This window comes from Pseudomonas sp. CFBP2511, from assembly GCF_030209255.1.
Lineage (GTDB): Bacteria > Pseudomonadota > Gammaproteobacteria > Pseudomonadales > Pseudomonadaceae > Aquipseudomonas > Aquipseudomonas avellanae.
In genome coordinates this window covers 57,672-173,014 of sequence record NZ_JARVSI010000002.1, presented here as the reverse complement: position 1 = coordinate 173,014, position 115,343 = coordinate 57,672, and the positions used below count along the sequence as shown (strand labels likewise).

The window sequence follows — 115,343 nt, the reverse complement described above, 5'->3', positions numbered from 1 at the left end:
TTGGCGATCAGCGTCTGCGGGCCGTAAAGGTCGGCGAGCACGGCGTTGAGCAGTCGTGCACGCTGGGCAATCCCTGCCGCCACATGCTGCCACTCATCCGCCGCAATAATGTGCGGCAACAGGTCCAGTTCCCATGGGCGATCAGCGCCCTTGGGGTCGGCATAAACGTTGTAGGTGACGCCGTTTTCCTGAATCTGGCGGGTCAGCAAGTCCTGGCGCTGAATCAGTTGCGCCGATGTGCTGCGCCGCAGGTGTTCGTACAGGCGACGCCAGTGCGGGCGAACAGCGCCGTCGGCATCGAGCATTTCGTGGTAAGTACCCTCGGACAGCGGGTATTGGTCAAGCAGGTCGGGCATGGAAGGCTCGGCAGGCAACGTAAGGACTTCAGAGTAGTGCAGTCAGATGTCACGTCCGTGTGCATCTGACGCACAGAGCCACTGTTTTTAATGCAGACGCATATCCAGCGTCATCGGCAGCTCGTCATTAATGTTGAGCGACGGGACGGTCAGTTTGCCGGGCGTGTGACCGATGCGGAAGAAACGTGACAGGCGACGGCTTTCCGCTTCGTTGGCGTTGACCGGCAAGGTTTCGTAGTTACGACCGCCCGGGTGGGCGACATGATACTCGCAGCCGCCCAGCGAGCGGTGCATCCAGGTGTCGAGCAGATCAAATACCAGCGGTGCATGCACACCGATGGTCGGTTGCAGGCAGTTGGCCGGTTGCCAGGCACGATAACGTACGCCGGCGACAAACTCGCCGACCCGACCGGTGGCTTGCAGCGGCACCGGGATGCCATTGCAGGTCAGCAAATAACGCTGCGGCGGCAGCCCGGTCAGATGCACCTGCAGGCGTTCCAGCGACGAATCGACATAGCGCACCGCGCCACCGGCCGAGCCTTCTTCACCCAGCACGTGCCAAGGCTCCAGCGCCTGACGCAGTTCCAGTTCGATACCATTGACGGCGTAATCGCCCACTTTGGGGAAGCGGAACTCCAGATGCGCGGCAAACCAGTCGGCCTGCACCGGATAACCCGCCGAGTTGAGGTCGGCGACCACGTCGGCGAAATCCTGCTCGATGAAGTGCGGGAGCATGAAGCGGTCGTGCAACTGTGTGCCCCAACGCGCCAGTTTGGCCGGTGCGTAGGGTTCACGCCAAAAACGTGCGACCAGCGCCCGCAGCAGCAATTGCTGGGCAAGGCTCATGCGTGCGTGGGGCGGCATCTCGAAGGCGCGCAGCTCCAGCAAGCCCAGACGCCCGGTCGCGCCATCCGGCGAATACAGTTTGTCGATGCAGAATTCGGCTCGATGGGTGTTGCCCGTGACGTCGATCAACAGGTTGCGCAGCAGACGGTCGATGACCCACGGCGCGACTTCTTCGCCGGGCGAAGGCATTTGCGCGAAGGCGATTTCCATCTCGTAGAGCGAGTCGTTGCGCGCCTCATCGACGCGCGGTGCCTGAGAGGTCGGGCCGATGAACAGGCCGGAAAACAGGTAAGACAGCGAGGGATGGTTGTGCCAGTAGCTGAGCAGGCTGCGCAGCAGGTCCGGGCGGCGCAGAAACGGTGAGTCCGCAGGCGTCGCCCCGCCGAGCACGAAGTGGTTGCCGCCACCGGTGCCGGTGTGACGGCCGTCGATCATGAACTTCTCGGTAGTCAGGCGCGTTTGGCGGGCCTGTTCGTAAAGAAACTCGGTGCGCTCGACCAGTTCGTCCCAGCTGGCGGACGGCTGCACGTTGACTTCAATGACGCCAGGATCCGGCGTGATGCGGAAGTTGCACAGGCGTGGATCGCTCGGCGGCTCGTAGCCTTCCAGCAGGATCGGGCATTGCAGCTCTTCGGCGGTCGCTTCGATCACGGCTACCAGCTCAAGGTATTCCTCAAGCTTTTGCAGCGGCGGCATGAACAGGTACAGACGCCCATCACGCGCCTCGGCACACAGCGCGGTGCGGGTCAGCCAGTCGGCGGACTCATCCAGCCCGGGCTCGCGCTCGGCGTCGGCATTCTCGGCCTTGAGCTGCGAGGTCAGCAAGTCGCTGTCGGCCAGCTCGGGGAAGTCCTGGTTATGGTCAGTCGGATGAATGAACGGGTACTCCGCCGCCTTGACCCAAGGCTGCGACGCCAGTGGCAATCGGTAGCCCAGCGCAGAATCGCCAGGCACCAGACGGCAGTGCTCATCGCGCAGATACCAGCGGCCGCTCTGCCAATTTTCACCTTTTGCGCTACGGGCCAGCGGCAGGACCTGACCAATCATCTTGTCCAGACCTTGCGCGAAGACCTTGCGCAGGCGCGCCCGCTCCAGTTCGTCGCCGAGCCGTGAATCTTCGGCGGTCACGTTCACCGGCAGCGCACCTTCGCGCCACAGGTAGTAAAAGTTGTCTTCGTAGGCCGGAAAGACGAAACGCTCCGGCAGCTTGAGGCGCTCGGCTACGCTGGCGAGAAAACGCCCGGCCAGCTCGCCGGTCGCGCCATAGTCCTGCGTTTCATCCGCGATCAGCGCGTTGTTGTGCCAGACCGGCTTGCCGTCCTTGCGCCAGAAGCAGTTCAGCGACCAGCGCGGCAGTTGCTCGCCCGGATACCACTTGCCCTGACCAAAATGCACGATGCCCAGCGGCGCGTAATGCGCGCGCATACGCTGAAACAGCTCGGCAGACAGCTCGCGCTTGCGAGGGCCCAGTGCGGCGGTGTTCCACTCGGCGCCGTCGCGATCATCGATGGAGACGAACGTCGGCTCGCCGCCCATGGTCAGGCGCACGTCGTCGCGCAGCAGATCAGCGTCGATCTGCCGACCGAGGGCCTGGATGTCCTGCCATTGTTCTTCGGTGTAGGGCTTGGTGACGCGTGGCGCCTCCCAGATGCGCTCGACCGACATTTCGTGGCTGAATTCGGTCTCGCACGGCTCGACCAGCCCGCTGATCGGCGCGGCGGAGGACGGCTCCGGGCTGCACGCCAGCGGAATGTGCCCCTCGCCTGCGAACAGCCCGGACGTGGCGTCCAGCCCGACCCAGCCCGCGCCCGGCAGATACACCTCGCACCAGGCGTGCAGGTCGGTGAAATCGACGTCGGTACCGGACGGCCCGTCCAGCGCCTCGACATCCGCCTTGAGCTGAATCAGGTAGCCCGACACAAACCGTGCAGCCATGCCCAGATGACGCAGCAGTTGCACCAGCAGCCAAGCTGAATCGCGGCAGGAGCCCGAGGCGTTTTCCAGGGTGAATTCCGGGGTCTGTACACCCGGCTCCATGCGGATCAGGTAATCGACATCCTGGCTCAGGCGTTGGTTGAGACCAACCAGAAAGTCGATGGCCGGAATCGGCACACGGCTGATGCTGTCCAGATAGGCCTTGAATCTTGGCGTCAGCGGCAGCTTTTCCAGGTACGGCGCAAGCTCGCGCTGCTCTTCGCTGGCGTACGTGAAGGGGATGTTCTCGGCGTAGGGTTCCAGAAAGAAGTCGAACGGGTTGAACACCGCCATCTCGGCGACCAGATCAACCTCGACACGGAATTCGTTGGTCTTTTCCGGAAAGACCAGACGCGCCAGGTAATTGCCCTGAGGGTCCTGCTGCCAGTTGATGAAGTGGTTTTCAGGCAGGACTTTCAGTGAATACGACAGCACGCGGGTGCGGCTGTGGGCGGCCGGGCGCAGACGAACGATCTGAGGACCCAGTTCGACCGCGCGTTCGTAGCGGTAATGCGTGACATGGTGCAAGGCAATATGAATCGACACGGCGTGCCTCCTGCGAGCCTGAACGGTAATTGAGCCGCGCAAGACTTATGCCATCCGGTCAAAGTCATGCGCCAACGAGAGTGACATTGCCCGCCCAGCCAGGCAAAGCACCAAAATCGTGCCAGCCGGAGCCGACGGTGCAAGGGTCGCACAGTAATAAGGCAGACAGTGTGGCAGAGGGATTGAACGGGGGGTGAAGAATTGTGAGCGGTGTTTATATGCATCCGGCGCGTTGCAGGTGTGTGATGCGGAGCGTCATACATGGCATTCCCACTGGAGCGTGAGGAACGATAATCCCAACTATCGTGCGACGCTCCGCGTCGCATGCCGTTCTGGACGCTGCGCGTCCTATCCTGAATGCGCAGCGCGGCACAGATTTGTGACGCAAAGCGTCACCCAAGGCATTCCGACGCTGGAGCGTGCGCAACGATAATCTCAACTATCGTGCGACGCTCTGCGTCTGCCCAGATACCCCGCGTTAGCGCGGCACTACCGGCTTGCGCTTCGGCGGTTTGGGGCCTTTGCCCTTGGCCGCGTCCATGCGCTCTTTGGCGGCCTGCTTGTTGCGCGCCATTGCGGCAGCCTTGGCTTCTTCGCGTTTGTCCCACGGCTTGCTGCCATCGCTGCCACGCGGCGGCAGGCCGGTGTGCTGGGTCTGGATCAGCGTGGTTTTCGGGTCCTTGCCCACCTTGTGGCTGCCAGCCGGTGTCGAGTTCTTGCGACGGGCACTCTGGTAGGTGTCGGTCGCTGGCTGATGCAGCGGGATCAACTGGTCCTTGCCCGGCCCGATCAGGTCGGCACGGCCCATGCGCTCCAGTGCTGCACGCAGCATCGGCCAGCCCTTGGGGTCGTGATAACGCAGGAAGGCCTTGTGCAGGCGACGCTGCTCTTCGCTCTTCACAATCGTGACGGCGTCACTCTTGTAAGTGACCTTGCGCAGGGGGTTCTTGCCCGAGTGGTACATGGCCGTGGCAGTCGCCATTGGCGAGGGGTAGAACGCCTGCACCTGATCCGCGCGGAAACCGTTGCCCTTGAGCCACAGCGCGAGGTTCATCATGTCTTCATCGGTCGTGCCTGGGTGGGCGGCGATGAAGTAAGGAATCAGGTACTGCTCCTTGCCTGCTTCCTTGGTGTACTTTTCGAACATGCGCTTGAACTTGTCATAGCTGCCAATGCCCGGCTTCATCATCTGATTGAGCGGACCCTCCTCGGTGTGTTCCGGGGCGATCTTCAGGTAACCACCGACGTGGTGGGTGACCAGCTCCTTGACGTATTCCGGCGACTCGACCGCCAGGTCATAGCGCAGGCCGGAAGCGATGAGGATTTTCTTCACGCCAGGCAAGGCGCGGGCACTGCGATACAGCTGAATCAGCGACGAGTGGTCGGTGTTCAGGTTCGGGCAGATGCCAGGGAATACGCAGGACGGCTTGCGGCAGGCCGACTCGATTTCCGGGCTTTTGCAGGCGATGCGATACATGTTCGCAGTCGGCCCGCCCAGGTCGGAAATGACGCCGGTAAAGCCTGGCACCTTGTCGCGGATCTCTTCGATTTCGCGAATGATCGACTCTTCCGAACGGTTCTGGATGATCCGGCCTTCGTGCTCGGTGATCGAGCAGAACGTGCAGCCGCCGAAGCAGCCACGCATGATGTTCACCGAGAAACGGATCATGTCGTAGGCGGGAATCTTTTCCTTGCCGTACGCAGGGTGTGGAACGCGCGCGTAAGGCATGCCGAACACGTAGTCCATTTCGTCGGTGGTCATCGGAATCGGCGGCGGGTTGAACCAGACGTCGACTTCACCGTGCTTCTGCACCAGCGCACGGGCGTTGCCCGGGTTGGTTTCCAGGTGCAACACGCGGTTGGCGTGGGCATACAGCACGGCGTCGTTGCGAACCTTTTCCACCGATGGCAGACGGATGACCGTTTTGTCACGGGTCATGCGCGGGCTGGCAAGAATCTGCACCACCTTGGCTTCGTTGGGGTCCTCGACGTTGCCTTTTTCCTGCTCGATGGCGCAGGCCTGGGTGTCCTGGGTGTTGACGTACGGGTTGATGATCTTGTCGACCTTGCCCGGACGGTCGATACGTGTCGAGTCGACTTCGTACCAGCCTTGCGGCGTGTCGCGACGGATGAACGCGGTGCCACGCACATCGGTGATGTCTTCGATCTTGTGGCCATACGACAGACGCTGGGCGACTTCGACAATAGCCCGCTCGGCGTTGCCGTAGAGCAGGATGTCGGCGCAGGCGTCGATCAGGATCGAGTTGCGAACCTTGTCCTGCCAGTAGTCATAGTGCGCAATGCGGCGCAGCGAGGCTTCGATGCCGCCGAGCACGATAGGCACGTGCTTGTAGGCTTCCTTGCAGCGCTGGCTGTAGACCAGACTCGCGCGGTCCGGACGCTTGCCGGCCATGCCGCCGGGCGTGTAGGCGTCGTCGGAACGGATTTTCTTGTCGGCGGTGTAGCGGTTGATCATCGAGTCCATGTTGCCGGCAGCGACACCGAAAAACAGGTTCGGCTCGCCGAGCTTCATGAAGTCGTCTTTGGACTGCCAGTTGGGCTGCGCGATGATCCCGACCCGAAAGCCCTGGGATTCAAGCAGACGGCCGATGATCGCCATGCCGAAAGACGGGTGATCCACATACGCATCACCAGTGACAATGATGATGTCGCAGGAATCCCAGCCAAGCAGATCCATTTCTTCCCGGCTCATGGGCAGGAAAGGTGCAGGCCCGAAACATTCGGCCCAGTACTTGGGATAGTCAAATAACGGCTTGGCTGATTGCATGTTCAGGACCTACGTTTGCACGTTGGAAAAATCGCGGGCGCGGAATATAGCACATTTTTTGATCAAGTCCGACGGCAATGGTCGGATTTGAGTGCTCGGATTTGGGTGGTCGGCTTTGATTGCCTCGAACCCGGATCAATCGTCGTCGAAGTTGTAACTGCCCGGCGCCAGGTTCTCGAAGCGTGTGTATTTGCCGATGAACGCCAGGCGCGTGGTGCCGATGGGGCCGTTACGCTGCTTGCCGATGATAATCTCGGCAATTCCCTTGTGCTCGGTTTCCGGGTGATACACCTCGTCCCGGTAAACGAACATGATGACGTCGGCATCCTGCTCGATCGCTCCGGATTCCCGGAGGTCGGAGTTGATCGGGCGTTTGTTCGGGCGCTGCTCCAGCGAGCGGTTGAGCTGCGAGAGGGCAATGACCGGGCAGTTGAATTCCTTGGCCAGTGCTTTCAACGAGCGGGAAATCTCGGAAATCTCGTTGGTACGGTTGTCGCCACTGGAACCGGGAATCTGCATCAACTGCAGGTAGTCGATCATGATCATGCCGATTTCGCCGTGTTCGCGGACGATACGGCGTGTGCGCGCGCGCATTTCCGACGGGCTGATGCCAGCGGTGTCGTCGATGAACAGCTTGCGGTCATTGAGCAAATTGACCGCAGAGGTCAGACGCGGCCAGTCATCGTCGTCCAGGCGACCGGCGCGCACCTTGGTCTGGTCGATACGCCCCAGCGACGACAACATACGCATGATCAGCGATTCGCCTGGCATCTCCAGCGAGTAGACCAGCACCACCTTGTCGCTGCGTAACACAGCGTTTTCAACCAGGTTCATCGCGAAGGTAGTTTTACCCATCGACGGACGACCGGCGACGATGATCAGGTCAGCCGGCTGCAGGCCGCTGGTTTTTTCATCAAGGTCGGTGTAGCCGGTGGACAGGCCGGTGATGGCGTTGTCGCTGTTGAACAGGGTGTCGATACGGTCGATGGCTTTGGTCAGCAGGTCATTGACGCTGACCGGGCCGCCGGTCTTGGGCCGTGCTTCGGCGATCTGGAAGATCTGCCGTTCGGCTTCGTCAAGAATCTCTTCGGCGGTGCGCCCTTCCGGGTTGAACGCGCTATCGGCAATTTCGGTGCTGATGCCGATCAGCTGTCGCAACGTTGCCCGCGCACGGACGATCTGCGCATAGGCCTTGATGTTGGCCACGGAAGGCGTGTTTTTCGCCAGCTCACTGAGGTAGCCCAGGCCACCGACTTGAGAGGTCTGCCCTTCCTTGTCCAGTTGCTCGGCCAGCGTGACCACATCGATCGGGCTGTTCTGATCCGCCAGCTTGGCGATGGCGCGGAAAATCAGGCGGTGGTCATGCCGATAGAAATCCCCGTCAGAGACTTGATCGAGCACCCGCTCCCAGGCGTTGTTGTCCAGCATCAGACCACCGAGCACAGCCTGTTCAGCCTCGATGGAGTGTGGCGGCACCTTCAGGGCAGCGGTTTGCAGATCGTATTGCTCGGGGGCGGATATATCGTTCATGGCCACTTTAATTCGGGGTTTGCAGAATGGGGATGGCACAAAGACAAAGGGCACGACCTGTGAACAGGATCGTGCCCGATGTTAATCCTCTGACGGCAATGCCGCCAGACGATTCAGTACTGCTTAAGCAGCCACTACGACAACGCGTACGGTCGCTTCTACGTCGCTGTGCAGGTGCACGGCTACGTCGAATTCGCCAACGTTGCGGATAGTGCCGTTCGGCAGACGAACTTCGCTTTTTGCAACTTCAACGCCAGAGGCGGTCAGTGCATCAGCGATGTCGTGGGTGCCGATCGAACCGAACAGCTTGCCTTCGTCACCAGCGGTGGCAGTGATAGTCACTTCCAGCTCAGCCAGTTGGGCAGCGCGAGTTTCGGCAGATGCTTTCTTGTCTGCAGCCAGTTTTTCCAGCTCGGCACGACGCTCTTCAAACGCAGCCACGTTGGCAGCGGTTGCAGCGGTTGCTTTGCCGTAAGGCAGCAGGTAGTTACGACCGTAACCGGCCTTAACATTTACTTTGTCGCCCAGGTTGCCCAGGTTGGCGACTTTTTCCAGAAGGATCAGTTGCATGTGGAAATCCTCTTAACTTTTAACCTTCACCGTTCGCAGGACCATTGCCGGAATCTTTCGGACTCCGGCGACCGCGAAAATCAATCAGGCTGTCGACAATGGCAATTACCACGAGCAACGGATAGATCAGTTGCATGAACACCAGCAGCGTGATGTACATCCCCACCAGCCAAAACCGGGCAAGACGCTTTTCAGCGACCAGTCCGTGAATCAGGGCCAGCCCGGCAAACACCAGCGGCACACTGCACAGCGGTGTCAGCATAGCTATCTGCGGACCGAAATTCGGACCCACCAACATGCACGCCAACAGCGCCAACGCAGGCACCAGTGGAAGCTTCACGGCGCGAAATTCACGCCCGAAACCGCCCGGGTTGTACAACATCGCTTGCCAGTACCGCCCGATAATCAGGCACAGCACACTGACGATTTGCAGCACAGCCGCTATCAGGCCATTCAGGACGGGGGCAATCAGTGCTCCCAGACGCGCTCGCTCTTCTACGTTCAATTGCTCGTAGAGCCCGGCCAGCATTGTCGGCAGATGTTTCTGCAACTCCTGCGACATTGCTTCCAGAGGTTCGCGAAAAACCGTGCCCAGAATTACTGCATACACCACACCCAACGCCACGCTGACCAGCAGCACGCGGACCCAGGACTCGCTGGCACGCAAAACCATTGCCAAACTCAGCGAACCCGCCAGCACCATGGCTGTACGAGGCTCACCGAAATACCACCAGACCAAAGCCGGCAGCAGAGCCCAGGACAGGACACCAACGGCATCACTGAACCCGCGTCGCAGAAGCACAAGGCACCCTGCGGCAGCACTCAACCAGAACAACAGCGGCAATGCCGCACATCCAGCCACTACGAGAGTGGCCTGCATACGGCCGCGCATGATGAATTCAGCCAGGGCACGCATGCTTTCTATCCTTTGTTACGTTTTGTCGACTACCTGGTCTCAGCGGCCGTGGCTGTCGGTGTAGGCCAGCAGGGCCAGGAAGCGGGCACGCTTGATAGCGGTGGCCAGCTGACGCTGATAACGTGCTTTAGTACCAGTGATGCGGCTTGGAACGATTTTGCCGGTCTCGGATACATAGGCTTTCAGAGTGTTGAGATCTTTGTAATCGATCTCTTTGACGTCTTCAGCGGTGAAGCGGCAGAATTTACGACGACGGAAGAAACGTGCCATGTAATTGGCTCCTCAAAAGGTCCGTGGATTACTCGTCAGCGTTATCGCTAACGTCGCTGTTGTCGCCGTCATCGCCATCGGCGCTGTCGGAGTGCTCAGGACGGTCACGACGCTCACGGCGCTCACTGCGGTTCTCTTCAGCCTTGAGCATCTCGGACTGGCCAGTTACGGCTTCGTCGCGACGGATGACCAGGTTACGGATCACAGCATCGTTGTAACGGAAGTTGTCTTCCAGCTCGGCCAGGGCCTTGCCAGTGCACTCAACGTTCAGCATCACGTAGTGAGCCTTGTGAACATTGTTGATTGCATAGGCCAGTTGACGACGGCCCCAATCTTCCAGACGGTGGATTTTGCCGCCGTCTTCTTCGATCAGCTTGGTGTAACGCTCTACCATGCCGCCGACTTGCTCGCTTTGATCCGGGTGGACCAAAAAGATAATTTCGTAATGACGCATGAATGCTCCTTACGGGTTGTAGCCTGCCGCTCAAATAGCGGTCAGACAAGGAGTGAATGACACTGTTGGTCTTGCTCAGGGACAGGCACATTCGCGCCTGCCGTGACAGCAAGGGGCGCAAGTGTAGAGAAGGCAGCTGCAAGCTGCAAGTGAAAAGCTGCAAGCAAAAGCAAGCAGCTTGAGGCTTTCCACTTGTAGCTTGTAGCTAAACCGCTTAGGGCTTCCGCTTCGCGGAGCGCTGACGCAGCGCTTCAAACAGGCACACACCGGTCGCGACCGACACGTTGAGGCTGCTGACGCTGCCCGCCATCGGCAGGCGCACAAGGTAGTCGCAGTGCTCGCGGGTCAGGCGACGCATGCCTTTGCCTTCAGCACCCATAATGATGATCGTCGGGCCGGTCAGGTCCTGCTGATACAACTCGACCTCGGCCTCGCCTGCTGTACCGACAACCCACAAGCCGCGCTGCTGAAGTTTTTCCAGCGTGCGGGCCAGGTTGGTCACGGCCACCAGAGGAATCACTTCCGCAGCGCCGCAGGCGACTTTTCGCACAGCAGGCGTCAAGGTTGCAGACTTGTCCTTGGGCACGATAACAGCCAGCGCACCGGCCGCATCGGCGGTACGCAGGCAAGCGCCCAGGTTATGCGGATCAGTCACGCCATCAAGCACCAGCAGCAACGGCGGGCCCTCGCTGCGATCAAGCAGCTCATCGAGCATTGCCTCACCCCAGACCTGGCTCGGGCTGACGTCGGCGACCACGCCCTGATGCACGCCTTCAACCCAGGCGTCCATTTCGCGACGCTCGGCCTGACCGATAGTCACGCGATTTTCGCTCGCCAGTGCGACCAGCGTTTGAACACGAGGGTCATTACGACCCTCTGCCAGCCAGATGTGCTTGACGCGCTTGGGGTGATGACGAAGCAAAGCTTCTACGGCGTGCACGCCGTAGATTTTTTCCAGCTGACTCATGACTTGGCCTTGGGTTTACGAGCGCCACTGCTTTTTGCAGCTGGCGCCGAGCCCGCTTTTGGCGGGCCTTTACGGTGTTTACTGGCCGGCTTGCTCGACGAAGGAGCAGAACCCGACCTGTCAGACTTTCCCGACGACGCCTTGCTACCACCCTTCGCGTCAGCCAGAAGCGCTTTTTTCAGTTCGCGGCTTTTACGCACTTCTGCGTTTTTCGCCGCCGCATCGCTTGGGCGATACGCTTCGGAACTGCTCTCCTTGGCAGACGTTGTACGGCGACCGGACTTGGCAGGTGCCTTTTCCTTTTCAGCCGGCGCTGCAGCAGCAGGTGGCGCAGTGTTGCGACCCTGACGCTTGCGACCGACCGGGGTTGCTGCCGCTGCCGTCTCGGAAATTTCGAAATCGATCTTGCGCTCATCCAGATCGACACGCATGACCCGCACTTCAACAGTATCGCCCAGGCGGAAGTTGCGCCCGGTACGCTCGCCGGCAAGGCGGTGATGCAGCGGATCGAAATGGTAGTAATCACCCGGCAGAGCCGTGACGTGGACCAGACCTTCGACATAGATGTCGGTCAGCTCGACGAACAGACCAAAGCCGGTCACCGCCGTGATCACGCCCGGGAACGACTCGCCCACGCGATCCTTCATGTACTCGCACTTGAGCCAGTTGACCACATCACGCGTGGCTTCATCGGCACGGCGCTCGCTCATCGAGCATTGTTCGCCCAACTGGTCGAGCAGCGCGTCGTCGTACGGGTAGATGCGCGCCTTCGGAATCGTGGCAGCGCCAGCACGGCGGACGTGCGGGGTGTCCTGCTTGGAGCGGATAACGCTGCGGATCGCACGGTGCGTCAGCAGGTCCGGATAACGACGGATCGGCGAAGTGAAGTGCGTGTACGCCTCGTAATTCAGACCGAAGTGGCCGTTGTTGTCCGAGCTGTAGACAGCCTGGCTCAACGAACGCAGCATCACGGTCTGGATCAGGTGGTAGTCAGGTCGATCGCGAACGGTTTCAAGCAGCGCCTGATAATCCTTCGGCGTAGGACCGTCCTTGCCTTTGTGCAGGCTCAGACCCAGCTCACCCAGAAACGCGCGCAGTTTTTCAAGACGCTCCGGCGGCGGACCATCGTGAACGCGGTACAGCGCAGGAATTTCGTGCTTTTTCAAGAACTGCGCAGTGGCCACGTTGGCAGCCAGCATGCACTCTTCGATCAGCTTGTGAGCATCGTTGCGGGTGGTCGGACGGATTTCGGCAATCTTGCGCTCGGAACCGAAGATGATCCGGGTTTCCTGAGTTTCGAAATCGATCGCGCCACGCACATGCCGCGCACCCAGCAACACCTTGTACATCGCGTAAAGCTGCTTGAGGTGCGGAACCACGTCGCCGTATTCGCCGCGCAGGCTTTTCGCCTCGGCGGTTTTCGGCTGCTCCAGAATCGTGCTGACCTTGTTGTAGGTCAGACGGGCATGGGAGTGAATGATGCCTTCGTAAAAGACGTAGTCGGTCATCTCGCCGGTCTTGGAGATGGTCATCTCGCAGACCATGGCCAGACGATCGACATGCGGGTTCAGCGAGCACAGGCCGTTGGACAACTGCTCAGGCAGCATCGGCACGACGCGCTCGGGGAAGTACACCGAGTTGCCACGAACCTGGGATTCTGCATCCAGCGCGGAACCGATCTTCACGTAGCTCGATACGTCGGCAATCGCCACGTAAAGCTTCCAGCCACCGGAGAACAAGCGCAGCTTGCCCGGCTTGGCTTCGCAATAAACCGCATCGTCGAAGTCGCGAGCGTCTTCGCCGTCGATAGTGACGAAAGGCAGGTGGCGCAGGTCTACGCGGTTTTCCTTGTCCTTCTCTTCAACTTCCGGCTTGAGCTTGGCGGCTTCCTTGAGGACGGCTTCTGGCCATACGTGCGGGATATCGTAAGTGCGCAGTGCGACATCGATCTCCATGCCCGGCGCCATGTAGTTGCCGACCACTTCGACCACATCACCTTGTGGCTGGAAGCGCGGGGTTGGCCAGTGAGTGATTTTCACCTCGACGAACTGGCCAATCTTGGCGCTGCTGTTGCGACCCGGCGTGACCAGCACTTCCTGCTGGATTTTCGGGTTGTCGGGCACAACAAAACCAATGCCGCTTTCTTCGAAATAGCGACCCACGATGGTCTCATGAGCCCGCGAGATCACTTCGACGATCACGCCTTCGCGACGACCACGGCGGTCAAGACCGGAAACACGCGCCAAGGCCCGATCACCGTCGAACACCAGACGCATTTGTGCAGGGCTCATGAACAGGTCGTCGGAGCCGTCATCGGGGACCAGAAAACCAAAACCGTCACGATGGCCGGAGATACGGCCGAGGATCAGGTCCAGTTTGTCCACCGGTGCGTAAGTGCCGCGACGGGTGTAGATCAATTGGGCGTCGCGTTCCATCGCACGAAGGCGACGGCGCAGGGCCTCGAATTGATCTTCAGTGGTCAGGCCGAATTCTTCGACCAGTTGCTCGCGACTTGCCGGCGAACCGCGCTCGGCAAGGTGCTGCAAGATCAGCTCGCGGCTGGGAATAGGGTTTTCGTATTTTTCCGCTTCACGAGCGGCCTCGGGATCGAGGGACTGCCAATCGGCCATTAGATAGTTTTCACCTTGTATATATAGGGGTTAGTTTGGCATAGACCTCATGAAACGGGAAATTTCACGCTCAAACCAGCCGACAAAAAGCCTGCCTGACCACGCTGTAACACCCGAAACACGCCGCTCGCGATTTTTTTCGACTTTTTTTCACTGCCGGGGTTTACAGTCTAAAAAGCGCTCCGTATAGTGCGCGCCATCGGCAGGCTGATGCCTTCCGATACTGCCCAGATGGTGAAATTGGTAGACACGCCAGCTTCAGGTGCTGGTGACCGCAAGGTCGTGGAAGTTCGAGTCTTCTTCTGGGCACCAATTCAGGCAACAGACTACAACAGTCTCAAGCCTCACAAAAACCCGCGAAAGCGGGTTTTTGCATTCCAGGGTTTTGATTATTAAATCAAAACAGGGGTTTACAGAGTAAAACGATCGCCGTATAGTGCGCCCCATCAACGGCGGAGACGCTGCTGATGCTGCCCAGATGGTGAAATTGGTAGACACGCCAGCTTCAGGTGCTGGTGACCGCAAGGTCGTGGAAGTTCGAGTCTTCTTCTGGGCACCAATTCAAAAAAACCGAGCCAATGGCTCGGTTTTTTGTTTTCTGTACTCGGCAAAAATCATCTTTGTGCACCCAGCGCTACAGCGGCAGCGCCGGATCCCGTACATTCAAGCCCGAAACTGCCCCAGGCTCGCCTTCAACTGCGCAGCCAGCCCGTTGAGCACTTTCCCGCTGGCGGTTGTTTCGACCACAGCCTTGGCGGCCTTCTCGGCCTGAGCGTGAATCACCTCTACCCGACCGCGCACCGCCTGGGCACCTTCAGCCTGATGAACGGCAGCCTGAGTCGCCAGACCAATGGCCGCATGCACCTGCTCGACGGACGCCTGTACGGTCTGCTGGCGCTTGGCGCTGTCGCGTAATACCTCCAGCCCTTCCTTGGCCTGTCGGCCAGCGATGCCGATGGCGGCCACCGCTTCTTTTGCTCCTCGCTGCAAGGCGATGATGTGCTCCTGAATATCACCCGTCGAACTCTGCGTCTTGCTGGCCAGCGCCCGCACCTCATCGGCCACCACGGCAAAGCCCCTGCCCGTCTCGCCAGCCCGTGCGGCCTCGATGGCTGCGTTGAGCGCAAGCAGGTTGGTTTGCTCGGCAATGCCGTGGATGACTTCCAGCACAACCTCGATCTGCTGGCTTTGCTGCGCCAGACGCTCAATGACCTGTGCACCGGTCTCGACCTGCCCGGCCAACGCTTCGATCAACCCGCCGACCTGACTGGACGTGCGGGTGTTTTCGTCGGTCGCCTGCTTGATGTCGATAACCTGACGCAAAGCCGCCTGCATCGCGTGGCTTTCCGACTGCGCCTCGTCGGCCATTTGCCCGAGCGCCTTCAAGCTGGCAGCCACTTCGTCGCGCTGCAACTCGGCGGCGGCATCAGCCCCGGCGTTGCGCTGACTCATGACACCGATTTCCACACCCGTGCGCTGCGCCACTTCACCGGCCTCGCGCACAATAGGTTGCAGCTTGTCGATGAAGCGGTTGACCGCTGCCGACATGTCGCCGATCTCGTCATTGCTGTCCAGCTTGACGCGTTTGGTCAGGTCACCCTCACCCGCCGCCAGGTCATTGAGTGCAGCGATCAGCAGGTGCAGCTTGCTGACCACTCGACGCCCCAGCACCACAGCCAGCAACAACAGCACACCAAGACCCACCAGCGCCAGGCCCATGCCGATCCGCCAACGCAGCGTTTCGGCCGCTTCTTGAACCGCAACACGTGTATTGCCGGTCATTGCCACCCCCGCTGCCTGAGCAGATTGCAGGCGCGTGCGCAAGGCAGTCGAGCTGTCTTTGGACGCACTGGCAAGGCTGTCGGAAACCAGTTGCTCGCCGCTGGTAATGAGTGTGGCGAAACGCTTGTCCAGCGCCGCCAGGTTCTCCTCGACGGTCGCGGTGGACACGCCCATGCGCACCTTGCCGATCTCCACGCCGTTGGGGCTGATAGAGGCCTCGACGTAATACACCGAAGGATCGTTTTTCGCAGCGCTCAGAACCTTGTCCATCGCCCGCTCGCCTTCACCCTTGGCCAGCAGCGCCCTGACCAGCGGGTTATCCCGGTTCATGTAGCGGGTGAGGTGCTCGCCCGCCGCGTCGTCATAAACCACGAACAACACGTTGGGATTGCGCTGGGCGCGGCGGGCAAATTCGGAAAGGGTTGGCGTGTCGTTATCCCACATGGCTCGCGGGGCGACGGCGGCAAGCAATTCGGCCATGTCGGTGGCGGATTCTCTCAGGTCTTTTTCAAGCGTGGCACGCAGTTGCGCCTGCTCTTCTTTCAGGCGCGTCGACAGCCCGACACTCAGGCGCTGGCGGGTACTGGCAGACAGGGCGTCGAGGCTCGACGTCACTTCGCTACTCGCCAGCTCAAGCTCCGAGGACAGGTGTTGCGAATCTACCCCCAGGCGATTGGCAAGATCCGCCTCAAGCGCCGTGACCGTGCTCCGGGTAAGAGCAACCGCCACGATGACCTGCACCAAAAGGGCAATGCCCAGCGCAATAAAGACCGGGCGCAGCAAACGACTTTGCAAGAGAGACAAGACTGCAGACACAGGAGAATCCTTCCACCCACAGCGCCACTAAAATGATGGCACTTTTCTGTCATCTTTGTAGCAAGCGCCGTGCCGTGACACAAGTCTCACTTTTTTGCCGGATTGAATCCACCCGACGCTGAACGCAAAAAGGGCCGCAAATGCGGCCCTCTTTGTGGTGCTCGGCGATGGATCAGCCGAACGGGTGACGCAGTACGATGGTTTCGTTGCGGTCAGGACCGGTCGAAATGATATCGATAGGCGCACCGACCAGCTCTTCGACGCGCTTGATGTAGGCGCGTGCAGCAGCTGGCAGCTCTTCAAGGGTCTTGGCACCCAGCGTGGACTCGCTCCAGCCCGGCATTTCTTCGTAGACCGGACGCAGGCCGAGGTAGCTGTCAGCGTCGGTAGGCGCGTCGATAACCGCGCCTTCTTCGTTCTCGTAGCCGATGCAGATGTTGATGGTTTCCAGACCGTCGAGCACGTCCAGCTTGGTCAGGCACAGACCCGAAATGCTGTTGATTTCGATAGCGCGACGCAGGATGACAGCATCGAACCAGCCGCAACGACGGGCGCGACCGGTGGTAGCACCGAACTCGTGACCGCGCTTGGCCAGGAAAGCACCGACATCGTCAAACAGTTCGGTCGGGAACGGGCCCGAGCCAACACGTGTGGTGTAAGCCTTGGTGATGCCCAGAATGTAATCCAGGTACATCGGACCAAAACCGGAACCTGTGGCGATGCCGCCTGCAGTGGTGTTGGAGCTGGTGACGTACGGATAAGTACCGTGGTCGATGTCCAGCAGCGAACCCTGGGCACCTTCGAACATGATGTCTTTGCCGTCGCGACGCATTTCATGCAGCGCAGCGGTGACGTCAAGCATCAGCGGCTTGAGCATGTCAGCGTATTCCATGCACTCGTCGAGTGTCTTCTGGAAGTCGATGGCAGGCTCTTTGTAGTAATTGACCAGCACAAAGTTGTGGTAGTCGAGCAGCTCGCCCAGCTTGGCAGCGAAGCGTTCGCGATGGAACAGGTCGCCGATGCGAAGACCGCGACGTGCAACCTTGTCTTCGTAAGCGGGGCCGATGCCGCGACCGGTGGTGCCGATCTTGAACTCGCCACGGGCCTTTTCACGCGCCTGATCCAGCGCAACGTGATACGACAGGATCAGCGGGCAGGACGGGCTGATGCGCAGGCGCTCGCGCACCGGAATGCCTTTCTCTTCCAGCTTGATGATTTCGCGCAGGAGCGCGTCGGGAGCAACCACCACACCGTTACCGATCAGGCACTGCACGCCTTCGCGCAGTACACCGGACGGAATCAGGTGCAATACGGTTTTCTCACCGTCGATCACCAGGGTGTGGCCCGCATTGTGGCCACCCTGATAGCGAACTACGGCGGTAGCATGTTCGGTCAGCAGATCAACGATCTTGCCTTTGCCCTCATCACCCCATTGAGTGCCCAGGACTACGACATTCTTACCCATAACACTTGTCCTCATTCACGCAAACTTGGTGCCGGCGGCGGCCGGCAGGAATACTCAAGAAGCCAGCGGCATTACCTGCCAGTGCTCGCCATGCTGAATCAATTGCCGGTCACAGTCGGCTTCACGCGCCGCACTCACCTGCTGCCCAGGCAAGGCCTGAACCACACGCTGACCTTCGCTGCGCAACTGGCAAACCTGCTGCCAGAGTGCCGCATCCGTGCTGTCCGGCATCCAGATGCCACCGGACGGTAATACGATTTCTGCCTGCCCCAGGGTGACCAGGGTTTTCAGGTCAGTGGAAAAGCCGGTCGCCGGGCGGGCACGACCGAAATCGGCACCGATGTCATCGTAACGACCGCCCTGGGCAATCGACTGCCCCACACCCGGCACGAACACGGCGAATACCACACCGGTATGGTAGTGGTAGCCACGCAGCTCGCCGAGATCGAAATACAACGGCAGTTGCGGGAAGCGCGCCGCCAGACGATCGGCGATGGCCAGCAGGTCATCCAGCGCTGCCAGCACCGGCGCAGGTGCGCCAGCCAGACGGTCACGGGCCGCATCCAGCACCTCGCGACCACCGCACAGATCAACCAGTGCACGCAGCATCGAAGCCAGCTCTGGCGGCAGATTGGCCGTCAGGGCAACCACTTCGTCGATGGCCTTGCGTTGCAATGCATCGAACAACTGCTGCTCGACTTCGCCCGACAGGCCGGCGGCACGCGCCAGACCACGGTAGATGCCGACATGCCCGAGGTCCATGTGCACATCTGGCACATCGGCCAGTTGCAGCATGGCCAGCATCAGACTGATGACCTCGACATCACTGCTCGGGCTTGCGTCGCCGTACAACTCGGCACCCAGCTGAATCGGGCTGCGCGACGAAGACAGCGCGCGCGGCTGAGCGTGCAGTACGCTGCCCGCATAGCACAGACGACTCGGGCCTTCACGTTTAAGCGTGTGGGCATCGATGCGTGCAACCTGTGGCGTGATGTCGGCGCGAAAGCCCATCTGCCGGCCCGATTGCGGATCGATAACCTTGAAGGTGCGCAGATCCAGATCCGAACCCGCCCCTGTCAGCAAGGACTCCAGATACTCGATATGCGGGGTGACGACAAACTCATAGCCCCAGCTCTGAAACAGATCCAACACCTGACGACGCGCTACTTCAATGCGCGCCGCTTCCGGTGGCAGTACTTCTTCGATGCCATCTGGTAGCAGCCAGCGGTCAACCGTTGCCATTACGCCATTCCCCTGTGATCCAGGCGGCCAGCCTACAGGCCAGCCTTGAGTGAAGCAGAAAGTGGTGCGCCGTATGACGGGCACGACAAATGCCCGAGACAGGCCTTGGACCACTTTCCTCGAAAAACTTTGCCGCATTCTGATTCAGAGACGGCCAATCAATCGTGCAGACGCAAAAAAGCCGGGAATTTCCCGGCTGCCGCATGATACACACGTTTCACCGTACGTTCACCCCACCGGGCGGTTTTGCCGCCCGGCGGGTGATTAATTACGGCTTGGCTTTTTCCATGTAGCGAAAGAATTCGCTGTCTGGATCAAGCACCATCACGTCACTCTTGTTCGCAAAGCTTTCGCGGTAGGCACGCAGGCTACGATAAAACGCGTAGAACTCCTGATCCTGACCGTAGGCCTTGGAATAGATCGCAGCAGCCTGGGCATCACCATCACCACGCGCCTCTTCAGACTCGCGATAGGCTTCTGCCAGCAACACACGGCGTTGACGATCGGCGTCGGCACGGATGCCTTCACCCAGCTCGTTACCCTTGGCACGGTGCTCGCGCGCTTCACGTTCACGCTCGGTACTCATCCGCTCGAAAACGCTGCGATTCACTTCCTTGGGCAGGTCGATGGCCTTGACCCGGACATCGAGTACTTCGATACCCAGCTCTTTCTCAGCCATGCGGTTCAGCGAACCCGTGATGTCAGCCATCAGTGCATCCCGCTCACCCGACACGACTTCATGCAGGGTGCGCTTGCCGAACTGGTCTCGCAGGCCGGATTCCAGACGACGCGACAGGCGCTCGTCGGCAATCTGCTTGAGGCCGGAAGTCGCAGTATAGAAACGCTCCGCATCCTTCACGCGCCATTTGGCATAGGCATCGACCATGACGGCTTTCTTTTCCAGCGTCAGAAAACGCTGGGTAGGCGCATCGAGCGTCAGCAGACGTCCGTCGAACTTGCGCACCTGGTTCACGTAAGGGACCTTCACATGCAGGCCCGGCTTGACGTCAGCCTGAACCACCTTGCCGAACTGCAGCAAAACCGCACGCTCGGTCTGGGACACTATGTAGAAGCTGTTCCAGGCAACGACTGCCAGTACCACACCAACAATAAGGGTGATCAGCGATTTATTGCTCATCAGCGAGTCTCCCTTGTACGCACTTCACCGCGCTGCTGAGTATCGGCCGCTCGCGCGGCAGCATCAGTATTGGACTGAGATGGCGTGCCGGTAGCCGAGCCATTGCCGGTAGTGCTGCGGCTGCTTTCGATCATCTTGTCGAGCGGGAGGTAAAGCAGGTTGTTCTGCCCTTTGTCACCGGTCACGAGAACCTTGCTGGTGTTGCTGAAGACTTCCTGCATGGTGTCCAGATACAGACGCTGGCGAGTGACTTCAGGCGCCTTGCGGTATTCGGCGACCAGTTTGGTAAAGCGGTCAGCCTCACCCTTGGCGCGCGAAACCACTTCATCACGGTAGCCGTTGGCATCTTCGAGGATGCGCTGAGCCTGACCGCGGGCTTCCGGAATGACACCGTTGGCGTAGCTTTCAGCCTGGTTGCGTGAACGTTGCTCGTCTTCACGGGCGCGGATCACGTCATCGAACGCTTCCTGAACTTCGCGTGGCGCGGCAGCGCTCTGCACGTTTACCTGAGTAACGGTGATACCGGTGCCGTAGGTATCGAGGAAACGTTGCAGACGCTCCTTGATTTCGCTGGCCATCAGTTCACGGCCTTCAGTCAGTACCTGATCCATCGCAGTGGAACCCACGACGTGGCGCAGCGCACTTTCAGTCGCGTGCTGCAGGCTGATTTCAGGCTGATCGACGTTCAGGACGAAAGCTTCCAGATTGCTGATCTTGTACTGCACGGTCAGTGGCACTTCAACGATGTTCTCGTCTTCGGTGAGCATCTGGCCCTGCTTGCTGTAGGCACGTTCGCGAGTCACGTTTTCCATGTACTTGCGATCGAACGGCGGGAAGTAGATGTTAAGGCCCGGCCCCACGGTTTCGTGGTACTGGCCAAAACGCAACACGACAGCCTGTTCTTGCTCATCGACAACATAGATAGCGCTGTAGAGCCAGAACGCGACGAGCACGACCAGGCCAATGCCGAGCAGACCAAAGCCACCGCCCTTGCCTGAACCACCGCCATTGCCGCTGCCGCCATCGCTGCCACGTTTGTTACCGCCGCCGAACAACCCCTTCAGGCTTTCCTGCAGCTTACGGAAGGCCTCGTCGAGATCAGGTGGCCCCTTGCGGTCGCCGCCACGGCGTTTTCCACCCCAGGGATCTTGATTATTCGAGTTGCCACCCGGCTCATTCCAAGCCATAGCGCTCTCCATCTGATAAAGCAAAGACGCGCCCGCGGCGCGCCGGCCAATGCTACAGAATGCTCGAGAAAGCCGTACAACGGCTTTCTCGCGCTTTTATTGCAAAGTGTGTTGTTCGATGAACTCCAGCGGCTGCAATCCTTCGCGACTCACCAGACGATTGAGTTCAACGCGCGGCAATCGCACCGCCAACACGCTGGCACCGCCCTCATCATGCGTTTCGCTCTGCACCGCACCCAGTTCAAAAAACTGGGCACGCAGCCGGGCAAGACTTTGAGGCAAAAGCAGCGTGCCGACAAACAGGTCGTCGCCGAGCAATTCGGCAATAGCCTGCTTGAGCAGGTCCAGCCCTCGACCATCACGGGCAGAGACCCAGACACGCTGCGGTTTGCCATCGGCATCGCGCTGTATCTGAGGCTCAACGCCTTCAAGCAGATCGAGTTTGTTATAGACCTCGAGGATCGGCAAGCCCTCGGCACCGATCTCACCGAGCACAGCCATAACCTGCTCGATCTGCGACATGCGGTCAGGCTCGTGCGAGTCGATCACATGCAGCAGTAAATCGGAGTTGCTCGATTCTTCAAGTGTCGCCCGAAAGGCTTCTACCAGTTTGTGCGGCAGATGGCGAATGAAGCCCACTGTGTCAGCCAGTACGATCGGCCCAAGGTCGTTGAGTTGCAGACGACGCAGGGTTGGATCGAGGGTCGCAAACAGCTGATCGGCGGCGAACACGTCCGAATCGGTGACCGAGTTGAAAAGCGTCGATTTGCCGGCGTTGGTATAACCCACCAGTGAAACCGAAGGAATGTCGGCGCGCCGACGTCCGCGACGTGCCTGGTCCCGCTGACTGCGGACCTTCTCCAGGCGCCCCTTGATCTGCCGCAGGCGAACCCGCAGAAGACGACGGTCGGTTTCGAGCTGGGTTTCACCCGGACCGCGCAGGCCGATACCACCTTTCTGTCGCTCAAGGTGAGTCCAGCCACGGACCAGACGGGTACTCATGTGCTCAAGCTGAGCCAGTTCGACCTGCAGCTTGCCTTCGTGAGTACGCGCTCGCTGCGCAAAGATATCGAGGATCAGACCCGTGCGATCAAGCACGCGACACTCGAAAACACGTTCGAGGTTACGTTCCTGACTGGGCGTGAGGGTGTGATTGAAGATAACGAGATCGGCCTGTTCGGCCTTGACCTGGTCGCGAAGTTCCTCGACCTTGCCAGAGCCAATCAGGTATTTGGCCGAAGGCCGATGACGCGGCACGTTGATAAACGCAACGGTATCAGCACCTGCCGATATGGCCAGCTCCTGAAACTCCTGCGGATCTTCGCGCGCCTCAGGGTCCTGACCATCCAGATGAACGAGAATTGCGCGTTCACCACCACTGTGGCGCTCAAAGAACAAGGCAGACTCCTATCAGGCGTTACCTGGCTCGGCGTCAGCGCCGTCAGCGTCGGTAGCGCTAGGCAGGCGAATCGGGCGAACCGGTACGACGGTGGAAATAGCGTGTTTGTAGACCATCTGGCTGACAGTGTTTTTCAGCAAAATGACGAACTGGTCGAAAGACTCGATCGTTCCCTGCAGCTTGATACCGTTGACCAGGTAGATCGAGACGCCGACCTTCTCCTTTCGCAAGGTATTCAAGTAAGGGTCTTGTAGCGAATGCCCTTTTGACATGTGCCGCACTCCTTTAAGGATCAATAAAATAATAAATCGAATTCGATTGGCTTACCGGCCACCCCCCAAGGATAGACGGCTATTGCAGAGACTCAGCTCAATATGGAGACCGATCCCAGGTATTTCAAGGCGCGCGACAGATTGTCGCTGGCCAGGCTGTCCAACCAGTGCAGATCGTCCCAGCTACGTAGCCAGGTGAACTGCCTTTTGGCCAACTGGCGCGTTGCAATGATGCCGCGCTCCTGCATTTCTTCCCGCGTCAGCTTTCCATCCAGGTGATCCCAGACCTGGCGATAACCGACTGCTCTTATCGAGGGCAACCCGGCGTGCAGGTCGCCTCTTGAGCGTAATGCCAGTACTTCGTCCAGAAACCCCTGATCCAGCATTTGCTCGAAACGTAACGCGATGCGTTGATGCAACACCTTGCGATCAGCCGGAGCGATAGCAAGATTTGCGACAGTATAGGGCAATTGCTGACACCCTGATGCGGCCGCTTCGGTACTTTGCGCAGTTTGTTGCTCGCGGTGTGCGGTCATGCTCATTCCGCTCACCCGATAAACCTCCAGAGCCCTGATCAGTCGCTGTGGATCATTGGGGTGAATCCGTGCCGCCGAAACGGGGTCGACCACCGCCAGTTGATCATGCAACGACTGCCAGCCAAAGGCCTGCGCATCAGCTTCAAGCTGCGCCCGAACCGCTGTATTGGCCGCTGGCATATCCGCCAGCCCGTCCAATAGAGCCTTGAAATACAACATAGTGCCGCCGACCAGCAAAGGAATATTTCCGCGTGCGGTGATTTGCGCCATGGCGGCCAGTGCGTCACTGCGAAAGTCAGCGGCGGAGTAGCTTTGCGCGGGGTCGAGAATGTCGATCAGGCGGTGCGGGAATTCAGCCAGTTGCGCTTTCGACGGCTTGGCAGTGCCGATGTCCATGCCGCGATAGACCAGCGCCGAATCGACGCTGATCAGCTCGCAGGGCAGCACTTTGCTCAGTTCAATCGCAAGGTCGGTCTTGCCTGCCGCGGTAGGCCCCATGAGAAAGATGGCCGGAGGTAAAGCGTTCATTCATTGACCGCGCAGGAATAATTTGTCCAGGTCACTGAGACCCATCTGCGTCCAGGTAGGACGACCGTGGTTGCATTGTCCGCTGCGCTCGGTGTTTTCCATGTCGCGCAGCAGGCCGTTCATTTCCGGAATGGCCAGACGCCGATTGGCGCGAATAGCGCCGTGGCACGCCATCGTGCCGAGCAACTCGTTCATGTGCGCCTGCACCCGGTCGCTGGTGCCGTATTCCATCAGGTCGGCCAATACGTCACTGACCAGCCGATTGGCTTCGGCCTGCTTGAGCAACGCAGGAATCTGGCGAATCGCCAGGGTTTCCGGACCAAGCCGCTGAAGCTCGAAACCCAGGCGCTGGAACGTTGTGATGTGTTCTTCGGCGCAGTCCGCTTCGCGCTGGCTGACCGCAATGGACTCAGGCACCAGCAAGGGCTGGCCGCTCAGGCCTTCGTTGGCCATCGCAATTTTCAGGCGCTCATACATGATCCGCTCGTGAGCGGCATGCATGTCCACCAGCACCAGCCCGTGGGCGTTTTCAGCCAGAATGTAGATACCCTTGAGCTGCGCCAGTGCGTAGCCCAGCGGCGGAATGTCGCTGGGCGACTCAGGCAGCGCTGACGGCGTGGTGCCGGGCAGCGGCGCAAAAAACTCTCGATAGGCGCTCTGCGCTTCGGCAACCGGCACGCCCGTGGTGGGCCGTGGCGAATACTGATAGCCGCTGCCGGAACCGCCGCCCGCAGGCCTGGCGAAAGGCTCACCCTGGGGCTGCTCCAGCACATTGTTGGCCAGACGCATTTCGCCCTGCGGCCCGAACTCACCGGCGTCAGGCCCGGTCGGCCGAGGTTCGGCGGCGACCGGCACGCTGCCGCCCAATTGGTTTTCAGGGCGCACATCACCCAAAGCGCGGTGCAACGTGCCATACAGAAAGTCATGCACCATGCGCCCGTCACGGAAACGCACTTCGTGTTTGGTCGGGTGAACGTTGACGTCGACAGCCGCCGGGTCAACTTCAAAAAACAGCACGAACGTCGGATGACGGCCATTGAACAGCACATCGCGATACGCCTGACGCACCGCGTGGGCGACCAGTTTGTCGCGCACCGCACGGCCATTCACAAAGAAATATTGCAGATCAGCCTGGCTGCGCGAAAACGTCGGCAACCCGACCCAGCCCCACAGATGCAGGCCGTTGCGTTCGATCTCGATGGGCAGCGCCTGCTCCAGAAAGCCCGGCCCGCAAATGGCCGAGACGCGCCGCGCCCTGGCGGTGTCGTCATGGGCTTCGTGCAGGCTGAGCACGGTCTTGCCGTTGTGACGCAAATGAAAGGCGACATCGAAACGCGCCAGCGCCATGCGCTTGATCACTTCGTGCAGGTGATCGAATTCGGTTTTCTCGGCCTTGAGAAACTTGCGCCGTGCGGGCGTATTAAAGAACAGGTCGCGCACTTCCACAGACGTGCCCACCGGATGCGCAGCAGGCTGCACGCGCGCATCCATGTCGCGCCCTTCGGTCTCGACCTGCCAGGCCTGATCGGCGTCGCGGGTGCGCGAGGTCAGTGTCAGGCGCGCCACGGAGCTGATCGACGCCAGCGCCTCGCCGCGAAAACCCAGGCTCATGACCCGCTCAAGGTCTTCCAGGTCACGAATCTTGCTGGTCGCGTGTCGCGCCAGAGCCAGCGGCAGGTCGTCGGAGGAGATACCGCCGCCATCATCGCGCACTTTCAGCAGCTTGATGCCGGCCTGTTCGACATCGATATCAATGCGCCGAGCGCCAGAGTCGAGGCTGTTTTCCAGCAGTTCCTTGATCACCGAAGCCGGACGCTCGACCACCTCGCCCGCGGCAATCTGGTTGGCCAGACGCGGGCTGAGCAGTTCAATGCGTGCAGCGTTCAGGACAGTCTGCGCGTTATCGGCTTCGCTGCCGTCGAGGAGAAGATCGGTCATTACTGGGTCGCAACCTCGGCGCTCGGAATTCGCAGGTCCTGGCCGATTTTCAATTCATCGGTTTTCAGGTTATTGGCACTGCGCAGCGTGGCGATGTTCATGTCATAGCGCGCCGCGAGCATGGCCAGGGTTTCGCCGGAGCGCACCACATGGTTGCGCGCCCCCTGGGCCAGCTTGCCGGTGTCACGCAGCCAGGCAATATAGGTGCCCTGCGGCGGATTCTGCTGGAAGAACTGTTTCACGCCAGAGTTGATCGAACGCGCCAAGGCTTGCTGGTGCGACGCAGAAGAGAGCTTGTTAGCTTCATTAGCGTTGGAGATGAAGCCTGTTTCCACCAGAATCGACGGAATGTCCGGCGACTTGAGCACCATAAAGCCGGCCTGCTCGACGCGGGATTTGTGCAGCGAGGTCACTCGGCCAATGTTGCTCAACACTTTCTGGCCGACGTTCAGGCTGGAAGACAGCGAGGCGGTCATGGACAAGTCCAGCAACACACCGGCAAGCATACGGTCCTTGTCATCGAGGCTTACCGCACCGGCGCCCCCGATCAGGTCGGAACGGTTTTCACTGTCCGCCAGCCAGCGCGCGGTTTCAGACGTCGCGCCGCGATCAGACAGCGCGAACACCGACGCACCAAAGGCCGCCGTGGACGGCGCGGCGTCAGCGTGAATCGACACAAACAGGTCGGCGCCCTTGGAACGGGCGATCTCGGTGCGTTTGCGCAACGGAATAAAGTAGTCGCCGGTCCTTGTCAGCTCGGCGCGGTAGCCTTTTTCAGCATTGACCTGACGCTGCAACTCCTTGGCGATCGAAAGCACCACGTTCTTTTCTTTCTGCCCCGCGCCACCCGAGGCCCCCGGGTCCTCACCGCCGTGCCCGGCATCGATCACGATCACGATGTCGCGCTTGCCGTTAGGCACCGGCGTCAGTTTGATTTCAGGCTTGGCCGGGCTGACCGGAACCGCTGGCGCAGTATTGGCGGCGGTATCGGGGATAACCGGCGTCGGATTGGCGTCGGCGGCGCTGTCGAACAGGTCAACCACCAGACGGTTACCGTATTGCTGGTTCGGCGCGAGCGTGAAGCTTTTAGGGGTCACGGCCTTTTTCAGGTCGATGACCACGCGCAGATCGGTAGGCGTGCGCTGAGCAGAACGCATGCTGCTGATCGGCGTATTGGCGGTCGACACGTTCAGCGGACCACCCAAAGTAGCGCCATTGATGTCGATCACCAGACGATCAGGCGACGTCAGGGTAAATACGCTGTGCTGGACAGGCCCGGACAGGTCGAACACCAGACGCGTGTTATCCGGCGCTCGCCATAAGCGGACACTTCGTACTTGCGTAGCGGCAACCGCCTCGACAGCCAGGGCCATCAACAGCAGACCAACTACAGTAACCAGCGCGCGCATGCGCATACCTAACCCCATATCTATTTGAATTCCAAAGCCAAAGTGGCACACCAGCGCTCACCACGCGAGCCCAGCGGGCTCAATATCACGGACCGACCTTCACCGTGCGGCCCAATGGTAATGGTCAGGTCAGGCTTTGGCAAAAAGCCTGCACCACGCTGGGGCCATTCAATCAGGCAAAGTGCATCGTCATCGAAGTAATCGCGTGCGCCCATGTACTCGAGCTCTTCAGGATCGACCAGCCGATACAGGTCGAAGTGAAACACGCGTATTGCACCGATTTCGTAAGGCTCGACCAGCGTGAACGTCGGGCTCTTGACAGCCCCGGCATGCCCGAACCCGCGAATCATGCCCCGCGAAAGGGTGGTTTTTCCGGCGCCCAGATCGCCGTCCAGAAAGATCACGCCTGCGCCCTCGGTGACCTGCGCAAGGCGTGCACCAAAACTCATCATTGCCTCTTCGCCAACCACATGCAGCGTTAAATCAGACACGGTTGCAGCTCCTCCAATAACTGACGAATGGCGGGAATAATATCGCTGGCAGCCAGCCCGCGACCGGATTCACCCACTTCCTGACCGGCGCTGGCGTGCAGCCACACGGCCAGACAGGCAGCATCGAATGGCGTCAGGTGCTGCGCCATCAGCGCGCCGATCAACCCGGCCAGCACATCGCCGAGCCCCGCAGTGGCCATCGCCGGGTGCCCATGATTGCACAGGGCCAGCCGCCCGTCGGCATCGGCAATCAGGCTGCCCGAGCCCTTGAGTACACAAACGGTATTGAATTTACGGGCCAGCGCCCGTACAGCGGCAGGGCGATCGGCCTGAATGTCCTTGATACCGACACCCAGCAAACGCGCGGCTTCGCCCGGATGCGGAGTGATGACGCTGTTTTTCGGCAGGCTCACCTGCCCGGCCGCCAGCATATTCAGCGCATCGGCGTCCCAGACCTGCGGCCGGTCGGCGTTGGCGGCAGCCGACAACAGGCTGCGCCCCCAACTGCCCTGCCCCATGCCAGGCCCGACCACCAGCACGCTGGCCGGCTCGATCAACGCCATCAACTGGTTTGCCGAGCGAATGGCCGCGCTCATGATTTCCGGCATGCGTGTCAGGGCTGCCGGAACATGCTCGGCGCGGGTCGCCAGCGTGAGCATGCCCGCACCGCTGCGCAGGGCACTTTCAGCGCAGAGCAACGCCGCACCGCCAAAGCCGTGATCGCCACCGATAACCAGCACGCGCCCGAACAGACCTTTATGGGCTGTGCGCGGACGCGGTGCCAGATAAGGAAGGTTGTGCGCATCGAGACGCTTGGCGCTGGTGGGCGTCTGCGCAACCAGTGCCGGATCGGCCTGCAAATCGTCAAAAACCAGCTCGCCGACCAGATCTGCCGCATCGCCGGTCAGCAGCCCCAGCTTGAGGCCTATAAAGGTGACGGTCAGGTCGGCGCGCACTGTCGCACCTGATTTATGCCCGGTGTCGGCGCTCAGGCCCGAGGGAATGTCCACGGCTGCAACCGGCAGCCCGCTGGCATTGATCGCGTTAATGGCCGAAAGGAAGGGCTCGCGCACCTCGCCGTTGAGCCCAGTGCCAAGCAGGGCATCCAGCACCACTCCGGCCAGCGGCTGCCCGCCCCAGGCTTGCGTGTCAATACCCGAAGCCGCGGCGTGCGCGGACGCTGCATCGCCTGTCAGCCCAGCCGGATCACCGACGGCCAGCACGTTGACCTGCCAGCCCGCCTTGTGCGCCAGCGCGGCCACCAGATAACCGTCGCCGGCATTGTTGCCACGTCCGGCCAGCACCGTCAGTTGGTTCGCCTCGGGCCAGCGCCTGCGTATCGCGCGCCACGTGGCGTGGGCTGCACGCTGCATCAATTCCAGGCCTGGCGTACCGGCGGCAATCAGCCGGGCATCAAGGTCGCGGACCTGCGCCGCACTGTACAGCGCGTCGGGTAAATGAGGTTTAGTGTCGAACATGCGTCTATAGGCTCCGATGTCTGGCAGAATTATACGCACCTTGGTCCCGGTTTCTCTCTGCGCATGTCCGCTATTACTGCTCCACTCCCCACACTTGATGATCTTGCCACCCTTACCTTGTCGATCAAGGCGTGGGGGCGTGAGCTGGGCTTTCAGGAAGTAGGGATCAGCGGGCTTGACCTGGCAGAGCACGAGCAGCACTTGCAGCGCTGGCTTGACGCAGGCTATCACGGCGAAATGGACTATATGGCCGCCCACGGCAGCAAACGTTCCCACCCGGACGAACTGGTGCCGGGAACGTTGCGCGTGGTGTCGCTGCGCATGGACTATCTGCCCGGCGACACCGAAATGGCGCAACGCCTGACCGAGCCGGAAAAAGCCTATGTGTCCCGCTACGCCTTGGGCCGCGACTATCACAAGCTGATCCGCAAGCGCCTGCAACAACTGGCCGAGCGCATCCAGCAAGCTATCGGACCCTTTGGCTTTCGAGCGTTCGTGGACAGCGCGCCGGTGCTGGAAAAAGCCATTGCCGAGCAGGCAGGGCTGGGCTGGATCGGCAAGAACACACTAGTACTCAACCGTAAGGCCGGGAGCTTTTTCTTCCTCGGCGAGCTGTTTGTCGATATCCCGCTGCCGGTGGATGCACCTCACGCGACTGAACACTGCGGGCGCTGTACCGCCTGCCTGGACATCTGCCCGACGGCGGCCTTTGTCGGGCCTTATGTGCTGGATGCGCGACGGTGCATCTCCTACCTGACCATCGAGCTTAAAACCGCAATTCCCGAAGAGCTTCGCCCGCTGATTGGTAACAGGGTGTTTGGCTGTGACGATTGCCAGATCGTCTGCCCGTGGAACCGCTTCGCCCGCCCAACCGATCAAAGCGACTTCCAGCCACGCCATAACCTGGACAACGCCGGGCTGGCCGAGCTGTTTCTGTGGGATGAAGAAAAGTTTCTCGGCAGCACCGAAGGCTCGCCACTGCGCCGGGCGGGTTATGAGCGCTGGCTACGTAACCTGGCCGTAGGACTGGGCAACGCGCCGTCCACCATCCCGGTGATCGAAGCCCTCCAAGCACGGCGCGATTACCCGTCGGAGCTGGTCAGGGAACATGTGGAATGGGCGTTGCAGCGGCATGGCGTGGCGCCGCTTTAAATTGGCAGCGCGTGTGCTGGCCTCTTCGCGAGCAAGCTCGCACACAAGACTTGTGAGTAGTCCGCGTGGGCATGCAACTCTTAACCCACTGCGTCCTCTTCAGGGCTCGTCTTTATAGACGAACTTGGGCATTTCCCAGTGGAAGCGGATGGCCAGCAGGCGCAGCAGCAGGCCGCCAAACAGGGTGATCAGCACGGCCTGTTCGTTGGGCAACTGCAGGTACTGGCACAGCAGAAAACACCACGCGGCCAGAAACGACACGCTGGCGTACAGCTCGCGGCGGAAGATCAGCGGGATGTCATTGCAGAAGATGTCACGCAGGATGCCACCGAATACCCCGGTAATAACGCCGCACACCGACGCGATCACCAGACCATGTCCGGCTTCCAGTGCCGTCATGCAGCCGATCAATGTGAAGGCCACCAGCCCCAGTGCGTCGAGCACCAGAAACAGCGAGCGCAGGTGGCGCATCAGCGGTGCGATAAAGATCGTCACCAACGCCGCCACGCTGGTCAGCATCAGGTATTCCGGGTGCTTGACCCAAGTCAGCGGGTAATGACCGATCAGCACGTCACGCACCGAGCCACCGCCCAGCGCAGTCACGCAGGCGATCAGCACCACGCCGAACCAGTCCATCCCGCGACGCCCGGCAGACAGCGCGCCGGTCATGGCCTCAGCGGTGATGGCGATCAGATAAAGCATCAGCAACATGGCGGCGACTCTGCGACAAGGGCGCGCAGTCTAACCAGCGGCCCTGCGCACTGAAAGAGTGCAGCGAAGATTATTCACTGCACGCGCGCGTCGTGATCAAGGCTTGATGAAGTGCTCGCGATAGAAGCGCAACTCGGCGATCGACTCACGAATGTCGTCCAGCGCCAGATGTGTGCTGCCTTTCTTGAATTTCAGCTCCGGAGCCCAGCGTGCGGCCAGCTCCTTGAGGGTCGAGACGTCCAGGTTGCGGTAATGGAAGTAGTTTTCCAGTGTCGGCATGTGGCGATACAAAAAGCGGCGGTCCTGGCAGATGCTGTTGCCGCAGATCGGCGAACTGCGCTCCGGCACCCACAGCTTGATGAACGCCAGGGTCTGCGCCTCGGCGTCGGCCATGCTGATGGTGCTTTCACGCACACGCTGGGTCAGGCCCGAGCCGCCGTGTTGGCGAGTGTTCCACTCATCCATTTTTGCCAGCGTCTCATCGCTCTGGTGCACGGCGATCACCGGCCCTTCGGCCAGGGTGTTCAGCTCGCTGTCCGTAATGATTGTGGCCATTTCGATGATGACATCGGTATCAGGGTCCAGACCGGTCATTTCCAGATCGATCCAGATCAGGTTCTGCTTGTTCTGCATGTGTCGACTCCTCAGCGTAGGCGCGCAGTTTAGCTCACCCTGCCGTGCTAGACTCCTGCCGATCAAACGTACTGCCTAATTCATTGTTTACTTCACATCGGAACACCCATGGCCAAACGCCAACTCAATCGTCGTCAGAACTGGCGCATCGAAAAAATTCAGGGCGAACGTGCGGCCCGTGCGGCAAAGCGCGAGTCCGTCACGCTTGAAACACTGGAGGGCGGCGACCTCGGCCCCGAGCAGACTGGCCTGGTGATCGCGCACTTTGGCGTACAGGTCGAAGTCGAGGCCCAGGAAGGCGAAGACGTCGGCAAGGTATTTCGCTGCCACCTGCGCGCCAACCTGCCCGCGCTGGTCACCGGTGATCGCGTTGTCTGGCGTGCCGGCAATCAGGGCATCGGTGTGATCGTCGCGCAATTGCCGCGCACCACCGAACTGCGTCGCCCGGACTCCCGCGGCCAGCTCAAGCCTGTGGCCGCCAACGTCGATCTGATCGTGATCGTCTTTGCGCCAATGCCCGAGCCGCACGCCAACCTGATCGACCGCTATCTGGTCGCCGCCGAGCACGCCGGCATTCATCCGCTGCTGCTGCTCAACAAAGCCGACCTGATCGACGAACAGAACGCGCCGGCGCTCAATGCGCTGTTGGCGGTTTATCGCACGCTCGGTTACCCGGTGCTGGAAGTGTCCGCGCACCAGGGCGACGGCATGCAGTCGCTGCAAAGCCAGCTCGATGGCCACATCAGTGTGTTCGTCGGTCAGTCCGGTGTCGGCAAGTCCTCGCTGGTCAACAGCCTGCTACCGGAAACCGACACCCGCGTCGGCCCGCTGTCCGAAGTGTCCGGCCAGGGCACGCACACCACCACCACCGCCCGCCTGTTTCACTTTCCCCGCGGCGGCGACCTGATCGACTCACCGGGTATTCGTGAGTTCGGCCTGGGTCACGTCAGCCGGGCAGACGTCGAAGCCGGCTTCATCGAGTTCAACGACCTGATCGGCACTTGCCGTTTCCGCGACTGCAAACACGACCGCGAGCCAGGTTGTGCCCTGCTCAAGGGCCTGGAAGACGGTCGCGTGCAACAGCAGCGCATGAACAGCTACCGCTCGATCATCGCCAGCCTGCCGCAAGATAGTTACTGACACCTGAACGCCACACACAAAAACGCCGCGATGATCGCGGCGTTCTTGCGTGAGTGTGTTGCGGCTCAGTTCTGGGCCGGCTCGACCCGTAACTTGCCCTCATCGAAGATGTTCAGCTTCTGCCGGATCTCGTGTGGCTGGGCGTAGGCCTGCGGATCGACCGGCGCGGCAGTCGAAGCGCCTGGCGCAGCGGGACCACCGGCAGGCGCTGGTGCAGGCTTGACTGGCGGTGCACCACCGGAGTTCTGATCGCCTTCGATACGATGCTGAGCCTTTTTGGTCAGCACCACGATATCAATGCGGCGGTTGACCGGGTTGGTCGGGTTCTCGCGGTCATACAGCGCCGACGAGGCATAACCCACGACTCTGGCCACCTGTGAATCCGGATAAGTACCAGCGACCAGCGCACGGCGCGCAGCGTTGGCACGGTTGGCCGACAGCTCCCAGTTGCCAAAGCCGTTGTTACCAACGAATGGCATCGCATCGGTATGGCCACTAATGCTGATCTTGTTAGGCACGCTTCTGATCGTGTCAGCCAGCGCCAGCAGGATGTCTTCAAAATAAGGCTTTAGACGCGCACTGCCCGAGTCGAACATCGGTCGGTTGTCGGCGTCCATGATCTGGATACGCAAACCGTCCTGGGTGATCTCGAACAGAATCTGGTCCTTGAATTTCTGCAGTTGCGGGTTTTCCTCGACCTTGTTCTGCAGCTCCTGCAACAGCATCTCCAGACGCTCCTGCTCGACCGCCTCGGCCTTGGTTTCCGACGTTTCGGCCTCAATAGGCACCGTGTCTGGCGAAGGGGTGGTCTTGACCTCAGGGTTGAGCGTCTGGTTCGGCGACATTTCCGGCGAGCCGCCCAAGTCGATCACATACGGTGAACCGCTGTCGGAGAAGCCGACCGGGTCTTTGAAGTAACCGGCCACCGCGAGCAGCTGCTCCGGCGTTGCAGAGGACATCAGCCACAGCACCAGAAAGAAGGCCATCATCGCCGTCGCGAAGTCGGCAAATGCGATTTTCCAGGCACCGCCGTGATGTCCGCCACCAAAGCGCTTTACGCGCTTGATGATAATCGGCTGATTATTTTCCATGACTTAGCGACCGCGAACCGCTTGTTCCAGCTCGCTGAAGCTGGGGCGATGCAGCGGATAGAGAACCTTGCGGCCAAACTCGACGGCCAGCGAAGGCGGCATGCCGGAGGCTGAAGCCACCAGCGACGCCTTGATGCTCTCATAGACATTCATTTCTTCTTTGGCGTCGTGCGCAAGGCTGGTGGCCAGAGGGCCGAAGAAACCGTAAGCCGCGAGAATACCGAAGAACGTACCGACCAGCGCCGCACCTACGTGCATACCGATCGCAGCCTTGTCGCCCGACCCCAGCGACGCCATTGTCACCACAATACCCAGTACCGCAGCCACGATGCCGAAGCCGGGCATACCGTCGGCGATACCGGTAATGGCGTGGGATGGATGCTCAAGATCTTCTTTCATGCTCAGCAGTTCCATGTCGAACAGGCCTTCCAGCTCGTGGGGAGCCATGTTGCCGGACGACATGATGCGCAGGTAGTCGCAGATGTACGCAGTCATGCGTTCATCTTTAAGCACACCGGGGTACTTGGCGAAGATCGGGCTGGAGGCCGCGTCTTCGATATCTCCTTCAATCGCCATCATGCCTTCACGGCGGCTCTTGTTGAGGATTTCGTAGACCAACCCCAGCACTTCGAGGTAATAGGCGTGTGTGAAGCGCGTACCAAACATCTTCAGCGACTTCTTGAACACGTGCATGAACATGTAGCCAGGGTTGGCCTGGAGGAACGCGCCCAGTGCTGCACCGCCGATGATCAAGACCTCGTAGGGCTGGAACAGCGCCATGATCTTGCCATGGGACAGTACGTATCCGCCGAGGACACTCGCGATAACGACAATGATGCCGATAATTTTAGCCATAGGAAAAAATACTTTACTGAGTCGGGTTCAGGGGCAGTCCGGAAGTTCTTGAATCTCTTCTTCTCCTTATCGGCCTAACTGGGCCAGACTATAGCCGGTTCTTGTGAAAAACCATTTTCCCGGTCCGATAAAAAGGGGAAACTGGCTGTCCAACCCCGCACACTGGCAGTCTTCCAGCCCGGATAATCAGCCGCACAGGCCATAGAATGTCGACAGCACATGTAGCACATCATCTGGTTCCCAAGACGCTTGATGCCTGGGTCAAACAGCTTGACGGCATCGCGCTGCCGGTGCCGGCCGTCAATCATGCTCACGTTCGTTCAGCGTTGAACGACAGCCGCCGCTCGCTGCGTGAAATCGCCGAAATGATGCAGGAAAGCCCTGCGCTGGTGCTCAGCGTGATGCGCGAAGCCAATCATCACACTCATGGCTTGACCGAACAGGCCGAGAGCCTCGAAATCGCGATAAACCGTCTGGGGCTGGCGCGTACCGAAACGCTTCTGGGACGCCTGCCGGCCAAACCGCCCGAGGAAATCCCGGCCGCCTACCGACAGTTGATTCTGGTCAGCCAGCACGCCACGCAACAGGCCAACGGGCTGTTTGCCAGCCGCCTTGCACGGCTCTGGCAGGACATCCATATGGGCAGCCTGCTGTTTCTTTCGCCGCTGTGGCCGATGGCGCTGGCTTACCCGAAACTGCTGGAAGAACTGGAATTGCGGGTCATCCACAAGGGCCAATCCAGCCTTGCGGTGGAAAAAGAGCTGTTTGGCGTCAACCTGCTGGAACTGTGCCTGGCCCTCGCCGAGTTCTGGCGCCTGCCGATCTGGGTCACACGCGGCTACAAACTGCTGATCAATGAACGGCGCGACCTGGCCAAGGTGCTGCGTATTTCTCGCGAAAAAAACAGCCCGCTGCAACAGCAGCAACTGATGGACGCCGACCCGAATCTACGCCGCTGGCTGAATCAGCCGGCCAACACCGTATTGCTGGGCAACGGCCTGGCACTGGCGGCGCAAAATGCCTGGAACAGCCCGCACTGCCTGCGCTGGGAGCGGCTGACCAGCCTGTACCTGCAACAACCGCTCAGCGATGTGCAGCAGCAGGCGCACCAGAACGCCGCCAGCAGCGCACGCATTCATTCGGAAAAAGACCTCTGGCACCCGGCCGAATCGCTGATATGGCCTTGGGACGCACGGCGCGTCAGGCGCGACAACGAACCGGCACCGCCGCCCTCGGCCGACGCCCTGCAACTGTGGCGCAAACATTGCGCCCAATTGCTGCAAGAGCCCAGCCCGTTCATCAACGCCATGCACCTGACCACCACCGCTCGCGACGCGTTCATGTCGTGCGGCATGGAACGGGTCATGCTGCTGATGCTGGACAAGACCTCCACCGTGCTGCGCGTCAATCAGACCGCCGGCCTGCCAGCGGAAGCGGCGGCCATGCAGCTGTTCACCAAGGAAAGCACCGTACTGCAACGCCTGCTGACCCAACCGACGCAGTTGCGCATGACGCCCGCCAACATTGCGCAGTTTTCTGCGCTGCTGCCTGCGCCGCTAAAAACGCTGTTCAGTGGCCAGCACTGGCTGATTCGCTCGCTGAGCAACAACGGCAAGGTCATGTTGCTGGTGGTCGCCGATCAGGGTGGAGGGGCCTTGTCGGAAATTTCCGTTCAGGCCTTCGGAAAAACCGCGCAATGCATTGAACGGGCACTTGGCATCTTTAGTCATCGCAAAGCGTGAGGCCTGGCGTACAATTCGCGTCTTTCTTTTCATCGGAGGCTGCAAATGTCCGCATTCACTGGCTTGTCGCTGGTCATCGAACCCAACGATCTGCTTGAGCGTCTCGACGCCCCTGAACTGATTCTCGTGGATCTGACCAGCAGCGCTCGCTACGAAGCCGGGCATATTCGCGGCGCTCGCTTCGTCGACCCGAAACGTACGCAACTGGGCAAGCCACCGGCGCCCGGCCTGCTACCGGACACGGCCGACCTGGAGCAGTTGTTCGGCGAGCTGGGCCACAACCCCGATGCGGTCTACGTTGTCTACGATGACGAGGGCGGTGGCTGGGCCGGGCGTTTCATCTGGTTGCTGGATGTCATCGGCCATAGCGGCTACCACTATCTGGACGGCGGCGTGCTGGCCTGGGAAGCGCAAGCACTGCCATTGAGCACCGAGGTGCCGTCGGTTGCTGGCGGCCCGGTTGCGCTGACACTGCACGACGAACCCACCGCCACCCGTGAATACCTGCAGAGCCGCCTGGGCGCAGATGACCTGGCAATCTGGGACGCACGCGCACCTACCGAATATTCGGGCGAAAAAGTGGTCGCCGCCAAAGGTGGACACATTCCCGGCGCAGTCAACTTCGAGTGGACGGCGGGCATGGACAAAGCTCGCAACCTGCGCATTCGTCAGGACATGCCGCAGATTCTGCAAGACCTGGGCATCACGCCTGACAAGGAGGTGATCACCCATTGTCAGACTCACCACCGCTCGGGCTTCACCTATCTGGTGGCCAAGGCGCTGGGCTACCCAAGGGTCAAGGCTTACGCCGGCTCGTGGGGAGAATGGGGCAATCATCCTGATACGCCGGTTGAAGTACCCACCGTGGCCGTTGCACCCATTGAAACGGCTGAGGTCATTGAACCGGCAGCGCCTGTCCAGCCAGCCGGAACCATTGAGCCTGTTCGCGCCACTGAATGGAGTAAGGGTTCTCAAAAATTTTCAGGACATTCATCTTCAGGACACTCATCTTCAGGACCCTCAATGAAAGACCGCTTGTTTATTCTCAGTCAGTACCTGTTGCCGCACCATCTGCTGTCCCGCCTGGCCGGCTGCGTTGCCGAATGCCGCGTGCGCTGGTTCAAGAACGCGTTTACAGCGTGGTTCGCCCGCCGCTATCAAGTGGACATGTCTCAGGCGCTGGTCGAGGACCTCACCTCGTACGAACACTTCAACGCGTTCTTCACCCGCGCGCTGAAAGCCGATGCCCGCCCGCTGGACACCACGCCTGGCGCGATTCTTTCGCCAGCCGACGGCGCCATCAGCCAGTTGGGCCCTATCGATCACGGCCGCATTTTCCAGGCCAAGGGCCACAGCTTCAGCGTGCTTGAGCTGCTGGGCGGTGATCCAAAGCTCTCCGCGCCGTTCATGGGCGGCGAGTTCGCGACCGTCTACCTGTCGCCGAAGGACTACCACCGCGTACACATGCCATTGGCCGGTACGCTGCGCGAAATGGTCTATGTGCCGGGCCGTATCTTCTCGGTCAACCAGACCACCGCTGAAAATGTGCCGGAGCTGTTCGCCCGTAACGAGCGCGTGGTTTGCCTGTTCGACACCGAGCGCGGGCCGATGGCCGTGGTGCTGGTGGGTGCGATGATCGTAGCGTCGGTCGAGACGGTCTGGGCCGGGCTGGTCACGCCACCCAAGCGCGAACTGAAGACCTTCAGCTACGACGAAGCCGCGCGTGCGCCGATCCATCTGGAAAAAGGCGCCGAAATGGGCCGCTTCAAACTGGGTTCTACCGCCATTGTGCTGTTCGGACCAAACCAGGTGAAATGGGCTGAACAGTTGACCGCAGGCTCCAAGGTTCAGATGGGCCAGGCGCTGGCAGCTCCAGCTCAGGCCTGATCGCGGCGACACTGACAGGGCATGAGCGCTGCATGGACAGCAACGCTCATGAAACTTGAAGTCATACATACCGGCCTAATGCCACAATTACTGCAGGGTGATGCCGATACTGTTAAAGTCGCCCAACCGGTGTTGTAGGATACTTCGCACTTTCATGGGCGTATGCTCGACAGATCGCTGATCCGCGATGAAGTCATCCCCCATTTAAAGCCACCGTCCGGGCCAGTGAGTTGTTGGAGTCAGCCTGTCACATGAGTAATTTTAGCCTTCCTCTGCTGTTGCGTGCCCCCACGCCGACGCAGTCGAGCCTGACATTCTGTGAAGCAAACCCCCGCGACATCAAGCGCTGGATCTCCAGGCTGCCCAAGGCAAACCTCGGGGAAATGGCCCGTCAGCTCTATCAGGGCCTGACCGAGCTTAACCAGTTGATCACCCCTGGCGACAATCGCCTGCAACTGCTGGAACTGCTGCGGCCGGAAGTCTATTTCGTCTGCAAGCACCTTGAGCGTCACTTTCTCAATCAGGCCATCGTGCTCGACGAGCGCCCGCGCAAGGTTGCCAATCTTTGCCAGGCCCTGCAAAACCACCTGGCAACCGGTTACAAGCAGATCATCCAGCAAGTAGCGTCGCGCTACACCCGAGATCAGGCCGGGCTGTTCAGCATGGCATTGCAACGCGCATTGCACGGGCTCACCGGGCCGCTGATTCGTGCCAATCAGCTGTACTGCCCTGTTCAAGACGGCCTCTGGCTCGAACTGCACCAGATTTACCAGATTGCCCGCCAGTACCAGTTGCACCATGCGCTGGTCGATGAGCCGCTGGCGCACCACACCAAAGCATTGAGCATTGAACAGACGTATGTGATCGCGTTATTGATGGGCTGCTCGCGTTGCAATCAGATGCGTCAGTTGAACATCGGCAAGCTGGCCGATGCCCTGGAAGCGTGGAGCCCGTTGGTCAAACTGCAATGGCCTGCCGAGCAAAACGGCCTGTTCGCCCTGGACCCGACGGTCGACAAGCCGCCGCTGTACCACGCGTTATTCACCGATGAGCAATCGTCCAGGCTGCTGGGCATCAATACCTTCGCGCTGGCAGAGGCGATCAACCAGTATCTGGCGCTGCCGGACGATCAACGCTCCCCTTCAACGCTGTTGATTCCGACCGGCATCAACACTGACCTGTTGCAACATCTGGCGGTCGCCTGGGGCGATGTGGCTGAACGTACCTTTCATCGCACGCCAGGCCAGGGCACGCTGAAACTGTGCATCGGCATGAGTGCGCTGCATTTCTACGTGGCGGGCCAGCGCTCGTTCAGCGATTTGCTGCAATTGAACAGCGCGAGCGGTGCTGCGAATTTCTCGCTCAAGATCGCCAATGCTGACGAAGAGGATGACCCTTGGTCCTCCGCCTTCGACACGCATCGCGGCAAGACTTCATCCGTGCTGCTGCCCTACGAAGAGATCGAATACCCGAAGATCGAGGGCGACAACGACTCGCTTTCCAACGGCCAGCATGCGTTTCCGACCTTCGACCTGAATATCGTCAACCACAGCCCGGGCGGCTACTGCCTGGCATGGCAGAAGGAAGTGCCACAGCAATTGCAGGCCGGCGAGCTGGTGGGCATTCAGGACGACTCAGGCCAGGGCTGGAGCGTTGCCATCGTGCGCTGGGTCCGGCAGGTACGCAGCGGCGGCACGCAAATGGGCATCGAGCTGATCGCTCCCTTCGCCCAGCCATGCGGCATGCAACTGGTACGCGAACAGCAGAACAGCCAATACCTGCGCACGTTGATGCTGCCGGAAGTACGCGCGATGGAAAAACCGCCGACCGTGCTCGCACCACGTCTGCCGTTTCAGGAAGGCAGCAAGGTGATGATCAACGTCGATGGTGAAGAGCGCCGCGCCTCACTGAGCAACCGGCGCATCAGCAGCGCCAGTTACAACCAGTTCGAGTATCAGATCTACGACGCGCCGAAAGCCGCCGAGGTCGAACAGGCGAAGCCGGGGCAGGAATTCGATTCCCTGTGGGGCACGCTGTAGTCGTTGCAATACCCTGGATATCGCAACGACTGCGACTCAGCGTTTTCCTTCGCGGTCGCGAAAGCCCAGCAGGTACAGAACCCCATCCAGCCCCAAAGTCGAAATCGCCTGTTTGGCGGACTGCTTGACCAGCGGCTTGGCACGGAACGCAACACCCAGCCCGGCAATGGCCAGCATCGGCAGGTCATTGGCACCGTCGCCGACTGCGATGGTCTGCTCCAGACTCAAGCCTTCCTTGTGCGCAAGTTCGCGCAGCAGGTCAGCCTTGCGCTGAGCATTGACGATAGGCTCGACGGCCACGCCGGTGACTTTGCCATCGACCACTTCCAGTTCGTTGGCATACACGTAATCGATGCCCAGCTTCGCTTGCAGCTGTTTGGCGAAATAAGTGAAGCCACCGGACAGGATCGCGGTCTTGTAACCCAGCCGCTTGAGCTCGGAGAACAGCGTTTCAGCGCCTTCGGTCAGCCGCAGCGAAGCGCCGATTTCATCCAGCACGCCGACGTCCAGCCCCTTGAGCAGCGCCAGACGCTCCTTGAAGCTCTCGCTGAAATCCAGTTCGCCGCGCATTGCCCGCTCGGTGATCTCGGCAACCTGCTCGCCGACGCCTGCGGCCTTGGCCAGCTCGTCGATCACTTCGGCCTCGATCAGCGTCGAGTCCATGTCGAACACCGCCAGACGCCGGTTGCGGCGGAACAGCGAATCCTGCTGGAAGGCGATATCGACATTCAGCTCCTGGGCCACGGCGAGGAACTCGGCCTGCATGGCTTTCGGGTCGGCAGGCTCGCCGCGCACGGTGAACTCGATGCAGCCCTTGCCCTTGTCAGCCGGGGTATCGAGCGGCATGCGCCCGGACAGGCGATCGATCTGGTCGATATTCAACCCGTATTTGGCAGTGATGGCGCTGACACACTGCAATTGCTCGGCGGTGACCTTGCGGGTCAGCAGCGTCACGATGTGCCGTGCCTTGCCCTGGCCCTCGACCCAATGCTGATAGCCTTCTTCGGACACAGCCGTGAAACGCACCTGCTGGTCCAGCTTGTAGGCGGTAAACAGGATGTCCTTGAGCACGGACGAGCCCTGCACGGTATCCGGAATTTCAACCAGAATGCCGAACGACAGCGTGTCGTGAATCACCGCCTGACCGATGTCGAGAATGTTCACGCCACCCTGAGCCAGGACGCCGGTGATAGCCGCAGTGAGACCTGGACGGTCGACACCGGTGATGTTAATCAGGACAATTTCGCGCAAGGCGCACCCCCGCAGTGGAAAAAACCGCATTCTAACCACATTCAGTGACCACCGGGCACAGGCAGCGCTTTGCCGCTACTGGGTCGCTCGTTATACTGCGCGACAACTTCACCGAAAGAGCCGTGCTCTGTGAACCGGCCCACGCCTGTTAAAACCGATAATTTCTTCCTGCTCATCTTTCGTGCCCTGCGTCATCGCCGTGTACCGATCGCTTTGCGCATTGCCAGCCATAACGTGATCCTGGTCGCTTTGGCGCTGGTGATCTACGCCGGTGTCATGGGCCTGCAGTTCAAGCAGGCCATGCACGAACAGGCGGATGCGCTGGGGCAGGCCCTGACGACCCAGACCGCCACCTCGGCTACCGAGCTGTTGGTGTCCAACGACATCCTCAGTCTCAACGTGCTGCTGGGCAATCTGGTCAAAAACCCGCTGGTAGCGCACGCCGCTATCTACAGTGTGGATAACCGCATTCTGGCGGAGGCCGGCCAGCGCCCGAAAAACGGGCTTCTGGGCGAGGCGCAGGGCCTGTATGAAATCAAGATCACGTTCCAGGACGTGATGGCGGGTCATCTGCGCATCAGCCTCGACATGTCGCAGTTCCAGCAACCGATGACCATCAGCCTGCAGAGCATGGGCATTCTGGCGGGCATCCTGCTGGCGCTGGCGCTGGCGCTGAGCCTGCGCCTCGGTCGCCATATCTCCACCCCGCTGATGCAAATGCGCATCTGGCTGCGCGATATCGACCCGTATACGCCAGCCACAGACCGTCAGGATGAAATCGGCGATCTGGCCCGGCAACTGCGCACCTCGTTCGCACCGCCAGTGCCGGAGCCAGAACCGCTGCCCGAGCCTGAATATGAAGGCGACGAAGACGAAGGCGAGGATCCCTACCTGGAGCCGGAAGAAAAGCCTGCCCCACCCACCTCTGCACGCGCCAGCGAAGCAAAACCTCGCCTGCCGGCGCCGCCCGTCCAGCGTCGCATCGTCGCAGAAGAAGATGAGGATGATGACGAAGACCCGTTCGCGGACCTGCGTGACACCTCAGGCAGCACACCCGTTGCGCGCCCTGCTGCATCGCCTGTCGCTCAACAAGAGCCGCACAACAGTGCCGTGCTGGCTGTTCAGCTGGGCGCACAGGATCAGTTACGCCGTCTGCCGCGCGCACGCTTGACCGAACTGCTGCAGCGCTATCGCGACTGTGTCGATCAGGCCGCCTCGGTGTACGAAGGCGAGCTGCACACGCTGAACGACGGCAGCACGCTGATGCTGTTCCACAGCCACGAAAGCGGTGACGACTACCTGACCAACGCCATTTGCTGCGGCGAGTTGCTGCGCGCGCTAAGCCACGCCTTGCAGATCGAAGTGGCCGACAGCGGTATTACCTTGCAACTGCAACTGGGCCTGACCCTGGGTGAGAACCTCAGCGGCCTGAGCCAGATAGACCTGTTGCTGACTGAAACGGCGCAGGACGCCTTGGCGTTGTCTCAGCACAGCCGCAACCTGCTGCTGGTCGAGCGGCGAATCAACGATGACCCGCTGATCCGCCAGCGCGCCCGCATCCGCCCCATCGCAAGCCCGGAAGGTGCCTGCTGTGTGGAGCGTCTGATGGAGCCCTACCCGTCCATGCTCGAACGCCAACTGTCGCGCATGCACGAATCCAACAAAGGCTGACAGTCGCCTCTGGCGCCCATCACATCACCATAACTATCGTGCCGACGCTGTGCGTCGGCATGCCGTTCTGAACACTGAGCGTCAGGAACGACAATCTCAACTATCGTGCTGCTGATAACCTATCGTGCGACGCTCTGCGTCGCATGCAGTTCTGGACGCTCTGCGTCCGATCTTGAGGGCGGGGGGCGTGGCGCAGATTTGTGACGCAGAGCGTCACGCACGGCATTCCTACTCTGGAACGTGATGAACGATAGGTACCCGGACTGAAACGAGAAGCGTCCGAACACCCAACAAAAAGCCCGCATCGCTGCGGGCTTTTTTGTTTGTCCGATTCAGTCTAGAAGCGGAACACCTCAAGGTCGGTACGTATCGGCGATGCCATTGGCATGCGTGGCTTGTCAGGCTCTTTGGCCTTGGCCACCGGGGCCTTTTTTGGCTCTTCGAGCGGCTGCCAGGAAATCGGCTTGATCGCCGTGCTGACCTGATCGGCCAGGCGCTGCAAGAGCATGCCTTGCGCCTTGACCTGGTCGGCAGAGCTGCCGGCATGGACTTGCTCAAGGTGGACCAGTCGGCTGTCGCGGACATGGCCTTTGCGGTCCAGAAGACGCCATTGCGCATCCAGAACCGCAGGCTGTTTGGCACCGGAGTCCAGACGGGTGATCGACAATACGACCTGAACGTCCGGCGTGAAATTGGCAACCGCAGGCGCCATTACGACTCGCTGGCTGTCCAGTTTCCAGGCCAGTTGGCGCAGGAGCAACTGGTCGATATCCGAAGACAGGTTGCCCGCCCAGCGCCCGTCAGGCGATGCGGTCAGGGTGCCATCCGGCTGGCGTTGTAAAAGGGTTTCGCGTTGCAGATAGTCGGCCACCGAAACAGGACCCAGCAATACTGCCAGACCGCTACTCTGTTTCGGCTGACCAGGCTCACCGCTATCGAGCTGATACAGCGCGGTCGGCTGGCGCGAACTGCAACCAGCCAGACCCAGAACGCCAGTCATCAGCAAGATCAGGGGAAGGCGTAGAAAATTCATCATCCCATCCAGGTGGCCGTCCACAGACAAGCCACAGTATTAGTACTTTCAAGACCCATGCAGGCACTGAGCCACGCATGCACCCCAAGACCCCATATCATCCGTGAATATGCATCATGACTCCAGCGATTATGCATCGTACTTCATGGCAAAACGAAGAACGTTGGTGCCAGATCAATGTTTTCAGCTATTTTCCACCAATAATGCGTCGACCCGCTGGAAGCCCCTTGGCAGTTTATTGCCACGGCGACCGCGCTCCCCCTTGTAATGTTCGAGGTCTTCAGGCTTGAGCGACAGCGTTCGTTTGCCCGCCTGAAGCACAAGCGTAGCGCCCTGTGCGATCACTGCCAGATCGGTTACATATTCTTCACGACTGGCGACCCGTTCGCCCGGAATGCCGATGATCTTGTTGCCTTTGCCTTTGCCCAGTTGCGGCAAATCGCTGACTTTGAAGACCAGCAGGCGACCTTCGGTGGTCACCGCCGCCAGCCAGTTCAGCTCACGGTCAGCCACGGGGCGCGGCAGAATAACTTTCGCCCCGCCCGGCAAGCTCAACAGCGCCTTGCCGGCCTTGTTCTTGGCTTGCAGGTCTTCACCCTTGACCACAAAACCGTAACCGGCATCGGAGGCGATCACATACAGCGCGTCGTCTTCGGGCAGCAACACACATTCAAAGGTTGCGCCCGGTGGCGGTTGCAACTTGCCGGTCAACGGCTCGCCCTGCCCCCGTGCGGACGGCAGGGTGTGCGCGGCAACCGAATAGCTGCGTCCGGTCGAGTCGATGAACACCGCAAACTGGTTGGAACGGCCAATGGCCGACGTCTTGAAGCCATCTCCGGCTTTATAGGAAAGCCCGGTGGCATCGATGTCATGACCTTTGGCGCAACGCACCCAGCCTTTTTCCGACAGCACGACGGTCACCGGCTCAGTGGGCATCAATTCGTTTTCAGACAGCGCCTTGGCTTCGGCGCGGGCAACGATCGGCGAACGACGGTCATCACCATAGGTTTCAGCGTCGGCGATCAGCTCGGCGCGCACCAGCTTGCGCAGTTTGGATTCACTGCCCAGCAACGCCTGAAGCTTGGCCTGCTCTTTACGCAGGGCATCCTGCTCGCTGCGCAGCTTCATCTCTTCCAGACGTGCCAATTGGCGCAGGCGGGTGTCGAGGATGTAGTCAGCCTGAATTTCCGACAGACCGAAACGCGCAATCAGCTCCGCCTTGGGATGTTCGGCGGTACGGATGATGTGGATCACCTCATCCAGATTCAGGTAAGCCGTGAGCAAACCGTCCAACAGGTGCAGGCGATGCTCGACCTTGTCCAGACGAAATTGCAAACGACGACGCACAGTGCCGATACGGAACGTCAGCCATTCGCTGAGCAGCGTCTTGAGGTTCTTGAGCTGCGGTTTGCCGTCCAGGCCAATGATGTTGATGTTGACCCGATAACTGGATTCAAGCTCCGTGGTCGCGAACAGATGCTGCATCAGTTCGTCCAGCTCAACCCGGTTGGAGCGCGGGATGATCACGATGCGGCAAGGGTTTTCGTGGTCCGACTCGTCACGCAAGTCGGCAACCATCGGCAGTTTCTTGGCCTGCATCTGCGCGGCGATCTGCTCCAGCACCTTGGCACCGGAAACCTGATGCGGCAGCGACGTGACGATGATATCGCCATCTTCGATGCGGTACACGGCACGCATACGCACCGAACCACGACCGGTTTCATAGATTTTCAGCAGGTCGGCACGCGGCGTGATGATCTCGGCTTCGGTCGGATAATCCGGCCCCAGAATATGCTCGCACAGCTCTGGAATCGTGGCCTTGGGCTCGTCGAGCAGATGCACGCAGGCGCTGGCAACTTCGCGCAGGTTGTGCGGCGGAACGTCAGTGGCCATGCCGACGGCGATACCGGTGGTGCCGTTGAGCAGAATATTCGGCAACCGTGCAGGCAACACTGCGGGCTCGTCGAGCGTGCCGTCAAAGTTCGGCACCCAGTCCGCGGTCCCCTGGCCCAGTTCGCTGAGCAACACTTCGGAGTAGCGCGACAGGCGCGCCTCGGTGTAACGCATGGCAGCGAAGGACTTGGGATCATCCGGCGCACCCCAGTTACCCTGCCCGTCTACCAGCGTGTAGCGATAGCTGAACGGCTGAGCCATCAGCACCATGGCTTCGTAGCAGGCCGAATCGCCGTGCGGATGGAACTTGCCGAGAACATCACCGACGGTACGCGCCGACTTCTTGTGCTTGGCGTCGGCCCCCAGGCCCAGCTCGCTCATCGCGTAGATGATGCGCCGCTGTACCGGTTTCAGGCCGTCGCCGATGTGCGGCAAGGCACGGTCCATGATCACGTACATGGAGTAGTTGAGGTAGGCCTGTTCGGTGAAGTCAGCCAGTGATCGGCGTTCTACGCCGTCCAGGCTGAGGTCAAGGGAGTCGCTCATGCGGGCCTCTTTATTTCGTTGACTGGCGCAGCAGCAAGTTGCCGCCGCGCTGTGTGAATTCGAGTTGTTTCATTGCGCTCATGCCCAGCAGCACCTGTTCACCTTCCAGACCAGGCGCTACCAGGGCACGCACGTTGTTCAGAACGATATCGCCCAGTTGCAGGCGGTCCAGCGTGGTTCTAAAGCCCTGGCTGTTGCCATTGGCGGTGCTGACCGTGACCGGCAGGCCGCGCTTCAAACCGAGGCTGTCGGCCATGTCACCGGGTATGGCGACGTCGGTCGCCCCGGTGTCGATCATAAATTCCACTGTCCGGCCGTTGATCTGTCCGGTACTGACAAAATGCCCCTGGCGATTACCGACCAGTTGCACTTCTATATAGCCGTCACCGTGTTGCGAAGACACCACGGCGTTAGGGTTTTGCTGTTTGTCTTCCCAGCCGCCGAAAAAACGGGTCGCCAAAAACAGTCCCGCCGCCCAGGCCACGATCATCAAGACCTTGCCAGCGCGCTTGCCGGGTTGCGGATGATTTTCTGACTGACTCACTGACCGTCACTCCAGCCCGCTTTCGGCGCAGCAAAGCGCCAGACAATCGGGCGTTTCTCGCCATCGGCGCGGGCACCGAAGTTATTGTCGATGCCGACCCAGGCCCCGCTTTCATCCACCACCAACGCCTCGGTCAGACCGTAAGGCTGATCGTAACGACGCGACGGCACCATCGCTTCCTTGGCAAACGACCAGCAGCGTTCGATCTGCCCGGTCTCAAGGTCACGCCGGCAGATGCGATACACCGCGCGCTCCAGCGTGAACAGCTTGCCGTTGTACAGCGACAGATCGGAAAAATCCGTGGAAACCTTTTTGCTGCCCTGTTCGGGCGGCAGTTGCTCCTGACCCGACTCGGACAGCAGCACGCAGCTTTGTCCGCAGGTCCACTGATCCTGATCACGCCTGACCACCAGCAAACCGCGCTTTTCGCGTTCGGCAGCCAGCCAGATGCGGTCGCCAGCGGCGTTCACCGCGACTCCTTCGAAGATCGCGTTGAAGTGTTGCAGCATGCCTTGCGCGCGGGCCTGCTCGATCAATTCCTTGGGCAGTGGCAGCCATGAAGGCGCGCCGCTGACCGGCACCTTGAGGACGGTGCCATAGGCTTCGCTGACCAGATACCGATTGCCCGCAGCGTCACAACTGACGCCTTCGAAATCAAGATTACCGCCGCGCACTACCGAAGACAGGCCCGCCAGTGAACGCAGCTTCAACGGCAGGTAGCTATCAGGTGTCGGCGCATCGATGCGCTGTGGCTCGGCTTTCCAGGTGTTTTCCGACACATCGAGGCTGTACAGCAGGTTGTCGTCGCGGTCGGAAACCGTCCACAGCCGGCCGTTGCACAGGGCAAGCCCGGACAGATTACCGCCGACCATGCCGTCCACCGGATGCTCGGATTGCAGTTTCAGGACTTCCAGCGGCACGGCGAAAACCGGCGCAATGATGAGAGCCTGAACAGCAAAAGCCAAAGCGGCGAGCCAGGCTCGCATCAAGTCAGGACCTCAGCAAGGTTGCCCTTCGACTCAAGCCAGGACTTGCGATCACCGGCGCGCTTCTTGGCCAGCAGCATGTCCATCATTTCCGACGTCGCGGCATAGTCATCCAGCGTGAGCTGGACCAGACGCCGCGTGTTCGGGTCCATGGTGGTTTCGCGCAACTGCGGCGGGTTCATTTCACCCAGCCCTTTGAATCGGGTGACCTGCGGCTTGCCGCGTTTCTTTTCGGCTACCAGACGGTCAAGAATCCCATCACGTTCGGCTTCATCCAGCGCGTAGTAGATTTCCTTGCCCAGGTCGATCCGGTACAGCGGCGGCATGGCGACATACACATGGCCGGCATCGACCAACGGGCGGAAGTGCTGGACGAACAACGCACACAGCAGCGTGGCAATGTGCAGACCGTCCGAGTCGGCGTCGGCGAGGATGCAGATCTTGCCGTAGCGCAACTGGCTGATGTCCGCTGCGCCTGGATCAACACCGATGGCGACAGCGATGTTGTGCACTTCCTGGCTGGCGAGCACTTCGCCGCCGTCCACTTCCCAGGTGTTCAGAATTTTGCCGCGCAACGGCAGGATGGCCTGAAACTCCTTATCGCGTGCCTGCTTGGCCGAACCACCGGCGGAGTCACCTTCGACCAGAAACAGCTCGGAGCGCGCTGGATCCTGCCCGGCACAATCAGCCAGTTTGCCCGGCAACGCAGGGCCTTGGGTGATGCGCTTGCGTTCGACTTTCTTGCTGGCCTTGAGACGACGCCCGGCGTTGTTGATCGCCAGATCGGCCAGCTGCAGGCCAAGCTCGGAATGGGTGTTGAGCCACAGGCTGAACGCATCCTTGACCACACCCGAGACAAACGCCGCCGCTTCACGGGACGACAAACGCTCTTTGGTCTGGCCGGAGAACTGCGGCTCCTGCATCTTCATCGACAGCACAAAAGCGATGCGCTCCCAGACGTCTTCCGGCGCGAGCTTTACGCCGCGCGGCAGCAGGTTGCGGAACTCGCAGAACTCGCGCATGGCATCCAGCAAGCCCTGGCGCAAGCCATTGACGTGGGTGCCGCCCTGCGCGGTCGGGATCAGGTTGACGTAGCTTTCCTGAACACTGTCGCCCCCCTCGGGCAACCACAGCAGCGCCCAATCGACCGCTTCCTTGTTACCGGCAAAACTGCCGCAGAACGGCTCGTCGGGCAGGCGCAGGAACTCGGTGACCGAATCCTGCAAGTAAGAGCGCAGGCCGTCCTCATAATGCCACTCGATTTTCTCGCCGCTGGACTTGTCTTCAAAACTGACCAGCAGTCCAGGGCACAGCACGGCTTTGGCCTTGAGCACGTGCTTGAGGCGGCTGACCGAAAACTTGGGCGTATCGAAATACTTCGGATCAGGCGCGAAATAAACGCTGGTGCCGGTGTTGCGCTTGCCGACTGTGCCAATGACAGCCAGCTCGGTGGCCCTGTAGCCGTCGGCGAAGGTCATTTCGTATTCGTTGCCATCACGCTTGACCCGCACCCGAACCTGAGTGGAAAGCGCGTTGACCACGGAAATCCCCACGCCGTGCAGGCCGCCGGAAAACTGGTAATTCTTGTTGGAGAATTTGCCACCCGCGTGCAGCTTGGTAAGGATCAGCTCGACGCCGGACACGCCCTCTTCCGGGTGAATGTCCACCGGCATGCCGCGACCGTCGTCGGACACTTCCAGAGAGTTGTCGGCGTGCAGGATGACCTGCACCGAGCGCGCATGACCGGCCAGGGCTTCGTCGACGCTATTGTCGATGACTTCCTGCGCCAGGTGATTGGGTCGCGAGGTGTCGGTGTACATGCCCGGACGTTTGCGAACCGGATCGAGGCCCGAGAGGACTTCGATGGCGTCTGCGTTATAAGAGCTAGCGCTGGGATTGGCCATGGGTTCTCGTTATCAATCTTTCATGAAATTTCGGGGATTCAATGTTCTTGCATTCGTGTGAACGGGCATCAACCGCTTGCATCAACCGCTTATAGCACCGACAGGTCGATCCCTTGCAGCAGGTCGGGCGCAAAACCGGCGAAGCTCAGCAGCGCAGGCAACCGCTCGGCAAACCCCTGAAAGCTGTGGTCGCCACCCGCCTGAATACGCAGGGCACAGGCGCGGTAAAACTTCTCGGCACGCCGATAATCAAGGGTTTCGTCACCGGTCTGCAACCACACCTGAAACTGCTGTGGGTCTTGCGGGGCCGGGACTTCCAGCTCGGCCAGCGCCTGAATATGGTCCTCGGTCAACTGCCACTGCTCGCCGGTGTACAGATTTTGCTGCATGCCGAGAAACCCGTCGAACAATTGATGCGGGTTGACCGCCGGGTTGATCAGCACCGCCTTGAGGCCGTGGCGCTGCGCCAGGTGAGTCGCATAGTAGCCGCCGAGGGAGCTGCCGACCAGTAATGGCCTGCCCAACGCCCCGATAGCGGACTCGAGTTGCAGCATGGCCTGACGCGGATGGTGATGCAGTTCAGGTACTTGCAGGCGATCAGCCAGCCCCAGCGATTTCATCAGCGCAATCAGCTGACAGGCTTTTTTCGACTGGGCCGAGCTGTTCAGGCCGTGGATGTACAGCAAGGCAGGTGTGTCACTGGTCACGCTGTCGCTCCTGAGTGCAAGGCAAAGCCGTGTAGTTTACAGGGACTTACGCTACAACACCTCACTGGAAATACTTCGTCGCCTGATTCAGTAACCGGTGCCGCCGTAATCCGCTTCAAAGACCATGCCGACCACTCTGGAAACACCGGTTTCCAGCCGTCCGTCATCATGCAGTCGCAACCAGCGATAGCCCGGCGCCAACGTGTCCACCTTGAAATCCACACTGCCCGGCGCGAACTGAATGCAGGTCGAAGGCGACGCCAACAGGCGCACGCCGTTACGCACCTGGTCGAACTCCTGATGCACATGCCCCCAGAGCACGGCCTTTACCTGCACAAACTGGTCCAGCACCGCAAACAACGCATCAGCATTACGAAGACCAATGGGCGCCATCCATTCACAGCCAATGGCCACCGGATGATGATGCAGGCAAACCAGATGATGCCGGTCTGGCGCCTCGCTCAACGACCGTTCCAGCAACTGCAACTGCCCATCTGCCAGAAAACCCGGTACCGAGCCAGGCACCGCCGAATCCAGCAACGTCACCCGCCACCGGCCGATGTCTACAACCGGATCAAGCAGCCCCTCACCCTGAGCGACGTGCTCCATCTGCGGCAATTCATCATGATTGCCGGCAAACCAGCGCGCTGGCGCATCGATCCGCCCGCTTATCCGACGAAACGCTTCGTAAGACTCGACGCTGCCATCCTGCGAGATATCGCCGCTGGCGACCACAAGATCGATGTGCGGCTGCTCGGCCAGCACCTGATCAACGACTTTTTCCAGACTGTCGCGGGTGCTCATACCCAGCAATGCCCCGTCCGCCTCGGCAAACAGGTGGCTATCGGATATCTGCACCAGCAAAACTGACGATGAAAGGGCTGCGCTTGGCAAGGCCGTCTCCCAGAAAGGATTCAGCGCGATTATGTGATGCGGCAACGGGCGGGTAAACCGGGAATGTGGGTGCGGGTGATGATTGGTTCACATTTGTTGATTGGGTCGGACCTTGAGCACCCGGTAAACCAAAAGCCCGGCGCAGAGCATGCCTGCCAACCCCGCGATCAGGAAATAACCTGGAATGTGCTCATAGGGCATCTCGGGCCAGACATACCCTGCGAGCACGAGCGCCAATAACACGCCCAGAACCATTCCTGCCAACCCTGCCAAATGAACGGCCCACGGCATAAGCCTCAGAGAAAAAACACCAATGACCGCACCCACAATGGATGCATACAGGGAGTGCTCCCAACGCAGAGCACCGTCCAGCAAGGTCATCAGCCCGAAGTAGAGGAAAATACCGAAAATGACGCCAGCGAAACAGGCTATCAATGTTTGAAAAAAATCCAGATACCTCTCCAAAACGCTCATTCGTTCTACCTGCAGATGAAATCATAGCGAATGTAAACCATAGAATTTCAAATTCAAGAACGCGCGACCCGCTTTAAAGTCTATTCAGAAACAACCTACAAGCCCCCAGCACAAAGACTGACAGATATTACTGCTTAAGACAGCTGCTCTTTTAGCATCTTAAAATCTACCGACCGTGCACCGAGCACACCCGGAATGGAAATGATCTTCAGGTCAAACTGGTAATCCGACACCTTATTAAACTCGAGTTCCCCTATGGGAAAAAGCTCACTGTAGATCGTACTGAGAAGTGTTTTTTTGCTTGCATCATAACGTACATAAACAGCACCATGAAGAACAGGTATATCACCGGCATCAAAGATGATTATATCCGTCACATAATCCCTCCCATCGATGGGAATCAGTCCAACGATTTCATAGCCTGAGCCTGATTCTATTTCTTTAGGATTCGTAATGGTAAAAGTCCTGACAAATGCATGATATTTCCTGTCATCACCGGCCTGACCTACAAGCCTTATCGCAAACAACGCTGAATCTTTAGGGGCGACCAGGATCGTAGACACACCGCCCACACTTTGAATATCAGGCTGAGAAACATCAAAATCATAATACTGATCGAAACCGTCCCCGTAGTGCCTCCATGCATAAACTTTGGAACGGGGCTTTATGTCCACCGAACGAAACCTGTCATTCAGCGCTGGCGGAAGGTTATTTTGAATAACCGATTCTTCATACGCATAGCCTTCGCCTGAATAATTGACGTCCATGTAAAATATGGCACCGTGTTCTAGACTCATGATCATATTCCCTTATGTTCTATGGGCACACATTGGCCTGTGTACCTATGAGATTAGGCAGCTTCCGACACTTTGCAAGCTGAACGGACCAACGACACGCTGCTCATAAAAACCTGACGAACCAGACGACAATCCCTCATGAGGTCATACGAGGCAACCCGATCAAATGCACACAACGCCTCAGCATGAGCAACACAATACCGATGAACCTGCCAATGATAGATATAAAAGGAACGCCCCCAGCGCACCTTGCCAACGGTCAGAGACATGACGCCAGCGTAAAGAAGGCCGAGTTATTGCTTACACAACGTAACCCACACCTCATCCAGGTCATCCTCCAGCACAAGCCTTGCTTCGAAACCCGAGTCAGGAAACTGTCGATTCAGCTTTGTATTCCAGCAGTCTCGAATTAACGCACCAAGCTCGGCGGCTTCGTCATAACCGACATCACCGAGCAAACTGGTAATCTCGATCATATTCAACCAGACAGGAATCTCTAATGGTGCAAGACCTTGCGCTACCGTTTGATCGTAGCGATCCTGCGTGAAATTCTCTTCAATGAAATAGCCTTCATTCAGAAAGAAAATAGTCGGATTAAACAAACCAAAAAGAATGCACTTAAAATCGTCATGAATATTCTCGCTATCGAGCACCATATATAAGTACTTAAATCTGGATACCTTCCCGTCATTCAGAGAAGCGTACTCCGCATAACTGATATTCTTTTTTGAGTCACTCATTAGCATGGCCTTCTGCGTGAACACGCGCAATCTTGAGATCACGCCCCAGCTTTTCCAGCACTTCGCCAAGCCGCTTGAGCGTTGGAGTTAAACGTGTGCTGGCAGCGGTGACCCGTGCTGCCAGCCCCACTCCACCGGTCAAGTAGACTAGCAGCGCGGCGAGCACGATCTCGAAAACCATTCCTCCGGTAAAGTGCAGAATGGATTCGTGATTTTGAATCTTGACGTACTCTCTGGCGAAATGCCCCAGAGCAAGCTGGCTTTCATTGTCCTGAAAGACATAACTCGCGACTTCGTAGGCATGCGCCATCTTTTCGCGGCTGATCGTAGCGGGATCAAAACCCAGCGCTTCTGCCAGCTCACGGTGCTGAGCAGCGGAATATTGTTCGATAAAGGAATCGAGCCAACTACCACCCGGCAATACTTCTGCGCTCCATGCCGACACAGCAGCATTGGAGAGCGCATCAAACGGACTGATCAGGTCTGAAAATTCTGCAACTGACTTGACGAGCCCCCATGCGCCATAAAGAAACCCCTTGCCCAACGCTGCCCCGTGAAATGTGCCCATATTGCATTGGGGGCAGAGATGTCCTGTGAGCACAAGCGTCGAGGCTGAGTCGACTTACGACAATGGCAAGCGGACATTCAGCGATTCATTACGGAGTGACTTTAAAAATGTTCAGCGTACTCCGCTTCAGGGGAATCAGCACCTGACAAAAATGACAGGTCACAGGCGCCATTTCTGGGAGTAGCTTGACCGAGTTAGTGTTCGTGCAGTGGCGATGATCATACCTACGAACCTTATATAAATTTAGCATGAATAAAGGGCGGGTAGCGCTACTATGGATATTTCAAAAAAAGAAACCGAAGACACCCAATTACTTATCGCTGACATCAATGCACGGCGTGAAGTGGAAATCAAAAAATATCTCGATGCCGAATACGCTACTTATTTCGAGACACACGAACTCGACGAAAAGACTCGGGCCTCCTCGCTGGGCTTACAGCTCCAATATGGCAAGAGTGACTCTGTGTCCGGTATCGTCAAACAAATTGATTTCAAGACTGACAAACTGATCATCATCGAGAAGCCTGGCGACACCGAAGTCTCGGTTTCGATGATCAACGTCTACGCAATCAACGATCGGGAATTTTCCAGACGCGCATTAAAAGCCGATTACGGCAAACTGGCGGCGAGTGTCTTTGATCCGAAAACCGGTATTTATCAGGAAATCAAAGCGCCTCCGGCAACCGACGCTGCTCCAAAAACCGGCACTGATGCACAGCCTTTTACCACCCCGCCCAAGCCAGTCAACACACTCACGAACCAGCCCAACGACACGCTGCCGGATATGACAGGCTTTGACCCGGACGGCGCAAGTGCGGCTGCTCACGGGTGGACAAGCCCCAGCTTGATACGCGCAGATCGTGATCTTGATATCGGCGAAAAACTTTTCGCCTGGCTGGTTCGCCTTGTAGACGGCTCATTGGTGGAGACCATCGAGTTTATAGCGACCGCTGCAAACAAAGGCAAGGCGACATGGCCCATTGCGTTTGCACATGAGATCAACAAGAAAGGCAGTAAACTGAAGGCTGGTCATATGGACACTTCTGGAGTTTTTTCAACGTCCGATGGCCAACCGCGACTTTGGCATTACAGTAACGCTTACCGTGCATTCACCACGGCCGCCGTGAAAAACAACTGGGTCGAAGGGCTCGCACTGCCTGACCACCCCCTTCAGGCAGATACCCAGCTAAGGCTAGAGGTCAGAGACATCAGTACTCAGGCGCTGCACGAACACTTCATCTTTACGCCTGATCCAAAGCGGTTGAACACGGTTGACTGGCAGATGGATTTGATGAGCCAATTCAATCGTGATTGCCGCTTTACCAAAACAGGTACACAGAATGCCGACGGTAAAATTTCCGCCGCGGCATCGGGTAACGCACTGTGGATACCGCAGGTATCGGACATTGCGGTCACACTGACGCCAACCATCTGGACCACCCGCCTGGAAGTAACGCCTTCACGCGATCTGAACGACGGTGAGGAGTTACGCACCCAAGTCTGGGATGAGTATTCCAATACCTTGATCGCTGAGCACATCTACAAACCTACTGATGAAAAAGAGCGCAAAAAGTCACAATGGCTGATGACATGGGCCTCTTCGCTTAAAGCTTCACCAGTGGATATTTATGTACGGATTGGAGAAGCAAAGGTCAAGGCATCGACCTTGTCAGATCCAGCCGCAACGTACGGAGTCGTCTGGCAAGTGGAGGGGACATTGCAGGTCAGGATGTCAGCACCCGGTTTTACGGGGCTGGTTTGTGTTTCGCCCCCTGCAGTCATGGCTGCATCCGTGGATGAATATGAATATGAATATGAAGATAAATATGAATATGGATATGGATATGGATATGGATATGAATATGGATATGAAGATGCAACCAGCCAAAAGAACCTTACAATATTCTTAATCGAAAAATATAAATCAAGAATTTTTGTAGCGTACATGCTTGCCGCCTCCATTACAGACGCCGATCTCTATTCTTATTCGAAAGTCCTTGACCGGGAAACCATAGAGTACGTAGAACAAAAACTCAAAAACACGGAATGGGTTTTTAGCTTTTTCGACCGTAATAACAACCCAGCCTATGCTCAAGCGCGAAGCTTTCCTGTTGCGTTATTCGAGGCCTGCAAAAGCGACAAAAACCCCACGCTAAGCAGCCTGCTCGACGATGAAAAGCTCCTTGCCATTTCAAAAAAATATGAGGAAACGTTCATTGATGTAAATCCTATAAAAAAACTTTTCTCCTTGTATCAAGGCACTCATTACCGACCCACGATGCACTTTAATAGTCCTGACACACGCCGATACCCAACACGCGTTAGCCACACCCTTTTACCAAATAACTGCCTGGCAATCTACGCAAAAAAATCGAATTCAACTCAATTATTCAAACTGACTGACGAAGCCAAAAAAATTGGAATCAGTATTATCGACTGCTGTAACTTCAAGAACCTATCAAGCGCGCCTGATACAGACAGGTTTATCACCAGAAAAACAAACAGACATGAGGCACTTGCAAGTAACCAAGCAGCTTGTTTTCTGTATCTGGATATACCTCAAAGCATTGAGGATCTGACAGTTGCTCATGTGCTGGGACTGGATCAAAAGGGCAATACCATTGACTCGCAGGCGGTACGTTTACCCGCAAAAGAAATTGAAGACAGTTCAGCGCCAACAAGTCCATTGTGTGAAGATTATGGCTCGACTTTTCGCTCGGAAGTGTTTGATGTGAGCGGCGAGGTTGACAACGGTGTTGACCCTCGCACCGGATTGTTTCATGCTCATTACCCCATCGCAAATCTGACTGGATTGAATGGTCAAGGCCCGGATATTGATCTTACCTTGCACTATTCCGCATTACGTGGCAACGAAGCGGGCCTGGGGGATGGCTGGGCCTTTCGCTTTTCCAGTCTGGAAATTCGAGATAGACGCCTGACGCTGGCGACAGGCCAGACGTGTGAGCTGACCGACCAGGAATGGGCAGATCTGGCGAAAGGTAAAACCCTGTCCAAACCTGGCTATTGGCTCAGCAGCAATGCCGATTACACCACGTTCACGTTGGACCATCTCAACGGCAAGCGAGAAGTCCTGACTGCCCCGCAAGGCGATCAGATGGAGCCGAACGATACCTTCCGTAAAAAACTGATCATCCTTTTAAAAGCCATCTACGCAGTATCCATGCCTGACGCCAACCTGATCAAACTGTATCAGGATGCCAACACTGGCGAAGCCATTCTCGCCGGGTTTCTACCTCAGCTTTACATGGGAGCCGGTATTGTCGACTGGAGTGCATCCGTTACTGAGTGGAAGAAAGACAAAGCAGGTCTCTTGAAAAAAATTGCTTACTGGGAGAGAGCGTTTGGTCAGTTGCTTCCGTCGGAAGTGACATCACCGCAAGGAGGAACTCTGTCTATTGAATGGAGCCGTAACCAAGGCCAATTTCTCCTTAAAAAAATATCAAGCGACGGTAACGTCATCCTCTCTTCAACCTACAGCGCGCCCTCATCAGACATCAGTACAGTTGAGATCAGCGTGTGGCCAAAAACGGATGAGGCTTACACGGTCAGACTTGAACTTTCCTCGTACGCGTTAACAGGTTTGACACGAATAGACAAAAACCTAAAGGTCTCACAAAAACTAAAATACGGTTACTGTGCGGACCCCACGCTGGACCGGGTGCTCAATAGAATCGAAGAGGAGGATGGCTCGATTGAGCTTGTCACATACCGTAAAGGGGGCATGCCATTTCCATACTATGAAAAGCCACCTCTTCCATGCGTAACATTGCACAGCTTATTTCCCGGCGCTTGCCAGAGCAATATCACTGATCACTATTTTTATTCAGAAACCAATTATTTAGGCTTTAGCAAGCCTCCTGAAGCTCACCAAAACAGCCTATCTTATGAACAGTTTGCACTTCGCGAGTTAGTCGACGATGAAGGCTATTATGTTCAGATTCTGCGTCAGAACCCGGACCATATTGTCTCTACACGGCACGCGTTCAATAAAAATCATCTTCAAGTCAGAGAAGATCTCCAGGTCCAGTTTCAGGCCGAGAAGGTCACCAGTTGGGAGTTCTCCAATGCAAGTCCGGGTGAGAAGGGATTCGGGTTGCCCACTAAAATTACGACCGACTATACCGACCTCAGCCACCCGAACACAGAAAGAACCACTACCGTCCAGACACTGGCCTACAACAACATCGGCCAACTCACCAAGAGTATCGCTGTCGACGGGGTTGTCACTGAATGGTTGTATTACCCCGACACTGGCGGGCAAGGGCTGGACATATCGCTGATCGCCGAAAAACCGCTATCGAAAGACTTGGTGACCCTGACCTGCCCGAAAGTATCCGAAGGCTATATGCCTCCGGTGAAAGTAGAGTACGTCCATGATCCGGCCTATCCGAAAAGTCAGCAAATCACAGCCTATGCTTATCAGGCCAGGGAAAACCCGGTCAATCAACGCTCAGTCCTCGTGCCCTCAAAAGTCGTTGTTTTGACCGGGGTTACGCTCGACACTACAACCATGCTGCCCTCATTAATAGAGGGTCGCAAAAACGCATTGATTGAACAGCGGGTTATCAGCCGCTCGATTCCCGACGTCGCGACCGAAAATACAACTGCCTGGAAAGAATCCGTTGTACAGAACTCCTGGCTGGGTATGCAACGGAATACGCTGACCACAAGCATCCTCTATGACGACAATCCTTCTGTTGGGCGCACCGTTCGCGCCGAGGTACAGGGGAAGATTATATCCAGTCGGATTTTCTCTCGATTGAGCGGGCGACCGCTGTCAGAAACCAGAGACGGCCTCGAATTCCGATATGTTCACGATAGTTTGGGGCGACTGGTGAGACAGGAACGGGGTACCACCGAAGCGGGTGCATGGAAAGCAGACGCGGTCGAAACGACTGACTACAGTATTACCGCCGAGGGATTACAAGTCACTGTCACCGAAGCTGAGCAACAGGTACGCACGCTTTATGACGGTTTGCAGCGCCCTGTCTGGGTGGCCATAAAGCGGACGATATTGCCTGATTCGGCGTTCTGTGTGATCTCGCGCATCGAATATGACGGTCCCGATGCCACCAATCAGACACTATACGATTACTTGCCCGGCGGGTTACGCCGCACCAAAGATGCCAGACCTGAGGCGGCTGTGGACGCCTCAAAACTGGCCTGGATGGCCGATTACACGCGGGAAGATGCAGGGATCCTTATAAATGAGCAAGTTATTGGGGCTGACAGCGGCGCCCAACTCATAAGGCAGCTTTCCGGACGGAATTTAGATAAGGGCCACACCGCGCTACTCGAAACACTCCGGCCATCTACTGCCAGGGACGCATCAACCGACCGGACTATCGAGCGCACGTTCGACGATGAAAGGCGATTGATAAAAATCCGTACCAGCAACACCAGTGAACATTGCATCGAATATGACGAGTTGGAGCGTGCAGTAGCTATCATCGCTCCCGACGGCACTCGCACAGAACGTAAGTACCACGAACTCAGCGACTACATCACACAACTCAACGTCGGATCCACTGTGCTTGGCACGCAAAAAATGACCGCCGCCGCCAGGCAGACTACCGTAGGAGAGTTAACGTATGAATTCCCGGGCGGATCCGCCAGCACAATCGTCAGGCCGGATAAGACCCTGCTCGAATCAGCCGTCTCAGCAGATGGACACACAGCAACTCTTTCGATCAACAAGAAAGTTCATACACAACGGGTAATCTCTCAACCCAACGTACTGACTGTCACTGTGGACCCTGTATCGGTACCCAGCGCCGAGGCGTGGTCCAGCCTTACAAGTTCACCGCAAAGTCTGGGGTTAACGAGTATTACCCAAACATCGCCCCGAGGAAGTCGGCAGGCCGAAATGACCCGATCACTGAAGGGCGGGCTCTTGACGAGCACGGCAGTAGATGGTCGCCAGATGCGGGTATTTCGCGACTACCTGGACCGTGTAGTTCGTGTGATTCATGGTGAATTGCACTATCACTATCTCTGGTCCGCGTTTGGTGAGCCGCTACAACGCACGGTGGTCAATCAGGCAAGCGGTGAACGCCTTGACGTTCGCTTTACGTGGGACGCGTTCGGCCAAGAGATAGCACGCGAATATACACTCAACAACAAACCGTTATTGGCCTTGACGAACAGTTACCTGGCCAATGGCCAAGTGAGCAGTAAAACCCTGACGCGTGAAGGAGTGCTCCAACGCACGGAAGGCTTCTCCTACGATGCCCGGGATCGACTGAACAGCTACGAATGCACGACTGACGTTGCAGACTGGCCTCAGGATCAGGCTGGAAAGAGCCTTTCGAAGCAGAGCTATGGTTATGACGAATTACACAACCTGAGCGAATGCTCTTCGACCTACGCCGATGGCAGCACCTGTATTCAAACATACACGTATGACACCGTTAAAAATCCGACTCGAAGACTGTCTGTAAAAACCGAATTGAGGTCAGGCTCCAAAACAACATCGACACAGACGGCTACGCTCGCTTACGACGCCAACGGCAATCAAACCACTGACGAATCAGGACGCACGCTGGCCTATACGCCACTGGGGCAATTGGCGAGCGTTAAAGACAACGACGGCAAACTGTTGACTCGCTATAGTTATGATGCATTTGGCCGTCTTATATCTCAATACATCGGCGCCACAAAGCACACCTGTGAGCTGCTGTATGACGGCACGCAACTGACGGGAGAAGCATGGTTCGACGACACGAACAGGGAATTCAAACGTATCCTGTTCAGCGAGGATATGGTACAGCAAACCTGTATTGGCGAAACCGTGCGGTCAGACTTCGTCCTCACCGACCCCGGCAGCGGTGTCGTTGGATTTAGCGCGCATGATGGAACGGGTGGAGTAAAACTGCACCCACTTGGCTATACCCCTTATGGCGAGAGCACCAACCTCGATAGCGGATGTCGGCTGGGCTTCAATAGCGAGCGTATCGACCCGGTATTGGGCTGGTATCACTTGGGCAACGGCTACAGGACGTATAGTCCGGCACAGCGACATTGGTTGCAACCCGACAGCTGGAGCCCCTTTGGAGCAGGCGGCATCAACAATACCGCCTACTGCGCAGGCGACCCGGTTAACCTGTTCGACCCCAGCGGGCATGTAATGATCAGCCGCTGGGGCGCCAGTAATATGATCAGTGACTTGACGAAGGCATTACAGGAAACCAGTCCTCAACCACTGGGCCATTTCTGGAGAGGCCTTGCGGTCAACGCAAGCGTCGCCGTCGCGGGCGTCCTGATGGTCCCCCTCACAGGAGGGTCTTCTTTGGGATTTGCTGCTGGCGTCCTCGCGACAACATTGGCTGTTGCTTCCGCAGGTCTTGATATAGCCAGTTACGTACTGGAAGACGTCAACCCCGAATTGGCCCGAAAACTGGGAACCGCCGCTACCGCTCTGGGTTTTATATCGAATGCCCCCTTTAGAGCGGGATTAAGATTGGGCGGTCGACTGCTACGCTGGACGTCAAGCAGGACCGGCAGACTTATCTCGAGGGTTGAGTCCATATTTACAAAGGGACCAAAGCTAAAGCTCCTTACCGGAACGATAAAGGTACTCAAGCCAGGGATGTCGTCTTATGGAGCAAGCAACGTTACCCGCTGGGCACCAGGCAAGCTTGATAAGTTTGAAAAACTGGAAAATGCGCTCTTCATGACAGTAGACAAGCAATGAAAACGCGTTACGTTTATGGCTCACGGTGTGAAGCCTGACGACGTCGGGGACGCAGCAATGATGGCGATTGAGGAATACAGCGGAAGCGGGCCTTACAGTGGAAAATCATTTTCAGCCTATTCGTTTTTTGATTTCCTGAAATCAAAAAAAGTAGACCTCAATAAATATGAGAAAGTACGGCTGATAATGTGTCACTCAGCAGACGGGGGGGAAAAATCATTCGCCGCCACATTTTCAAAGCTCACAAATAAACCGGTAAAGGGCTATGAGGGAGTGGTTGACACGCGTTTTGGCATGGAAGACTCAATGGACGCTTTCCGAGGGGTAAGAGGCCCAGACCAAATCAAGGCAGTTCAAGAGCAACTGAAATCAACTCCACAAGAAACGATAAAAAAAGTGATTAGTAATGAACCGGGCTTCTCTAAGGAAGCACCAGCCGGGTACAACTATCTACCTAGACGATTCTTAAACGGAGTCAGTGTAACCAAAACACGGACAGGTGCATCTGCAGCTGAGGATCAATTCGCCCACGGAGCAAGTGCGGGCACAAGTTCATGCAATAGGCAACCCTATAATATATTTGAATCGGACGATGAATTTGACCTGACATAAACGTTTACGAGGCGTCAGAAATAAGAGAGTGCGGTTAGCACGCATGCTACCGCACTGCTTCAAACTCATGCCCACACGCCAGGCAATGACTCAGCCATTCACCCAGAAACAGATTGAGCTGAGCTTTTTCGTCCGGCTGGTGCATGTCGGCATTAGGGTATGGGTAGATGCCGCGAAAGCGCCGCGCATGTTCGGCACCGATGACTTCGGCCATGCGCGCATCGTGATAAACCTGCACTTCAAGCACCGGTACCGGCAGCCAGGGCAGGCTGTGTTCCTGGCGGACTTGAAGGGTGGTGGTGTACGGGCAGTCGAGCAGCACTTCGACGGCCAGCACGCCCAGCATCTGATCACCCTGGGTGACGGCGACGCGGCGCGAGCGTTGTTCGTTGCGCATGTCGGGCAACAGGCGCATCAGGCGCGCGTAGTTGGCCTCGCACGCAGCCTGCAGTCCTGCAAGATCGACACGGTAGCGCTCGCGCAATAGATTCACGACCATAACCCCCTTATCTCTGCACGATTCAGCGCCAGCCATTGCAAGGCGATGATCGTCGATGCGTTCTTGATCAGTCCGTTCTTCATGGCGTCCATTGCGTCATCGAACGACCAGACGGTGACACGGATGTCTTCGCCTTCGGACTCAAGCCCGTGAATGCCGCCTGCGCCTTCACTGTCGCACTGCCCCAAGTACAAGTGAACAAACTCGTTACTGCCACCCGGGGACGGAAAATATTTTGTGATGGGCCAAAGCGAACTGAACACCAGCCCAGCTTCCTCTTCCGCTTCTCGGTGAGCAACTTCTTCCGGCTGCTCATCCTTGTCGATCAGCCCGGCAACCAGTTCGATCAACCACGGGTTGCTGGTCTTTTCCATCGCGCCCACACGAAACTGCTCGATAAGCACCACATTATCGTGTTTGGCATCGTAAGGCAGCACGCAAACCGCGTCGTGACGAACGAACAATTCACGACTGATCTGCTTGCTCATGCTGCCGTCGAACAGCTCATGGCGCACATGCAGCTTGTCCAGTTTATAGAAGCCCTTGAAGCAGTTTTCACGGCTGATGGTTTCAAAAGCAGTGGGTACGGTGCGTGTGGTCTGGGTCATGGAATTCTCGCTTGCCGCCATTTTGAACATCGGCCCATCCTAACGCGCATCGGCAGTCGGATGCAGCCCCCTTGAACATGCAGGGTAGACGGCCGGGGCCGAAAACAATTCTAATCTGCCATCTAGCGAACCGAACACGTTGTTTACAGTCCAACCAGCCTGCACACGCACAACGCAACCGCCTTTATTGACACTGCCAAGGATCAACATGTCGTTATTGAGGATCACTTCACTGGCTTGCCTGGCCCTGTTGCTCGGCGCCTGCCAAAGCCTCTTCACGCCCAACATGCGCACACCGCTGCAAGTCCAGCGCGATGCGTCCGAGCTGATCAAGCCGGGCTGCACCACGGCGGATTGCCCGCTGGTGAACATCGACACGGTGCACTTTGCCGATGAGCCGCGACTGGACGCTATCGTTCAGAAGACACTGCTGCAATTGACTGTTGCCGACACCAGCGCATCGCCGCCTGCGTCCATCAAAGCCTATCAGGAGCAGTTTCTGAGCCAGGCCCAGGGGCGCAACAGCAGTTATCTGCAGGCAAAGGTACGCGAACAGCATGACGGTATCGTGGTTGTCGAACTCTCCAGCTACCTGGATAACGGTGGCGCTCACGGCAACCCTGGCCGGGCGTTCATCAACTATTCGCGCCCGCAACAGAAGGTTCTGACCCTGGCAGACATGATCGTGCCGGGCAAGGAAAGCGAGTTCTGGCAAAAAGCACAACTGGCCCACCAGAGCTGGCTGGTGTCAGGCAAGCTGAATGAAGACAGCGAGTTCATGAAGACCTGGCCGTTCAAGCGTACGCCACACATTGCGCTGACCTACGGCGCGGTCATCCTCAAGTATTCGGTGGACACCATCGCGCCGTACTCGATGGGCCATATCGAGTTGAAGGTTCCTTATCCTCAGCTCAATGGCATCCTCAAGCCGGAACTGTTCCCCGGCCGCGGCTGATTGCGCTGCCGACCAACAGTTGCAACACGCCAGCGACGATGAGCGCTGGCAGTGTTGCGCCAATCTGCGGATAAAGATTGGCCAGCAAGTGGTAGGTGCTGATGCCGCCAAGCCATGCCAGCAGACTCATCCAGCGCAAACCGCCCTGCGCAATCTGACCACTGCGACGCCGCAGAATGAAATGGTCGACCAGCACCACGCCGAACAGCGGCGCAAACACCGAGCCGATCAGCAACAGGAAGTTCTGGTATTGGGCCAACGGTGCCAGGCAGGCGATCAGGGTGCAGATCACGCCAATCGCCAACGCCAGATGCTCGACCTTGAGGCCTGACAGCAGCGCACTGGATACCGCCGCCGAATGAATGTCGGCGAACGCGTTTTCGGTTTCATCCAGCAGAATCAACAGCAAGGGGATCCCCAGCCCCGCGCCCGCCAGTGCCAGCAGCAACGCATTGATCTCGCCACTCGGCGCGAATGCCAGAGTGTAGGCAACGCCCAGGCTCATCAGCCAGACATTACCGATGAAAAAGCCCACAGCAGTGCCGCCGAAGACACTTTTCGCGCGTCGGCCGAAGCGCGAGTAATCGGCAATCAGCGGCAGCCAGGAAAGCGGCATGGCGATGGCAATGTCGAAACCAGAGGCAAACGGCATGGTTCCATCGCCGGAGGTCGACCATAAGGTTGCGAGATCGGCCTTGGCAAGCAGGTTCCAGGTCAGCCACGAGCAGGCGGCCAGCAGAATCCATAGTCCCCATTGACGCAGAAACCGGCGCACGAAGGTCAACGGCCCGCTGATAGCCAACAGCGTCGCCAGCGCGCCGAACAACAGTGTCCACAGCAGCGGGTTAGCCCAGAGGCTTTCGTTTGCAAAAGCACGAGCGCCCAACAGACTGGCGGCATCGCGCATGACGATGATCTCGAACGAGCCCCAGCCGATCAGTTGCAGCAGGTTCAACACCGCCGGCAGCGACGCGCCTTTGCTGCCCAGGCTGAGCTTGAGCGCGGCCATGGATGACAAACCGGTGTCACTGCCGATCACGGCCACGCTGGCAAGCAGCAGAACCCCGACCAGCGTGCCCAGAAAAATCGCCAGCATCGAGCCGGACATGCCCAACCCCGGCGCCAGCAAGGCCCCGGTCTGCAGCACCATCAGGCCGATGCCAAGGGAAAACCACAGAGAAAACAGATCCCGCCCGCCGAACACCCGCTGGCTGGCGGGGATGGGGGTATCGGGGGAATAGGTGCCGGGTGTGTTCACGTTTGTGTCTCGTGCGAGGTGTTGATCGGTGATTCGGGATCGGACGCGGAGCTTCCAGAACAGCGCTACCACGCAGAGCGTGGGAGCGATGCCGCTAGCGGTGTTCTGTCGTGCACCTGTCGTTCCCTACACCTTCTTGTACAACTGGCTGCCTTCCTGCTTGAAGCGCTCGGCCTGTTCGGCAAGGCCCTTGGCGACGTCGACATCCACTGCGTCAATGCGCTGATTGGCGGCGTATTCACGTACTTCCTGGGTGATTTTCATCGAGCAGAATTTCGGCCCGCACATGGAACAGAAATGCGCGACCTTGGCCGAGTCCTTGGGCAGGGTTTCATCGTGGTATGAACGCGCAGTGTCCGGGTCCAGGCCGAGGTTGAACTGGTCTTCCCAGCGGAACTCGAAACGCGCCTTGCTCAGCGCGTTGTCGCGAATCTGCGCGCCAGGATGCCCTTTGGCCAGGTCCGCTGCGTGGGCCGCGATCTTGTAGGTGATGATGCCGGTCTTCACGTCATCCTTGTTCGGCAAACCCAGGTGTTCCTTGGGTGTGACATAACACAGCATGGCGCAACCGAACCAGCCGATCATCGCCGCGCCGATGCCCGAGGTGATGTGGTCATAACCCGGTGCAATATCAGTGGTCAGCGGGCCGAGGGTGTAGAACGGCGCTTCGTCGCAGCACTCCAGCTGCTTGTCCATGTTCTCTTTGATCAACTGCATCGGCACGTGGCCTGGGCCTTCGATCATGGTCTGCACGTCGTGTTTCCAGGCAATCTTGGTCAGTTCGCCGAGGGTTTCCAGCTCACCGAACTGCGCCGCATCGTTGGCGTCGGCAATTGAGCCGGGGCGCAAGCCATCGCCCAGCGAGAAGCTGACGTCGTAGGCCTTCATGATTTCGCAGATGTCTTCGAAATGGGTGTACAGGAAGTTTTCCTGGTGATGCGCCAGGCACCACTTGGCCATGATCGAACCACCACGGCTGACAATCCCGGTCACGCGCTTGGCGGTCAGCGGTACGTAACGCAGCAGCACACCGGCGTGAATGGTGAAGTAATCGACGCCCTGCTCGGCCTGTTCGATCAACGTGTCGCGGAACAGCTCCCAGGTCAGATCCTCGGCCGCGCCGCCGACTTTTTCCAGCGCCTGATAGATCGGCACCGTACCGATCGGCACCGGCGAGTTACGGATGATCCATTCGCGGGTTTCGTGAATGTGCTTGCCGGTGGACAGGTCCATGACCGTGTCCGACCCCCAGCGAATGCCCCAGGTCAGTTTGGCGACTTCTTCTTCGATGGAAGAACCCAGCGCACTGTTGCCGATGTTGCCGTTGATCTTCACCAGGAAGTTACGGCCGATGATCATCGGTTCCAGCTCGACATGGTTGATGTTGGCCGGAATGATGGCGCGACCCCGGGCGATTTCCTCGCGCACGAACTCGGCGGTGATCTCCTTCGGAATGCTCGCCCCGAAGCTGTGCCCGGCGTGCTGCTGGGTCAGCAGGCCTGCGGCGCGGGCTTCCTGAAGTTTCATGTTCTCGCGGATGGCAACGTATTCCATCTCGGCAGTGATGATCCCCTGACGCGCATAGTGCATCTGACTGACGTTGGCGCCCGCCTTGGCGCGACGCGGATTGCGCACATGGGCAAAGCGCAGCGCGGTCAGTTCGGCGTCACTCAGGCGCTGCTGGCCGAAGTGGGAACTCAAGCCCGGCAGGCGCTCGGTGTCATTGCGCGAGTCGATCCACGGCGAGCGAACATCCGCCAGGCCTTTGCGCACATCGATGATCACGTTGGGGTCGGTGTACGGGCCTGACGTGTCATAAACGGTAACCGGCGCGTTGATCTCGCCGCCAAAGTCCGTCGGCGTGACATCCAGAGTCACTTCGCGCATCGGCACGCGGATGTCCGGGCGTGAGCCCTGAACGTAGATTTTCTGCGAACGGGTAAACGGCTGTACCGATCCGGAATCGACTTGTGCCGACTCGCTCAAATGGGCTGCGTTTTTTGGTTTTGTACTCATCACGGGCTCTCCAGACATCCGGTTGCGGATTTATTGTCGGAGTGACCTGATCATGACGGACGGGTGCACCAGTGCTGGTGCTGAGCATCGAAAGAAGGCGAAACTGTTCATTATTTGAACAATCGACCCCGGACGACACTCAAGAGGACTCGCCGGGAGACGAGAAATCTTGTTCCCTACGCAGGCGCTAACCTGATCAGGTTCAACGGGATCCGGTTTAACCGATCTCAGCCTCATAGCAAGGCACCCCGACAAGAACGCGGCCAGTCTATGCCGGGGCGCGGTCGTAATGCCAGCCTATTTGCAAGGGGCTCGATAAATGGCGCAAATCGTCGATTGTTGCTGAAAGCGTCTGGCTCTACACTCGCTAACCCGGTTTCTCTCCGAACTGTGACTACTTTCTTCATGAACAGGGAATGCCTCATGTTGCGCAAACTTTCGTTGGTCGTGGCTGTTTCGTTGGCGTCCAGCGGACTGGCCTGGGCTGCCGACTTGCCGCTGCCAACCAAAACCGGTCTGTTGAATGTGTATCAGCAGGCGGTAGACAACAACGCCGACCTCGCGGCCTCGCGTGCCGATTACGATGCCCGTAAGGAAGCCGTACCACAGGCCCGAGCCGGCCTGCTGCCGAATATTTCCGGCAGTGTCCAGAACACCAACACCCGCACCAGCATCGACCGCCCCAGCGCCGTGGCGACCCGCAGCGGCACGGTTTATCAGGCCACCCTGAGCCAGCCGATCTTTCGCGCCGACCGCTGGTTCCAGTTGCAGGCTGCCGAAGCGGTCAACGAACAGGCCGCGCTGGAACTGTCGGCCACCGAGCAGAACCTGATCCTGCAATCGGCGCAGAGCTATTTCAGTGTGTTGCGCGCGCAGGACAATCTGGCCTCGACCAAGGCTGAGGAAGCGGCGTTCAAACGCCAGCTCGATCAGGCCAACGAACGCTTCGATGTCGGTCTGTCAGACAAGACCGATGTGCTGCAGGCCCAGGCCAGCTACGACACCTCGCGCGCCAGCCGGCTGATCGCCAGGCGTCAGGTGGACGATGCCTTTCAGGCGCTGGTGACCCTGACCAATCGCGAATACAACTCCATCGAAGGCATCGTGCACACCTTGCCGGTGCTGGCACCAACGCCCAACGACGCCAAGGCCTGGGTGGATACGGCAGCGCAACAAAACCTCAACCTGCTGGCCAGCAACTACGCCGTCAGCGCTGCCGAAGAAACCCTGCGCCAGCGCAAGGCCGGGCACGCGCCCACCCTCGATGCCGTGGCGACTTACCAGCGTGGCGACAACGATGCATTGGGTTTCAACAACCCCAACTACACCGGGCAAAATTACGGCGGCGACGTTGAGCAACGCAGCATTGGCGTGCAGTTGAATATCCCGATCTACAGCGGCGGCCTGACCAGTTCACAGGTGCGTGAGGCTTATTCGCGCCTGAGCCAGAGCGAGCAGCGCCGCGAAAGCCTGCGCCGTCAGGTGGTGGAAAACACCCGTAACCTGCACCGTGCGGTGAACACTGATGTCGAGCAGGTTCAGGCGCGCAAACAGTCGATCATCTCCAACCAGAGTGCGCTGGAAGCCACGGAAATCGGCTATCAGGTCGGTACCCGCAACATCGTCGATGTGCTGGACGCCCAGCGTCAGTTGTATGCCTCGGTGCGTGACTACAACAACACGCGCTATGACTACATCCTCGACAACCTGCGCCTCAAGCAGGCAGCGGGCACCCTGAACCCGGGCGACTTGCAGGACCTGTCACGCTACCTCAAACCGGACTACAACCCGGACAAGGACTTCCTGCCGCCGGATTTGGCGACTGCAGCGCAGAAGAATTTCGAGCGGCCGGCGCAGCGCTGACAGGTGACGCAGAGCGTCACGAAATGCGTTACCACGCTGGAGTGAGGAACCAGAATCTCAACTATCGTGCCGACGCTCTGCGTGGGCATGCCGTTCTGGACGCTCTGCGTCCTCCGCGATTCAGCGTTTGGCCATCAACCGCTCGATTCCGTCCAGCAAGCGTTGCAGCGCACCCTGATTGGCCTTCATCACTGCCAGCCCGGCATCGGCCATACTGCGAGCCTGTTGTGGCTGGTCGATCAGGCGCTGCACCGCAGTGGCTAGCGCGGTCGCATCGCTGACCTCTTGCAACGCACCGGCAGTGCGCAACATTGCGGCGATCTCGAGGAAGTTGAACAGGTGCGGGCCGCTCAGTACGGGCTTGGCCAGCGCCGCGGGCTCCAGCAGGTTGTGCCCGCCGTTGGGCACCAGGCTGCCGCCGACGAAGGCGATGTCGGCCAGCGCATAAAGAAACAGCAGCTCACCCATCGTGTCGCCCATCAGCACCGCAACCTCTGGCGTGACGGCCCGCGCGCTAGAGCGCCGAACCGTCGTGAACCCCTGCAGTTGACACAGCGCATGCACGCTGTCGAAACGCTCGGGATGGCGCGGCACCAGAATCAAAAGCGCATCGGGATGGCTGGCCAGCAAGGTGCGATGAGCGGACAGAACGCTTTCATCCTCGCCCGCATGGGTACTGGCTGCGATCCACACCGGGCGCTGCGTCGCCTGCCATTGCTCGCGCAATTGCGCAGCGCGCTCCAGCAGCTGCGGGTCGATGTTCAGGTCGAACTTGATCGAGCCCGTCACCGCAACACACTCCGCTCGCGCACCCAGATCACGAAAGCGCTGCGCTTCCACTTCAGTCTGCACCGCAAACCAGGCCATTTCAGCCAGCATCGGCTGCGTCAGCCTGGCGAAACGGGCATAGCCCCGCGCCGAACGTTCCGACAGTCGAGCATTGGCCAGCACCACGGGAATTGCGCGTTTCGCACATTGATGAATGTGGTTGGGCCACAACTCGGTTTCCATGATGATGCCCAACTGCGGCTGCACATGATCGAGAAAACGCCCGGCGGCCCACGGCAGGTCATACGGCAGGTAACAGTGCTGAATGCGCGGCTCGTTGGCGAACAGCGCCTTGATTCGCTCCGAACCTGTGGGCGTCATGCAAGTCACAGTGATCGGCAGTTGCGGATACTGTACCAGCAGCGCACGAATCATCGGCGCAGCGGCGATGCTCTCGCCCACCGACACCGCATGCACCCAGATGCCGTCGCGCTGCATGGCAGGCAGGCCACTGGCGAAACGCTCGCCGATGCGCTGGCGATACGCCGGGGCCTTGCGCGCGCGCAACCACAGGCGCAGGGCGACCAAGGGCAGGCCCAGATGAAACAGCACGGTATAAAGAGTTCTATTCATGGCGCGGAGTTTATCAGCCCGCCATCACAAGTCGCTAGAATGCGCAGCCTGACGAAAAGGAATGCACCATGAACGCTTATTACCTGTTGGCCATCGCCGTTTGCGCGGAAGTCATCGCCACCACGTCCATGAAGGCCGTCAAGGGATTGAGCACGCCCCTGCCTCTGATATTGCTGATCACCGGCTACGCCATTGCGTTCTGGATGCTGATTCTGGTGATGCGCACGATCCCGGTCGGTATCACGTACGCCATCTGGTCAGGCATGGGCATCGTCATGGTCAGCGTCGCGGCGTACTTTATTTACGGCCAGAAACTCGACCTGCCCGCACTGCTCGGCATGGGGATGATTGTCGCCGGGGTCGCGGTCATTCAGCTGTTCTCGAAAACCGCCGGGCATTGAAAACCTGATCCCTTATAATGCTCGTACTTTTTGCTCACTGAGGTGCTCATGCCATCGGTTATTTCCACTGACGTGCTGATTGTCGGGGCTGGCGTCGCCGGTCTCTGGCTCAATGCCCGGTTGCGTCGTCAAGGGTTCTCGACAGTGCTGGTAGAAAGCGCCAGCCTGGGTGGCGGGCAGAGCCTCAAGTCGCAGGGGATTATTCACGGCGGCGCCAAGTACGCATTGCACGGCGCGCTGTCCGGTGCCTCCGAAGCCATCGCCGACATGCCGCGCCGCTGGCGTGAGGCGCTCGACGGCAAGGGCGAGCTGGACCTGTCGGGCGTGCGCCTGCTGTCCGAGGCTCATTACCTGTGGTCGCCTGGCACTATCGCCGGCAACCTGACCAGCTTTTTCGCCAGCAAGGCGGTACGTGGCCGCGTGGATCAGGTCAAAGGCGAGCAACTGCCGCCGGCCCTGCAAAACCCGAAATTCAAAGGCAAGGTCTATCGACTCGCTGAACTGGTGGTCGATGTGCCGAGCCTGATCAAACGCCTCGCAGAGCTGGCCGAAGACAGCTTGCTGGCCGGGCAAAAGATCGAACCGCTGTACGAGGCCGATGAACTGATCGGCCTGCGCGTCGACGGTCGCGATATTCATGCCCAGCGCATCGTGCTCAGTGCCGGCGGCGGCACTGCTGATCTGCTGAACGCGCTGGGCGTGTCACAGCCACAAATGCAGCGCCGCCCGCTGCACATGGTGCTGGTCAAGGGGCCGACGCTCAAGCCGCTGTTCGCCCATTGCCTGGGCGGCGGGCCCAAGCCGCGCATTACAGTGACGACCCACCCTGCAGCCGATGGCCAGTGCGTGTGGTATCTGGGCGGTGATCTGGCCGAGGCCGATGGCGTTGCGCGTGAACCGGACGCGCAAATAGCCGTCGCCCGCAAGGAACTTGAAGCTTTGCTGCCGTGGGTCGACCTGAGTCAGGCGCAGTGGGCGACCCTGCGCGTGGACCGCGCCGAACCGGCTCAATCGGGTCTGGTGCGCCCGGACAACGCCTTTCTCGACAGCCAGCATCGCCTGATGGTGGGCTGGCCGACCAAACTGGCGCTGGCACCGGACTTCGCCGACCGGGTGCTGTCGCACCTGTCGAAAGACGGCATCCATCCGACACCGCAAGCCCCGTTGGTGGATGTGCCGCGGCCACCGTTGGCCATACCTGTCTGGGATGAACTGCTGCCATGAGCCTGAAAACCCTGCATGACCTGCATCGCCCGTTCGGCAGCACCGGCCTGAGCGTCTCGCCGCTGGGCCTGGGCACCGTCAAGCTTGGCCGCGACGTAGGTGTCAAATACCCCAACGGCTTCAAGATTCCAGACGACCAGCAGGCACAGATGCTACTGCGCATGGCGCGTGACATGGGCATCAACCTGATCGACACCGCGCCGGCTTACGGCACCAGCGAAGAACGCCTCGGCCCGTTGCTGCGCGGCCAGCGCCAGGAGTGGGTGATTGTCAGCAAAGTGGGCGAAGAATTCGACAACGGTCAGTCGAGCCACGACTTCAGCGCGGCGCACACGCGCAGGTCGGTGGAGCGCAGCCTGAAACGTCTTGAAACTGACTTTCTCGATCTGGTGCTGGTGCATTCTGACGGCAACGATCTGGCCATTCTCAACGACACAGAGGTCTACCAGACGCTCGCAGAGCTCAAGCGCGAAGGCAAGATTCGCGGCTTCGGCTTCTCCGGTAAAACCGTCGAGGGTGGCCTGCTGGCCTTGCGCGACGGGGACTGCGCGATGGTCACCTACAACCTCGACGAACAGGGTGAAAAACCTGTCGTGGACTACGCTGCCGAGCACGGCAAAGGCATTCTGGTCAAGAAAGCGCTGGCCAGCGGGCATGCCTGCCTGACGCCGGGGATCGACCCGGTGCAGGCCAGCTTCCAGCTTCTGTTTGAACATCCTGGGGTTGCCAGTGCTATTGTCGGCACCATCAACCCATTGCACCTGGCCCATAACGTCGCCACTGCCGCTGCCGTGATTTGCCGTCAAGCCTGATTGAGGCGGCCGACCCCAACGCAAGAAGGAGCCGTAATGCCGCGAACACTGATCCGGAAGAACCCCAGCAACTTCAAGACCCTGCCGCTGTTCGTCGAAGCCACTCCGGAAAGCCTGAGTTACCAGAGCGTCGGCATGCCGATGAACTTCTCCCAGACCCTGCAGCGGCGGCGCAAGATCGACGTACCGGATACCGAGCGCTTTGCCACTGAACTGGCCAATCTGGGCGTGTCGGTGCGCCTGACCGTCAGTTGGCAGAATCGCGATTACTGGGTGCTGGTTCGCCAGCGTCGTCAGGACCGTGGCGACGTGGTGCTCAAGCTGATTTCGGGTTACGTTCCGGCGCACGAATTGACCCTGCCCCTGCACACGGCAATTCAGGAAGTAGCCGAAGAGTGCCTGATCGAGACGCCTCAGGGCTGGTTAAGCGGGCTGTTCAAGGAAACCTGGCTGCCAGCGCCCTATGCCGCCGCGCTGCATTATCGTGAAGCCATGCCTTTTCGGCTAAGCCCGCTGTCCGGCGCTGCGCGGCCAGTGCGCAGCGGCAACCTGACACTGATCGAGCGACCTCGGGCTTACGTGCATTTGCCGACGGCTTCATTGCAGCTGATTTACGACATGCGCCTGGAAATCCCCAAGGAGGCGCGGCCGATCAGTTTGTTTCACGTTGATGAGGCACTGGAAAACGATCAACTGGTCGCCCGCCTCAACCGCAGCAAGCCCGACCTGTACCTGATGCCGCTGGAAAACGGATCGCCACTGCCCGAGCTCTACACACTCAAGCGCGACAAACTGACCCCGGCAGGCACTCGCGGGTTGTACCTGGCAGAAAGCTTTGCCGCACAGGATGGCTGGGTGGTACGTGAAGAGCGGATTCGCTGGAAGGACTGGCTGCGCCAGCAGGGCATGACCCCACCGGCGAAAAAGACCGGACTCAAACGCCTGACCGGCAAGGCGCGGGAGCTGCTGCACGCCATTAGTGGCAAGCTGTAAGCGACAAGCTTCAAGCTTCAAGCTTCAAGCGTTTGATCTGCTTCTGCCTCAAGCTTGTAGCTTGTAGCTTGTAGCTTGTAGCTTGCAGCTAACCCTGCCCTCGAATCTTTTCGACGATCGCGGTGGTCGAGCTGTTTTCCACCAGCCCCAACACCCGCACTTCTCCGCCATAGGCCTGGACGATGTCGGCACCGACCACCTGATCGATTCCGTAATCACCGCCTTTGACCAGTACGTCGGGTTTGACGTGGGTCAGGAGGTTTTCCGGGGTGCCTTCAGGGAAGCTGATGACCCAGTCCACCGCGCCCAGCCCGGCCAGTACGGCCATGCGCCGGTCAACGCTGTTGATCGGGCGGCCCGGGCCTTTGAGACGGCTGACGGAGGCGTCATCGTTGACCGCTACGATCAGACGATCACCTTGCGCGCGCGCCTGCTCCAGGTAGGTCACATGGCCTGCGTGGAGGATGTCGAAGCAGCCATTGGTGAAAACGATTTTTTCCTTGTGCGCACGCGCGTCATCGACCGCCAGCAGCAATTGCTCCAGGCCCAGCACGCCGCGCTCGGAGCCTTCTTCACGCTGGATGGCGCGACGCAGTTCCGGTGCGCTGATGGCCGCTGTACCGAGTTTGCCGACCACAATGCCTGCCGCCAGATTGGCCAGCGCCACCGCATGCGGCAGTTCCTCGCCCGCCGCTATGGCCGCCGCCAGGGTAGAAATGACCGTGTCGCCAGCGCCAGTGACGTCGAACACTTCACGAGCGCGAGCTGGCAGGTGCAGGGCCTGCTGGTCAGGACGCAGCAGGGTCATGCCGTGCTCGCCACGGGTCACCAGCAAGGCGCCCAGATCAAGTTCCTGCATCAACTGCGCACCCTTGGTGACCAGTTGTGCTTCGTCTTCACAATGGCCGACGATGGCTTCGAATTCGCTGAGGTTCGGCGTGATCAGGCTGGCCCCGCGATAAATCGCGAAGTCCTTGCCCTTGGGATCAGCCAGCACCGGAATACCGCGTTTGCGGGCTGCCTGAATCAATGCCTGATGGTTTTTCAACGCACCTTTGCCGTAATCGGACAGGACCAGCACCTTGATGCCGTCCAGCAGGCTGTAAACCTCTGCGCTCAGGGCCAGCGGATCCGTGTTGAACGGTTCTTCGAAGTCGATACGCAGCAATTGCTGATGGCGACTCATGACACGCAGTTTGACGATAGTCGGCTGATCGGCAATACGCTGAAAGCGCGCCACAACACCCGCAGCTTTCAGGCTGTTGGTCAGGCTTTCTGCAGCCTCGTCGTCGCCGGTCACACCGACCAGCGACGCCGGAGCGCCCAGGGCTGCGATGTTCAAGGCAACGTTGGCGGCACCGCCCGGACGGTCTTCGATCTGATCGACCTTGACCACAGGCACCGGCGCTTCGGGGGAAATACGCGAGGTACCACCATGCCAGTATCTGTCGAGCATGACATCGCCAACCACCAGGACAGGGGCCTGATCAAAGCGCGGCATGGATAGCTTCATGGAACAACCCGTACGTGAAAAATGGACAGGGGCGGAATCTTAGCACAGGGGTTTGCAACCGGCAGGCTGTTGAATCACACCGCTGAAAGGCAGGCGGGCTGCGTCAGCCCGCCTGATAATGAGGTCAAACCGCGCCGGCAGGCGCTGGCTCGTCCAGCCCCATGGCGTGCAGGCGGGCGTAGTAACCGTTCTGCGCCAGCAACTCTGTATGGGTACCGCGCTCGACGATCTTCCCGGCATCCATGACCAGAATCATGTCGGCCTTTTCGATGGTCGAAAGGCGGTGGGCGATGACCAGTGTGGTACGGCCCTTCATGACGTGATCCAGTGCGGCCTGGATATGCCGCTCGGACTCGGTGTCCAGCGCCGACGTGGCTTCATCGAGAATCAGCAGCGGCGCGTTCTTGAGCAACGCGCGAGCGATGGCCAGGCGTTGTCGCTGGCCACCTGACAGCAGCACACCGTTTTCGCCGACCTGAGTGTCGAACCCTTGCGGCAACTGGTCGATGAACTCCTTGGCGTAAGCGTCGGCGGCGGCCGCTTCGATGTCGGCACGCGGCGCACCGGCCAGATCGCCATAGGCAATGTTGTTGGCAATGGAGTCATTGAACAGCGTGACGTTCTGATTGACCTGGGCGATGTGCTTGCGCAAATTGCGCAAACGGTAATCGTTGATTTCGACGCCATCGAGCAGGATGTTGCCCATCTCGTGCCCGTAAAAACGCGGTATCAGGTTGGCCAGAGTCGATTTGCCGCTTCCGGAACGCCCCACCAGCGCGATCATCTGCCCGGGCGCTGCCGAGAAACTGATGTCGTTCAACACCTGACGCTCGGTCTGCGGGTAGAAGAAGCTGAGGTTCTTCACCTCAAGATGGCCGCTGACGCGATCAAGCTCGATCGTACCGGTGTCGACCTCTTCCTCCACGTCCAGTTGCTCGAAGATGCTTTCGGCACCGGCCACGCCTTTCTGGATGGTCGAGCTGACTTCCGACAGCTGGCGAATTGGCTTGGGCAACAGACCGGCAGCGGTGATGTAAGCCACCAGATCGCCCGCCGTCGCGTCGCCGCGCAGGAACAGCACCAGAAACATCAGCACGGCCATGGCGCTGTAGATGACCAGTTGCAGCATCGGCGTGTAGATAGCGCCGGTCTTGGTCATGCGCAGTTGCTTGCGGGTGTTGCTGTCACTGGCTTCGGCGAAACGGTTCTGCTCGTAAGCTTCGCCACCAAAGCTGCGCACCACGCGATAGCCCTGAATGGTTTCCGACGCAACGTGGGTGACATCGCCCATCGCCACTTGAATCTTTTTGCTCTGCTTGCGAAATTTCTTGCTCGCGCTGCTCACCATCACGGCAATCAGCGGCAGGATGGCGAGCATGACCAGGGTCAGTTTCCAGTTCATCATCAGCAGATAGATGAACAGGAACACCACCGTCAGGCCTTCGCGAATCACCACCTTGATGGCATCGGTGGCAGCGCCGGTCACCATGGTGACGTTGAAGGTGATGCGCGAAATCAGATGGCCGGAATTGGTCGTGTCGAAATAACGATTGGGCAATACCAGCAACTTGTTGAACAGCTCAACGCGCAGGTCGTGCACCAGCCCCAGGGAAACCTTGGCCAGAAAGTAGTTGCCCAGGAACGAACCAAGCCCCTGCCATGCGGCGATCAGCACGATCAGCAGCGGCACCGCCTGCAACAGTTGCAGTTCGCGCAGATAAGGCACGTTGGGGAACAGCACCGCTTCAGGGTTGCTCAGGCCATCGACAAAGTATTTGAGGATGCCGGCGAGCATCGGCTGAGTCGAGGCAAAGATCACGAAGCCAAGGATGCTGAGCAGAAAAATGCCCACATACGGACGCACATAAGACAACAGGCGGAAATAGATTTTCACGCTGGAAGTTGCGGACGATTCGGGAGTTGTCATGAGAGTCCGTCGTATTAAAAAGAGGCCGAATTGTATCACAGCGGTTTTCGCGGCTGCCTGCTGCGGTAACATAGGCAGCCCGTCCATTCCCTGGGGTTTCTGATCGCTGCCTGAAGCCTGCAAATCCGGCTTCTGCCCGAAGGGCGTGGGAATGAGCCGGGCGACGCTTCGCTTGCTCGCGAAGACGTTGTTTCAAGCCGCACATTCTATTGAATGCACGGGCCCCTTCGCTCCCACGGCCCTTGGCCAGAATCAACAGCAGGCTTGTGTATGACGACCAGTGGCCCCTGGGGCGTAAAAACCGGAGTATCGATGCAAGCGCTTGACCACGCCCATTACCTTGACCTGGTTCAAGGTGCCGAAGTGCTTGAAGCCGACGGCACGGGCGACAAAGTACTACGTCTGCGTGACGGTTCGATGTTGAAACTGTTTCGGCGCAAACGTCTTGTCAGCTCGGCAGCCTGGTATCCGTATGCCCAACGCTTTGCAGACAACTGTGTAACGCTGGCCCAGCGCGCCATCCCGTGCCCGCGCGTGCTCACCGTCTGCCGCATCGCCGAGATCGAACGCGATGCCGTGCATTATGACCCGCTGGCCGGCTACACCCTGCGCCAGTTGCTGGGCAGCGCGCTCAGCGATGACAGCTTGCGCTGGCAGTTGGGGCGTTTTATCGCCGAACTGCACGAAAAAGGCATCTATTTCCGTTCAGCGCACTTGGGCAATGTGATTCTCACCCCGGAAGGCAACCTCGGCCTGATCGACATCGCCGACATGAAAACCTTCCGCCGCGCGCTGCGCAAAAGCCTGCGCTTGCGCAACTTCAAGCACATGCTGCGTTATCAGGAGGACCGTCAGTGGCTGCTGGATAACGGCAACCCGGCGTTTCTGGAGGGCTACATGAGCGCTCAGAGCCTTTGCGACAGCACTGAACTGACTCAGGCAATGAACTGAAAAAATGGCCGCGTGTTAAAGGCGGCCATTCTTGTCAGCGATCAAACCTCTGTTGGTCGCCTCAGCCGATGCGTCTGCACCACGCGCCCCAGCACCATGGTTGCCGGTAACAGGACCAGCACCCAGAGCTCATCCGGGTTACCCACCAACTGACCACCGTCGAAATTGAGCATCAGCAGCGCACATGCCAGATAAAGGCCCCACGCGTCAGCGTTGCGCAAGGCGTTCCACAGCGTCATGGCCATTACAACCAGAAACATCACCAGCGAAGCCGCGCCGGTGTACAGCCCCAACGAGACGAAGATGTTGTGCGGGTGCTGGATCGGTACGCCGCCAGTCAGGGTCTTGGTGGTGTAGAAATCGACACCGCAGCCCAGAATCCAGCCGCAGCGGTGCCACTCGCCGGTCATGATTTCAAACAGCTCGATGCGGTAGGAATCGCCCCTGACCATCAGCAGGGCAACCCACTGCTCATCCTTCACGATCCAGAAGCCTGCCGCCGCAACCACGCCCAATACCAGCAAGCCCACAACGGTGCGCAACGGAAAGCGGTAAAGCGAATACGCCGTGCAGGCAAGGAACAGAAAGGCCATGCCCACCAATGCGGTGCGGGTCTGAACGACGAAGGCGGTGATCAGCAGCGTGAACAACACCGCACACACAGCCTCGACCCAGCGTCGCTCCTTTGCCCACAGCGGCAATGCCAGCGCAAGGCTGCAGACCAGCCAGCCGCTGGCATAAATCACGTTTTCCATACGGCCGGGCAGAATCGCCACACGCTGACCGAACACAAACTGCCCGGTCACCCAGCTATGAATGCTGCTGAGCAGGATGTACAGACCGATGACCCAGAACATCCCCCGCACAAACAGCCCGCGCCGGAAGAACCCGTTGTCCGTCAGCCCTGATACGGCAAAAACAAACAGGCTGACGTAGACAATGTGCTTGTAATACTGGAACTCCTGCACCTGCAGCGCCGGGACCAGAAAGCACGCCATGAACACCACCCAGGCAATGCTCAGCGGCCTGGCAAACACGCCAGCGCCGCGGTACTTGATCAGAAAGAACAAGCCCGGCAAAGCGATGAGCGCATAAAACAGGTTGTTGGTGATCTTGGCCGACGAGTTGAGGATAAAACTCAACAGAAAGACGATAAGCACTGCGGTGAAATACGTCTGTATTTTGCTGCCGGGGAGTGTAATTCGGTCAACTGACATTATTGAGCAACCAGCCTGCTACAAAGGCAACGAGCACAGCGACGATCAGCTTGAGGCGATCCCGACGCTTGCGGCGCTGTTTATCCAGCCGCTCCTGCGGCACCACCACATGCTCACCGAAACCGGTATGCAAGACGGCATCATTTTCCAGAATCAGAGCGTAACGGTTTTGCGCGGCGAATAATTGTGAAAGTTTCTTCTCCCCGCCATGCCCTGCATAAGGCGCATGCTGCTGGTAATCCGCCAGACGACGCAGCCCCGGATTGAACGAAAAACCCTGCCACTCCGGCTTGTGCGAACCCAGCTTGTAAAACGCGATGCCCTCAACCACTTCCCGCTCGTTGAGATAGACATAGGGGCTATGCACACACAGATCATGATTGTAACTGCGCAACCAGACCTGCAACGCCTGCGGGTCGTGCTCCAGCAGGGTCATCGATTCTTCGATGAAGTGCGGACGGTAGAAATCCCAGTCATCTTCGCAATGGAAAACCCAGGACGTCTCGATCAGTGAATACGCCGCATCGACAGAACGCATCTGCCCCAGTTTGGGGTTGTTGATGATGAAACGCGTGTGCGCGCGCCAGTGCTCGGGAATGCAGGTCTCGACCTGAGCATCGCCCGAGTCTTCGGTAATCAGCACGTGGCGTATGGGCGCAGTGTTGAAACGGTCGAACGTTTCCAGGGTGCGCTTCAACAAGTCGAATCGACCACAACTGGTGACCACCAGCGTGATGTCGCTGTTTTCGCTGAATACCATCATTCATTCCCAATCATTGAATATTCATAAGCCATTACCAGCCCAAGCGTGACCGCAGGCGGTCGACCCAACTGATCGCGGGCATACTGCGCAGCGGCGCTTGCATGGCGTCCACGATGGCTTTCCCAAGTGCGTGGAATGTAAAGCGTTCCTCGACCAAAGTCTGCCCATTACGGGATATTTCGCCGGCCAGCAGGGTGTTCTCGCGCAACTGCGCCAGCTTTTCGCGAAGCTGTGGAATGTCGCGGTAAAGCACGATGTTGTGCATGTCCACAAAACCCAGCGCGCGATTTTCTTCGGCGCCCTGATCAAAGGCCAGCAGCACGCAACCACAAGCCATGGCCTCGAAATTCTTGATCATGTATTCGCCCATACCGACATCGGCACTGACGAAAAAGCGGATGCGGTTGAGGGTGTCGCAATACTCTTCCCCGGATTTGGTGCGCGTGACGAGCAGGTTCTCGACCTGGCCCAGCTCATCGAGCAATGCCTTGCGGCCGCTGTAGGCCACACTGTTGGTGCTGCCCACAAAGGCCAGTTCGATATCGCGCTCGCGGGTTTGCAACTGCAACAGGCTCTGGTCATAGCCTTTGGGCACGAACACCGCATCAAAGCCTTCTTCGCGCAGGCGTTCGCTGACCATGAAGCCCGAACAGATCACCCGCGCCCAGGGCAGCTTGCGATAGTGCGCGCTGAACTTGCCGGTGTACTTGCAGGGGATGTAGTTCTGGTAGGCATCGTGTTCAAGGATGACCAGATTGGGAATCGTGCGGATGAACCCGACCTGACGGACTTCCTGCTTGAAGCGCAGAAAAAACACGATCCGGTCATAACGCTCGACATCCACTTCACGGCGGAAATAGCCACGCAGGTTGCGCTGCTCATCGGAGCTCAGCCAACGCACCTCGCACTCACAATACGCGGCGATGCCTTCATAAAGACGGTCGAGAATGGCCCGCTGCTCTTTCTGGACCAGAAGTAGAACTTTCATGGTTTTCCTTGCAGTACTGCGCCTGCTGAATCAGATATCACGGCTGCACCAGAACAACTCGTGCCGTCGCACCGCCTTGCGGAAGAATTCGTTTTCACCCTCGGCCGGCCAGCGGCGACCGGCCAGCATGCTCTGCAAGGTGCGGCGCACTCGGCGCTTGAACGGCATGGGCGGCTGCAGGTCATGCATCATGCCCAGCGCCATCGCCTTGTCTCTTTGGGTCGCCACCGACAATTGCAGGCTGTAGGGCACCAGCGGCAACTGGGCATCGAATACCGGCGGCAGGCTGATGCCCGTGTAGGCGTCGCCCATCGGCCAGCGGTCATTGTCGTGCAGGTGGTTGGCGTAACCGAGTATCACCTCTGGCTGCCACTCAAGCCCGGCCAGCGCTTCACGCACCGCCGCCTGGGCGCAAATGTGGTCAGGATGCGGGTCGATGGCCGGGTGCGGCATGACAATAACCTGCGGCCTGGCCTTGAGGATCAACGTACGCAGGTCGGCCAGCAGGTTGTTCCAGGTCGGCTGACCGTCATCGCCGGGCAATGCCAAGGTGTTGAACTGCCGAAACAACCGGGTATCGCTCAGATCCGCCTCGCGCGAGCTGACCGGCGTGTCCGGCGCAGCCTGCATGGCGGGCAGTTGCAGGCAGAAATAGCCCAATTGCACGCACTGCGACTCCGGCACACCGCCCCAGCGCGCGACGGCAATGCTGTCCCAGGCGCGCAGACGACCCTTCATGCGCGCAGCCTCGGCGCGCTGCATGCCCATCTGTTGATAATGCTCGGCTTCGATTTCACCGGCGGTCAGCGTGACAATCCATGCTTCCTTCGCCTGGCTGTACAGCCCGAACGCGGCCAGTTCGGCATCGTCGGCATGCGGCGCGATGACCATCACGCGCTGCTGGCGCGCATCCGCCTGACGGAACAGCCAGAGGCGCGGCGTAGCTGACAGGCGACAGAAACGCCCGCGCAATTGCAGCGCACCGGCGCCCAGCGGCTCGCCTAGCCCGGTCAGGTTCAGGTAACGCACGCCAGAAACGCCACGCTCGAAAGCCTGGCGGTCATGCAGGTCCAGCCCGTGCAGCTCGACGAACGGGTCGAGAAAACGCCCCAGCCACGTGCTTTTGATGGTCAGCGCCAGGATCAGCGTCTCGTCACCGGCCAGTTGCAGCGGCGTATCCAGCAACAGTGTGTCACCGTCGAGACGCACGCCTGGCACCTCGCTGTCGGCGGGAAAGGTGTACTGATAGTCGTCGGAGGGCGAATAGAACAGGTGATCGGCAAGCCAAGCTTCGTGAGCGACCCATACGCCAATCGCCACAACTGGCGCCAGCCACCAGGCCACCCACACGCCAAGCGCAATCAACACAAACAGCCCCGCCAACAACGCCAGCCGCTTGTTGCGGCGATGGCGCTTGAGTAACTGTTGCTTGCGGCTCAAAGCTGGAATACCGGAACGGGGTTGCACCAACGGTCCTTGTACTCGCGGTCGGCACGACCAAAGGAAAACCGCAGTGCCTTGCCCAGCGCCCTGGCGTCTTCCCAGGCGGACTGGGTGTTGACGAAGCTCAGCACGCTGCCCGGACTGAAATCCCGGGTTTCGGGGTCGACGCCACCGTTGACGTACTCGATGCTGACCCACTGCGGCGCTTCGACGCGGTACACCAGTTGAATGGCGATGGGTGCGTCGTTGAGAAACACCACCGAGCCGATCAACAGGTCGCGCAGCAACTCGATGACCTGGGCCTTGTGCCGGGCACCGGTGGCTTCAAAGCCCCAGCGGCGCTGAAACAGGTCGCAATACATGCTCGCCAGTTCGGCGTTGCTGAACTCGCTGACCGGCCGCACTGTACCGCCCGCCTCTTCCAGCAAGCGAAGTTCGCGGCGCTGGTTGTAACGAAACTTTTTCGACAGCTCTTCAGGCGTGCGCGCCATTGCCAGTGATTCGGTCTGCGACTTGAGCGTGCTGATCCGGCCTTCGTTGAGCGCCGACACGTAACGAGCCCGATGGCGAACCGGCACCTGCACCCCTTCGGCCACCGGTAGAATCAGCTCGGCATTACCCAGATCGAACAGGCCTTTCTTGCCGTGACGCTTGAGTTCGTCCTTGGACAGCGCCAGCGAGCGCCCCCAGGTGGCGATCGCCGCCTTGACTTCACCGCCATGCTCCCAGGCCAGATAGCGCACCGGGATGCCGGAAAACTCCGACAAACGTGCAACCACCAGCGGGTGAGTGGCCACACTGCCACCCAAGCGCTGCCAGGCCAGTTCGTAAGCCGCCGCGTCGATCGGCACCCAGCCACGCTCGCGCCAGCTTTTGAATCGATTGAGCATCAGGCCCCCGCCGTCAGGCTGGAGACTTGCGGCAAGCGCCAGAAGACATCGCGTACCGCATGATCGGAAAAACGCTCGCGCAGGCGCAGCAGCATGCGCTCGGCGCAGTCCTGACGCTGCTCGACGTCAAGCCCGGCCATGTGCACCAGCCCATGCGCCAGGCTGTGGGCATCGCCCAGCGGGAACAGCAGGCCGACATCTTCCACCACTTCCTTCGCGCCGCCGCACGAGGTCGCAACCAGCGGCACACCGGCCACCATCGCTTCCAGCAGCACCATGCCGAACGGCTCGTGATCCGAGCTCAAGGCGAACACGTCGAACGCCTTGAAGTAACGGCGGGCGTCAGGCACCTGCCCGAGAAACAGCACATGCGGGCCTATGCCCAGTTCCAGCGCGAGCGACTTGAGGGTTTCATCCAGGCGACCCTTGCCGAGAAGCACCAACTGGCTGTTCTCGGGAAGGCTGGGCAACGCCTCGGCAAAACCGCGTAACAGCGTGGCCTGATCCTTGTCGGGATGCAGACGACCGACGTTGCCGACAATCCACGCCGACGGCGACAGGCCAAGCTCTGTGCGGGCATCTTCAGCGGAAAACTGACTGCCCTGCAGTTGCTCGACATCAATGCGGTTGTACAGGGTCTGAATGCGCTCGGCCGGCCACTTGGGCAGGCTGCTGCGCATGTCATCGCGCACCGCATCGGACACGCCGAGCAGACTCAGGCGCTTGCGAAACAGCGTGGCAAACAGTTTGCGCGTACGGCGTTTGTAGTCGCCGAACGCATGGTGCACGCCGATCACCGGCAGGCTGGTCGCCAGCAGGGCGATGTACACCGGTTTGAAACGGTGGGCGATGCAGAAGCTGAAACTGCGCGTGGCGGCGATTTTGCGCAGGTCCCGGATAGCGCCCAGCTTCAGGCCGCGAATGGCACTGGAGCTGTACTCCATGAACAGCACTTCGTCCGAACCGCAGTCGGCGACCACATCGGGGTCGGCGGCGCCGGTCAGAAACACCGTCGTCACCCGATAGCCCTTGCCGACAAACAGGCTGGCGTATTGCCGCGCGCAGTCAAGAAACGGCCCGTCATAGCCGTGGCAGAACTGCAGCACGTGACGATCAGCCGAGCGTGTCATAAGCCTCGACGCCCTCTTTGACCACCAGGATGTCTTCCATGATCAAGTACTCGAGGTCCGAGCCAAAAAACATGTTCAGGGCATCGGTCGGCGAGCAGATCATCGGCTCGCCACGGCGGTTCAGCGAGGTGTTCAGCGAAACGCCGTTACCGGTCAGTTCTTCCAGCGCTTTCATCATGTCGTAGTAGCGCGGGTTGTATTCGCGCTTGAGTACCTGGGCACGGGATGTGCCGTCTTCGTGGACGACCTCCGGCACGCGGGTTTTCCACTCTTCGGCGACTTCAAAGGTGAAGGTCATGAACGGTGCCGGGTGATCTATCTTGATCATCTGCGGCGCAACGGTGTCGAGCATCGACGGGCAGAAAGGCCTCCAGCGCTCGCGGAACTTGATTTGATGGTTGATGCGGTCGGCCACGCCGGCCACGCTCGGGCAACCGATGATCGAACGACCGCCCAGCGCGCGCGGACCAAACTCCATGCGGCCCTGGAACCAGGCAACCGGGTTGCCCTTGACCATGATTTCAGCGATGCGCTGCGGCGTGTTGTCGATCTGGCGCCAGACCGGCTTGCTCGGGTGGCGGGCACAGGCAGCAATCACGTCTTCGTTGCTGTACGAAGGGCCGAGGTAGACGTGTTCCATCTTCTCGACCGGCACGCCACGGGCGTGCGACACATAAGCTGCGGCGCCGACTGCCGTGCCGGCATCACCTGACGCAGGCTGGACGAACAGTTCCTTGACTTCCGGACGGGCGATGATGCGCTGATTGAGCTTGACGTTCAGCGCACAGCCCCCGGCGAAGGCGATCTTGCCGGTTTCCTTGAGGATGTCACCCAGATAATGGTCCATCATCTGCAAGGCGAGTTTTTCGAACAGCGCCTGCATGCTGGCGGCGTAATGGATGTAAGGCTCGTCGGCCACATCGCCCACACGTTTCGGGCCCAGCCATTCGATCAGCTTGGGCGAGAAGTAGAAACCCTTGCCGTTCTCTTTGTAGCGACGCAGGCCGATGACGTTGGCCAGTTCGGTGTTGATGATCAGTTCACCATTCTCGAAGGTGGCCAGACGCGAAAAGTCATACTTGCTGGCATCGCCATAAGGCGCCATGCCCATGACCTTGAATTCGCCATCGAGCATCTCGAAACCGAGGAATTCGGTGATCGCGCCGTACAGGCCGCCCAGCGAATCCGGATCGAAGAATTCCTTGATCTTGTGGATCTTGCCGTTTTCGCCGTAGCCAAAGAAGGTGGTGGCGTATTCGCCCTTGCCGTCGATGCCCATGATCGCGGTTTTCTCGGTGAAACCGGAGCAGTGGTAGGCGCTGGAGGCGTGGGCCAGGTGGTGCTCGACGGGCTCGATCTTGATTTTTTTCGGGTCGAAGCCCAGTTGCTCGAGGCACCAGACGATCTTGTTGCGATAGCGCTTGTAACGGCGGTTGCCCATCAGCAGCGCGTCGAGTGCGCGATCCGGGGCGTACCAGTAACGCTTGGCGTAGTGCCAGCGCGCCTTGCCAAACAGGCTGATCGGGGCGAACGGAATCGCGACCACATCGACGTCCGAAGGCTTGATGCCTGCCTGTTCCAGACAGAACTTCGCAGACTCGTAGGGCATGCGGTTCTTTGCGTGTTTATCACGAACGAAGCGCTCTTCTTCGGCCGCTGCTATCAGCTTGCCGTCAATGTAAAGCGCTGCGGAAGGATCATGGCTAAGGGCGCCGGACAGGCCAAGGATCGTCAATGCCACTAGGGTCTAGCCTCTTTAGTCTGCATGCAGGCGCATCGCGCCCGAGAAAAGGTGTGCCCCCGCACAGCGGGCTGAGGGCAGCTAAAGGGCGGGATTATAACGTAATGGCCGAGGATTGGCTCGACGGGCTGAAATGTCGCTCGGGGTGCCCGCCAGACGGTGTAGGAAAGGTCGCTTTATCAACGCCAATAACTATCTATGACTTGCCGCCCGTTGCTTCTGATTAATTGAGGCCCATCGTCGCCGGCCTTCAGGTCGTCGCTCAAACCTCAGCGCCCGAAGCGCGCAATGGGAAACTCGTCATGACACAAAAACTGCCCCCTTTGGCTATAACGCCTACACCGCTGACACCTGCCGATACCTGGCCTGCGGCATCGGCCGCCCTGAAAAGGCTTGATGAACTGCGCACTCTTCTGGCCAGCGAGCTTGAAACGCAGCCCGGCCCCAGTGAAGCGCTGTTGACTGCGCTTGGCGGATCCGACGCTTCCGAACGGGAGCTGGAAATATTCAGCCTGCTGCAACAGATCGACGACTACTGGACAGCCCCTGGCGAAACCGCTGAAAGCCGCCGTGACCGCCTTGTGCCTGCCTTGCAGCGGGCCTTGCGTGATGAAGCCAGTGTCAGGATTCACGAACGTGATCTGGAGAGCGGCTATCTGGCCTGCCTGCCAGACTCGTCCGGGCAGCCGCAAAGCCCGGCGCTCACTTACGCTTCGCTGCACGTGCAGTTACATGATGACGAACACGTCGAAATGGCCGGGGTGCTGGCCATATCCCAGGAACAGGAGCGTACGCTGCTGATGCTGCCGGGGCTTGGCATCATCGGCTTTGCCACCCAGGACCTGATGCTCGCGACCGTGGCGCGCTGGCTCAATACGCCGACGTTGCAGGATGCTCTTCTGAATACGCTGGAACAGGATCATCAAGACCCACTCTTCACGATCAGCCAGGAAGCCGATCTGTACCTGGAGCCGTTCACGGCTGCTGACCTGCAATTACAGGCAGTCACCACCGCCCCTTTCATGCATGCCCTGGATCGCCTGCTGAATAAGCAGCGCAACGACATTCGCCATGCGTGTGAGCGACCGGATGTCGAGGACCGGGAAGCACGTCGGGGGCTGATTCAGAAAGCCATCGATATGCGCGGTCTGCTCGGCCCCGCCTACATGCTCGAGCTGCGAGAACTGACCAATCGGCAACGTCAGTACCACAGGGACATGCCGGACTGGCTGAAAATCGCCAGCGAGGCCGATCTGCAAACCTACGCTGATCACCTGCGACGCTACGACGACGCGCATGCCGCCATGCTCAGCGTGCTGGGCAGCGCAGCCTCTCCAGAGCAATTTGCCGAAGCCCATTTGCGCACCCGGCTGGCCAATGACCTGGGCCATGATCTGCACCCGCGAGCGTTGACCATCGCAACCCGCCGCACGCTGCCGTCCACCGATAAAACCTACCTGATGACACGCTCGCTGGTCGAACTGGCGCTTTACGGCCTGCACCCCGACGACGAGGTCGCAGGCTCGGACTTCCTTGAGCAGACCGTCATCGCCCTGAATGACAAACCGCTGGACGCCGCTTACGCCCCCCTGAACCCGGCGTACCTTGCCGGATTGATCGATGAACTGGACCTGCGGGCGGTCTTTGGCGAGTTTCAACAGGCGGCCTATCAGCAGGAACACAGCCAGCAACTGCTGCGCGCCCTGGCCAGAACCCGGCTGACTGCGCAGGGCTGGGCGGCAAAGATGCAGGGGCACATTCAGCCTGAGGATTTTGCCATCGTTGCCCAACTGGCAAGCCCGACACAGGGCGCGTCAGACCCGGCGCTGTGCGTGCAGCAAATCCGCCTGAACGGCCATAACGTGATGGCCAGACTGCTCGCGTTCCGTAAGCAGGACGCCCAGGGCCGAACCGAAAGACTGATCATGGTCGCGATGGACGCTCCAGGGCAGCCCTTCAAGGCATTCGACACTGAAACCCAATTGCTCCATGAAGTGGTCGGCTGGAGCGCATCGCCGGCGATGACTGCCTACCTGCTCGACCAGGTGGAAGTCAGCGCCCGCCCGGAACTGGAGCAAAAGCTGGCCGCATTGGCGCTCAAACCTCAGCCAGAGAAAGATTTTCTGCAGTTCATTGACCACCCGGACTGTGAGACGGCCTTGCGCGGCTTCACCGACGAACAAACGCGCGTAATGCTCTCCGAACAGGCCCGCCACACCCCGGATTGGTATCTACGCGCCACCCGCGCTCAGCGCCGGGAACTGCAGGCTCTTGAAGAAGCCATTGGCGGCGCACTCGGTCACTATCAGGCCCAGCCGCACACGCAGGTTCAGCCCTTCAAGAATTACGTTCATCAGCGTGCCAGCCAGCAGATCGCCCAACTGCTGAACGTACCCGCCGCAAACGTAGACCCGGACCTGATCGTAATCACCAGCGAGCGCGAATCGCTGACGTACACAGACATGCTGCTCAATGGTTATAACGACAGCATCGACCCTGTTCGCACCTCCGCCGACACACAGGCAACCTTCAGCGGCCCGGATGGCATTGACCTGAGCGCGTTGTCACCCGCCGCCGTTGCAGGCTCGGTGCGCGGCCAGTGGCTGGCCGATGACTACATTGCCCTGATCCGAAGCACGCTGCTCAACCCCGAAAGCGAGGGTTATGCCTATCGCCGCCAGATCAGTACGCTGATCACTCAGTTGCAGATGAAGGCCGCAGCACTGCGCAGCGTGCTGAAGGGGCATATCGAGGCAGCGCAATATGCCTGGCTGAAGCAGTCGCTGGATAACGCGCACCTGAACGATCCGGCATCACGGGAGCAGTACCCGCTTTACCCTTTGCAGGTGCATGTGGATAAACCGCTTATCGCCTCGGGGCTGAACGGCGTCGATCAACTGGTCATCCCCAGCCCGCTACTCACGCACGTGGAAACCGTGCAGGGCTGCCTGGTGATCCTGCCGACACAGATTCGTCATGCCGCGCTGCTCTACACGCCGCAGGCGCCTGACGGTATCGAGTTTCGCCTGTTCAGCGCCTTTGTGCGCTCGCTCGATAGCGACGGCATGATCGACTACTACAAGGATCGCTGCCGGATCAAGGCGCGACGCACCTTGTCGTTCTTCCTTCGCGACATGCAGCAGGGCAAGGCCAACAAGCCTCCGGTCATTCCCAAGGCATTCATTTCAGACTTCGCCGACACCTGTTTCAACAGGCCGCTCGAGCGCAGGCTGCGTGACGTGGAAGAAACCACCACCGGGCGCAATGACATGTTGAACCAGTTGATCTGGGTCAGCGTCGAGATCATCGCCACTGCGCTGACGCTACCCTTCCCGCCGGCAAGCTTTGCCGTCGGCAGCCTGCTGTCGTTGCATGACAGCGGGCGCGCAATCAAGGCCCTGACCGAAGGTGAACACGGACGCGCTACGGCGTACATGCTGTCCGCGCTGTTCAATGGAATAGGGGCTGGCAGCGACCTGCTGGTCGGCCTGAAAGGGTTTGGCGGCGTGTTGCATCACCTTGAGCACGGTCGTGAGTCAGCCCCGGTGCTGCGCTCGTTCCAGCGAAAGTCGTCATTGCCGCACTACGAGGACCTGTACCCGGTGGAACTGCAGGAGCAGGTATTTCTGATCAGCAGGCCCAATGCCAACGGACACGCTGCGGTTTTCCAGGTACCCAATCGCTCATCAGCGCCACCCAAGGCAACCGGCCAGTTTGCAGCGCGGCAGGCGGGCGGTGCCTGGCAACCCCTGCTCCCCTCGCCCAACCTTGCGCCTCGTGCACCCTCGGGCCTGCGGATCGAGCTGGCAGTCAACCTTTCCCTGCATGACGTGCCGCGTATCGTCGCCGGCCATGCAGAAGGCGTGTGCGTGGTCAACGGCCGGCACTATGTCGAGCTGTCCGGTAGAACCTTTCAAGTCCATTACGACACACATCTGCGCGGCTGGCAGATTGTCGATCCAGAAAACCCGTTCGCCTTTTTTGGCCAGCAGCCGGTGCGCCTAGATGAACAGGGGCAATGGCAGCTTGTCGCCCGTCGACGTCTGCGTGGCGGTGGCGTAGGTGACTCCAGCCATGCCCACCTGCCCGAAGAAACACCGGGCTCCAGCACAGGCTCGATTCCGAGCGACTACGAAATGCCGGCCGCCATGCAGGCAGGCCTTGATGTCGTGTTGAGCAACAAGCCCTACGACCCGACCGGGATTGGCATGGAGTCTTACTTTGAGAGCTATTTCGTGGATCTGCGTCAGAGTTTTGTGGCGCGCAGGGAAAAGCTTTATGAGGATGCCCGGACATTTTTCGCCGGTTTTTCTCCGCCGCCAAAGCCGCAATTGCCTCCGCTGACGCCACCTGTTGCCATCGACACCCTGATTGAACATGTCTTCGCGCAGGGTAACGGCCTGGTCTTGAGTGAAGCACCGAAGTCGGTCGCCAGCAAACGGCTGCTGTTACTCAACATGCCGCTGCTGGCCGAACAGCGTGTCGAGGTTTTGTATATCGAGCACCTGCTGACCGACAAGCACCTGTCTAAACTGGCCAGGTATCGTCAACTGGGCAAAAAGAGCCGTTCAGGCTCGCACGAACTCAAGCATTACCTGCACGATCTCAACCGCGGGACGCTGAACAATTCCAGCACCGACTACGACTATTACCACCTCATCAAGGCAGCGCATCGCTATGGTATCGAGGTGCGACCGTTCAGCTCGTCGATCAGCTACCCGTTTCTGGACCATCCGGTATTGAGCGCAGCCAACGACACGACTGCAGTACAAAAAATGAGCAATTTTTTCGGCCATACGCTCATCAGCAGCGATGTCGCATCCGCGCCGACAAAACGCTGGGTTGCCTTGCTCGACCAGAAGCTGGCCACGACCCACGACGGGGTATTAGGCATTGCCGAAATGCAGGGCGTGGTCAGTGTGCATGTCCGCGACATCCCGGCAGGCCGGCCGACGCGCATCACTAAAGGCACAGGCGAACTGCCACGCGAGGGCACGCAGGCCCGCTGCGACTTCACGATTGCGTTTTCCGATCCGACGCTGATTGTGCCCCAGGCGCCTCACCCGCACGGTACCAAACTGGACGACATGCTGCTCAGAGAACTGAGGGGCCAATCTGCCGGTGCCGGGGGCGAACGCTGGGCCGGCCAGTACGGATTCATCCGTGACGAGGACGGTGCCTGGCGGTGGATCGCGCCTGAGGACTGGCCCGCAGACAGCCCGATGACGGCAATCCAGCAATCCCTGACCGACCCTGTCTATGAGATGCCACTGGACACTCGAACAACGCTTCATACGCTGGCGAACTTCGAAAGAAGGGGGCTCGACATGGAGTATTTCTTTGAAGAAAGCCAGTACGAAACTGTTCGCAACGTATTCGCCCTGCACCGCAAAAAGCTGCAACAGGATGCGGCCTTGATCAGCGCTGTACAGTTGCCGCCTCGTCCGACGATGCCGGCCGTCAACCCTCGGACGACCACGGCGCAGCTGTTTGAAACGCTGTACCAGCACACCGATGGCATCGTGATCGGCGAGTCGCATTTTTCGGTCGCCAGCAAGAAAATGATCATCGACAACCTGCCGTTGCTGTCGCAGCAAAACGTACGAACGCTGTACATGGAGCACTTGCTCACCGACTTGCACCAGGCGGATCTGGATCGATTTTTCGAAACCGGGCAAATGAGCAAAACCCTGCTTCACGACCTGAAAGTGCTGGATCGGGGCCATCGCACCGACCCGGACAAGGTTTACACCTTTGAGCAACTGGTCATCAAGGCGCAGCAGCACGGCATGGAAGTCCGCGCCATCGACTGCGCAGCCAGCTACCACCTTAGTGGCCTTGACAACGATGGTTCAATCACCCGTCAGCAAATGATGAACTACTTTGCGTCGCGCACCCTGCGCAGGCATCAGGACGTCATGGGCTCACACAAGTGGATCGCGCTGGTCGGCAACAGCCATTCCAATGTCTATCAAGGCGTCGTGCCTGGTATCGCCGAGCTGGAAGGCGGCATCGGCCTGCGGGTTATCGACGTGGCACCGGGGCAGTCGAAGGGTGTCATGCACGACCTGGGGGAGCTGGTCTCGGCAGACATCTCGAGAACCAAAGTACACATCAAAGGCGATTATCGAGTGGAGATAGAAATACCGCGTGCGAAGGATGCCATTCGGCCACCCCAGCCTGTTACCCTCGAACAGCGACTGGCCAGACCGGGATTGTTTCTGGTGGAAGAGAGTGAGGGCAATCTGCTGACCATTGTCCACCGCGCTCGCGACACCTGGATTCACCGCACGCCGGTGCTGGTCAATGCCGAGGGCAAGCTGTACCTGGAGCGCGTGCGCTGGCCGCGCATCCACCTCAAACCCTTTGATGACATGGACGCGCTGGTAGCGGCGCTGGAGGAGATGAACCTGACGCGGGTAGGCTGACGCGCAGCCTCAGCCTCAGGCCGGCTCGATCTTCGGCAAGCGCTGCTCCAGCTTCTGGTGCAGCGCGCTGTGCACTGGCCAGTTACGCATGAAGCGCGCCCGGTCACGCGCGTAGGCTGCTGCAAAGGACGATTGCGAACTGTGCTGTTGCATGGCATCCAGGTCGATCATCGCCCAGCGGTCCTTGTGCCAGAACAGGTTGTGCCCTTTGAAGTCGCCATGGCTGATGCGCGCCTGGATAAGTTGTGCGAACAGCGTGTCCAGGGCCAGCAACTCGGCCTCAGGTGCATCACCGCTTTCGACATAGGGCGCGAAGCGCTCGATGATGTCCGGCCCGTCGATAAACTCGGTGACCAGCCAGGCTTTGCTGCGCAAACCAAGGAAGCGCCGCTCCTGAACCGCCAGCGGTTTGGGCGTGGCGATGCCGAGAAACATCAGGCGATTGCCTTCGCGCCACGAATGCCAGGCGCGACTCGGGCGCCAGAAGCGCTTGAGCCAGTGGCTGAAATTCTTGATGTTGTAACGTTTGATGACCAGCGTGCGACCGCTGGCCTCGACCCGCCCCACGCTCGCCGCGCCACCGGTCTTGTACAAGTGCCCTTTGCCGAGCAAGGCGTCAGCCTGCTCAAGCACCGGCAGCATAGCCGCTTCTTCGTTGCGGCGAATGGCGCGAAACACCGATGCGGTGTCCTCGACGCTGAACAGGCTGCAATCGCGCACGGTCTTGCCGAGAAAATCCTTGAGCCGCCAGCTGCGAACCTTGTCGATCTGCCGTTGCAGCGCCTCCATCGGCAAACCATGTTCGCCGTTGCTCAGCAGATAATGCACCAGCAGCTCTTCCGTGAACGGCTCGAAAGCCTTGGGCAACTGAGCAAAGAATACCCCGAGGTTTTCCAGCACCTTTTGCCGCGACAACGGCTTGCCGGCCTGCTCAGCGCGAATACCCGCCCCATCAATCAGGTACAGCTGCCCCTTATGACGCAGCAGATTGTCCAGGTGCAGATCTTCCTGCCACAAGCCTTTGGCGTGCTGCTGAGCGATGGCGGTCAGCGCCTCGCCGAGCACCGCTTGCTGCTCGTCGGCCAGAGGCGGCAGTTCCTGAACCTCAGTCCAGGCATCGCCCAAACTTGACGCCTGCTCCAGAAACTCGAACAACAGCCAGCCACCTTCGCCTTCCTGCAAGCCGTCGGCCAGCAACAGCGGTGTGGTCAAGCCTTGCTCGGCAAGCAGACGCACCCCGGCCAGTTCACGCTGAAAGTGCCGGGCGGCCTTGTCGCCAACCAGCAGTTTTGCCAGCACGGTTCTGCCTCGCCACACACCGGCACCCACATAACGCTGCCCCGGCAACACGCGCAGCAAGCTCAGCAATTGCAACTCGGCCGGGCCGGCCGCATCGGCCAGCGTCAGGCTCATCGGCAACTCGGGGGTGCGTCCCGCGTTCTTGAGTTCAGACAAGCGCATCAACGGGTCTCTTTATCGTCGGTGTTGAAATCATCGGTGTTGAAGGTCACGTTTGTGAGCGCTGCGCTTGCCCAGACGCCCGCTCCAGGCGTCGACCAGCAGGCTGTCGGGCGTGGCTTGCAGATAAGCCGCCAACAGCTCGCGCCGCTCGGCGTCATTCCATACCTGGGCACGCCGCAGCAGCGGCTCCAGATCCCTGGCCAGGTCACGCTTGCCGAAGATCACCGGGCGCGTTTTCTCAAGATCGATCAACTGCGCCTGATAGCCCGCGCCAACCGCCTGAAGAAAAATATGCTTGGGGTAGAAGCAGCCGTGCACCTGCCCCGCACCATGCAGCGTACGTGCAAGAAGACCACAGGCCTGAAGTATCCCCGAACGCTGCTCCGAGGCCAGCGCGCTCCATTGCTGCAACAGCTCATCGAGATCGGTCCAGCCATCCAGCGCGCGGGTCATCAGGATTGCACGGCGCTCGCCATCGACCTTGCGCTCGCCGTAAAACACCGCTTGCAGCGCCGGAATACCCAGCTTGCGGTAGCGGCTGATATTACGAAACTCACGCGAAAACGAAGGCTCGCCAAACGGGTGATGCAACGTGTGCGTCAGGTAATTGCTCTGGCGCTTGAGGTAGAAACCCTGGCCGTCCAGATCAAGGCGAAACACACTGCTCCAGCCACCTCGACCGGTGTTGGGCTCATCGACTGCATCGAGCCGGATATTCCAAAGCGATTCAAAATCAGCCAGGTCGTGACGCATCAGCAAAGGCTGATCGGCACTGGCAATAAAAACGCTCATTCACGGCCCTCGAAAAAGCTGACGATGTGTCGAATTCGTTTTTTGTCGGCGGCGTTCAAACGCGCTCGCTGACGGTACTGCAAATAGAAGCGCAGGCGCTGGGTGGCCGACAGATGATACTTGGCAACCTTGTCCAGGCACGCCAGATCTTTGGTGATCCGGTAGCGCAGCATGAAGCTCCACCAGAATGCGCCGTTGGGGCAATCGATGAAAAACAGTCTGTCTTCGTTATCGACCAGCAGATTGCGCCATTTCAAATCGTTATGTGTGAAATGGTTGTCGTGCATGATCCGGGTATAAGCCGCCAACTGACGGCTGATGCCATCGACCCACTGGCGATCGGCCAGTCGCGGGTCCTTGCGTTGCGCCAGCGCCGACAAGTCTTCGGTGTTCGGCAAGCCACGCGTGATCAGTGCGCCACGATCGTACGCTGCGCCGTTGCGCTCCAGCCCCCAGGCCACAACTTCGGCCGTGGGAATGCCCCATTTGGCGAAGCGCTTGAGGTTCTGCCACTCGGACTTGACTCTGGGCTTGCCCATGTAACGGCGCAGGCCTTTGCCCGCGCCCACGTAGCGTTTGACGAAATAGTAGACGCCGGCACGCTCGACACGGATGACATCGGAAAGCGGATCACGGGTCAACTGCTGGCCCTGCAAGGCGAACACGGCGTCCAGGCTTCCGAAGTCCCGCGCCAGAGAAGTGTACTCGGGCTCAAGGTTCCAACCCGCCATCAGAGCGCATCCCCGTAGCGCACTTTACGCTGATACAACTTGTCGGCTTTTTTATCCAGCCAGGTCAGCAGCGCGGCTTCCTTGAGCAGTATTTCGCGCAATGGCTTCTGGAAATAATCCTTGAGAAAACGCAGTTTGTCGCGACGGGTCAGGCCGATGTCCAGCGCCGAAAAGTACAGCGCCGCAAGGTCCTTGTTGCGCCAGCGTGGCGTGATCGCCCGACGGGTCTGAGCACGGTGCAGATCGATAACCGACAGCCTGAAATCGTCAGCGGTCACCGGCTTGTCGGTGTGCAACAGAAAATGACAGATGTAACAATCGCGATGGTTGACGCCCGCCCGGTGCATCATCCCGACCAGTCTGGCGACTTCGGCAATGAACGCCCTTTTCAGGCGCGGCTCGGGTGGCTCGGTGCGCCAGTTGAGGCTGACGTCCTCCAGGCTGGTGGTCGGTGCCAACTCTTCGGTGACGATAAACGAGTGCTGCGCGGCGGGGTTGCTGCCACGCTCGCCATACGCCACAGCGGTCATGGTCGGCACACCGACCTCATGCAGACGCTCGATAGCGTCCCATTCCTTGCCCGCCCCCAGCACCGGCAATTTGGCGGTTGCCAGGTTCTTGGCAATTTCGCCCCAGCCGATGCCGCGGTGGATCTTGACGAAGTAGCCACGCCCGTCAACTTCGGTGCGCAGCGTGCGACGTCCTTCCAGCTCGCGGTAGACCTCACCGCTCAGGCCCTCGACCTCGGCGAATGCATCGCGCCCGGCCCACAGGCTCTTGAACGGTTCAGCAAGGAACAACTTCATCAATAGTGCTCCGCCAGAATCACATCCGCAGCGTGTTGCGGCATGCTGTAAAGGTCTGCTGTGTCAGCAAAGGCCAGACCGTTGCGACTCCAGGCGCTGCGCGCAGCATCATCCTGAAGCATGTCGGTCAAATAGCGATTGAGCTGCACCTGATCGAACGGCTCATCCAGAACCCGCCCGCAATCGGCCTCGGCAATATAATGGGCGTAACCACACACTGCGCTGACCAGTACCGGCAGCCCGGCCACCAGTGCTTCGAGCAATACCGTGCCGGTGTTTTCGTTGTAGGCCGGGTGGATCAGCAAGTCGGCACCGAGCAGGAAGCGCGGAATATCGCTGCGCCCTTTCATGAACGTCACCTGATCGCCCAACCCCAGCGCAGCGCTCTGCAACTGGAATACTTTGGGGTCGTCCTGGCCGATTACAAACAAGCGAGTGTGTTTCTTCATGTTTGCCGGCAAAGCCGCAAGTGCTTTCAGGCTGCGATCTACGCCCTTGGTCCTGAAACCGGAGCCGATTTGCACCAATAACCGGTCATCGTCGGCAAGGCCGAACTCCTTGCGAAAGTCGGCGCGAATGGCGGCAGCGTCTGGCGGTGCGCGACGGTCCTGGGAAATGCCCGGTGGCAACAGGTGGAAGCGCGACAACGGGGTGTCGTAATGTTTGATGAACAGCGGTTGCTGCACTTCGGAGATCATCAAGACCTGGGTTTTCGAGTCCCTGGCGAACACGGCGCGCTCGTAATCGGCGAAATGGCGATAACGTCCCCACTTGCGATACAGCGGGCTGCGCAGGTTTTGCGCCTTGTCCTCGAAACAACCGTCAGCGGCGTAATACACGTCCAGCCCTGGCATCTTGTTGAAACCGATCAGACGGTCCACCGGGCGTACAGCCAGGTCCGCTTCCATCCACGCAGTGAGCTTTTCGTTGCGCCGGTGATTGAAGAACGCCTTGACCGGAGCCACCAGCACTTCAAAACCGGGCGGCACGTCGCCTTCCCAGATCAGCGTGTAAACGCGAATTTGATGGCCGCGCTGCTGACATTCCAGCGCAATGCGCATGAAATCGCGTTGCAGGCCGCCAAATGGAAAGTATTTGTAGAGTACAAAAGCCAGTTGCATTAGCCAGGTTCCTTTGCCAGCAACAGCGCGCCCAGTTGGCTCGCTACTCGCTCGGGATTCAAGCGAGTGAAGCACAACGGCCACTCGCGCTTAAGGTCGAACCGGCGCTGATCGTCGGCGCTCGGTTGGTAGGTGCATTTCTTTTGCAGGCACGGCGTGCAGCCCGGATAGTCGCTGGCCAGATGCACCTGCGACTTGCCGTAGGCCCCGGTCAGGCCCGGATTGGTCGGGCCGAAGAGAGAGACAGTCGGCACATCCAGCGCTGCGGCCAGGTGCCCGATGCCGGTATCGACCGCTACGCAGGCCTGCGCGCTGGCCAGTACCCGCGCGACGCCCGCCAGGTTCAGTTTCGGCAGCACATGGGCGCTCTCCAGACCTTCGGCGATGCGTTCGGCACGCGCTTTTTCGGTCGGATTGCCCCACGGCAACTGCACATGCAAGCCACGTGCGGCCATCAATTCGGCCAGTTGACGCCAGTAAAGCTCGGGCCAATGCTTGGTGTCCCACGTTGTACCGTGCAAAAACAGCACAAACGGTGCCTGCAACGTGTCGTCCAGAGCCGCCAGTGGCTTGAGCCCGTAATCGCCCATGCCGGACGGCAGCGGATAGCCCAGCGCCTGGGCAAACAACTGACGCAGCCGTTCGACGGCATGCTGCCCGCGTGCCACCGGCAAGGCACGGTCATAAAAGCGACTGGCCACCGGCTCACGTGCCGAATCGCGGTCCAGACCCGCCACCGGCGCATCGATGTAGCGCGTCAGCCAGGCACTCTTGAACAGGCCTTGAGCGTCGATCACCAGATCGTAACGCTGCTCGCGGACATGCGCCTTGAAGCGCCGCCATTCGCCTGAGCGGAAGGTTTGCCAGAGGTTTTTGCGCCAGCGGCGGATCGCGACCGGGATGACCGCATCGACCGCCGGATGCCAGGCGGGAATCTCGGCGAAACCTTCCTCGACCACCCAGTCAAAGCGGATGCCGGGCAACGCCCGGGCCGCATCGGTCAGCGCCGGCAAGGCATGGATCACATCACCCAGTGAAGACGTCTTGATCAGCAGTACCCGCAAAATCAGGCGACCTCGACCGGAGTGCTGCTCAGGCGGGTCAGAGCCTGAATCACGGCGTCCGGCTCAAGCAGACGCATGCAGTTGTAATGGCCAAAACGGCAGGTACGCTCGAAACAGGGGCTGCATTCCAGGCCCAGGCGGACCACTTCGACTTCGTCGGCCAGCGGCGGCGTGAAGCCTGGCGATGTGGAACCGTAGACCGCCACCAGCGGGCGATTCAGCGCGGCGGCCACATGCATCAGGCCCGAATCGTTGGACACCACGGCGTCGGCACACGACAGCAGGTCGATGGCCTCGGCCAGCGAGGTGTCACCGCTGAGGTTGACGGACTCTTCACGCAGGCCGGGGATCAGTTCCTGCCGAATGCTCTCACCGACCGGATGATCTTTTTTAGAACCGAACAGCCAGACCTGCCAGCCTTCACGAATGCTGGCTTCGGCCACTTGCGCGTAGTGCTCGGCAGGCCAGCGCTTGGACTCGCCGAACTCGGCGCCAGGGCACAGCGCCAGCACCGGACGGTCGAGGCTAAGGCCAAACTTGCTCAAGGCCGCATCGCGCGTCGTGGAGTCGATGCGCAGGCTGGGCTGAGGGTAAGGACGTGGCAGCTCGGTGCCCTTGTCGAAGGCCATCGCCATGAAACGCTCGATCATCAGCGGGTAGCGCTGCTTGTCCAGGGTGCGCACGTCATTGAGCAGGCCGTAACGAAATTCACCGCGCCAGCCGGTGCGTTTCGGGATACCGGCGAAAAACGGCACCAGCGCGGATTTCAGCGAGTTGGGCAGCAGAATGGCCTGGTCGTACTGGCCAGCGAGGGACTTGCCGATGCGCCGACGGGTCGCCAGTTCAAGCGCACCGTGACCAAGCGGAAAACTGAGCGCAGCGCGAACCTCTGGCATGCGCTCCAGTATCGGACGGCTCCATTCAGGGGCCAACACGTCGATTTCGCACTCGGGATGGCGCTGTTTCAGGCACTGGAACAGCGTTTGCGCCATCACCATGTCACCGACCCAGCTAGGCCCAACGATCAGAATTTTCATGCTTCATCCAAAAACGACCAGAAACGATCAGGGAGGCCGAGCAGACTGCGTGACATTCCCACACAACCTGTCGCCTCCCTGTCATAGCTTTATATAGCGGCGCAGCGGAATACGGCGTTGCCTTGCGGCTCAGCTCAACCCCATTTGCGCCCAGATCCGCATCACCTCACGCCGCTGGGCATGAAACTGATCGCCGCCGACCACGCCCGCCTGTTTCTGCAGGGCCTGACGGTGCGCCGCCGAGCGATACGCCTTGTAGGCTTCGCGCAACAGGCTGGCGTCCACATCCGGCAACAGTCCGGCCTCTTCAAGCCCTTCGAGAATCCGGATGTTATCGGTGTATTGCAGCAGCACAGGATGCTCTCTGGACCACGCCAAGGCGGCGTATTGCACCATAAATTCGATATCGACGATACCACCGGCGTCCTGCTTGAGGTCGAATGGCACCGACGCCTCGAAGGCATTGGCCGCCCTGCCCGCCGCCGTCAGCCGGGTGCCGAGGTTGTCACGCATCTTCGCGCGCATCTCGCTGACTTCGGCGCGCAGCGTGTCCAGATCACGTTCGCGACCCAGCACATCGGCCCGGACTTTCTCGAACTGCTCACCCACATCACGACTGCCGGTCAGCACCCGCGCGCGGACCAGCGCCTGATGCTCCCAGGTCCAGGCTTCATTGGCCTGATAGCGGGCGAAGGCACCCAATGAACTGACCAGCAGCCCCGATGCACCGGACGGGCGCAGGCGCATATCGACGTCATACAACTGACCGGAGTTGGTCTGCGTGGTCAGCAAATGGATCACTCTCTGCCCCAGCCGGGTGAAAAACTGCGCACTGTCGATCGGCTTGGCCCCGTCGGTCTCGGCCTGCAAATCTCCGTCATGAATGAACACCAGGTCCAGATCAGAGCCATGACCCAGCTCGATACCGCCGACCTTGCCATAACCGACAATCACGAAACCCGGATCGCACAATGTGCCGTCGGGCCGGGAAGGCGTGCCGTGACGGGCCACGCTGTAGCGCCAGGCCAGGGCCAGCACCTGATCCAGAATCGCTTCGGCCAGCCAGGTCAGGTAATCACTGACTTTCATCAATGGCAGGCTGCCGGATATCTCGGAAGCCGCGACCCGCAGGCTGTGCGCCAGCTTGAAGTGGCGCAGGGCCTCCATTTGCTGCTCGAGGTCGTCCTCAGGAATACGCACCAGCCGCTCACGCAGCTCAGCCGCCAGTTCCGGTGCCAACGGCGGATTGAACAGACGACCTTCATTGAGCAGCTCATCGAGCAGCAGCGGGAAGCGCGCGATTTGTTCGGCGATCCATGGGCTGGCAGCGCACAGGGTCAGCAACTGGCGCAGCGCATCAGGGTTTTCAGTGAGCAGCACCAGATACGCCGAACGCCGGGCAACGGCCTCCACCAACGGCAACACCCGTTCCAGCACCAGATCGGGCTTTTCATGCTCCACCGCCTGCGCCAGCAGCCGGGGAATGAAGGCATCCAGACGTTCACGGCTCAGGCGCTGCATCGAGCGCAGATTCGGACTGCTGCGCAGGTCGGCCAGACTTTTCAGCGCTTTGCCGGTATCGACAAAACCTGCCTGCAACAACTGACGGCCTGCTGCGTCTTCATCCTGGGACTCTTCCCACAAGGGCAGCCACTCGCCGCCCACAACCACTTCACTGTCGTCCTGCAGCTCGTCGTCCGGATCAGAATCGGGATCGGCGATGACCTGACGAAAATGCCAGGACACCCGGCTGCGCCAGTACATGAGGCGCTCGTGAAAGCTGGCCCAGTCGGCAAAGCCCATGATCAGGGCGATGCGCGCCTGATCCTGCTCGTTGTCAGGCAGCATTTGCGTCTGGCGGTCGGCAATCGCCTGAATGGCGTGCTCGGTGTAACGCAGAAATTCGTAGCCTTCGCGCAGCTCTTCGGTCACCGCCGAAGGCAGATAGCCCTGCCCTTCGAGGGTTTTCAGCACGTTGAACAGCGGACGCTGTTGCAGGCTCAGGTCGCGGCCACCGTGGATCAACTGGAATGCCTGGGCGATAAACTCGACTTCGCGAATTCCGCCGGCACCCAGCTTGATGTTTTCCGCCATGCCCTTGCGTTTCACTTCCTGCTGAATCAGCTGCTTCATGGTGCGCAGCGCTTCGATGGCCGAGAAATCCAGGTAGCGGCGATACACAAACGGGCGCAGCATTTCCAGCAATTCGGCACCCGCCGCCAGATCACCGCCGACCACCCGCGCCTTGATCATCGCGTAGCGTTCCCAGTCGCGGCCCTGATCCTGGTAATACTGCTCCAGCGCATTGAAGCTGAGCACCAGCGCCCCGGATGAACCGTAGGGCCGCAGGCGCATGTCAACGCGGAACACAAAGCCGTCAACCGTCACCGGGTCCAGCGCCTTGATCAGCCGCTGGCCCAGGCGAATGAAAAACTCCTGATTGTCCAATGCACGCTTGGTGCCGACCGTCTCGCCGCCTTCCGGGTAGGCAAAAATCAGGTCGATGTCCGACGACAGGTTCAGCTCGACCGCGCCGAGTTTGCCCATGCCGAGAATGACCATCTGTTGCGGCAGGCCGCAATGGCGACCGGTCGGCGTACCGAACTGCTGACAATGGCGCGGATAGAGCCATTGGTAGGCAAGGTCGATCGAGGCATCGGCCATTTCCGATAGATCGCGGCAGGTTTCGATCAAATCTGCCTGGCGGGTCAGATCGCGCCAGATGATTCGCACTTGCTGGCGTGCGCGCTGCCGACGTAGATTACGCCCCAGCTCGTCCTCGGTGACGGCGCTCGACAGCGCATCGGCAATTTGCCCGCGCAACTCGCCGACAGAAAAGCTACGCTCCAGCTCGCCCGAACCGGCCAGTTGCAGGAGCATCTGCGGATCGCGGCAGATTTGCTCGGTAACAAAGTCGCTGGCCGCGCACACCCGGTCAAATGCCGTGCGGCGTGCCTCGGGCCAGGCCTCGAAAGACGCCAGCGCTTCAGCGGACAATTCAGTCAGGGCGGTGCGCCAGGTTTGCCGGGCACGGGTAATCAACGGCAGCAAAATAGCCGGAAAATCGGCCAGTGAAGGTAGGCTCATGGTCTATCCTTGATCGGCGTGCAAACGGCCGCTCGCCATGACGGCGAGATACGTCTGCCAGCACCGCTTGTCGAACAAAGGTTATAAATTGCTGGAAAAATCAAATTAGAAGCATAAAAATCCGTTTTTTCCCTGCAAGATATTCAATAGCGATCAACAGTAACGTTTTAAGTTACAAGACAACAGGAGCGATTGAGTCGCTTCTCTGTAGTTTTACTACTGGGTCCGATACTCGGAGGGCTGAAATCGTCGTCGATTTGTAGTAAAACTACACGCCGCCGGATCCCACCCTCCGGTAATCCAAGAATTTATGTCGTCTGCCCACAAGGCCAGTCGCAAACTCAGGCAACCGATTCTGGAAGCCTTTCCGCCCTGGAGCAAGCCATGCAAGACCTCGATCCCGTCGAAACCCAGGAATGGCTGGACGCCCTGGAATCGGTTCTCGACAAAGAAGGCGAAGACCGCGCTCACTACCTGATGACCCGTCTGGGCGAGCTGGCCACCCGTAGTGGTTCGCAGCTGCCGTACGCCATCACCACGCCATACCGCAACACGATTCCTGTCACCCACGAAGCACGCATGCCTGGCGACCTGTTCATGGAACGCCGCATTCGCTCGCTGGTGCGCTGGAACGCATTGGCCATGGTTGTCAAAACCAACATCGGCGACCCGGATCTGGGCGGCCACATCTCCAGCTTCGCCTCCAGCGCCACCCTGTACGACATCGGCTTCAACTACTTCTTCCAGGCCCCGACCGACGAACACGGCGGCGACCTGATCTACTTCCAGGGTCACGCATCGCCAGGCGTCTACGCCCGTGCGTTCCTCGAAGGCCGCATCACTGAAGACCAGATGAACAACTTCCGTCAGGAAGTCGACGGCAAAGGCCTGTCTTCTTACCCGCACCCGTGGCTGATGAAGGATTTCTGGCAGTTCCCGACGGTATCGATGGGCCTTGGCCCGATCCAGGCGATCTACCAGGCGCGCTTCATGAAGTACCTGGAGCACCGCGGTTACATTCCGGAAGGCAAGCAGAAAGTCTGGTGCTTCCTGGGTGACGGCGAGACCGACGAGCCGGAATCCCTGGGCGCCATCGCCCTGGCCGGTCGCGAGAAGCTCGACAACCTGATCTTCGTCGTCAACTGCAACCTGCAGCGCCTCGACGGCCCGGTTCGCGGCAACGCCAAGATCATCCAGGAACTGGAAGGCGTGTTCCGTGGCGCGCAATGGAACGTCACCAAAGTCATCTGGGGCCGTTTCTGGGACCCACTGCTGGCCAAGGACGTCGACGGTATCCTGCAACGTCGTATGGACGAAGTCATCGACGGCGAATACCAGAACTACAAAGCCAAGGACGGCGCGTTCGTTCGCGAGCACTTCTTCAATTCGCCTGAGCTCAAGGCCATGGTTGCCGATCTGTCCGACGACGAGATCTGGAAACTCAACCGTGGCGGCCACGACCCGTACAAGGTCTACGCGGCGTACCACGAAGCCGTCAACCACAAGGGTCAACCGACCGTGGTTCTGGCCAAGACCATCAAAGGTTATGGCACCGGCGCCGGCGAAGCGAAAAACACTGCGCACAACACCAAGAAGGTCGATGTCGACAGCCTGCGTCACTTCCGTGATCGCTTCGACATCCCGGTCAAGGACGCAGAGCTTGAAGCCCTGCCGTTCTACAAGCCGGAAGAAGGCAGCGCCGAAGCCCGTTACCTGAGCGAGCGTCGTGCTGCGCTGGGTGGCTTCGTACCGCAGCGTCGCGCCAAGAGCTTCAACCTGCCGACCCCGCCACTCGACACCCTCAAGGCCATCCTTGACGGCTCGGGCGACCGCGAAATTTCCACCACCATGGCCTTCGTGCGCATCCTGACGCAACTGGTCAAGGACAAGGAAGTCGGTCAGCGCATCGTGCCGATCATCCCTGACGAAGCACGTACCTTCGGCATGGAAGGCATGTTCCGCCAGTTGGGCATCTACTCGTCGGTCGGCCAGCTCTACGAGCCAGTCGATAAAGAACAAGTGATGTTCTATCGCGAAGACAAGAAAGGCCAGATTCTCGAAGAAGGCATCAACGAAGCGGGCGCCATGTCCTCCTTCATCGCTGCCGGTACTTCGTATTCCAGCCACAATCAGCCGATGATTCCGTTCTACATCTTCTACTCGATGTTCGGTTTCCAGCGCATTGGTGACCTGGCCTGGGCCGCTGGCGACAGCCGCACCCGTGGCTTCCTGATCGGCGGCACCGCCGGTCGTACCACCCTGAACGGCGAAGGCCTGCAGCACGAAGACGGTCATAGCCACATCCTGGCATCGACCATCCCGAACTGCCGCACCTTCGACCCGACGTACGGTTACGAGCTGGCAGTGATCATCCAGGACGGCATGCGCCTGATGTTCGAAGAACAGCAGGACGTTTTCTACTACCTGACCGTGATGAACGAATCCTACGCGCAGCCAGCAATGCCGGCCGGTGTCGAGGCAGGTATCGTCAAGGGCATGTACCTGCTCGAAGAAGACACCAGAGAAGCGGCGCACCACGTCCAGTTGCTGGGTTCGGGCACCATCCTGCGTGAAGTTCGCGAAGCGGCGAAGATTCTCCGCGACGAGTTCAACATCGGTGCTGACGTGTGGAGCGTGACCAGCTTCAACGAACTGCGTCGCGACGGTCTGGCTGTAGAGCGCAACAACCGCCTGCACCCGGGCCAGAAGCCGGAACTGAGCTATGTTGAGCAATGCCTCAACGGTCGCAAAGGCCCGGTCATTGCCTCGACGGACTACATGAAGCTGTTCGCGGACCAGATTCGTCAGTGGGTTCCGACCAAGGAATACAAAGTGTTGGGCACCGACGGTTTCGGCCGTAGCGACAGCCGCAAGAAGCTGCGTCACTTCTTTGAAGTCGATCGCCACTTCGTTGTGCTGGCAGCTCTGGAAGCCTTGGCTGATCGTGGCGATATCGAACCTAAAGTCGTGGCGGAAGCCATCGTCAAGTTCGGCATCGATCCTGAAAAACGCAATCCACTGGACTGCTAAAGGCTCTGCTTCAAGAGCGCTGATCAGAGCGTAAACAGCCGAGGATGCGGAATTTACCCATCGTAAATGAGCATCCAGGCTGTTTCGTTGTACCTGAGCCAGCGTATTCGTGAGTGAACAGGTTCTCCTAAGGAGAGACATAGTGAGTGAGTTAATTCGCGTACCCGACATCGGCAACGGTGAAGGCGAAGTCATTGAATTGATGGTCAAGGTCGGTGATCGCATCGAAGCCGACCAGAGCGTTCTGACGCTTGAATCGGACAAGGCGAGCATGGAAATCCCTGCTCCCAAGGCTGGCGTCATCAAGGCCATGAAGGTCAAGCTGGGCGACCGCCTGAAAGAAGGCGACGAGCTGTTCGAGCTGGAAGTGGAAGGCGAAGCCTCTGCCGCGCCGGCACCTGCTGCCGAACCTGCAGCCGCCGCGGCCCCTGCCGCTGCTGAAAAACCTGCCGAAGCCGCACCCGCTGCTGCCGAGCCAGCTCCGGCTGCCGCCGCCACCGTTCAAGACATTCATGTTCCGGACATCGGTTCGTCAGGCAAGGCCAAGATCATCGAACTGATGGTCAAGGTCGGTGACAGCATCACGGCTGATCAATCGTTGATCACCCTTGAGTCCGACAAGGCCAGCATGGAGATCCCGTCTCCTGCCGCAGGCGTTATCGAAAGCATCGAAGTCAAGCTGGACCAGGAAGTCGGCACCGGCGACCTGATCCTGAAACTGAAAGTCGCAGGCGCAGCGCCTGCTGCTGCACCGGCGCCTGCCGCCAGCGCACCGGCCGCCGCACCGGCCAAGGCTGAAGCGGCTGCTCCGGCCGCTGCTCCTGCACCTAAAGCCGAAGCTGCACCCGCTCCGGCCGCACCGGCCAAAGACGGCGCCAAGGTTCACGCAGGCCCGGCTGTTCGTCAGCTGGCACGCGAGTTCGGCGTCGAGCTGAGCGCGGTCAGCGCCACCGGCCCGCACGGTCGCGTACTGAAAGAAGACGTTCAGGTTTACGTCAAGGCCATGATGCAGAAGGCCAAGGAAGCTCCAGCAGGCGGCGCAAGCGGCGGCTCGGGCATCCCGCCGATTCCGGAAGTCGATTTCAGCCGTTTTGGCGAAATCGAAGAAGTGCCAATGACTCGCCTGATGCAACTGGGTGCGTCGGGTCTGCATCGCAGCTGGCTGAACATCCCGCACGTCACGCAATTCGACCAGGCCGACATCACCGACCTGGAAGCTTTCCGTGTTGCGCAGAAAGGCGCTGCCGAGAAAGCTGGCGTCAAGCTGACCGTGCTGCCGCTGCTGCTCAAGGCTTGCGCGCATCTGCTCAAGGAACTGCCGGACTTCAACGCTTCGCTGGCACCCAGCGGCAAGGCTGTGATCCGCAAGAAGTACGTGCACATCGGCTTCGCCGTGGACACCCCGGACGGCCTGCTGGTCCCGGTCATCCGCGACGTCGATCAGAAGAGCCTGCTGCAACTGGCAGCCGAAGCAGCCGTACTGGCTGAAAAGGCGCGCAGCAAGAAACTGACCGCAAACGACATGCAGGGCGCCTGCTTCACCATCTCCAGCCTCGGCCACATTGGCGGCACCGGCTTCACGCCGATCGTCAACGCGCCGGAAGTGGCGATCCTCGGTGTTTCCAAGGCAACCATCCAGCCTGTCTGGGACGGCAAAGCCTTCCAGCCTAAACTGATGCTGCCGCTGTCGCTGTCCTACGATCACCGCGTGATCAATGGCGCAGCTGCTGCCCGCTTCACCAAGCGCTTGAGCGAATTGCTGACGGACATCCGCACAATCCTGCTGTAAGCCAGCCAGGCCCGTCACCACGACGGGCCAGGCCGTACACCTTTGCGAGCTGCCACGCTCGAACCTCAACCCCGCCCTCCAGCGGGGATTTTTTTGTCTGGCTATCCAGCGTCATACACAGATTCGCTCGACCTAAAGTTGAAACTCACTATCTGTGGGAGCGGACTTGTCCGCGAAGGGGGCGGTATGTTCACCGAAAATGCGCCGTCTGAAACACCGCCTTCGCGGACAAGCGAAGCTTCGCCCGGTCCACAAAAGCCTCGCCGTTCTGGCAACTCTGCGTACGATTCCGAGCGGTCGGTGCCAGGTCTGGCTGGCGGGTGATACACTGCGCGACATTTTTGTTTTGCAGGTCCACCGTCGTGACTAACACCGCTTTCAATTCTCTGCCTCTGTCTGCTGCCATGCTGGCTAACCTGGAGTCGCTTGGTTATGCCGAAATGACGCCGATTCAGGCGCAGAGCCTGCCGGTGATCCTCAAGGGCATGGACCTGATCGCGCAAGCCAAGACCGGTAGCGGCAAGACCGCTGCGTTCGGCATCGGCCTGCTCAACCCGATCAACCCGCGCTTCTTCGGCTGCCAGGCACTGGTCATGTGCCCGACCCGCGAGCTGGCGGATCAGGTGGCCAAGGAAATCCGTCGTCTGGCCCGCTCGGAAGACAACATCAAAGTGCTGACCCTTTGCGGCGGTGTGTCTTTTGGCCCGCAGATCGGCTCGCTGGAGCACGGCGCGCACATCATCGTTGGCACGCCAGGCCGCATTCAGCAACATTTGCGCAAAGGCTCGCTGGTGCTTGACGGCCTGAACACGCTGATTCTCGATGAAGCCGATCGCATGCTGGACATGGGTTTCTACGATTCCATCGCCGATATCATCGAGCAGACCCCGCAGCGCCGCCAAACCCTGCTGTTTTCGGCCACTTACCCGGTCGGCATCAAGCAACTGTCGTCGAAGTTCATGCGCGATCCACAGACTGTCAAAGTTGAAGCGCTGCACGCCGACAGCCAGATCGAGCAGATTTTCTACGAGATCTCCCCAGAGCAGCGCCTGGAAGCCGTGGTCAAGGTACTCGGCCATTTTCGTCCAACGTCCTGCGTCGCGTTCTGCTTCACCAAGCAGCAGGTTCAGGAAGTGGTCGACCACCTGACCGCCAAAGGCATGTCTGCGGTCGGCCTGCATGGCGATCTGGAACAGCGTGACCGTGATCAGGTGCTGGCGATGTTCGCCAACCGCAGTACTTCGGTACTGGTCGCCACCGACGTAGCCGCACGCGGTCTGGACATCGATGCACTGGACATGGTGCTCAACGTCGAACTGGCCCGCGATTCGGAAATCCACATTCACCGTGTAGGCCGTACCGGTCGCGCAGGCGAGACAGGCATCGCGGTAAGCCTCGTGGCACCGTCGGAAAGCCAGCGCGCCCGCGCCATCGAAGAATTGCAGAAAGCCCCGTTGAACTGGCAGCAGTACGACAGCCTGAGCATCAAGGAAGGCGGCAAGCTGCTGCCCGCCATGACCACGCTGTGCATCGGTTCCGGGCGCAAGGACAAACTGCGTCCGGGCGACATCCTCGGCGCACTGACCGGCGAAGCGGGTATTGCGGGCACCCAGGTCGGCAAGATCGCAATCTTCGACTTTCAGGCCTACGTCGCCGTCGAACGCAGCATGGCCAAACAGGCGCTGGAGCGACTGAACAATGGCAAGATCAAAGGCAAATCGCTGCGCGTACGAATCCTCTGAAATAGTCGTTAGCTGGATTATCGTCCCCACGCCCCGCGTGGGGACGCAGTTCTGGACGCCCTGCGTCCGATTTTGAATAGTTGGTGCGGCGCAGATAGGTGACGCAGAGCGTCACGAGAGGCATTCCCATGCGGAGCGTGGGAACGATCGCGACCTACAGATCGAGGAAACACGCTGTGCCCGTTACTGACGTTGTAATCATTGGCGCTGGCGCCGCAGGTTTGATGTGTGCGTTTACCGCCGCCGCTCGCGGGCGCAAGGTGATGTTGATCGATCACGCCAATAAACCCGGCAAGAAGATTCTCATGTCCGGTGGCGGGCGCTGCAACTTCACCAACATGTACACCGAGCCGGCCAATTTCCTGTCGCAGAATTCGCACTTCTGCAAATCGGCCCTGGCCCGCTACACCCAGTGGGATTTCATTGCGATGGTCGCCAAACATGGCGTGCCGTATCACGAGAAAAAACTCGGCCAGCTGTTCTGTGACAACAAGTCCAGTGACATTCTGGAAATGCTGCTTGAGGAATGCCGTCAGGCCGGTGTCAGTCTGCACATGGACACTTGCGTGCAGCAGATCGACAAAACCGAATCCGGCTACAGCCTGCACACCACGCTGGGTACGCTGAGCTGCGAGTCGCTGGTCATCGCCACAGGCGGGCTGTCGATCCCGACGCTGGGCGCCACCGGCTTCGGCTATCAGGTCGGCAAGCAGTTCGGCCACACGCTGCTGCCCACCCGCGCAGGGCTGGTGCCGTTCACCATCACCGATCAGCTCAAGGAGCTGTGCACCGAGCTGTCCGGCACCTCGGTGGATTGTCTGGTCAGCTGCCACGACACCAGCTTTCGCGAAAACATCCTGTTCACGCACCGCGGCCTCAGTGGCCCGGCGATTCTGCAGATATCCTCGTTCTGGCAGCCCGGCGACACCGTCGAAATCAACCTGCTGCCCGACCACGATGTGCACGCCTGGCTTACGCGACAACAGGCCGAACGCCCGAACAGCGAGCTGAAAACCCTGCTGGGGGAAATCTTCACCAAGAAGATGGCCAACCTGATCGCCGAACACTGGTTCGTTTCCAGGCCCATGAAGCAATACACCCACGCTGAACTGGCCGACATCGCTGAAAAACTGGCGAGCTGGAAGGTGGTCCCGGCAGGCACCGAAGGCTATCGCACCGCCGAAGTAACGCTGGGTGGCATCGATACCCGTGAAGTGTCGTCCAAGACCATGGAATCACTGAAATCACCCGGCCTCTATTTTGTGGGCGAAGTGCTGGACGTGAGCGGTCATCTGGGCGGTTTCAATTTCCAGTGGGCCTGGGCGTCGGCCTATGCAGCAGCGCAATACGCCTGACGTAACGTTTTGAACTAACATCGCAACACCGCAGACCGGTACAAATCGTGCGAAGCGGATGTACAGCCAGCCGTTTGGCCTGTACATATCCTTCTGCACGATCGATCAATTGCGAACAGGGCCGTCAGCTTATCCATGGCATCGAAATCTCTCCGTCATACTCTCCGTCGATTGTGGGCGCTGGATAAATTCAGCTATAGCGTTCGGGTTTTTATCGCACTGACCGGCAGCATGGCGCTGTGCTGGTATCAAAACGAGATGGCCCTGCTGATCCCGCTGTTCCTGGGGATTATCGCCAGCGCCCTGGCCGAGACCGATGACAGTTGGCAAGGCCGGCTCAATGCACTGGCCGTGACCCTGGTGTGCTTCAGCATCGCCGCACTCGCTGTAGAGCTGCTGTTCCCCTACCCCTGGCTGTTCGTCTGCTCTCTGGCGCTGGCCAGCTTCTGCCTGACCATGCTTGGCGCGCTGGGCGAGCGCTATGGCGCGATTGCCTACGGCACGCTGATTCTCTCGGTCTACACCATGATCGGCGTCGATCAACGCGGCGGTGAGGTGCTGGACTTCTGGCACGAGCCGATGCTGCTGGTGGCAGGCGCCGCGTGGTACGGCCTGTTGTCGGTGCTGTGGCAAATGCTGTTTTCCAACCAGCCGGTGCAGCAGGCGCTGGCGCGGTTGTTCCGCGAACTGGGGCAGTACCTGAAACTCAAATCGACGCTGTTCGAGCCGATTCGCACCCTCAATGTGGAGGCCCGCCGCCTGGAACTGGCGCAGCAGAACGGTCGTGTTGTTGCGGCGTTGAACTCCACCAAGGAAATCATTCTGCACCGCGTTGGCAGTGGTCGGCCTGGCTCGAAAGTCAGCCGCTACCTGAAACTGTATTTCATCGCTCAGGACATCCACGAGCGCGCCAGCTCGTCGCACTACCCTTACAACTCGCTGGCCGACGCGTTCTTCCATAGCGACGTGCTGTTCCGCTGTCAGCGACTGCTGCGTCAGCAAGGCGTTGCCTGTCAGGCGCTGTCAGAGTCCATCCAGCTGCGTCAGCCGTTCGTGTACGACCCAAGCTTCGCAGAAGCCATGGAAGACCTGCAGGCCTCGCTTGAGCACCTGCGCATCCAGAGCAACCCGGCATGGCGCGGCCTGTTGCGCTCGCTGCGTGCACTGGCCGCCAACCTAGGCACGCTGGATCGCCTGATCAGCGACGCCAGCAACCCCGACGCTGTGGCCGACGCCACCGACAGCAGCCTGCTCGACCGTTCGCCGCGCAACCTCAAGGACGTCTGGACGCGCCTGCGTTTGCAGATGACCCCGACCTCGCTGCTGTTCCGCCATGCACTGCGCCTGCCGCTGGCGCTGACCATCGGGTACGCGATGGTGCACCTGATTCACCCGTCGCAAGGCTACTGGATCATCCTGACCACGGTTTTTGTCTGCCAGCCCAGTTATGGCGCCACCCGGCGCAAGCTAGGTCAGCGGATCATCGGCACGGCCATCGGCCTGACCGTCGGCTGGGTGCTGTTCGATCTGGTCACCAGCCCGATTCTGCAGTCGATGTGCGCGGTGCTGGCTGGCGTGGTGTTCTTCGTTAACCGCACTACCCGCTATACGCTTTCGACCGCCGCCATCACGGTCATGGTGCTGTTCTGCTTCAATCAGGTCGGCGACGGCTACGGGTTGTTCCTGCCACGCTTGTTCGACACCTTGCTGGGCAGCCTGATCGCCGGGCTCGCAGTGTTCCTGTTCCTGCCCGACTGGCAGGGACGACGCCTGAACAAGGTGCTGGCCAATACCCTGACCTGCAACAGCGTGTATTTGCGGCAGATCATGCAGCAATACGCCAAGGGCAAAAGTGACGATCTGGCCTACCGACTGGCCAGGCGCAACGCGCACAATGCCGATGCCGCGCTGTCCACCACCCTGGCCAACATGCTCATGGAGCCCGGTCACTTCCGCAAGGAGGCAGACGTCGGTTTCCGCTTTCTAGTGCTGTCACACACGCTGCTGAGCTACCTGTCGGGCCTCGGTGCCCACCGCGATACTCAATTGCCGAGCGACGTCCGCGAGCACCTGATCGATAACGTGGGCACCTCACTGGCAGCCAGTATTGACGAAATCGCCGCAGGACTGGCCGACAAGAAGTCTGTCGCCGTGCAAAGCGACATCGAGGAAGCGCTGGCCACTCAGCTGGAACAGCTCCCCGAAGAGATGGACGAAAGCCAGCGTCTGGTACAGGCCCAACTGGCCTTGATCTGCCGTCAACTGGCGCCGCTGCGCACCCTCGCCGCTCACCTGATCAAAGCTCCGGAGGCCCTTGCAGACCGTGCAGTCTGAGCAGTTCTTCATAGGTGCCGTCGGCTTTCATGGCGGCAATTTCCCGGTCGAAGTCGGCGACGATCTTTGCGTGATGGGGGTTTTTCAGGCTGACCAGAATATGCAGGCTGTTTTCGCTCAACGAGCCCGGTAGAAACTCGACACGAGCACGAACCTCGTTGGCCTCCAGCGCAAGGTTGTAGCGCGCCACATACTCATCCTCCAGGGTCAGGTCCACGCGTTCAGCAGCGAGCATGCGCACTGCCGTGGAGAAGTTCTGAACCGGGACCTTTTTGAGCAGAACGTCGCTGTCGAATGCGGGCGAATAGGCATAGCCGCGCACAACGGCGATCAGGTAATGGTGCAGTTGCTCGTGAGTCAGAGCGTCGATGGGCGACTCTTTGCGCTTGATGAAGCGAATACGATTGAGCAAGTATTCGGCAGAAAACTGGCCTATTTTTTTGCGATCTTCGCTGAACCACGCATTGATGAGCACATCGTGACGCCCCTCGCTCAACCCCAGCAGCGCTCGCGCCCAAGGCACCTGTTCGTAGAGGGTCGTGTACCCGGCGCGCTTCAACGCCGTGTTGACGATATCGGTCGCCAGCCCGCCATTGAGCAGCAGCGCATCGGTGAACGGAGGCCAGGGGTCAGCGACAAGACGCAACTTTTCGGCTGCAGTGGCGTTTGCCATCAACAGAAAGACCAGCAACCCAACCGCTCGAAGCCACTGCGACATGCTCAGGTTCCTGAAAAGAGCGGTATGCCCGATGCAATCCTATCGGCAGCAAAACCGCGACGCATTAGAGTGCCCGCTGCTTTTAATTGAAGACCCGAAGCCGTCGGTAGACAACTGGCGAGGTGAACACGTTCTGCAACGCC

General features: G+C 59.4%; 82 protein-coding genes, 2 tRNA genes, 1 pseudogene and 1 riboswitch (1 of these 86 only partly in view). Of the genes and pseudogenes, 24 read left to right on the top strand and 61 right to left on the bottom strand.

The features are described 5' to 3' along the window. From QRN38_RS02075 to rnr, 10 genes are all read right to left on the bottom strand, one after another. Window positions 1-356 carry the start of a circularly permuted type 2 ATP-grasp protein gene (locus tag QRN38_RS02075; protein ID WP_057417881.1) on the bottom strand. 2,140 nt of this gene lie to the left of the window's left edge, so 356 of the gene's 2,496 nt are visible here — the first part of the coding sequence; the start codon lies at window positions 354-356; its stop codon lies beyond the left edge, outside the window. A gap of 87 nt (window positions 357-443) precedes the next feature. After that, window positions 444-3,722 carry a transglutaminase family protein gene (locus QRN38_RS02070; RefSeq protein WP_057417882.1) on the bottom strand — a complete coding sequence of 1,093 codons (3,279 nt, stop codon included), beginning with the start codon at window positions 3,720-3,722 and terminating at the stop codon, window positions 444-446. 478 nt (window positions 3,723-4,200) lie between these two features. Next, window positions 4,201-6,510 carry a YgiQ family radical SAM protein gene (locus QRN38_RS02065; RefSeq protein WP_019331674.1) on the bottom strand — a complete coding sequence of 770 codons (2,310 nt, stop codon included), beginning with the start codon at window positions 6,508-6,510 and terminating at the stop codon, window positions 4,201-4,203. Between the two features lie 135 nt (window positions 6,511-6,645). Continuing rightward, window positions 6,646-8,040, bottom strand: coding sequence for a replicative DNA helicase (dnaB, locus tag QRN38_RS02060; protein WP_003380723.1), 1,395 nt, complete (start codon window positions 8,038-8,040; stop codon window positions 6,646-6,648). Between the two features lie 123 nt (window positions 8,041-8,163). Next, window positions 8,164-8,610 carry a 50S ribosomal protein L9 gene (gene rplI / locus QRN38_RS02055; protein WP_003317208.1) on the bottom strand — a complete coding sequence of 149 codons (447 nt, stop codon included), beginning with the start codon at window positions 8,608-8,610 and terminating at the stop codon, window positions 8,164-8,166. A 19-nt stretch (window positions 8,611-8,629) separates the two neighbouring features. Then, window positions 8,630-9,526, bottom strand: a complete 897-nt coding sequence (locus tag QRN38_RS02050) for a YybS family protein (RefSeq protein ID WP_005620823.1) — start codon at window positions 9,524-9,526, stop codon at window positions 8,630-8,632. A 39-nt stretch (window positions 9,527-9,565) separates the two neighbouring features. Continuing rightward, window positions 9,566-9,796 (bottom strand): 30S ribosomal protein S18, encoded by a 231-nt coding sequence (rpsR, locus tag QRN38_RS02045; RefSeq protein WP_002551829.1) that lies wholly within the window; start codon window positions 9,794-9,796, stop codon window positions 9,566-9,568. Window positions 9,797-9,824: 28 nt separating this feature from the next. Continuing rightward, on the bottom strand, window positions 9,825-10,250 hold the full coding sequence (gene rpsF / locus QRN38_RS02040) for a 30S ribosomal protein S6 (protein WP_002551828.1): 426 nt from the start codon (window positions 10,248-10,250) through the stop codon (window positions 9,825-9,827). Between the two features lie 214 nt (window positions 10,251-10,464). Continuing rightward, a complete protein-coding gene (gene rlmB / locus QRN38_RS02035) occupies window positions 10,465-11,217 on the bottom strand; it encodes a 23S rRNA (guanosine(2251)-2'-O)-methyltransferase RlmB (RefSeq protein ID WP_005620859.1) in 753 nt (250 codons plus the stop codon). Then, window positions 11,214-13,847 (bottom strand): ribonuclease R, encoded by a 2,634-nt coding sequence (gene rnr / locus QRN38_RS02030; protein WP_007244615.1) that lies wholly within the window; start codon window positions 13,845-13,847, stop codon window positions 11,214-11,216. Before rnr ends, rlmB begins: the two co-directional genes overlap by 4 nt. A gap of 225 nt (window positions 13,848-14,072) precedes the next feature. Here rnr and QRN38_RS02025 point away from each other — a divergent pair. After that, window positions 14,073-14,159 (top strand) — tRNA-Leu (locus tag QRN38_RS02025). Window positions 14,160-14,319: 160 nt separating this feature from the next. Further along, window positions 14,320-14,406 (top strand) — tRNA-Leu (locus QRN38_RS02020). Between the two features lie 104 nt (window positions 14,407-14,510). Here QRN38_RS02020 and QRN38_RS02015 read toward each other — a convergent pair. The 12 genes from QRN38_RS02015 to QRN38_RS01960 form a co-directional block, all read right to left on the bottom strand. Continuing rightward, window positions 14,511-16,445, bottom strand: coding sequence for a methyl-accepting chemotaxis protein (locus QRN38_RS02015; RefSeq protein WP_057416739.1), 1,935 nt, complete (start codon window positions 16,443-16,445; stop codon window positions 14,511-14,513). A 172-nt stretch (window positions 16,446-16,617) separates the two neighbouring features. Next, a complete protein-coding gene (locus QRN38_RS02010; protein WP_003422343.1) occupies window positions 16,618-17,910 on the bottom strand; it encodes an adenylosuccinate synthase in 1,293 nt (430 codons plus the stop codon). 54 nt (window positions 17,911-17,964) lie between these two features. Next, window positions 17,965-19,152 (bottom strand): ATP phosphoribosyltransferase regulatory subunit, encoded by a 1,188-nt coding sequence (locus tag QRN38_RS02005; protein WP_007244614.1) that lies wholly within the window; start codon window positions 19,150-19,152, stop codon window positions 17,965-17,967. A 268-nt stretch (window positions 19,153-19,420) separates the two neighbouring features. Beyond that, window positions 19,421-20,290, bottom strand: coding sequence for a protease modulator HflC (hflC, locus tag QRN38_RS02000; RefSeq protein WP_057417883.1), 870 nt, complete (start codon window positions 20,288-20,290; stop codon window positions 19,421-19,423). Next, window positions 20,290-21,477, bottom strand: coding sequence for an FtsH protease activity modulator HflK (gene hflK, locus QRN38_RS01995; RefSeq protein WP_005763023.1), 1,188 nt, complete (start codon window positions 21,475-21,477; stop codon window positions 20,290-20,292). The genes hflC and hflK overlap by 1 nt, the downstream gene beginning before the upstream one ends. 96 nt (window positions 21,478-21,573) lie before the next feature. Beyond that, window positions 21,574-22,875 carry a ribosome rescue GTPase HflX gene (gene hflX, locus QRN38_RS01990; protein WP_057417884.1) on the bottom strand — a complete coding sequence of 434 codons (1,302 nt, stop codon included), beginning with the start codon at window positions 22,873-22,875 and terminating at the stop codon, window positions 21,574-21,576. 12 nt (window positions 22,876-22,887) lie between these two features. Next, a complete protein-coding gene (gene hfq / locus QRN38_RS01985) occupies window positions 22,888-23,148 on the bottom strand; it encodes an RNA chaperone Hfq (RefSeq protein WP_002551819.1) in 261 nt (86 codons plus the stop codon). A gap of 92 nt (window positions 23,149-23,240) precedes the next feature. Further along, window positions 23,241-24,212 (bottom strand): tRNA (adenosine(37)-N6)-dimethylallyltransferase MiaA, encoded by a 972-nt coding sequence (gene miaA / locus QRN38_RS01980; RefSeq protein WP_007244613.1) that lies wholly within the window; start codon window positions 24,210-24,212, stop codon window positions 23,241-23,243. Further along, window positions 24,213-26,150, bottom strand: coding sequence for a DNA mismatch repair endonuclease MutL (mutL, locus tag QRN38_RS01975; protein WP_007244612.1), 1,938 nt, complete (start codon window positions 26,148-26,150; stop codon window positions 24,213-24,215). Further along, on the bottom strand, window positions 26,150-27,565 hold the full coding sequence (locus QRN38_RS01970; protein WP_005763015.1) for an N-acetylmuramoyl-L-alanine amidase: 1,416 nt from the start codon (window positions 27,563-27,565) through the stop codon (window positions 26,150-26,152). The genes mutL and QRN38_RS01970 overlap by 1 nt, the downstream gene beginning before the upstream one ends. Before the next feature lie 14 nt (window positions 27,566-27,579). Continuing rightward, window positions 27,580-28,008, bottom strand: a complete 429-nt coding sequence (tsaE, locus tag QRN38_RS01965) for a tRNA (adenosine(37)-N6)-threonylcarbamoyltransferase complex ATPase subunit type 1 TsaE (RefSeq protein ID WP_007244610.1) — start codon at window positions 28,006-28,008, stop codon at window positions 27,580-27,582. Window positions 28,009-28,037: 29 nt separating this feature from the next. Further along, window positions 28,038-29,528, bottom strand: a complete 1,491-nt coding sequence (locus QRN38_RS01960) for a bifunctional ADP-dependent NAD(P)H-hydrate dehydratase/NAD(P)H-hydrate epimerase (protein WP_007244609.1) — start codon at window positions 29,526-29,528, stop codon at window positions 28,038-28,040. A gap of 63 nt (window positions 29,529-29,591) precedes the next feature. Between QRN38_RS01960 and queG the strand changes: the two genes are divergently transcribed. Beyond that, complete coding sequence (queG, locus tag QRN38_RS01955; protein WP_007244608.1) at window positions 29,592-30,680, top strand: tRNA epoxyqueuosine(34) reductase QueG; 1,089 nt, start codon at window positions 29,592-29,594, stop codon at window positions 30,678-30,680. Window positions 30,681-30,779: 99 nt separating this feature from the next. Here queG and QRN38_RS01950 read toward each other — a convergent pair whose 3' ends face one another. Further along, window positions 30,780-31,391: a trimeric intracellular cation channel family protein gene (locus QRN38_RS01950; protein ID WP_003380698.1), complete on the bottom strand. Its 612-nt coding sequence runs from the start codon at window positions 31,389-31,391 to the stop codon at window positions 30,780-30,782. A 96-nt stretch (window positions 31,392-31,487) separates the two neighbouring features. Further along, entirely contained in the window at window positions 31,488-32,024 is a 537-nt protein-coding gene (orn, locus tag QRN38_RS01945; protein WP_057417885.1) for an oligoribonuclease, read from the bottom strand. A gap of 108 nt (window positions 32,025-32,132) precedes the next feature. Here orn and rsgA point away from each other — a divergent pair, with 108 nt between their 5' ends. Then, window positions 32,133-33,164, top strand: a complete 1,032-nt coding sequence (rsgA, locus tag QRN38_RS01940; RefSeq protein ID WP_005763005.1) for a small ribosomal subunit biogenesis GTPase RsgA — start codon at window positions 32,133-32,135, stop codon at window positions 33,162-33,164. A gap of 65 nt (window positions 33,165-33,229) precedes the next feature. On the opposite strand, the gene motB is transcribed toward rsgA, so the two are convergent. Next, window positions 33,230-34,255, bottom strand: a complete 1,026-nt coding sequence (gene motB / locus QRN38_RS01935; RefSeq protein ID WP_057417886.1) for a flagellar motor protein MotB — start codon at window positions 34,253-34,255, stop codon at window positions 33,230-33,232. Window positions 34,256-34,258: 3 nt separating this feature from the next. Beyond that, window positions 34,259-35,110, bottom strand: coding sequence for a flagellar motor stator protein MotA (gene motA / locus QRN38_RS01930; protein ID WP_005763001.1), 852 nt, complete (start codon window positions 35,108-35,110; stop codon window positions 34,259-34,261). 206 nt (window positions 35,111-35,316) lie between these two features. Between motA and QRN38_RS01925 the strand changes: the two genes are divergently transcribed. The 4 genes and pseudogenes from QRN38_RS01925 to QRN38_RS01910 all read left to right on the top strand — a co-directional run bounded on the left by QRN38_RS01925 (window position 35,317) and on the right by QRN38_RS01910 (window position 40,778). Further along, window positions 35,317-36,852, top strand: coding sequence for an HDOD domain-containing protein (locus QRN38_RS01925; protein ID WP_011105242.1), 1,536 nt, complete (start codon window positions 35,317-35,319; stop codon window positions 36,850-36,852). A gap of 45 nt (window positions 36,853-36,897) precedes the next feature. Then, window positions 36,898-37,710 (top strand): annotated as a pseudogene (locus QRN38_RS01920) (rhodanese-like domain-containing protein); the annotation flags it as partial. A gap of 165 nt (window positions 37,711-37,875) precedes the next feature. Beyond that, a complete protein-coding gene (gene asd, locus QRN38_RS01915) occupies window positions 37,876-38,739 on the top strand; it encodes an archaetidylserine decarboxylase (RefSeq protein WP_024678775.1) in 864 nt (287 codons plus the stop codon). A gap of 251 nt (window positions 38,740-38,990) precedes the next feature. After that, complete coding sequence (locus tag QRN38_RS01910) at window positions 38,991-40,778, top strand: cyclic-di-GMP receptor FimW-related protein (protein ID WP_057417887.1); 1,788 nt, start codon at window positions 38,991-38,993, stop codon at window positions 40,776-40,778. 36 nt (window positions 40,779-40,814) lie between these two features. Here the strand turns inward: QRN38_RS01910 and serB are convergent, their stop codons facing one another. Next, window positions 40,815-42,029, bottom strand: a complete 1,215-nt coding sequence (serB, locus tag QRN38_RS01905) for a phosphoserine phosphatase SerB (RefSeq protein WP_003380690.1) — start codon at window positions 42,027-42,029, stop codon at window positions 40,815-40,817. 129 nt (window positions 42,030-42,158) lie between these two features. Between serB and QRN38_RS01900 the strand changes: the two genes are divergently transcribed. Continuing rightward, window positions 42,159-43,700, top strand: a complete 1,542-nt coding sequence (locus QRN38_RS01900) for a HAMP domain-containing protein (protein ID WP_007244602.1) — start codon at window positions 42,159-42,161, stop codon at window positions 43,698-43,700. 337 nt (window positions 43,701-44,037) lie between these two features. Here QRN38_RS01900 and QRN38_RS01895 read toward each other — a convergent pair whose 3' ends face one another. The 11 genes from QRN38_RS01895 to QRN38_RS01845 all read right to left on the bottom strand — a co-directional run bounded on the left by QRN38_RS01895 (window position 44,038) and on the right by QRN38_RS01845 (window position 54,762). After that, on the bottom strand, window positions 44,038-44,733 hold the full coding sequence (locus tag QRN38_RS01895) for a PqiC family protein (protein ID WP_007244601.1): 696 nt from the start codon (window positions 44,731-44,733) through the stop codon (window positions 44,038-44,040). A gap of 183 nt (window positions 44,734-44,916) precedes the next feature. Further along, window positions 44,917-47,172 carry a DNA topoisomerase IV subunit A gene (gene parC, locus QRN38_RS01890; RefSeq protein WP_005762992.1) on the bottom strand — a complete coding sequence of 752 codons (2,256 nt, stop codon included), beginning with the start codon at window positions 47,170-47,172 and terminating at the stop codon, window positions 44,917-44,919. Window positions 47,173-47,182: 10 nt separating this feature from the next. After that, window positions 47,183-47,716 (bottom strand): retropepsin-like aspartic protease family protein, encoded by a 534-nt coding sequence (locus QRN38_RS01885; RefSeq protein ID WP_007244599.1) that lies wholly within the window; start codon window positions 47,714-47,716, stop codon window positions 47,183-47,185. Beyond that, entirely contained in the window at window positions 47,713-48,702 is a 990-nt protein-coding gene (locus tag QRN38_RS01880; protein WP_005762990.1) for an esterase-like activity of phytase family protein, read from the bottom strand. Before QRN38_RS01880 ends, QRN38_RS01885 begins: the two co-directional genes overlap by 4 nt. After that, complete coding sequence (parE, locus tag QRN38_RS01875; RefSeq protein ID WP_057417888.1) at window positions 48,702-50,606, bottom strand: DNA topoisomerase IV subunit B; 1,905 nt, start codon at window positions 50,604-50,606, stop codon at window positions 48,702-48,704. Before parE ends, QRN38_RS01880 begins: the two co-directional genes overlap by 1 nt. Before the next feature lie 89 nt (window positions 50,607-50,695). Further along, window positions 50,696-51,313, bottom strand: coding sequence for a YqiA/YcfP family alpha/beta fold hydrolase (locus QRN38_RS01870; protein WP_024668479.1), 618 nt, complete (start codon window positions 51,311-51,313; stop codon window positions 50,696-50,698). 87 nt (window positions 51,314-51,400) lie between these two features. Next, window positions 51,401-52,207: a 3',5'-cyclic-AMP phosphodiesterase gene (gene cpdA / locus QRN38_RS01865; RefSeq protein ID WP_080946587.1), complete on the bottom strand. Its 807-nt coding sequence runs from the start codon at window positions 52,205-52,207 to the stop codon at window positions 51,401-51,403. Between the two features lie 87 nt (window positions 52,208-52,294). Next, window positions 52,295-52,681, bottom strand: a complete 387-nt coding sequence (locus tag QRN38_RS01860) for a hypothetical protein (protein WP_005762987.1) — start codon at window positions 52,679-52,681, stop codon at window positions 52,295-52,297. A gap of 134 nt (window positions 52,682-52,815) precedes the next feature. Further along, window positions 52,816-53,478 carry a beta/gamma crystallin domain-containing protein gene (locus QRN38_RS01855; protein WP_011105250.1) on the bottom strand — a complete coding sequence of 221 codons (663 nt, stop codon included), beginning with the start codon at window positions 53,476-53,478 and terminating at the stop codon, window positions 52,816-52,818. 293 nt (window positions 53,479-53,771) lie between these two features. Further along, window positions 53,772-54,218 carry a hypothetical protein gene (locus QRN38_RS01850; protein ID WP_057417889.1) on the bottom strand — a complete coding sequence of 149 codons (447 nt, stop codon included), beginning with the start codon at window positions 54,216-54,218 and terminating at the stop codon, window positions 53,772-53,774. Then, the gene (locus QRN38_RS01845) at window positions 54,211-54,762 is read right to left on the bottom strand and encodes a hypothetical protein (protein WP_235814576.1); all 552 of its coding nucleotides are present in this window, start codon (window positions 54,760-54,762) and stop codon (window positions 54,211-54,213) included. Before QRN38_RS01845 ends, QRN38_RS01850 begins: the two co-directional genes overlap by 8 nt. Before the next feature lie 298 nt (window positions 54,763-55,060). Here QRN38_RS01845 and QRN38_RS01840 point away from each other — a divergent pair, with 298 nt between their 5' ends. After that, entirely contained in the window at window positions 55,061-62,500 is a 7,440-nt protein-coding gene (locus QRN38_RS01840) for an RHS repeat-associated core domain-containing protein (RefSeq protein ID WP_285362357.1), read from the top strand. Between the two features lie 27 nt (window positions 62,501-62,527). Further along, the gene (locus QRN38_RS01835) at window positions 62,528-63,112 is read left to right on the top strand and encodes a hypothetical protein (protein WP_285362356.1); all 585 of its coding nucleotides are present in this window, start codon (window positions 62,528-62,530) and stop codon (window positions 63,110-63,112) included. A gap of 46 nt (window positions 63,113-63,158) precedes the next feature. On the opposite strand, the gene QRN38_RS01830 is transcribed toward QRN38_RS01835, so the two are convergent. Together QRN38_RS01830 and QRN38_RS01825 are read right to left on the bottom strand one after the other, a co-directional pair. Then, a complete protein-coding gene (locus tag QRN38_RS01830) occupies window positions 63,159-63,611 on the bottom strand; it encodes a DUF1249 domain-containing protein (protein WP_002551796.1) in 453 nt (150 codons plus the stop codon). Beyond that, window positions 63,602-64,219, bottom strand: coding sequence for an NUDIX domain-containing protein (locus QRN38_RS01825; protein WP_003377112.1), 618 nt, complete (start codon window positions 64,217-64,219; stop codon window positions 63,602-63,604). Before QRN38_RS01825 ends, QRN38_RS01830 begins: the two co-directional genes overlap by 10 nt. A 208-nt stretch (window positions 64,220-64,427) precedes the next feature. Here QRN38_RS01825 and QRN38_RS01820 point away from each other — a divergent pair, with 208 nt between their 5' ends. Beyond that, entirely contained in the window at window positions 64,428-65,174 is a 747-nt protein-coding gene (locus QRN38_RS01820) for an RsiV family protein (RefSeq protein WP_005736885.1), read from the top strand. Here the strand turns inward: QRN38_RS01820 and cytX are convergent. After that, the gene (gene cytX / locus QRN38_RS01815) at window positions 65,143-66,432 is read right to left on the bottom strand and encodes a putative hydroxymethylpyrimidine transporter CytX (protein ID WP_057417891.1); all 1,290 of its coding nucleotides are present in this window, start codon (window positions 66,430-66,432) and stop codon (window positions 65,143-65,145) included. The two genes, QRN38_RS01820 and cytX, sit on opposite strands and share 32 nt — an antisense overlap. A gap of 126 nt (window positions 66,433-66,558) precedes the next feature. Further along, on the bottom strand, window positions 66,559-68,448 hold the full coding sequence (gene thiC / locus QRN38_RS01810) for a phosphomethylpyrimidine synthase ThiC (RefSeq protein ID WP_007244592.1): 1,890 nt from the start codon (window positions 68,446-68,448) through the stop codon (window positions 66,559-66,561). A 156-nt stretch (window positions 68,449-68,604) separates the two neighbouring features. Further along, window positions 68,605-68,709: riboswitch (TPP riboswitch) on the bottom strand. 162 nt (window positions 68,710-68,871) lie between these two features. On the opposite strand from thiC, the gene QRN38_RS01805 reads away from it, so the two are divergent. Further along, window positions 68,872-70,311 (top strand): TolC family outer membrane protein, encoded by a 1,440-nt coding sequence (locus QRN38_RS01805; protein WP_024668474.1) that lies wholly within the window; start codon window positions 68,872-68,874, stop codon window positions 70,309-70,311. 120 nt (window positions 70,312-70,431) lie between these two features. Here the strand turns inward: QRN38_RS01805 and waaA are convergent, their stop codons facing one another. Then, window positions 70,432-71,712, bottom strand: a complete 1,281-nt coding sequence (waaA, locus tag QRN38_RS01800) for a lipid IV(A) 3-deoxy-D-manno-octulosonic acid transferase (RefSeq protein ID WP_005762980.1) — start codon at window positions 71,710-71,712, stop codon at window positions 70,432-70,434. A 68-nt stretch (window positions 71,713-71,780) separates the two neighbouring features. Between waaA and QRN38_RS01795 the strand changes: the two genes are divergently transcribed. From QRN38_RS01795 to QRN38_RS01780, 4 genes are read left to right on the top strand one after another with little or no spacing between them, the layout of a single operon-like run. Further along, on the top strand, window positions 71,781-72,113 hold the full coding sequence (locus tag QRN38_RS01795) for an SMR family transporter (RefSeq protein WP_005762979.1): 333 nt from the start codon (window positions 71,781-71,783) through the stop codon (window positions 72,111-72,113). Window positions 72,114-72,161: 48 nt separating this feature from the next. Then, a complete protein-coding gene (locus QRN38_RS01790) occupies window positions 72,162-73,337 on the top strand; it encodes an NAD(P)/FAD-dependent oxidoreductase (RefSeq protein WP_005762978.1) in 1,176 nt (391 codons plus the stop codon). Next, window positions 73,334-74,149, top strand: a complete 816-nt coding sequence (locus QRN38_RS01785; RefSeq protein ID WP_007244590.1) for an aldo/keto reductase — start codon at window positions 73,334-73,336, stop codon at window positions 74,147-74,149. Before QRN38_RS01790 ends, QRN38_RS01785 begins: the two co-directional genes overlap by 4 nt. Window positions 74,150-74,185: 36 nt before the next feature. Then, complete coding sequence (locus QRN38_RS01780) at window positions 74,186-75,142, top strand: hypothetical protein (RefSeq protein ID WP_003377120.1); 957 nt, start codon at window positions 74,186-74,188, stop codon at window positions 75,140-75,142. Between the two features lie 88 nt (window positions 75,143-75,230). On the opposite strand, the gene hldE is transcribed toward QRN38_RS01780, so the two are convergent. Together hldE and msbA are read right to left on the bottom strand one after the other, a co-directional pair. Next, window positions 75,231-76,655 carry a bifunctional D-glycero-beta-D-manno-heptose-7-phosphate kinase/D-glycero-beta-D-manno-heptose 1-phosphate adenylyltransferase HldE gene (hldE, locus tag QRN38_RS01775; protein WP_005736892.1) on the bottom strand — a complete coding sequence of 475 codons (1,425 nt, stop codon included), beginning with the start codon at window positions 76,653-76,655 and terminating at the stop codon, window positions 75,231-75,233. A gap of 124 nt (window positions 76,656-76,779) precedes the next feature. After that, window positions 76,780-78,582, bottom strand: coding sequence for a lipid A export permease/ATP-binding protein MsbA (msbA, locus tag QRN38_RS01770; protein WP_010213170.1), 1,803 nt, complete (start codon window positions 78,580-78,582; stop codon window positions 76,780-76,782). Between the two features lie 312 nt (window positions 78,583-78,894). Here msbA and QRN38_RS01765 point away from each other — a divergent pair, with 312 nt between their 5' ends. Further along, on the top strand, window positions 78,895-79,533 hold the full coding sequence (locus QRN38_RS01765; protein ID WP_005762975.1) for a BUD32 family EKC/KEOPS complex subunit: 639 nt from the start codon (window positions 78,895-78,897) through the stop codon (window positions 79,531-79,533). A gap of 41 nt (window positions 79,534-79,574) precedes the next feature. On the opposite strand, the gene QRN38_RS01760 is transcribed toward QRN38_RS01765, so the two are convergent. Genes QRN38_RS01760 through QRN38_RS01730 form a run of 7 tightly spaced genes read right to left on the bottom strand, consistent with a single transcriptional unit; the run spans window position 79,575 to window position 87,705 of the window. Beyond that, window positions 79,575-80,750 carry an O-antigen ligase family protein gene (locus QRN38_RS01760; RefSeq protein WP_007244587.1) on the bottom strand — a complete coding sequence of 392 codons (1,176 nt, stop codon included), beginning with the start codon at window positions 80,748-80,750 and terminating at the stop codon, window positions 79,575-79,577. Beyond that, complete coding sequence (locus QRN38_RS01755; protein ID WP_003377126.1) at window positions 80,740-81,513, bottom strand: hypothetical protein; 774 nt, start codon at window positions 81,511-81,513, stop codon at window positions 80,740-80,742. Before QRN38_RS01755 ends, QRN38_RS01760 begins: the two co-directional genes overlap by 11 nt. Before the next feature lie 31 nt (window positions 81,514-81,544). Beyond that, window positions 81,545-82,501, bottom strand: a complete 957-nt coding sequence (locus tag QRN38_RS01750; RefSeq protein WP_005762972.1) for a glycosyltransferase family protein — start codon at window positions 82,499-82,501, stop codon at window positions 81,545-81,547. 30 nt (window positions 82,502-82,531) lie between these two features. Further along, window positions 82,532-83,941 carry a PIG-L deacetylase family protein gene (locus QRN38_RS01745; RefSeq protein WP_005762971.1) on the bottom strand — a complete coding sequence of 470 codons (1,410 nt, stop codon included), beginning with the start codon at window positions 83,939-83,941 and terminating at the stop codon, window positions 82,532-82,534. Further along, a complete protein-coding gene (locus QRN38_RS01740; RefSeq protein WP_057419043.1) occupies window positions 83,938-84,834 on the bottom strand; it encodes an antimicrobial resistance protein Mig-14 in 897 nt (298 codons plus the stop codon). Before QRN38_RS01740 ends, QRN38_RS01745 begins: the two co-directional genes overlap by 4 nt. Further along, entirely contained in the window at window positions 84,834-85,964 is a 1,131-nt protein-coding gene (locus tag QRN38_RS01735; protein WP_007244582.1) for a glycosyltransferase, read from the bottom strand. The genes QRN38_RS01740 and QRN38_RS01735 overlap by 1 nt, the downstream gene beginning before the upstream one ends. Beyond that, on the bottom strand, window positions 85,948-87,705 hold the full coding sequence (locus QRN38_RS01730; RefSeq protein ID WP_003377131.1) for a carbamoyltransferase family protein: 1,758 nt from the start codon (window positions 87,703-87,705) through the stop codon (window positions 85,948-85,950). Before QRN38_RS01730 ends, QRN38_RS01735 begins: the two co-directional genes overlap by 17 nt. A 302-nt stretch (window positions 87,706-88,007) precedes the next feature. Between QRN38_RS01730 and QRN38_RS01725 the strand changes: the two genes are divergently transcribed. Further along, on the top strand, window positions 88,008-94,133 hold the full coding sequence (locus tag QRN38_RS01725) for a membrane-targeted effector domain-containing toxin (RefSeq protein WP_057419042.1): 6,126 nt from the start codon (window positions 88,008-88,010) through the stop codon (window positions 94,131-94,133). 15 nt (window positions 94,134-94,148) lie between these two features. Here QRN38_RS01725 and QRN38_RS01720 read toward each other — a convergent pair whose 3' ends face one another. The 8 genes from QRN38_RS01720 to glnE form a co-directional block, all read right to left on the bottom strand. Beyond that, window positions 94,149-95,594: a lipopolysaccharide kinase InaA family protein gene (locus tag QRN38_RS01720; RefSeq protein WP_007244580.1), complete on the bottom strand. Its 1,446-nt coding sequence runs from the start codon at window positions 95,592-95,594 to the stop codon at window positions 94,149-94,151. Between the two features lie 30 nt (window positions 95,595-95,624). Then, window positions 95,625-96,386 carry a lipopolysaccharide kinase InaA family protein gene (locus QRN38_RS01715; protein WP_005762965.1) on the bottom strand — a complete coding sequence of 254 codons (762 nt, stop codon included), beginning with the start codon at window positions 96,384-96,386 and terminating at the stop codon, window positions 95,625-95,627. Next, a complete protein-coding gene (locus QRN38_RS01710) occupies window positions 96,383-97,117 on the bottom strand; it encodes a lipopolysaccharide kinase InaA family protein (protein ID WP_007244579.1) in 735 nt (244 codons plus the stop codon). Before QRN38_RS01710 ends, QRN38_RS01715 begins: the two co-directional genes overlap by 4 nt. Next, complete coding sequence (gene rfaP, locus QRN38_RS01705) at window positions 97,117-97,923, bottom strand: lipopolysaccharide core heptose(I) kinase RfaP (RefSeq protein ID WP_003377136.1); 807 nt, start codon at window positions 97,921-97,923, stop codon at window positions 97,117-97,119. Before rfaP ends, QRN38_RS01710 begins: the two co-directional genes overlap by 1 nt. Further along, the gene (locus QRN38_RS01700; RefSeq protein WP_057419041.1) at window positions 97,923-99,044 is read right to left on the bottom strand and encodes a glycosyltransferase family 4 protein; all 1,122 of its coding nucleotides are present in this window, start codon (window positions 99,042-99,044) and stop codon (window positions 97,923-97,925) included. The genes rfaP and QRN38_RS01700 overlap by 1 nt, the downstream gene beginning before the upstream one ends. After that, window positions 99,044-100,108 carry a lipopolysaccharide heptosyltransferase I gene (waaC, locus tag QRN38_RS01695; RefSeq protein ID WP_057419040.1) on the bottom strand — a complete coding sequence of 355 codons (1,065 nt, stop codon included), beginning with the start codon at window positions 100,106-100,108 and terminating at the stop codon, window positions 99,044-99,046. The genes QRN38_RS01700 and waaC overlap by 1 nt, the downstream gene beginning before the upstream one ends. 2 nt (window positions 100,109-100,110) lie before the next feature. After that, complete coding sequence (waaF, locus tag QRN38_RS01690; RefSeq protein WP_057419039.1) at window positions 100,111-101,145, bottom strand: lipopolysaccharide heptosyltransferase II; 1,035 nt, start codon at window positions 101,143-101,145, stop codon at window positions 100,111-100,113. A gap of 129 nt (window positions 101,146-101,274) precedes the next feature. Beyond that, on the bottom strand, window positions 101,275-104,232 hold the full coding sequence (gene glnE, locus QRN38_RS01685; RefSeq protein ID WP_057419038.1) for a bifunctional [glutamate--ammonia ligase]-adenylyl-L-tyrosine phosphorylase/[glutamate--ammonia-ligase] adenylyltransferase: 2,958 nt from the start codon (window positions 104,230-104,232) through the stop codon (window positions 101,275-101,277). A 384-nt stretch (window positions 104,233-104,616) separates the two neighbouring features. Between glnE and aceE the strand changes: the two genes are divergently transcribed. From aceE to yccS, 5 genes are all read left to right on the top strand, one after another. Next, window positions 104,617-107,262 (top strand): pyruvate dehydrogenase (acetyl-transferring), homodimeric type, encoded by a 2,646-nt coding sequence (gene aceE / locus QRN38_RS01680; protein WP_003377141.1) that lies wholly within the window; start codon window positions 104,617-104,619, stop codon window positions 107,260-107,262. A gap of 142 nt (window positions 107,263-107,404) precedes the next feature. Next, window positions 107,405-109,051, top strand: a complete 1,647-nt coding sequence (aceF, locus tag QRN38_RS01675; RefSeq protein ID WP_007244575.1) for a dihydrolipoyllysine-residue acetyltransferase — start codon at window positions 107,405-107,407, stop codon at window positions 109,049-109,051. A 362-nt stretch (window positions 109,052-109,413) separates the two neighbouring features. Then, window positions 109,414-110,793, top strand: coding sequence for an ATP-dependent RNA helicase DbpA (gene dbpA, locus QRN38_RS01670; RefSeq protein ID WP_005762956.1), 1,380 nt, complete (start codon window positions 109,414-109,416; stop codon window positions 110,791-110,793). 176 nt (window positions 110,794-110,969) lie between these two features. Then, window positions 110,970-112,148 carry a BaiN/RdsA family NAD(P)/FAD-dependent oxidoreductase gene (locus tag QRN38_RS01665; RefSeq protein WP_057419037.1) on the top strand — a complete coding sequence of 393 codons (1,179 nt, stop codon included), beginning with the start codon at window positions 110,970-110,972 and terminating at the stop codon, window positions 112,146-112,148. 135 nt (window positions 112,149-112,283) lie between these two features. Next, window positions 112,284-114,482, top strand: a complete 2,199-nt coding sequence (yccS, locus tag QRN38_RS01660; RefSeq protein WP_032621962.1) for a YccS family putative transporter — start codon at window positions 112,284-112,286, stop codon at window positions 114,480-114,482. Here yccS and QRN38_RS01655 read toward each other — a convergent pair. Further along, window positions 114,445-115,200 carry a substrate-binding periplasmic protein gene (locus QRN38_RS01655; RefSeq protein ID WP_005762952.1) on the bottom strand — a complete coding sequence of 252 codons (756 nt, stop codon included), beginning with the start codon at window positions 115,198-115,200 and terminating at the stop codon, window positions 114,445-114,447. The genes yccS and QRN38_RS01655 overlap by 38 nt on opposite strands. Between the last annotated feature and the right edge of the window lie 143 nt (window positions 115,201-115,343).

Coding starts and splice junctions, on each gene's coding strand:
- QRN38_RS02065 (WP_019331674.1), bottom strand. CDS start 6,510: ATGCAATCAGCCAAGCCGTTATTTGACTATCCCAAGTACTGGGCCGAA.
- dnaB (WP_003380723.1), bottom strand. CDS start 8,040: ATGAACGATATATCCGCCCCCGAGCAATACGATCTGCAAACCGCTGCC.
- rplI (WP_003317208.1), bottom strand. CDS start 8,610: ATGCAACTGATCCTTCTGGAAAAAGTCGCCAACCTGGGCAACCTGGGC.
- QRN38_RS02050 (WP_005620823.1), bottom strand. CDS start 9,526: ATGCGTGCCCTGGCTGAATTCATCATGCGCGGCCGTATGCAGGCCACT.
- rpsR (WP_002551829.1), bottom strand. CDS start 9,796: ATGGCACGTTTCTTCCGTCGTCGTAAATTCTGCCGCTTCACCGCTGAA.
- rpsF (WP_002551828.1), bottom strand. CDS start 10,250: ATGCGTCATTACGAAATTATCTTTTTGGTCCACCCGGATCAAAGCGAG.
- rlmB (WP_005620859.1), bottom strand. CDS start 11,217: ATGAGTCAGCTGGAAAAAATCTACGGCGTGCACGCCGTAGAAGCTTTG.
- rnr (WP_007244615.1), bottom strand. CDS start 13,847: ATGGCCGATTGGCAGTCCCTCGATCCCGAGGCCGCTCGTGAAGCGGAA.
- QRN38_RS02010 (WP_003422343.1), bottom strand. CDS start 17,910: ATGGGTAAGAATGTCGTAGTCCTGGGCACTCAATGGGGTGATGAGGGC.
- QRN38_RS02005 (WP_007244614.1), bottom strand. CDS start 19,152: ATGGCAACGGTTGACCGCTGGCTGCTACCAGATGGCATCGAAGAAGTA.
- hflC (WP_057417883.1), bottom strand. CDS start 20,290: ATGAGCAATAAATCGCTGATCACCCTTATTGTTGGTGTGGTACTGGCA.
- hflK (WP_005763023.1), bottom strand. CDS start 21,477: ATGGCTTGGAATGAGCCGGGTGGCAACTCGAATAATCAAGATCCCTGG.
- hfq (WP_002551819.1), bottom strand. CDS start 23,148: ATGTCAAAAGGGCATTCGCTACAAGACCCTTACTTGAATACCTTGCGA.
- miaA (WP_007244613.1), bottom strand. CDS start 24,212: ATGAACGCTTTACCTCCGGCCATCTTTCTCATGGGGCCTACCGCGGCA.
- mutL (WP_007244612.1), bottom strand. CDS start 26,150: ATGACCGATCTTCTCCTCGACGGCAGCGAAGCCGATAACGCGCAGACT.
- QRN38_RS01970 (WP_005763015.1), bottom strand. CDS start 27,565: ATGCGCATGCGCGCGCTGGTTACTGTAGTTGGTCTGCTGTTGATGGCC.
- tsaE (WP_007244610.1), bottom strand. CDS start 28,008: ATGAGTTTTGGTGCACGCCTTGCGCAGGTCACCGAGGGCGCAGGCGTG.
- QRN38_RS01960 (WP_007244609.1), bottom strand. CDS start 29,528: ATGTTCGACACTAAACCTCATTTACCCGACGCGCTGTACAGTGCGGCG.
- queG (WP_007244608.1), top strand. CDS start 29,592: ATGTCCGCTATTACTGCTCCACTCCCCACACTTGATGATCTTGCCACC.
- QRN38_RS01950 (WP_003380698.1), bottom strand. CDS start 31,391: ATGTTGCTGATGCTTTATCTGATCGCCATCACCGCTGAGGCCATGACC.
- orn (WP_057417885.1), bottom strand. CDS start 32,024: ATGCAGAACAAGCAGAACCTGATCTGGATCGATCTGGAAATGACCGGT.
- rsgA (WP_005763005.1), top strand. CDS start 32,133: ATGGCCAAACGCCAACTCAATCGTCGTCAGAACTGGCGCATCGAAAAA.
- motB (WP_057417886.1), bottom strand. CDS start 34,255: ATGGAAAATAATCAGCCGATTATCATCAAGCGCGTAAAGCGCTTTGGT.
- motA (WP_005763001.1), bottom strand. CDS start 35,110: ATGGCTAAAATTATCGGCATCATTGTCGTTATCGCGAGTGTCCTCGGC.
- QRN38_RS01925 (WP_011105242.1), top strand. CDS start 35,317: ATGTCGACAGCACATGTAGCACATCATCTGGTTCCCAAGACGCTTGAT.
- asd (WP_024678775.1), top strand. CDS start 37,876: ATGAAAGACCGCTTGTTTATTCTCAGTCAGTACCTGTTGCCGCACCAT.
- QRN38_RS01910 (WP_057417887.1), top strand. CDS start 38,991: ATGAGTAATTTTAGCCTTCCTCTGCTGTTGCGTGCCCCCACGCCGACG.
- QRN38_RS01895 (WP_007244601.1), bottom strand. CDS start 44,733: ATGAATTTTCTACGCCTTCCCCTGATCTTGCTGATGACTGGCGTTCTG.
- parC (WP_005762992.1), bottom strand. CDS start 47,172: ATGAGCGACTCCCTTGACCTCAGCCTGGACGGCGTAGAACGCCGATCA.
- QRN38_RS01880 (WP_005762990.1), bottom strand. CDS start 48,702: ATGCGAGCCTGGCTCGCCGCTTTGGCTTTTGCTGTTCAGGCTCTCATC.
- parE (WP_057417888.1), bottom strand. CDS start 50,606: ATGGCCAATCCCAGCGCTAGCTCTTATAACGCAGACGCCATCGAAGTC.
- QRN38_RS01860 (WP_005762987.1), bottom strand. CDS start 52,681: ATGAGCGTTTTGGAGAGGTATCTGGATTTTTTTCAAACATTGATAGCC.
- QRN38_RS01855 (WP_011105250.1), bottom strand. CDS start 53,478: ATGAGTCTAGAACACGGTGCCATATTTTACATGGACGTCAATTATTCA.
- QRN38_RS01850 (WP_057417889.1), bottom strand. CDS start 54,218: ATGAGTGACTCAAAAAAGAATATCAGTTATGCGGAGTACGCTTCTCTG.
- QRN38_RS01840 (WP_285362357.1), top strand. CDS start 55,061: ATGGATATTTCAAAAAAAGAAACCGAAGACACCCAATTACTTATCGCT.
- QRN38_RS01830 (WP_002551796.1), bottom strand. CDS start 63,611: ATGGTCGTGAATCTATTGCGCGAGCGCTACCGTGTCGATCTTGCAGGA.
- QRN38_RS01825 (WP_003377112.1), bottom strand. CDS start 64,219: ATGACCCAGACCACACGCACCGTACCCACTGCTTTTGAAACCATCAGC.
- QRN38_RS01820 (WP_005736885.1), top strand. CDS start 64,428: ATGTCGTTATTGAGGATCACTTCACTGGCTTGCCTGGCCCTGTTGCTC.
- thiC (WP_007244592.1), bottom strand. CDS start 68,448: ATGAGTACAAAACCAAAAAACGCAGCCCATTTGAGCGAGTCGGCACAA.
- QRN38_RS01805 (WP_024668474.1), top strand. CDS start 68,872: ATGTTGCGCAAACTTTCGTTGGTCGTGGCTGTTTCGTTGGCGTCCAGC.
- waaA (WP_005762980.1), bottom strand. CDS start 71,712: ATGAATAGAACTCTTTATACCGTGCTGTTTCATCTGGGCCTGCCCTTG.
- QRN38_RS01795 (WP_005762979.1), top strand. CDS start 71,781: ATGAACGCTTATTACCTGTTGGCCATCGCCGTTTGCGCGGAAGTCATC.
- QRN38_RS01790 (WP_005762978.1), top strand. CDS start 72,162: ATGCCATCGGTTATTTCCACTGACGTGCTGATTGTCGGGGCTGGCGTC.
- QRN38_RS01785 (WP_007244590.1), top strand. CDS start 73,334: ATGAGCCTGAAAACCCTGCATGACCTGCATCGCCCGTTCGGCAGCACC.
- QRN38_RS01780 (WP_003377120.1), top strand. CDS start 74,186: ATGCCGCGAACACTGATCCGGAAGAACCCCAGCAACTTCAAGACCCTG.
- hldE (WP_005736892.1), bottom strand. CDS start 76,655: ATGAAGCTATCCATGCCGCGCTTTGATCAGGCCCCTGTCCTGGTGGTT.
- msbA (WP_010213170.1), bottom strand. CDS start 78,582: ATGACAACTCCCGAATCGTCCGCAACTTCCAGCGTGAAAATCTATTTC.
- QRN38_RS01765 (WP_005762975.1), top strand. CDS start 78,895: ATGCAAGCGCTTGACCACGCCCATTACCTTGACCTGGTTCAAGGTGCC.
- QRN38_RS01760 (WP_007244587.1), bottom strand. CDS start 80,750: ATGTCAGTTGACCGAATTACACTCCCCGGCAGCAAAATACAGACGTAT.
- QRN38_RS01755 (WP_003377126.1), bottom strand. CDS start 81,513: ATGATGGTATTCAGCGAAAACAGCGACATCACGCTGGTGGTCACCAGT.
- QRN38_RS01750 (WP_005762972.1), bottom strand. CDS start 82,501: ATGAAAGTTCTACTTCTGGTCCAGAAAGAGCAGCGGGCCATTCTCGAC.
- QRN38_RS01740 (WP_057419043.1), bottom strand. CDS start 84,834: ATGCTCAATCGATTCAAAAGCTGGCGCGAGCGTGGCTGGGTGCCGATC.
- QRN38_RS01735 (WP_007244582.1), bottom strand. CDS start 85,964: ATGACACGCTCGGCTGATCGTCACGTGCTGCAGTTCTGCCACGGCTAT.
- QRN38_RS01725 (WP_057419042.1), top strand. CDS start 88,008: ATGACACAAAAACTGCCCCCTTTGGCTATAACGCCTACACCGCTGACA.
- QRN38_RS01720 (WP_007244580.1), bottom strand. CDS start 95,594: ATGCGCTTGTCTGAACTCAAGAACGCGGGACGCACCCCCGAGTTGCCG.
- QRN38_RS01715 (WP_005762965.1), bottom strand. CDS start 96,386: ATGAGCGTTTTTATTGCCAGTGCCGATCAGCCTTTGCTGATGCGTCAC.
- QRN38_RS01710 (WP_007244579.1), bottom strand. CDS start 97,117: ATGGCGGGTTGGAACCTTGAGCCCGAGTACACTTCTCTGGCGCGGGAC.
- rfaP (WP_003377136.1), bottom strand. CDS start 97,923: ATGAAGTTGTTCCTTGCTGAACCGTTCAAGAGCCTGTGGGCCGGGCGC.
- QRN38_RS01700 (WP_057419041.1), bottom strand. CDS start 99,044: ATGCAACTGGCTTTTGTACTCTACAAATACTTTCCATTTGGCGGCCTG.
- waaF (WP_057419039.1), bottom strand. CDS start 101,145: ATGAAAATTCTGATCGTTGGGCCTAGCTGGGTCGGTGACATGGTGATG.
- glnE (WP_057419038.1), bottom strand. CDS start 104,232: ATGAGCCTACCTTCACTGGCCGATTTTCCGGCTATTTTGCTGCCGTTG.
- aceE (WP_003377141.1), top strand. CDS start 104,617: ATGCAAGACCTCGATCCCGTCGAAACCCAGGAATGGCTGGACGCCCTG.
- yccS (WP_032621962.1), top strand. CDS start 112,284: ATGGCATCGAAATCTCTCCGTCATACTCTCCGTCGATTGTGGGCGCTG.
- QRN38_RS01655 (WP_005762952.1), bottom strand. CDS start 115,200: ATGTCGCAGTGGCTTCGAGCGGTTGGGTTGCTGGTCTTTCTGTTGATG.